Source organism: Klebsiella sp. I138 (genome assembly GCF_051131765.1).
Taxonomy (GTDB): Bacteria; Pseudomonadota; Gammaproteobacteria; order Enterobacterales; family Enterobacteriaceae; genus Klebsiella.
The window spans coordinates 400,809-516,151 of the sequence record NZ_CP180447.1; the positions used below are offsets into that span (position 1 = coordinate 400,809).

A 115,343-nucleotide genomic window follows, 5' to 3' on the forward strand; every position below is an offset into this window, starting at 1 on the left:
ATCGCTCACCGCTGCGAGGTATTACCGGTCGTGGATGAACAGGGTGCAGCGTGCGGCACTCTACATTTTGCTGACCTGCTCGGCGAGGAGGTGCGGCGTGAGCCTACTTCGTGATCCGCTGCTGTGGCTGCTGGCGCTGTTTATCGCCATTTTGCTGCTTCTGCCGTACAGCGCGCCGCTCTTCAGCGCGTTGTTTCCTGAGCTGCCGCGCCCGGTCTATCAGCAGGAGAGTTTCGTCGCGCTGACCTTCGCGCATTGCTGGCTGGTGGGGCTCTCCAGCCTGGCGGCGACGGTGGCAGGCGTTGGTGCCGGGGTGGCGGTGACGCGCCCGGCAGGCCGCGAGTTTCGCCCGCTGGTGGAGACCATTGCCGCGATGGGTCAAACGTTTCCGCCGGTGGCGGTGCTGGCGATCGCCGTTCCGGTGCTGGGTTTTGGCTGGCAGCCGGCGCTGATTGCGCTGGCGCTGTATGGCGTATTGCCGGTCCTGCAGGGAACTCTGGCCGGACTCAGCGCCGTACCGCCGGGCGTGGTGAGTATCGCCAAGGGAATGGGCATGACGGACTGGCAGAGGCTTATCAGAGTGGAGCTGCCGCTGGCTGCGCCGGTCATGCTGGCCGGGATCAGGACCTCGACCATCGTCAATATCGGGACGGCAACCATTGCGTCAACGGTCGGGGCGAATACGCTCGGCACGCCGATTATTATCGGACTTAGCGGATTTAACACCGCCTACGTGCTGCAAGGGGCGCTGCTGGTGGCGCTGGCAGCGATCGTTGTCGATCGCGGATTTGAACGGCTGAGTCAGCGGATCAGCCGACACCGCCGCGAACAATAAACGAATAACCGGCGAGCATAACGCCGCTGATCCCGCCGATGGCCATGAATAAGAAGAGGGTGATGACCGCGATTTTCGCTGGCTTCATAATAGGCTCCTGATGTTAACGCAGCGATTATACGGTGAAGCGCAGGTGTTAATAAAACATTAATTGCTATTTAGCCAGATAACGTGCCCCTGCTGCTGCCAGGCCTGGAGCTGCTCCTGCTGCGTGAGGGTCGGGGTTTCGCCGCACCACACCAGCAGGGTGCTGTCAGGGAACAGATCGGGGCGAATCTGCGCCAGCGAGTGGGGAAGGACATCGACCCGCCAGCCTTGTTCACAGGCGATCCAGCCCTCCAGCCACAGCCGCGTAGTGTCGTTGACATTCCAGCCGAGCACCAGTGCATGACTGCCCGGGTGCTTGTAGGCGCTGGCGAGGCGGTGGGCAATATGATTGATCAGGATCCCGTCGAGTATGCTGCGCAGCGCAATAAGCGTCGGCTGAGGGCTGAGCAGGCGGTGGCGCAAAGGGATAAACAGATGGTTGACCAGCGTCAGGGCCGTATAGCTGTGATTACGCTCTTTGATCCATAGCCGCAGGCGATGGTAGCTGCCGTCGTGCAGGTACCCCAGCAAAATCTCCTGCTGCTCACGCCAGCCGCCTTCTTCTTCCCCACTCGTGCTGTCGTTGAGCAGGGTTTTGACCTTACCCACCTGAACACCGGAATCAATCCAGCGCTTAATTTCGCGGATACGGTCAATTTCCTGTTCGCTAAACAGACGGTGTCCTCCGTCGGTGCGCTGCGGTTTCAGTAAACCATAGCGCCGCTGCCAGGCGCGGAGCGTTACGGGGTTGATGTCACAGAGCTGAGCCACTTCACCAATTGTATAAAGCGCCATATATTCCCTCCCGCAAAGTCTCCCTTATAACTGTAGAAGCTGTTTGCGGAAGAAGAAAATTTTGCTCGTTTTTTGTTCGCCTTGTTGGTGGGGGCCGAGCAAGAAGTGTGATCCTGACCATGATTTGTTATTTTCTTGTAGTGCTTCAAAGAAAGTTATGACCCGGCAGTGTATGTTACGCGCTTTCGAGTGAAGCGTGGTCTGTGGGTATGTACGAGTTCGATCTGGTGTTGCTGCTGCTTCAGCAAATGTGCGTGTTTTTGGTCATCGCGTGGCTGATGAGTAAGACGCGGTTGTTCATCCCGCTGATGCAGGTCACCGTCCGTCTACCCCATAAGCTGCTGTGCTACGTCACATTCTCCATTTTCTGCATTATGGGGACCTATTTTGGTCTGCATATCGAAGACTCCATTGCCAATACCCGCGCCATTGGCGCCGTGATGGGCGGCCTGCTCGGCGGCCCGGTCGTCGGTGGCCTGGTGGGGCTGACCGGCGGGCTGCACCGCTATTCGCTGGGTGGCATGACGGCATTAAGCTGTATGGTTTCCACCATTGTCGAGGGGCTACTGGGGGGGCTGGTTCACAGCGTGCTGGTCAAACGCGGGCGGTCGGATAAAGTTTTCAGCCCGCTCACCGCCGGGGCCATTACCTTTTTTGCCGAACTGGTGCAGATGATGATCATTTTGCTGATCGCCCGTCCGTTTCAGGATGCGCTGCATTTGGTGCAAAGCATTGCTGCCCCGATGATGGTAACCAACACCGTGGGTGCCGCGCTGTTTATGCGTATCCTGCTGGATAAACGGGCGATGTTTGAGAAGTATACTTCGGCTTTTTCCGCCACTGCGTTGAAGGTTGCGGCCTCGACGGAGGGGATCCTGCGCCAGGGCTTCAACGAAGAGAACAGCATGAAGGTGGCGCAGGTGCTTATTCAGGAGCTGGATATTGGCGCGGTAGCCATTACCGATCGCGACAAGCTGCTGGCGTTTACCGGCATTGGCGACGACCACCATCTGCCGGGTAAGCCCATCTCGTCATCCTATACGCAAAAGGCGATTGATAGCGGCGAAGTGGTGTATGCCGACGGTAACGAGGTGCCTTACCGCTGTTCAATCCACGCCAACTGTAAGCTGGGGTCGACGCTGGTTATCCCGCTGCGCGGTGAAAATCAGCGGGTGATTGGCACCATCAAGCTGTATGAAGCAAAAAACCGCCTGTTTAGTTCTATCAACCGCACGCTGGGGGAAGGGATTGCCCAGCTGCTGTCGGCGCAGATCCTCGCCGGGCAGTATGAGCGTCAGAAGGCGCTGCTGACCCAGTCGGAGATCAAACTGCTGCACGCGCAGGTGAATCCTCATTTTCTGTTTAACGCCCTGAATACTCTGAAGGCGGTGATTCGCCGCGACAGCGATCAGGCCGGACAGCTGGTGCAGTACCTGTCGACCTTTTTCCGTAAGAATCTGAAGCGGCCGTCGGAGTTTGTCACGCTGGCGGATGAGATTGAGCACGTGAATGCGTATCTGCAAATTGAGAAAGCGCGCTTTCAGGCTAATTTGCAGATCCATATGCTGGTACCCGATGCGTTGGCTCACCATCAGCTGCCGGCGTTTACCCTGCAGCCGATTGTTGAAAATGCCATCAAGCACGGGACTTCGCAGCATCTCGGGGTCGGAGAAATAACCCTTCGCGCCAGCCAGCACGGGCGCTGGCTGCAACTGGATATTGAGGACAACGCCGGGCTGTATCAGGACAATCCCAACGCCAGCGGGCTGGGAATGAGCCTGGTCGACCGACGTTTACGGGCGCGCTTCGGCGCCGACTGCGGTATTACCGTGACCTGTGAAGCGGAGCGTTTCACTCGCGTTACGCTGCGACTGCCTCTTGAGGAGAACGTGTGTTAAAAGTGTTGATAGTTGATGATGAACCGCTGGCACGGGAAAATCTGCGTGTTTTGCTGGAGTCAGCCGGCGATATTGAGATTGTCGGGGAGTGCGCCAACGCGGTAGAAGCGATTGGCGCGGTGCATAAGCTGCGCCCGGATGTGCTGTTTCTCGATATTCAGATGCCGCGGATCAGCGGCCTGGAAATGGTCGGAATGCTCGATCCTGAGCACCGGCCTTATATCGTATTTCTGACCGCTTTTGACGAGTATGCGGTGAAAGCGTTCGAAGAGCATGCGTTTGATTATCTGCTAAAACCCATTGAAGCACCGCGGCTGGAGAAGACGCTGGCGCGTCTGCGTCAGGAGCGCAGCCTGCAGGATATCTCGCTGCTCGATGATACCCAGCAGGCGCTGAAGTATATTCCCTGTACCGGCCATAGCCGTATCTGGCTGCTGCAAATGGAAGATGTCGCCTTTGTCAGCAGTCGAATGAGCGGGATTTACGTCACCGACCGTGAAGGGAAGGAGGGGTTCACGGAGCTGACCTTGCGCACGCTTGAGAGCCGGACGCCGCTGCTGCGCTGCCATCGGCAGTATCTGGTGAATATGGCCCATCTGAAAGAGATTCGTCTTGAGGAAAACGGCCAGGCAGAACTGCTGATGCGGGCCGGGCAAACGGTGCCGGTGAGCCGCCGCTACTTAAAAAGTCTGAAAGAGGCGATTGGTCTGTAAAACGGTGGAATCGTGGTAGACTTAGCGCCAGTATTTTTCATCATGAAGGCATTATGATCAGTAACGATATCTTACGTAGCCTGCGCTACACCCTGAAAACCAATAATAACGACCTGGTGCGTATTTTTGCCCTGGGCGATTCCGTCGTCAGCGCAGAGCAGCTGGTACCGTGGCTGAAAAAGGAAGACGAAGAGGGCTTTCAGCGCTGCCCGGACATTATGTTGTCGATTTTCCTCAACGGCCTGATCTATGACAAACGCGGCAAAGATGAGTCTGCGCCACCGCTGGCGGTAGAGCGCCGGGTGAATAACAATATCGTGCTGAAAAAGCTGCGTATCGCCTTTTCGCTGAAAACCGATGATATTCTCGCCATCATGACCCAGCAGAAGTTTCGCATTTCCATGCCGGAAATCACCGCCATGATGCGCGCGGCGGATCATAAGAATTTCCGCGAATGCGGTGACCAGGTCCTGCGCTATTTCCTGCGCGGTCTGACCGAGCGCGTACACGCCAAACCGTAATTCCCGCTTTTTGACTGGCTCCAGGGAAGGCGCTTGTGCTGCGACCCGGGAGCCACAATCGGTCTACTTCACCTCTTTAAATCCCTGTTCTGTGAGTAGTTTCTCGGATACTGACATGGACACCTCCTGCAACGCGCAGTTGGTCACCATCGAGCCGGGCAGCTTGCACAGTTCGCCCATGTTGGCCCGGGTAAAATCGACGCTGAGATGTTCCAGCGCCGAGGTCTCCTTATAATCAATGGTCTGCTCTACGCCTTTAACGTCGAGGTAAACGCTTCTCATCGGCTCAATTAAGGCCCGCGCCTGTTCCTGATTCGCCGCCCCGATGGTCTGATAGGGAATCGTGTTATTCGCCTCCTGACGCAGGACTTTGTCGCCGACGTAATGGTAGGTAAACACCAGCTCGACGCCGTTCTCCGTCCGGGTAAAGGTTTTGCTCTTTTCTTCGGAGTTATCGCAGCCCGCAAGGCCGACAATCAGAAGCGAAGCCGTCAGAGCGGTGATCATCCTGCGGAAAATATTCATCACGGTCCCTTGGTTGATAGTGAATGACGTCCCGGTTTTCAATCGGCAGACAGGTTGATTATTGTCAGGATTGGCGTGGCGCGCAACGCACAGAAAAGGCAGCACGGCGCTGGAGTGGCCCGATGACGAAGGTGCGGAAGGGATAAAAAAAGCGCTGCCGAAGCAGCGCTGTATGCGGGATTATTTAACCTGCTGACCCGGCTGGGCGCCGCTGTCAGGGCTTAACAGGAAGATATCTTTCCCGCCAGGACCTGCCGCCATCACCATCCCTTCCGAGATGCCGAAACGCATTTTACGCGGGGCCAGGTTAGCAACCATCACCGTCAGACGACCGATCAGTACCTGCGGATCCGGGTAGGCGCTACGAATACCGGAGAAGACGTTACGCTTCTCACCGCCCAGGTCCAGGCTCAGACGCAGCAGCTTGTCAGAACCGTCGACAAACTCGGCGTTTTCAATCAGCGCGATGCGCATATCGACTTTGGCAAAATCGTCAAAGGTGATGGTGTCCTGAATCGGATCGTCCGCCAGCGGGCCGGTGACCGGTGCGGCAGTGGCTTTTACCTCTTCTTTCGACGCTTCGACCAGCGCTTCAACCTGCTTCATCTCGATACGGTTGTACAGCGCCTTGAAGGTGTTGACCTTATGCGACAGCAGCGGCTGCTGGATAGCATCCCAACTCAGTTCGCAGTTCAGGAAGGCTTCAGCACGCGCGCTCAGGCCAGGTAGTACCGGTTTCAGGTAGGTCATCAGCACGCGGAACAGGTTGATGCCCATGGAGCAAATGGCCTGCAGGTCGGCATCGCGGCCTTCCTGTTTCGCCACGACCCAAGGCGCCTGCTCGTCGACATAGCGGTTGGCCAGGTCGGCCAGGGCCATGATTTCGCGCACTGCTTTCCCGAACTCGCGGCTTTCCCAGGCATCGCCGATGGTGACGGCGGCATCGGTAAAGGTTTTATACAGCGCCGGGTCGGCCAGCTCTGCCGCCAGTACGCCATCAAAGCGCTTGTTGATAAAGCCGGCGTTGCGCGACGCCAGGTTCACCACCTTGTTGACGATGTCGGCGTTCACGCGCTGAATGAAATCTTCCAGGTTCAGGTCGATATCATCGATGCGGGAAGAGAGCTTGGCAGTGTAGTAATAGCGCAGGCTGTCAGCGTCAAAATGCTTCAGCCAGGTGCTGGCTTTGATAAAGGTGCCGCGTGATTTGGACATCTTGGCGCCGTTAACGGTCACGTAACCGTGTACGAACAGATTGCTCGGCTTGCGGAAGCCGCTGCCTTCCAGCATCGCCGGCCAGAACAGACTGTGGAAGTAGACGATATCTTTGCCGATAAAGTGGTACAGATCGGCGTCGGAATCTTTCTTCCAGTAGGCGTCAAAGCTTGTGGTATCGCCGCGTTTGTCGCACAGGTTCTTGAAAGAGCCCATGTAGCCGATTGGCGCATCCAGCCAGACGTAGAAATATTTGCCCGGCGCGTCAGGAATTTCAAAGCCAAAGTAAGGCGCGTCGCGGGAAATGTCCCACTGCTGCAGACCGGAATCGAACCACTCCTGCATTTTGTTGGCGACCTGCTCCTGCAGCGCACCGCTGCGGGTCCACGCCTGCAACATTTCGCTAAATGAAGGCAGGTCGAAGAAGAAGTGCTCGGATTCACGCATCACCGGGGTTGCGCCGGAAACGACGGATTTCGGGTCGATCAGTTCGGTCGGGCTGTAGGTCGCACCGCACACTTCGCAGTTATCGCCATATTGATCCGGTGATTTACACTTCGGACAGGTGCCTTTTACGAAACGGTCCGGCAGGAACATGCCTTTCTCCGGATCGTAAAGCTGAGAGATGGTACGGTTTTTGATAAAACCGTTCTCTTTCAGGCGCCCGTAGATCAGCTCAGACAGCTCACGGTTCTCGTCGCTGTGCGTCGAGTGGTAGTTGTCGTAGCTAATATCAAAACCCGCAAAATCGGTCTGATGCTCCTGACTCATTTCGCCAATCATCTGCTCCGGAGATACGCCGAGCTGCTGGGCTTTCAGCATGATAGGCGTGCCGTGGGCGTCGTCGGCGCAGATGAAATTGACCTCGTTGCCGCGCATTCGCTGGTAACGGACCCAGACATCAGCCTGGATGTGTTCCAGCATGTGGCCGAGGTGGATTGAGCCGTTGGCGTACGGCAGTGCGCACGTTACCAGAATTTTCTTCGCGACTTGAGTCATAGTGGGCATTACATCTTCTGTTGAAAAAGGGCTTTTGATATTACCAAAAGGGTAATGGGTGCGCCATAAATGGCTGACCATATATGGATAATCCTCAGCTGTGATAAACTCTGTTATTACTGAAAGCATCTCATAACAACAAAGGAGTCGGGATGAATTCGCAATCCCAGGCCAAATCCCCCGAACGTCTACGTGCGATGGTCGCCGGAACGTTGGCTAATTTCCAGCACCCCACTTTGAAGCATAATCTCACCGCGCTGAAGGCACTGCACCACGTTGCCTGGCTTGACGATACCGTGCATATCGAGATCCAGATGCCATTCGTCTGGCACAGCGCTTTTGAAGATTTAAAAGAGCAATGCAGCGCCGATCTGCTGCGTATTACCGGTGCGAAGGCAATTGACTGGAAGCTGTCGCACAGCATTGCCACGCTGAAACGGGTCAAAAATCAGCCGGGTGTCAACGGGGTCAAAAATATTATTGCCGTGAGCTCCGGCAAGGGCGGGGTCGGGAAATCCTCCACGGCGGTTAACCTGGCGCTGGCGCTGGCCGCAGAAGGGGCGAAAGTCGGGATCCTGGATGCCGATATTTATGGTCCGTCTGTTCCCACGATGCTCGGTGCAGAAGATCAGCGGCCAACCTCGCCAGACGGCACCCATATGGCGCCGATTATGAAATTTGGCCTCGCCACTAACTCTATTGGCTATCTGGTGACCGACGATAACGCCATGGTGTGGCGCGGTCCGATGGCCAGCAAGGCGCTGCTGCAAATGCTGCAGGAGACGCTGTGGCCGGATCTGGATTATCTGGTGCTGGATATGCCGCCAGGCACCGGCGACATTCAGCTGACGCTGGCGCAGAACATCCCGGTCACCGGCGCAGTGGTGGTGACGACGCCGCAGGATATCGCGCTGATCGATGCGAAAAAAGGCATCGTGATGTTTGAGAAGGTGGAAGTTCCGGTATTAGGCATTGTGGAAAACATGAGCATGCACATTTGCAGCCAGTGTGGCCACCATGAACCTATCTTTGGCACCGGCGGCGCTGAGAAGCTGGCGGAGAAATACCATACCCAGCTGCTGGCGCAGCTGCCGCTGCATATTCATCTGCGTGAAGATCTGGATAACGGCACGCCGACCGTCGTTGCTCGTCCGGAAAGTGAGTTCACCGATATCTACCGCCAGCTGGCGGGGCGCGTAGCGGCGCAGCTCTACTGGCAGGGGGAAGTGATTCCCGGTGAGATTGCCTTTCGCGCGGTGTAACGCCGGCGGATAACACAACGCCCTGGACTTTTCTGTGCCGGACCGGACAGCAAAAGGACAGGGCGTTTTCGTTGGCGCTATCTGGCGACAGCCCGTCAGCCATTAGTGCTGATAGAAGATTTCGCCGTCGTAAATTTTGACAATTTTACCTTCGGTATCGGTGATCAGCACGTAGCTGCCGCCCATATAGGTGTAGTGGGTGCCGGCGTCCGGCGCGGGCAGGTTACGCTGCTGCCACTGCTTAATGGTGTATTCTGGCGTTAAATAAAGCGGTGGTACGGTGTCACCTACGCGGAACTGCGTGAAGTCTGCGGTGAAACCATCAAGTTCATATTTTTGCACGCCGCTGGTGGACGCCGCCCATACGGTACTGGTGCTGGCCAACAGTACGCCCAGAAGCATCATTTTTGTTTTACGCATAATTTCCTCATTATTATCCTGGATTACCCTGGACACAAAATTGCAGCCTCGTATCATTCCCGAAGCATGGCCGGGAAGGCAAGCGTTGGTTGCGTTAAAAATGTAAGAAAACGATGGGCGGGTTGCCTGCTTTTGGCGCAGAGGGCCTGTTTTGAGAACAATCCTGGTAGCAGGAGTCGGGAGTCACTATGTTCAGACTGGAAGATCTGACGCTATTTGTCCGCGCGGCGGCGCTGGGCAGCTTCAGCGATGCGGCGCGCGAGGTTGGGCAGCAGCCGGCGCAGGTGAGTGCGGCGATAAAGCGTCTGGAGACCACGCTCAATATTCGTCTTTTTGCGCGTTCCACCCGCAGCTTGCGCTTGACGCCTGAAGGGGAAACCTGGCTGCCCTATGCCAGACAGATGCTCGATACGCTGCATGCCGGGCTGCAAAAAATCCAGGTGCCGGACGACGAAGTCCGCGGGACTTTGCAAATTGCGGTGCCCTCCGACCTGGGGCGTAATCTGCTGTTGACCGTCTTTCGTGCGTTTCGCCAGCGGCACCCGGCGCTGAAGCTGCGGATCCTCTTTTCCGATCATCGCACCGATGTATTTAAAGACCCGGTCGACGTCGCCTTTCGCTACGGCGAAAACGACGATGCCTCATTTATTTCGCTACCCGTCGCCCCGGAAAACAGGCGGGTGCTGGTGGCTTCACCGGCGTGGGTTGCCGAGCACGGCGAGCCGCCGACGCCGCAAGCGCTGGCCCAGCACAATGCGCTACTGTACGTGCTGCGCGGCAGGCAGTTCGACCGCTGGCCGCTAAGTCTTGACGGTGTGGTTGAGCATATTCAGGTTTCCGGCGCCATTGTCAGCGACGACGCCGAGGTGATTCGCCGTCTGGCGATTGCGGGAGAGGGCTTTGCCTATAAGTCAGCGCTGGATGTCAGCGATGATATTCGCGCAGGCCGCTTGCAGATTCTGCTGCCGCACTATCAGGGCGACAGAGTACCGCTCAATATGATTTGCCCGCACCGCAAGCAGCTCTCTGCGGCGGTGCGGCTGCTTTATGAAGAAGTCAAAGCGCACTGTGAAACGGTGCAGGCCGGCGCGCTACGCGGGCCTGCGGGCGATTAGTGCCTGACCAGCGTGGCAAAGTAGTAGACCAGTGGTACGGCGAGGATCCACAGCCCGAGCGGGATTTCTCGCCACTTTCCGGCAACCGCTTTAATCATGATATAAAACAGCAGCCCGCCGGCGATACCGGTGCCGAAGCTGTTCGCAATCAAGGTGATCATCACCATCATTAATACCGGTAGCCCGTCGGTGAAACTGGACAGGTCGACTTTACGCAGGCCGCTGAACATGTTCAGGCCAATCAGGATCAGCGCCGGGGCGGTGGCCTCTTTCGGGATCATCAGGGCAACCGGGGTAAACAGCAGCATCAGCAGGAACATGACCGCGGCGGCCAGCGCCGTGAGTCCGGTCTTACCGCCCGCTTCGGCGGCGGCGGAAGACTCAATCAGCGCGGTAGCCGCCGGGATCCCCAGCCACGGGCCGATGGCCGCGGCAATCGAGTCGACCATAAACGGCCTGTTGATCTGCGGCATATTGCCTTCTTCATCCAGCAGTCCCGCTTCGCCGCCTACCGCCAGCGTGGTCCCCATGGTGGAGAAAAACTCCGAGGCAAAAAAGACAAACAGGTACGGCAGAAAAGCAATATTCAGCGCACCCAGCATATCGACCTGGCCGAGGACCGGTGCTAACGAATGCGGCATCGCGATAAAGCTGCCCGGCAGATGGGTGACACCGGCCGGAATTCCCACCAGAGTGGCAAACAGGATGGCCCATAAAATAGCGCCCGGCACGCGCCGTGCCTGTAGCGCAATGGCCAGAAACAGTCCGCAGAGCGCCACCAGCGCACCAGGGGACAGGAAATCACCCAGCATCAACGCGTTGGTTTTGGCATTCGCCAGCACCAGGCCCGCATTGCGAAAGCCAAGTACCGCCACGAACAAACCGATAGAGGCCGTCAGCCCCAGCTTAATTGACTGAGGTACCGAGCGGGTGACCACTTCGCGCAGGCCGAATTTGGTTAGCAGAAAGAACAGAATACCCGACCAGCAGGCGATACCGAGGCCAATTTGCCAGCCGATCCCTTCGCTCCCGGCCAGCGTGACGCCCACCAGCACCGAGCCACCGATGCCCGGCCCGACGATAAACGGCAGGTTGGCATAAAACGCCATTAGCAACGTCCCGGCGACGAAGACCAGAATCGTCCCCGTGGTGGCAGCGCCTTTATCGATGCCGCCCACGGCCAGCAGGCCGGGAATGACGACCAGCAGATAGGCGGCCGCGAGAAAGCCGGTCACGCCCGCGAGGCACTCGGTACGCAGCGTACTGCCGCGGGATCGCAGGGAAAAGCGCCGCTCCAGCCAGCTTCCCTGCGTTGCGCTATGAAGTGTGTTGTCGGCCATGCTCAGGCTCCCCGGTGATTATTGTTGTGAGGGTCAGGGGCCGGGGTTTCCCGGCAGTCTATCAGCGGCTCGACAATCTGGCGGGTGGTGCCGTCAGTCAAACCCAAATCGGTCAAATGCGGTCCGGCATTACAGGCGAGACAGGTTCCCTCGATGGCCTTAAATACCCGGTAGGGCGGCTCCCAGTCGGCAATTTCCGCACTGAGGTCGCGTAATTCGCGGAACTGTCGCGCGAGCTCCGCCGCCGGAAGCTCGGAGAGCATGCCGGCAATCGGCATCGCCACATGGGCAAGAATCGTACCCTGCCGGGAGAGCGCCATACCGCCCCCGGAGGCAATCAGCTGGTTGGCAGCCAGCGCCATATCCTCGGCGCGACGTCCCAGCACCACGAGGTTATGTGAATCGTGCGAGTAGCTGGTGGCGATGGCTCCGCGCAGCTCCCCCCAGCCTTCAAGCAGGGCGATTTGCGGCGTCGCCTGATGGCGGCCGTGGCGATGCTTAACCCAAATCAGGCTAAACCCGTCAGGCAGCTGAACTTCGCCGTGGCGTACCTGGACTTCAATCTCTCCCCATTGCGTAAAGCGCGCGCCGCGAATGTGCCGCAGGCGGGCAACGCCGTGAACAATCCCGGGCACCCGCAGCACAAAATCGTCCGTGCTCAGCGGCGCCAGCGGTAGCGTATTGCGCGGCGGTGTCACCCCCTCGGCGGCGGCAATCGGCTGGAGAAGCGCGCCGTCACGGGCTATCAGTTCTCCGGCCACGTACACCTCGCGGGCCTGAAGCTTATCCAGTGAGTCAAACACCACCAGGTCGGCGCGGCGGCCTGCCGCAATCAGTCCCAGGTCGTTACGCTGCAGGCGAATGGCGGCGTTCAGGGTGGCGAAGCGCAGAACATCGGTGGCGGCCAGACCGTGCTCAATCAGCAGGTTGAGCAGGGCAATAATGCCCCCTTTTTCCAGCAGCATGTCCGGCGGCACATCGTCGGTGCAGACGGTGATCTGCGAGGAGAGGTGCGGCAGGGTTTTCAGGGCCTTGACGATATCTGGCAGCAGATACGGATGCGAACCGCGAATTTCCAGAGTCAAACCGGCACGCAGCTTTTCCAGCGCATCTTCTGCCGAAGTGAGCTCATGATCGGAGGTGACGCCCGCCGCGAGGTAAGCCTGCAGGTCAGCGCCGCTCAGCCCTCTGGCGTGTCCCTCAATCAGCTTACCGCTGTCGAGACCAGCCTGAACAATCTCCTGCATCCGCTCGCTGCCGTTGAGCACACCATGCATGTCCATCACTTCCGCAACGCCGCAAACCTCCGGCCATGCCAGCATGGTAGTCATCTCCGCCCCGGCAAAGTCGGCGCCGGACATTTCCAGCCCCGGGGTCGATGGTACGCTGGATGGAGCGGCGACCATCACCCGCAGCGGCAGGTGACGACTGGCGGCAACTGCATAGCGCACGCCCTCGACGCCGAGGACGTTGGCCAGCTCATGCGGGTCCCAGAAAACCGCGGTGGTTCCCTGCGCGAGGACAATTTCCGCATAGCGTTCGGGGGGCAGGTGGGAACTTTCAAGATGGACGTGGGTATCCATCAGCCCCGGCGACAGGTACGCGCCTTCCAGCGCATGGTGCTGGTGAGCATCGGTGCGGCTACCGCGCGGGTGCACGCTGGCGATCATCTCGCCAACGATACCGACATCGGCTGCGCGGATTTCACCGGTGACCATGTCGACAATCTGCGCCCCGGTCAGTAACAGGTCAAAAGGCGTTTCGCCCCGGGCGGCCAGGACGGCGCGGCGGCGGTTTTCAGCACTGCTGGACATAACAACTCCGGCACAAGGATAATGGCGATACTCTAGGTGCACAGCAAACGTTTGCCCAGATGAATAAATTTATCGCCCGATAAGCTCGGGTTATTCTGCCCGATTACCCTTAGCGAAGAATAAGATGACCGAACCGTGGCAGCGCCTGCCCGCGCTTTCTCTCAAGCAGCTACAGTATTTTGTGACCCTGGCGGAGCTGCGTCATTTTACCGATACCGCCAACCGTCTGGCCATCAGCCAACCGGCGCTGAGCAGCGCGCTGCGGCAAATCGAAACGGTGCTGGGTGGCAAACTGGTGAACCGGACGGCCTCCTCGGTCACGCTGACCGAGCTGGGGGCCGCTATTCTGCCGCACGCCCGGCGCGTATTGAGCGTGGCTCAGCTGGCGTTTCACGATATGGAACAGATCGTGGCGGCCGGCGGCGATGGTACCGTACGTATCGGCCTGGTGCCCTCGGTGAGTTCGCTGCTTTTTCCGCTCCTGCCCCAGGTCCTGGCGCAGACCTTTCCCCGACTGCGGGTGGAATTCCACGACCAGACCAACGATGCGCTGGTGCGTGAGCTGGAAAGCGGGAAGATTGATTTCGGCATCGGCGCCATCGACAGCTCGTTACCGGCTACGCTACAGGTCTATCCGCTGCGTGAAGACCCGTTTGTGGCGGTACTGCACGGCGATGATCCGCTGGCTGACCAGCCGCACCTGCCGTGGAAGCTCCTGGCCGGGCGCGATATTGCGGTATTCTCGAAAGGAAATATTCAGCGCCTCGTTGGAGCGCTGGCGGAAAGCCATCGCCTGACGCTGAATACGCGTTATCAGGTGGATTATATTGAAACGCTGTATGGTCTGGTGCGCTCGCGGCTGGCGATTGCCATCCTGCCTGAGCTGTATACCACCCATCTGCAGGACCCGGCGTTGAAGATCGCGCACCTCCAGCAGCCAGCGCTGGCGCGTACCGTTGCGTTAATGCGCGGACCACAGCCGCTGCCGCCGCTGATTGAGCAGTGCTTTTCTCTGCTGCTCAATTCACTACGCGAATCGGCCGCGCGGCTCAGGGCAGATGCTTGATCAGCACGTCGATCGTCAGATGATTAATATACTCCAGCGAATGGGACGCTATGACCCCCAGTAGACGGTTATGATGCCCGGCGATAATCAGATCAATACCCCGCTGGTTGACGCAGGCTTCGACATCTTCGAAGCGGCGGGTGGTGACCAGCGACAGAGTTTGTACGGGCAGTGAGACGCTGGCCGCCAGCTCATTAAGCAGCACTTTCGCCTGAATCACCTCTTGAGAGACGTCATCATCGAGCAGGCTATCGGAGACGTAATTCAGCGCCCGATAGTCGGTGCTGATATGCGCAAGCGTGATGCGCATAGCGCTCTCTTCCGCCATTCTGGCCGCATGCTGTAGCAGTGGAATACCGTCCTGGCTGCTGTTAATCAGTACCAGGGCATGGTGATAAACGGGCATAGCCGTACCTCGACGAGTGGTGTCACCGGGAAGGTAGCTCCCTGATGTTCATTTTGTGCCCGCCGCGGTGGGAATGCAAATGGCGCGATGTGCATCGCGCGGTCCGCCGTCTGGCGAAGCGTCACCGGGGAGGCACGGTGGAAAAAGGTAAAAAAATACCCCACAGCCGAAGGCTGCGGGGCAGGGCAGGATTGCCGGGGAGATTACGGTGTGACGATGTTGAACCAGAACTCAAACTTGTCCATGTAGCTCAGCATTTCGTCCAGCTTCGCGCCATTACCGGTAATTTTCACGTCGCCTTTCTCTTCAGCCTGCTTCAGGGTTTCCTGCTTCAGGATGATTTTGTTTAACGTGTCGCGGTTCAGCGTGATGTTGGCATCGGCGTCTTTCGCTACCACGTTGGCGGTGTGGTTGAGCACGCCGTTTTCCAGCTCCAGCTTATACTTCCCGCCGTCTTTCCCGAGATCGATATTGAAGACCGCTTTTGCATTGCCGGCCTTCACGCCGTCAATATGCACGCCCAGATAATCGAAGAACATCTCCGGCGTCATCGCCCGCACCGTATCCGGGCTGGCGGTGTTTGGCGTAGGCAGCTTCTGCACGCCGTTACGCAGTTCCTGCGCGCCGGTCAGGTAGAAGTTACGCCACGGACCGGATTCGGCCTGGTAGCCCATCTGCTCCAGCGCATCAGCCTCCAGGTTACGTGCTTCCTGGTTTTTCGGGTCAGCAAAGACCACTTTGCTGGTGACCTGCGCGACCCAGCGGTAGTTACCCTGGCTGTAATCTTCTTTGGCTTTTTTCAGCACGTTGCTCGCGCCACCCATATATTCGACAAACTTCTTCGCCGCCTGCTCCGGTGCCAGCTCGTCGAGGGTTGCCGGGTTGCCATCGAACCAGCCGAGATAGAACACGTAGGTGGCTTTCACATCATGACTCACCGAGCCATAGTAGCCGCGGCTTGCCCACTGTTTCTCCAGCGATGGCGGCAGCGTAAAGTTAGCCGCGATTTCATCGCGGGTCAGACCTTCGTTGGCCATACGCAGCGTCTGGTCATTGATGTAACGGTACATATCACGCTGACCTTTCATCAGCTTCACAATGTTGTCGTTACCCCAGGTTGGCCAGTGGTGCTGGGCAATAATAACTTCAGCATCGCTGCCCCAGCGGTCGATAGCGGCGTTGATGTATTTCGACCAGGCCAGCGGATCGCGGATTTTTGCGCCGCGCAGCGAGTAGGTATTGTGCAGCGTGTGGGTCACGTCTTCCGCTGCCTCAATCATTTTCTTCTCTTTGACGTACCACAGCATTTCGGACGGAGCCTCGGAGCCCGGCGCCATCATGAAGTCGTAGGTCAGGCCATCGATCACTTCTTCCTGGCCGGTATGCGTAATGTAGTTGGTCGGCTGTAGCAGCGTCACGGTACCGGCGGAGGTGGTGGTGCCCAGCCCGGCACCGACCTGGCCTTTGGCATCAGGTTTGAGCAGGTTGCCGTACATGTAGCTGGCGCGACGGCTCATGGCGTTACCGGCCATAATATTTTCGGAAACCGCTTCTTCCATAAATCCGGCCGGAGCGTAGATTTTCACTTTGCCTGACTTCACATCCGCTTCATCAACCACGCCGCGGATACCGCCGTAGTGGTCAACGTGGCTATGGGTAAACAGGACCGCGACGACCGGTTTTTTGCCACGGTTTTTGAAATACAGTTCCAGGCCTTCTTTGGCCGGTTCTGCGGACAGCAGCGGGTCAATAATCGTGATCCCTTTCTCGCCTTCCACGATAGTCATGTTGGAAAGGTCAAGGTTACGAATCTGGTAAACGCCGTCGGTCACTTTATACAGGCCGCTGATGTTAATCAGCTGCGACTGACGCCACAGGCTCGGGTTAACGGTTGCCGGAGCTTTTTCGCCTTCTTTGATGAAGTCGTACTTCGCCGGGTTCCAGATAACGTTACCCTGTTCGCCTTTAATGACTTCCTGGGGCAGAGCGGCGACAAAGCCTTTATGCGCATTTTCAAAGTCGGTTTTATCGGCAAACGGCAGCTTGTTATACAGTGCGTTATTTGCCTGCTGGGTGGCTTCGGTTGCCTCTTTCGGCATAATCTGCGCGAAAGCTGAAACGGACAGCGAAGTTAAAACACCGGCCAGCGCCAGATGTTTTGCGATCTGATTTAATTTCATTGAAGGGCCTCTTGGATAATTTTCGTCGGGCTCAAAGAATAATGTTGAAACGACGAAAGCAAATCTGGAGTAATTGCTGACCATTGTAAGGGAATCTTATGAGTGCGATAGTCCCATATGGGACTGGCCATCAATCAAAATGAAACCGCCGGGAATGAGCATGATGTTCGCTGCTATACTAAAGCCGACAGCAAAAGGCGTGAGAAGGGGAAGTGCGTGAATTTTCAGGAAATACATAGCTATTATCAAACGCTAAAAATAGACACCTATCTGGCGGGAATTACCGAGGAAGGTGAAACGCTATCCGTGTCGATAAATAAAAAATTAGAATTAAAGGCCGGATATATTTATTTTTGTATCGACGGTTCTTTATCGATGGTTATGCCCGATAACGGGCTGATTGTAGGGAATACAATTGAACATATGCCGGTCGGTTTGCTGGAAAGATATTGTCCATTAGCGAAATTTGAATATAGCGCGGTAACCGCGGTGGAGCTTATCAAAATAACGTATGAGGCGTTCGACCGTATTTTTATACAAAACAGCCCGCAGCGCGTTCAGGAGCTGGCGACCATCATGGCGTATATGACCATCTTCACCATCGATCTGCACCATGAACGGCGGCAGCTCACCAGCTATCAGACTATCCGGCCGATGTTGTTTCGCTATCTCTACCGTCAGCAAGCGCACAAAGGTGAAAATGAAGGACTGGCGCTGTTTATCATTAAGCGAACGAACCTGTCGCGCACGCACGTTTTCCGGGTGCTGGCCGATCTGAAAGCCGGGGGCTACATCACGATGGTAAGAGGCAAACTGGTCTCCATCGACCGGCCACTGCCGGAAGAATATTAGGGTGGCTGCCGGGGTGGCGTTTTCTGCTGGATCGGTGACGATGTGGCAGCGTATTTTCGAAAGCGCGCCCGACATCAGGTGCTTGCGTCAGGCGTCGGCTTACCGTAACCTGCCTGCCGAGAAGATAGATATCTTCTCGATGACTCGGGGTGCCCTTCTGCGTGAAGGCTGAGAAAAACCCGTACCACCTGATCTGGATAATGCCAGCGTAGGGAAGTCAGAGACCCATTGGGTCGTTGCTTCTTCACCGCCTGGCTGGAGCAAACGATGCAAGCTGAGCCTCTCAATCCCGCGCACATAGCGCATCTGCAACATCTCTTTCGCCGTCATTCTCCCCTTGTTCACTGTATGACCAATGATGTGGTACAGACCTTTACTGCTAACGTACTGCTGGCGATCGGCGCCTCTCCGGCGATGGTGATTGACCCGCAGGAAGCGAGCCAGTTTGCGGCCATTGCCGATGCATTGCTGATTAACGTCGGAACCCTGACCATCGAGCGCGCAGAGGCTATGCGTGCCGCGGCGCTCAGTGCGCAAAGCGCGGGTAAGCCGTGGGCGCTGGATCCGGTGGCCGTCGGAGCGTTAACGTTGCGTAGCGAATTTTGCCATGAGCTGCTGAGCCTGCACCCGGCCGCCATTCGCGGCAACGCTTCCGAGATTATGGCGCTGGCGGGAATGAGCGCCGGTGGGCGCGGCGTGGACACCACCGATACCGCCGCCGCGGCGCTGCCTGCCGCTCAGGCGCTGGCGCGACAGATCAATACCATCGTCGCGGTAACCGGCGAAGTGGATTACATCACCGACGGGCAGCGCACGCGTACGGTCAGCGGCGGGGATGTCCTGATGACGCGGGTGGTGGGTACCGGCTGTGCGCTCTCTGCCGTGGTGGCGGCCAGTACCGCGATGCCCGGCGACCGCCTTGAAAACGTTGCGGCGGCCTGCGGCCTGATGAAACAGGCGGGAGGCGCGGCAGCGCTCGGCAGAGGTCCGGGCAGTTTTACTCCGGCGTTTCTTGACGCGCTGTACGGGGAGAACAAATGATGAAACGAATTAATGCGCTGACCATTGCCGGCACCGACCCCAGCGGCGGTGCGGGGATCCAGGCCGACCTGAAAACCTTCTCTGCGCTGGGAGCCTATGGCTGCTCGGTGATCACTGCGCTGGTGGCGCAAAATACTCGTGGCGTGCAGTCGGTCTATCGTATCGATCCTGATTTTGTTGCCGCGCAGCTGGATTCAGTATTCAGCGACGTCCGTATCGATACGACGAAAATTGGCATGCTGGCAGAAACGGATATCGTCGAAGCCGTGGCGGAACGTTTAGCGCGCTATCAGATAGAGAACGTCGTCCTGGATACGGTCATGCTGGCGAAAAGTGGCGATCCGCTGCTCTCGGCTTCAGCGGTGGAGACCTTACGCACCCGGCTCCTGCCGCGGGTTTCGCTGATCACACCGAATCTGCCGGAAGCGGCGGCGCTGCTGGATGCACCGCATGCGCAAAGTGAAAAAGAGATGCTCGAACAGGGGCGGGCGCTGCTGGCGATGGGCTGTGGCGCGGTGCTGATGAAAGGCGGTCATCTCGATAACGCGGAAAGCCCGGACTGGTTGTTTACCCGCGAAGGCGAACAGCGGTTTACCGCACCGCGCGTCCAGACTAAAAATACCCACGGTACCGGATGTACGCTCTCTGCGGCGCTGGCGGCCCTGCGCCCGCGCTATAGCGACTGGGGACAGACGGTGGCCGAGGCGAAAGGCTGGCTCTCTGCGGCGCTGGCGCAGGCGGATTCGCTGGAGGTGGGCCACGGTATTGGACCGGTTCACCATTTCCACGCGTGGTGGTAAGCCTGATATACTGGCGTGAGAATTCTGCCAGGAAAAGATAAATGGAACAGGCGCATACCCGGTTAATTACCCAGCTTGTTGAACGGATTGCGGCAGCGGATAACGCGCCGCTCTATCTGAAGTTTGCCGACACGATCAAGGATGCCGTGCGCAGCGGCTGGCTGGAAAATGGCAATATTCTTCCCGGTGAACGCGATCTCAGCCAGCTCACCGGCGTGTCGCGTATTACCGTACGCAAAGCGCTCCAGCTGCTGGAAGATGAAGGCGTGGTGACCCGTTCGCGCGGTTACGGGACGCAAATCAACAACATCTTCGAGTATTCCCTGAAAGAAGCTCGCGGCTTTACCCAGCAGGTGGTTTTGCGCGGTAAGAAGCCGGATACGCTGTGGGTGAACAAGCGTATTGTCAAATGTCCGGAAGAAGTTGCCCAGCAGCTGGCAATCGCGGCGGGCAGCGAAGTGTTTATGCTCAAGCGCATTCGGTATGTTGATGAGGACGCCGTGTCGCTTGAAGAGTCCTGGGTGCCTGCACATCTGATTCATGATGTGGATGCGATCAGCGTCTCGCTGTACGACTACTTCCGCAGCCAGCAGATCCTGCCGCAGCGAACCCGCTCACGCGTCAGCGCCCGGATGCCGGACGCCGAATTCCAGGCGCATATTAAGATGGACAGTGCTATCCCGGTGCTGGTGATCAAACAGGTGGCCCTCGATCAGCACCAGCACCCCATCGAATACAGCATCAGCTACTGCCGTAGCGACCTATACGTTTTTGTGTGCGAGGAGTAGCGCTTCGCGGTCCGGGGCGCAATCGCCGCCCCGATGGCCCACGACCCAGGCGGCAACGGCGTTCCCCAGCGTAACCGCCTCTCCCAGGCTCCAGCCAGCGGCCAGCCCGGCAAGCGTCCCGCCGGCGTGGCTGTCACCCGCGCCAATCGTATCAACCACCGTGGTCGGGAAAGGGGCGGCGAGGCCGCTTTCCTGCGGGCTGAAATACCAGGCGCCTTCTTTATCCAGACGCACAATCAGCGGTGCGGCATATTTATTCAGCCAGGCGGCGCCAAATTCGCTGACCTGGGGAGAAAACCCATTGGCATCGGCCGCGATCGCGGCTTCCTGCCGGTTGACGGAGACCAGCGGCTTAAGGGCCATCAGGCGCGTCATCAGCGCTTCGGGAATATCGGCAATCCGCGGGCCAAAGTCGATAAACGCGCTGACCCCGGACTGCCGCTCCAGCCAGGCCACCAGTCGTTCACCGCTGGCGGATGCCAGCTGATAACCGGAAAGGTAGACCAGACTGCCGGGCGGTGAGTACAGCGGTTTGAGCCACGCGTCGCACCATTGGTTTTCCACGCCGCTGAAGGACATAAAGGTCCGTTCGCCGTCTGGCTCAACCAGCGCCAGGCACCAGCCATTGTCCCCGTCGGCCTGGGTGATGACGCTCGCTAACCCCTCCTTGGCCAGCCGGTGGCGGATAATTTCCGCCCACACCCCCTGGCCAATCGGCAGCGCGTTTTGGGATTCGATCCCCAGCCTTTTTAACGCCACGGCGATGTTCAGCGCGCAGCCACCAACGTTCACGCTCTGCTGTTGCAGCTCGATATCACACCCGCGCCAGGGCAGGGCATACGCGTCGGCAATCACATCAATCACCGCCGCGCCAAGGACGGTGACCGGGCGTTGTGCTCTCAGCGTGGCCAGTTTGTCCGTTAACTGTTGGGCATTCATTCGGCCTCCCGCTGCTGGCGATAATGCATCAGGGCATCGGCATAGCGCGTGAAGTCCAGTTTGTTGACGTCGTCCAGGCGCGCCTTCAACGCGCCATCGATGGCTGACACACCGTGTAAAGCGCCGCAAATCGCCGTCGCCATGGCCCCGATAGTATCGGTATCGCCGCCAAGATTGGCACAGAGAATAGCGCAGCGGTTAGGGTCAGTACCGGCCAGTTCAACCATCGCTATTGCGCACGGCACGGATTCAATGGTGCTGGTCCCGGCGCCGATGAGCTGATAGAGCCGCTCGCTGGCGGACTCCAGACCATCAGCTTCTCGCACGGTCCGTAATGCCAGCTCAATACGCAGCGCCAGTGAAGCGCTAAACGTGGTGGTCCGCATTTCCTGTGCGTGACGTGCCACGCCCGGCAGGGCGTCAACAATCGCTGACCAGTCGGCGCCGTCCACGGCTCGCGAGATAGCCCAGGCGATAACCGTAGCGCCCGCAATCGCTAAATCAGATTTGTGCGTCGGGCTGGAGGCTGCCGCCACCTCGCCGATAAACGCGTCAAGATTCCCGCCCGGCAGCAGGCAACCCAGCGGAGAGGCGCGCATTGCCGCGCCGTTGGTGACGCCGTTATTATCCAGTTCGCTGACCGGCTTACCGCTGCGAATCGCGTTGAGGGCAATTTTCGATGTCGGCCCCAGGACATTTTTATTGAACGCATCGAAGCCTTCGGCCCAGCGCAGAATATGTCGGCCAATCACATCCGGCACGATCTGCCCGTCGCATTCCATGATGGCGTCGGCAAGGCACAGGGCCATCGATGTGTCATCGGTAAATTCCGCCTCGGCAAAGTAGCAGGCGGCATTATTCTCCGCCGGGCCAGGCAGGAAGCGGTCGATCCAGCCAAAATGGGCTTTCACCCGCGATCGTGGCCATAGCTCCGATGGCATGCCCATCGCATCCCCTAACGCCTGCCCGTAAAGAGCACCGAGAATACGTTCTGCTTTCATTTCACTTCCCCTTGTTTAAGCTCAGCATTTTGCGTGTCTACGTCGATGGTCGTAATCTCTTTGTCCGATTCACGGAAAAACACCATGAACAACACGGCGATAACGGCAATCATGACTGCGCCGAACGTCCACATGCCCGCCCAGTTGAAGGTGAGGCCGTTGACGGGAGGCGATAAGGCGAACATTTTTTCCATCATCACGCCGCCGAGGCGGTAGCCGAGCAGGCTACCAAAGCCCTGGCAGCACAGCGTGATTAAGCCTTGTGCCGCATTGCGCATCGACACCGGCGCCTTCTTGTCGACGTAGATATAGGCGGTGACGTAGTAAAAATCGTAGCTGACGCCGTGCAGCAGAATACCGAGGAACATCAGCGTATAGGTGAAATAGTTCTCCGCGCCGCCGAAGACGAAAAAGCCATAGCGAATCGCGGCGGTAATCAGACCAAGAAGCAGAACCTTTTTAATACCAAACCGTTTAGTAAAGAACGGCAGTGCCAGCATAAAGAAGATTTCAGAGAACTGGCCGAGGGTCATCCATCCGGTGGCGTTTTTCATGCCGGCTTCGGTGAGATAGCCGTTAGCGAAAATGTAATAGAAGGCCAGGGGCATGGCGAACAGGAAAGAGCAGAAGAAAAAGACGAGGAAGTTCTTGTCCCGCAGCAGGATCAACGCATCCAGGCCCAGCATCACTTTCAGGTCCAGTTTGCCACTGCTTTTCGGTGGTGTATCCGGCAGAAACAGCGCAAACACGCCGAGCAAGGCAGAGCTGCCGGCAGCGATCAACAGCGGCACGTTGGTGGGTGAAATATCGCTCAGCCCGAGCATCTGCGGTAAAAAACCGCACACCAGCCCGGAGCCGATCCAGCCGATCGTTCCCATCACCCTAATCCGCGGGAAGTCGCGCTCAACGTCCGCCACGTTAGAAAATGCGATGCCGTTGGTCAGGGCGATAGTCGGCATATAGGTCAACGAGTAGGCAAGCAGAAGTGGGAAAAATCCGCTGAAGGTCGTCTGCTGTGCGGCGAAGTACATCAATATCGCCCCGGCGAACATCAGCACCGCCAGTACTTTTTGCGCGGAGAAAAAGCGGTCAGTCAGCGAGCCCACCAGGATTGGCGACAGAATTGCCGCGATGGCGGTACAGGCGTAGGACCAGCCGATTTCACCGGCGCTGAAGCCGCTCTTACTCAGCCACAGCCACAGAGGGACAAACCAGGCGCCCCAGATAAACCACTCAACGAACATCATGAACGACAGCTTTGCTGTAGTTTTCATCTTTGGATCCTTCATGACAGGTAGGGTACGCCTTTAAGATACCATTTGATAATACCTTTAAAATACCTTTGGGTGGATTGTTTGAGCAAGGTAACACTTTTTGTCCCTGAATCGTGCCAGCCGACATAGCTTAAAAATGCGATCCCGGCTGGAAAATATGTGAAGTCGGTACCAGGCTTAACCTGCCCAAATAATTGGGTCAGGATAATACATGCCGGCCGCCGCCGGCACTTACGGGAGCATAGCTATGACTGATATTACGCAGTTGCTTGGCAAAGATGCCGACAGCCTTTTACAGCACCGTTGTATGACCATTCCAGCTGACCAGCTTTATCTGCCGGGGGCGGATTATGTTGATCGGGTTATGGTGGATAACAATCGTCCGCCGGCGGTGCTGCGTAATATGCAAACCCTGTACAACACGGGGCGCCTGGCCGGAACCGGATATCTCTCCATCCTGCCGGTTGACCAGGGCGTAGAACACTCGGCGGGCGCCTCTTTTGCCGCCAACCCGCTGTACTTTGATCCGAAAAATATCGTCGAACTGGCTATCGAAGCCGGTTGTAACTGCGTAGCGTCCACCTATGGCGTGCTGGCCTCGGTATCGCGTCGCTATGCGCACCGCATTCCCTTCCTGGTCAAGCTGAATCACAACGAGACCCTGAGTTACCCGAATACCTTCGACCAGACGCTGTACGCCAGCGTGGAGCAGGCATTCAATATGGGAGCCGTAGCGGTAGGGGCGACGATCTATTTCGGTTCTGAAGAGTCGCGCCGGCAGATCGAAGAGATCTCCGCGGCGTTCGAACGCGCGCATGAACTGGGCCTGGTAACCGTGCTGTGGGCCTATCTGCGCAACCCGGCATTTAAGAAAGATGGCGTCGATTACCATGTTTCGGCCGATTTAACCGGGCAGGCTAACCACCTGGCAGCCACCATTGGCGCCGATATCGTGAAGCAGAAAATGGCGGAAAATAACGGCGGCTATAAAGCGGTGAACTTCGGTTATACCGACGATCGCGTCTATAGCAAGCTGACCTCGGAAAACCCGATCGATCTGGTGCGTTACCAGCTGGCTAACTGCTATATGGGGCGCGCCGGGTTAATTAACTCCGGCGGCGCGGCGGGCGGTGAAACGGACCTGTCGGATGCGGTACGCACGGCGGTTATCAATAAGCGTGCAGGCGGGATGGGGCTGATTCTCGGTCGTAAAGCCTTTAAGAAATCGATGGGCGACGGCGTGAAGTTAATCAACGCCGTCCAGGATGTGTATCTTGATGGCAAAGTGACTATTGCCTGAGTCGGAACAAAAAACGGTGCAAACCCCTCTGCGTTCAGAGGGGTTTTTTAGTTTCAGGAGATGCTGGCCTTCAGTGAGACGGCGGTCGAACCAGACAGACCCGGTTGTTCAACGCGAATAAACGCGCAGAGGAAAAAGGCCAGCACGTACAGCACGGTGTAGGCCACCACCACCCCAATCGTGCTGAAGTACGGCAGCAGCACTACCGCAATCGCCGGCGCGAGGAAGTTCGACAGCCCCGCCGACAGGTTGTAGACCGAAATCGCCGCCCCCTTGTGCTGTGGCTCCAGCGCCGGGAATACCGCCGCCATCGGAACAAACGCCGCCACAAAAATCCCCAGCGCGATTGCCGGTATCAGCGCCATGGCAAAGTTATGTCCGAAGTGCTGCGGGATGGAGTAAAACGCCAGGCTCGACAGCGCCATGCCGAGGCAGCCAAACCAGCGAATGACTTTCATCCAGCCCATTTTTTCTGCCACGATCCCCCAGAACACGTTGGAGAAAATGGTGGTGAAGAAGAAGGCCGCCCACACCTGGAGCCACTCTGAGGTGGTGAAACCCAGCTCATCGACAAACATCAGTGGCATGATCACCGCAAAACCGAACAGCGACAGGGTGTTGATAATGCGCACCATGCTGGAGAGCAGGATATTGCGGTTGGTGTAGAGCAGCGTGGCGGCGCGCCCCAGCTCGGCAAACTTCTGCCGGGTGGTGAGGTTCTGCATATGGCGCGGCGTCTGAATATGGCGCAGCGACACCAGCGCGATAATCCCGCCGGTCACGCAGAACACCAGCGCCAGCCACAGGGTGCCCAGCTCGCCGATATGCGGGATGGTAAAGCTCGGGATATAGCTGCCGAACACGCCAATACCAACCGAGTACACCGCCCAGAACCAGCCCAGCGCCGAACTGGCGCTGTCGCTTTTCACGTTATGCACGATGGCGACGATAAAGGAGTAAAGGAACAGCGGGTAGGCCAGGCCGCGGATACCGTAGAACAGCAGGATCAGCGGGTAGTTGGCGTGGCCGAGGCCGAAGACCAGGAACAGCACGTGGAACACACACCAGAGCACGAAGCCAATGAGCATCGTTTTCTGCGGGGTGATGATCTCGGCGACCACGCCGGAGACCCACGCCGACAGGGCGGCGGCAAGGCCATACAGGGTAAAGGCGAAGGAGGCCTGGGCCGGGGAAAAACCCAGCTCCTTGATGTAGTGCGACAGGAAAGCCAGCTCAAAGCCGTCGCCGGTCATAAACACGGCGATGGCGATGTATCCCCATATCAGATTCAGCGGCAGACCGAACCACTGTTTGCTATTCACGGACATAATGACCTCGTTTTTCAGGGTACAGGAAGCCACTCCGGTGCAGTCACCGGAGGGTTTTTATTATTAAAAGAGTGGGGTCGGGCGTCGGGGGGGCTATTCCCGAATCAGCCGGGCGGCCTGTTGCAGCGCCAGATAAGCCTCGTAGCGGCGCTGATGAAGCGGCTGATACTGCGTGGTACAGCGATAGGTTTTATCCACCTGGGTAAATTGCTTCATGGCCTCCGGCAGCGAGGCGGAAACCCGACCGGCTACGGCGCCAAGAATGGCCGAACCGAGCAGTACCGGTTCACTGCATTCGGTGCTCACAATGGTCATGCCGCAGGCATCGGCCAGCAGCTGGCGAACTAACGGGTGCTGCCCCGCGCCGCCGCTGATAACGATATTTTCGCTGGTAATCCCGCAGGCATTCTGCGCGTCAACGATCTGTCGCAGACCGTAGCCGATCCCGCATAATCCCGCGACGTAGAGCGCAAGCAGGTTGTCCAGATCCCGCTCCATACCTAATCCGGCAACGATCGCTCTGGCATCCGGGTCCGCCAGCGGCGCGCGGTTGCCTAAGAATTCCGGCACCACATGAAGCCCGGCGGCAAGTCCGGCGGCCTCGGAAGGAGTCGCCACCTGGGCCAGCACCCGGTCGGCGAGATAGACCGGTAGTGCGACGCCTGCTTCCTGCGCCAGCTCGCGCGCCTGTGCGGCAGCCGGATGGAAACTTAACAGCTGGTCGATGGCGGCGCCTGCCGCGCTTTGCCCGCCTTCGCTCAGCCACAGGCCCGGTACCATGGCAGAGTAGTATGGCCCCCAGACGCCGGGTACGAAGACGGCGTTTTGCGTGGTGGTCATGGTGCAGGAGGAGGTGCCAAAAACATAGGCCATATTGTTGATAGCACCATCAAGGACCCCTACGGTACCGATACCGCCAGCGTGGGCGTCAATCATACCCACCGCAACCGGCGTACCGGCGGGAAGGCCCATCTCCTGCGCCGCCTCGGCAGCCAGCCCCTGACCACACGGCGTGCCCGGGTCAACAATGCGCTGGCCGATACGCGCAAAATCGTCATCGGCCAGATCTCCCAGACCAATCTGGCGGAAATAGCTGGCATCCCAACGCTGTTCATGGGCCAGATAGGTCCATTTACAGGTGACGGTGCACACCGACCGGGCTAAGTCGCCGGTGGCGCGCCAGGTCAGGTAATCCGCAAGGTCGAAAAAGTGACGCGCCTGCTGATAGATATGTGGCCGGTTCTCCTTGAGCCAGAGGATTTTTGGCGTTTCCATCTCCGGAGAAATTGTGCCGCCGACATACCGCAGCACGGAATGTCCGGTGGCGTTAATCTTTTCCGCCTGACCGGTGGCGCGGTGGTCCATCCAGACGATGATATTGCGATCCGGATCGTCGGAGGGGCCGACCGCCAGGGGTTCACCGTGTTCACCCACCACGACCAGCGAGCAGGTGGCGTCGAAACCAATACCGGCAACCGACTCCGGCGAGACGCCGGAATGCGCGACGGCGGTTTTAATACAGCTGCATACCGCCTGCCAAATCTCGCGGCTGGATTGCTCGACTACGCTTCCCGCACTGCGAAAGAGGGTGATTTCCCGCGTCGCATGGGCGAGGAGTTTGCCGTTAAGGTTGAAGATGCCGGCGCGTACGCTGCCGGAGCCGACATCGACGCCAATAATGGTTTGGGTATTGTCATTCATAAAGCCGTCCTTAAGCCTGCCGGGTTGAAGAGTCAGAGATCCACGCTGTTAGGCAGGATAACGAGATCGCGTACGGTCACATTTTTCGACCGCGTCACCATAAACAGGACGGACTCCGCGACTTCAATCGGCTGCATCAGGCTGCCGTTAGCCAGCGCCTCTTCCATTTTTTCTTTCGGCCAGTCGTCGAGCAAAGCGGTTACCACCGGGCCCGGTAAGACGGCGCCGACGCGCACGCCATACTGTGAAACCTGGCGACGGGTGGTGTGGACAAACGCCTGCACGGCGAATTTTGAGGCGGTGTAAATCGGTTCCCAGATAACCGGTACGACGCCGGCGATGGAGCTGGTAAAGATGATGTCACCGGATTTTTGCGCAATCAGATGCGGCAGCACGCTACGTACGCAGCGGAAGGCGGCATTGGTGTTGAGATGAAGGACGCGATCCCAGACGTCCGGGTCTCCTTCGGCGACCGGCCCGCCGATGTAAGCCCCGGCGTTGGCGTGGAAAATATCCAGCCGCCCGGTGAGATTCAAAATGCCGGCAAGAATGTTGTCGACCTGATCGGCCTGCATTAAATCCACCTGCAGGGCGAAGGCGTTTTCACCGAGTTCGGCCACAATCTTAGTTAACTTTTCACCTTCTCGGTCGATCAGCACCACTTTGGCGCCCGCCGAGAGCAGGGTTCTGGCGCATTCGAGGCCGATGCCGGATGCCGCACCGGTGACGGCGGCGACTTTACCATTGAGAGAAGTATTCATAGAGGATACGGAGTGGTTCATTTTATAATCCTTCATTGAGTCTGTTTTGGTAAATCGATCTGGTCCTCGATAAGCATGGGCCAGCGTTGATGTTATGCATGAAAAATTGTTAAGGTGTTGAATAAAAGCGTTATTTATAAATGCACGCTGAAAATTGAGCGATGAATAACGTCATTCGCCATGGAGCATAATGGTTGCTCAATCGATGAAGCTAATGTTGCTCCAGCTTCATCGATTGAGCAAGTGGGGAAATTAACAGCGAAATGAATTTGTGACGCAAGTTGGGAAAATGAAAAAAATCACTATCTACGATCTGGCGGAATTATCCGGCGTTTCGGCCAGCGCGGTCAGCGCTATCCTCAATGGCAACTGGAAAAAACGCCGTATCAGCGCAAAACTTGCGGAAAAAGTGACGAAGATTGCTGAAGAGCAGGGCTATGCGATAAACCGCCAGGCCAGCATGCTGCGCAGCAAAAAGTCACATGTGATCGGCATGATTGTTCCCAAATACGATAACCGTTACTTCGGCTCCGTTGCGGAAAGCTTTGAAGAGATGGCGCGCGAGCGCGGTCTGCTGCCGATTATCACCTGTACCCGCCGCCGCCCGGAGCTGGAAATAGAAGCGGTGAAGGCGATGCTCTCATGGCAGGTGGATTGGGTCGTCGCGACCGGGGCGACGAACCCGGATAAAATTGCCGAACTCTGTCAGCAGGCGGGCGTGCCGACCGTTAATCTCGACCTGCCGGGTTCGCTGGCGCCGTCAGTCATCTCGGACAACTACGCCGGGGCTAAAGCGCTGACGGACAAGATCCTCGACAACAGCGCCAGGCGTCATGGCAGGCTGGCGCCGTTGACCTTCGTCGGCGGGCGCAGCAGTGACCACAATACCTTTGAACGTCTGCGTGGCTTTCGCGATGCGCACCTGGCGCGAGGCCTGAGCGTTCCCGATGAGAACGTGCTGGCTCCCGGCTATTCAAAGGGTAAAGTGGAGGCCTGTATGCAGGCCCGGTTCAATACTCCGGAGGAACATCTGCAGGGGCTCTTCGTCAACTCGACGATCTCGCTGGAAGGGGTGGTCAGATGGCTGGCGCAGCTGGGATTAACCGGCACCGAGCAGCCGCCGATGGGCTGCTTCGACTGGGACCCGTTTGTCTACCTTCTCGGCCACGACATCGATATGGTGCAGCAGAATGTCCCGGCCATGCTGGAGGCGGTATTTGGCATTATTGATTCCGGCGATGCCAGCCAACAGCTGGTTGAAATCCCGCCGCTGCTCATCGGCAGCCGCGAACACGTCTGAATGTTACGCGGGGCGGCAGCAAGGGCTGCCGCTAGCGCGTCAGCAGCCAGCGGGCGGTATGTTCATCCGTGACCAGGCCGTTTATCCAGCCGCCTTTCAACGCCGCCAGAATGGCCGGGCGTTTATATTCTCCGCAGGCAACCGCAATACGTGGGCACTGATTCTGGCGAATATCGTAGCTGGTGATCATCCGGTTGATATTGCTCTCCACCACGCCGCCGTCGGCATCAATAAAGCGACCGAGGATCTCGCCAATTCCGCCCTGGGCCGTTAGCTCATCCAGCTGCGCCTGGTTGATAAAACCGTCCTTAAAGATCGGACTGTGAGTGCCGAGCGGGCCGATGCCGACGAAAATCACGTCCGCCTGCTGCGCCACGCCTGACACGTTGCGGAACAGGCGGCTGGTGCACCACATCTCATGCTCATCCACGGTTTGCGCATAGCGCGGTGCGGGCCATTGATAATATTTGGCCTGAATTTTCCGCGCCAGCAGCAGGGGAACATCGTCGTAGTAGTTGCACTGCCCGTCGGCATCCATGGCGCTAATCAGCGCCACGCAGCGCGTGTTCAGGCTGGCAAAGTCGATGCGCTGCATGGTTTTTTTCAGCGTCAGCCCGGAGCCGATGCCGATAATTTTTGCTTTATCATCCTGCATATAGCGGGCCATCAGCTGATAACAGCCAAATGAGACGCTGTCCAGGGTGCTTTCTTCGCTCCACGCAGGGACGATATTGCAGTCGATCAACTGATATTTTTCCTGCAGGAGCTGCGCGTAGTCGAGGCAGTTGGCCACCGGATGATGGAGGCCAATCGAGACAATCCCTTCTTCTTTGGCGGCGGCGATCATTCGCTGCACCACCGGCCTGGAGGTACCCAGCTGGCTGGCGATCTCGCTTTGATTCAGACCGGCAATGTAGTACATCCATGCGGCGCGGACCTTCTGATCCAGCCTGATATCATCTTCTTTACCCATGATTCCCTGCCTTAAGCGTGCGGTCAAAAATATGCCCGGCATCATTCAATACGCAGACGGGCCCCGGGGCCACGTGCAAACTCTGGGTTCGCGGTCTTTGCTGCCAGGAAACCTGCGTACTCAATAATGATTGAGGCTATAGCCGCATTCTCGCCGCGGTTTTGAAATCAGGCAAGCTTTTGCTCTTATCTGGTCATTTATAATTTTAATGGGCAATTGCTCTTTTGTGATCCGTCGCTCTTATTTGGAGCAAATGATCATCTACAGTGAGTCACATCACTCAAGGAGATCAGAATATGAATCAGCAATTCACATGGCTTCACATCGGTCTGGGTTCGTTTCATCGTGCGCATCAGGCGTGGTATCTGCATCGCCTGATCGCCTCCGGCGATAAGCGCTGGCATATTGCGGCGGGAAATATTCGCCAGGATGCCGAACAGGTGGTTCAGGCGCTGGCCGCCCAGAACGGTCGCTACGTGCTGGAAACCGTCAGTCCGGAAGGGGAGCGCGAATATGAAGAGATCACCTCCATTCAAAAACTGCTGCCGTGGCAGGACGGGCTACAGCCGCTGATTGACGAAGGGGCCAACCCGCAGACCAAAGTGATCGCCTTTACCGTGACGGAAGGGGGTTACTACCTGAATACCAGCCATAAGCTGGAAACCAGTAATCCGGATTTAATCAGCGATCTGCAGGGTGGCTGCAAAACCATTTACGGCACCATCGCGCGTATTCTGGAAAAGCGCATGGCGGATAACGCCGGGCCGCTGACGCTGCTTAACTGCGATAACGTTCGTCACAACGGTGAGCGTTTTCACGACGGGCTGGTAGAGTTCCTGCAGCTAACCGGCAAGCGGGCGGTCATGGCGTGGCTGACGGCGAATGTGACCTGCCCGAACACCATGGTGGACCGCATCACTCCGCGTCCGGCGGCCGACCTGCCGGCGCGCATCAAAGCGCAAACCGGTATTGACGATAAGGCGCCGGTAATGGGCGAAACTTTTATTCAATGGGTGGTAGAGGATAATTTCCGCGATGTGCGCCCGAACCTCGAAGCCGTCGGCGTGGAGATGGTGGATTCGGTTATCCCATACGAAGAGGCGAAAATCCGCATTCTGAATGCGTCGCACAGCTGTATCGCATGGGCGGGTACTCTGATCGGCCAGCGCTATATCCACGAAAGCACGCTAACCGATTTTATCTACGCAATCGCCGACCGCTACGTTACGGAAGATGTGATCCCATGCCTGGGTGACAACGGGATCGATTTGGCGACTTATCGCGACGTCGTTCTTAAGCGCTTTACCAACCCCTATATCCAGGACACCAACCAGCGCGTGGCGGCGGATGGATTCTCGAAAATCCCGGCGATGATTGCTCCGACGATGCAGGAGTGCTACCAGCGCGGGGTCCGCCCGGATGCAACCGCCATGCTGCCCGCACTGTTCTTCGTCTTTATGGAGCAGTGGCATAAAGGCACTCTGCCTTACGCGTATCAGGACGGTATTCTTGATGCCCAGGCGGTCCATGAAATGTTCGAATCCAGCGACCCGATTGCGCTCTATGCCAAAGACCGGGCGCTGTTTGGCTCCCTGACCGAACGGGCCGATTTCCTGGCGCTGATGCGCGAGAAGATTGCCGCCGTTTATTCCCTGATCCAGTAGGAGGTTGCTATGTACTTAGGCATCGATCTTGGCACCTCGGAAGTGAAAGCGCTGGTTATTGATGAGAACAATGACGTTGTTGCCAGCCATAGCGCGCCGCTGACTATTCAGCGGCCCCATCCACACTGGTCAGAACAGGCGCCGCAGGCATGGTGGGAAGCCACAGAGTATCTGATGACCACGTTGCGGGAAAAATGTGGTCCTCACTGGTCCGCTATCAAGGCCATTGGCCTCTCCGGGCAGATGCACGGGGCGGTAATGCTGGACAGCCGCGGGGAGGTGATTCGCCCGGCCATTCTGTGGAATGACACTCGCTGTGCGCAGGAGTGTCGTGAACTTGAGGAGATGGCTCCTGAGCTGCATCAGGTTGCCGGAAACCTGGCAATGCCGGGGTTCACCGCGCCGAAGCTGCTGTGGGTGCGCCGCCACGAGCCGGCAAACTTTCAGCGCACGGCAACGGTGATGCTGCCGAAAGATTATCTGCGTTACAAAATGACCGGCAAAAAAATCTCCGATATGTCGGATGCCGCAGGGACCCTGTGGCTGGATGTTGCGAAACGCGACTGGTCCGATGCGCTGCTGGATAAGTGTGGTCTGTCGCGCAGTCAGATGCCTGCGCTGGTTGAAGGTTGCGAGGTGTCCGCCACCCTTGACCCACAGATTGCCGCACGCTGGGGATTAAATGCCTCGGTGGTGGTGGCTGGCGGCGGCGGTGACAATGCGGTAAGCGCGATTGGCGTTGGGGCGGTCTCGCCTGGGGATGCGTTTATCTCATTGGGAACGTCCGGGGTGCTGTTTGTTGTCACCGATGCCTATCGCCCGGCGCCGCAGTCGGCGGTGCACGCCTTCTGCCACGTTTTACCGAACCTGTGGCATCAGATGAGCGTGATGCTCAGCGCCGCCAGCTGCCTGCAGTGGTTCTGCCGTTTAACCAGCACCACCGAAGTGGCGCTACTGGAGGAGATTGCCCAACTGAGTGAAGAAGAGAAGGCCAATGCGCCGTTCTTCTTGCCCTATCTTTCCGGGGAGCGTACGCCGCATAACGATCCGGATGCGCGCGGGATGTTCTGGGGTATGACGCATTCCAGCCTCCGCGCACAATTGGGCTACGCGGTGCTGGAAGGGGTGAGCTTCGGTATCAACGATGGCTTGCAGGTCCTGAAAGAGAGCGGTACGCGCATTGAACAGTGTTCGCTGGTGGGCGGCGGAGCCCGCAGCCCGTTCTGGGCGCAGCTGCTGGCGGATATTCTTGATATGCCGGTTGTGACCCATAAAGGCGGTGAAACCGGCGGCGCGCTGGGCGCGGCGCGACTGGCCTGCCTGGCTGCAGGGAAGCCGCTGGCTAGCGTCTGCGAAAAACCGGAGGTCTACCAGACCTGGCGCGCTGCGGCCGAACGTCATCAAATCCTGATGCAGCGCTATGCGCAGTTTAAAGCACTTTATCTCAACGACCTGAATTTCCGACATCACTGATTTTAATAATAAAAACCCTCCGGTGACTGCACCGGAGTGGCTTCCTGTACCCTGAAAAACGAGGTCATTATGTCCGTGAATAGCAAACAGTGGTTCGGTCTGCCGCTGAATCTGATATGGGGATACATCGCCATCGCCGTGTTTATGACCGGCGACGGCTTTGAGCTGGCTTTCCTGTCGCACTACATCAAGGAGCTGGGCTTTTCCCCGGCCCAGGCCTCCTTCGCCTTTACGCTGTATGGCCTCGCCGCCGCCCTGTCGGCGTGGATCTCCGGCGTGGTCGCCGAGATCATCACTCCGCAGAAAACGATGCTCATTGGCTTCGTGCTCTGGTGTGTGTTCCACGTGCTGTTCCTGGTCTTCGGCCTCGGCCACGCCAACTACCCGCTGATCCTGCTGTTCTACGGTATCCGCGGCCTGGCCTACCCGCTGTTCCTTTACTCCTTTATCGTCGCCATCGTGCATAACGTGAAAAGCGATGGTGCCAGTTCGGCGCTGGGCTGGTTCTGGGCGGTGTACTCGATTGGTATTGGCGTGTTCGGCAGCTATATCCCGAGCTTTACCATCCCGCATATCGGCGAGCTGGGCACCCTGTGGCTGGCGCTGGTGTTCTGCGTGACCGGCGGGATTATCGCGCTGGTGTCGCTGCGCCATATTCAGACGCCGCGCCATATGCAGAACCTCACCACCCGGCAGAAGTTTGCCGAGCTGGGGCGCGCCGCCACGCTGCTCTACACCAACCGCAATATCCTGCTCTCCAGCATGGTGCGTATTATCAACACCCTGTCGCTGTTCGGTTTTGCGGTGATCATGCCACTGATGTTTGTCGATGAGCTGGGCTTCACCACCTCAGAGTGGCTCCAGGTGTGGGCGGCCTTCTTCTTCACCACCATCTTCTCCAACGTACTGTGGGGGATCCTCGGTGAGAAACTGGGCTGGATACGCGTCGTGCGTTGGTTTGGCTGCCTCGGCATGGCGCTGTCGAGCCTGGCGTTTTACTACATTCCACAGCACTTCGGACATAACTTTGCCATGGCGCTGATACCGGCAATCGCGCTGGGGATTTTTGTGGCGGCGTTTGTTCCGATGGCGGCGGTATTCCCGGCGCTGGAGCCGCAGCACAAGGGGGCGGCGATTTCGGTCTACAACCTGTCGGCGGGGCTGTCGAACTTCCTCGCGCCGGCGATTGCGGTAGTGCTGCTGCCGTACTTCAGCACGATTGGGGTGGTGGTGGCCTACACCGTGCTGTACGTGCTGGCCTTTTTCCTTTGCGCCTTTATTCGCGTTGAGCAGCCAGGCTTTGCCCTTAAGCAGGTACCTGCCCGCAAAGACGTTGAGTTTTCTTGATAACAGTATCGGGCTGACAGGAGAGTCCCGTCAGCCCAGTCTGAGGTAGATGATGAGCATTAAAGCGGTAATTTTTGACATGGATGGTGTGATTATTGATTCGGAAGCCCTGTGGCGCCAGGCGCAAAGGGAGGCGCTGGCCAGCTGGGGCGCGACGGTCAGCGAGGAGGAGTGTGAAACGCTGACCAAAGGCAAACGGCTGGACGATATTGCTCGCGTGTGGTGTCGGCACTGCCGGCTGGCGATTGCGCCCCAGCAGCTGGAGCCGCTTATTTTGCAGCGTATCATTGGGCTGATTACGGCAAAGGGGGAGGCGATGGAGGGCGTCAACGAGGTATTGGCGCATTTTCGCCACCAGGGCTACCGGATCGCGCTGGCAACGTCCTCTTCTCACCAGGTCATTTCCGCGGTACTCGATAAGCTCGCGCTGCGCCCGTATTTTGACGTAATTTCCAGCGCCGATGATGAAGCCTGGGGCAAACCGCACCCGGCGGTCTATCTCTCAACCCTGCGCAAGCTGAGTCTACGCGCTGAACAGTGCCTGGTTATCGAGGACAGCTTTCATGGTTTTTGTGCGGCACAGGCGGCGGGTATCGCCACGGCCGTTATTGCGCCAGACTGCCAGCACCCGCGTTTTGCCGCCGCCATCGCCCGTCACCACTCGCTCTCCGGGCTGCTGCAAAAGCACCCGGAGCCCGATCTGGCGGTGGGCTAAGCACCCTATTAGTGAGCGCAGAATTCCTGGAGGTGTAAACGGTCTGTTAATCTCTTCATTCTGCGCTCGCTTTTTCTGCCGGGCGTATTATTTTAGCAGCGCACAGTCCGGCGGCAGACGGCAGCGCAGCGCGCCGGGGATAATTTCCATGCGGAAATGCTTACCGGTCAGAGGTTCACCATCGAGGTTAAAGGTCATCTCGTGCGGAGCGGTGATTTCGAACCATGACGATACGCCGTCGACGAGGTTAGGGGAGTTGTCGGGATTCGCCAGGGTAGTAAACAGCGCGGGGAGCAGCTCTTCGCCGGTAAAGACCCGCAAATGCAGCAGGCCGTCGTTAATCAAGGCCTGTGGGCAAAGCTGCTGACCGCCGCCGGCCTGGCGACCGTTGCCGATGCCGATAACCAGCGCATTTCCGCGCCAGCTAAAGTTCTCCCCGCGGATCTCACAGCGGTCGGGCTTCAGGGTATCCATACGCATCAGACCATGAATAAGATAGGAGACGCCGCCCAGCGCGGCTTTGAGTTTTTCCGGCGTTTCAGTGGTAATCCGGGTGCCAAAGCCACCGGTCGCCATATTAATAAAGCCGGTTTTATCGTTTACCCGCGCGACGTCTATTGCGATATCGCGACCGACGATCGCCAGCTTCAGCGCGCTGGCAAGATCCTGGGGGATCCCTACGCTGGTGGCGAAATCATTGGCGGTACCCAGCGGCAGGATCCCGAGTGCGACCTGGCTTTCACGCTGGACCAGCGCCGTGGCGACTTCATTGATGGTGCCATCACCGCCGCCGGCAATCACCGTACCCACCTCAAGCTGTATGGCTTCATCGACAAAGCGGACGGCATCGCCTTTTTCCCATGTCACGCGAACATGAATGTCGAGTCCTTCATCGCGCAACAATCTGACAGCGTCGCGCAACTGCGGTTCGTTAGCTTTTTTGCCATTAAGAATCAGTAAGCTGGCTGGGAACGTTGGCATGAATATGGCTTCCTTTTCGCACAAGATGCAGAAAGTGTACAGCATGAAGGCGGGGATGGATATTTTGTAACATCAGCCACGGACGAAGAAGGAGAAGGGCAAAGCGGTGCGTGAAAAAATAAGCCCGCGTAAGGGAGATTACGCAGGCTAAGGAGGTGGTTCCTGGTACAGCTAGCATTTATGGGTTATGTTTTTCAGCAAGATGGATGATACCCACTTCAAACGAAACGGTGTGTGATCCGTTTCTAATATCCGTGCATCCTGAAAAAATAACCCTGATAAACTAGTTACTATGTGGATTGCGGGTGCTCTGACCAGCAAAGTTGCGCATCAGCAGAGCATACTGCAACTCCATCTCTTCCGGCACAGGTAACCATACTGTATAGCCATCGCCAGGGGCGACCGGCATCACTTCACCTTTGGCATTTACCATATGCTCAAGGGTAAAGTTAACGTTGCCCTGCGGGGTCATCAGCTCAAGGCTGTCGCCGATAGAAAACTTATTCTTCACCGCCACGGCGGCCAGCTGGCCGTTGCGCTCGCCGGTGAATTCCCCCACAAACTGCTGACGTTCGGACAGGGAGTAGCCGTACTCGTAGTTCTGATAATCATCATGGGTATGGCGGCGCAGGAAGCCTTCGGTGTAGCCGCGGTGGGCCAGCCCTTCCAGCGTTTCCAGCAGGCTTTCGTCAAATGGTTTGCCCGCGGCGGCGTCGTCGATAGCCTTGCGATAAACCTGAGCGGTGCGCGCGCAGTAGTAGAATGATTTGGTGCGGCCTTCGATTTTCAGCGAGTGCACGCCCATTTGCGTCAGACGTTCGACGTGCGCGATGGCGCGCAGGTCTTTGGAGTTCATGATGTAGGTGCCGTGCTCGTCTTCGAAGGCGGTCATGTATTCGCCCGGACGCTTGGCTTCTTCAATCATGAAGACCCGGTCGGTTGGCGCGCCGATCCCAAGCGTTGGTTCGACGGTCTGTACCGGAATCGGCTCCTGCCGGTGAACGATATTGCCAACAATATCTTCTTTGCCTTCCTGGACGTTGTATTCCCAGCGGCAGGCGTTGGTGCAGGTGCCCTGGTTCGGGTCGCGCTTATTGATATACCCCGAGAGCAGGCAGCGGCCGGAATAAGCCATACACAGCGCGCCGTGGACGAAAATCTCAATTTCCATTTCCGGGACCTGGCTGCGGATTTCGGCAATTTCGTCCAGCGACAGTTCGCGGGAAAGAATCACCCGGCTCAGGCCCATCTGCTGCCAGAATTTAACGGTCGCCCAGTTGACGGCGTTAGCCTGTACCGACAGATGAATCTGCATATCGGGGAAGTTTTCCCGCACCAGCATAATCAAACCCGGATCGGACATGATCAGCGCGTCCGGCCCCATATCCACCACCGGCTTCAGATCGCGAATGAAGGTTTTCAGCTTGGCGTTGTGCGGCGCAATATTGACGACCACGTAGAATTTTTTCCCGAGCTGATGGGCTTCATTGATGCCCAGCTGCAGGTTTTCGTGGTTGAATTCGTTGTTGCGCACGCGCAGAGAATAACGCGGCTGGCCAGCATAAACGGCGTCTGCGCCATAAGCGAAAGCGTAACGCATATTTTTCAGCGTTCCCGCCGGGGATAGGAGTTCCGGTTTAAACATGATGTTCTCGTTCTGATGACAGGTCAGATTCGCCACACCTGATGCGGCGACTTGGGGAAGCACGCTCCGAGGGAGAGTGCCCACACATTAAGGGTGGGCATTGTAGCGCTGTGGGGAAGGAGAGTAAACCGTCTGGCATTAATCAATGCGCCGCTCACTCGAAACCGTAGCGTCTCCCCGCAGGCGCTGCTACGCACCTGACCGGGCTACTGAAACCAGTAACCCGGTCGGCACAGCGCCACCGGGAACAGGTCGGGCAGGTGGTTAGCTACGCCAGACGGCAGGTGTCGGCCTCCCAGCGATAGCCGACGCCGTAGACGGCGCGGATAAACGACTGCTCGGCGTCCAGCGACTCCAGCTTACGGCGCAGGTTTTTGATATGGCTGTCGATAGTCCTGTCGGTCACCACGCGGTAATCATCATAAAGGTGATTGAGCAGTTGCTCGCGCGAGAACACTTTACCCGGCTCCTGCGACAGGGTTTTCAGCAGGCGAAACTCTGCGGGGGTCAAATCCAGCAGCTTATCGCGCCATGAAGCCTGAAAACGCCCCTCATCGACAATCAGCGGACTTTCCGCATCCAGCGCCAGCAGATCGCGGCGCGGTCGGCAGCGGCGAAGAATTGTTTTCACGCGGGCGACGACTTCGCGCGGGCTGTAGGGCTTGCAGATATAATCGTCGGCACCAATCTCCAGTCCAAGCAGGCGATCGATTTCCTCAATTTTCGCCGTCACCATGACCACCGGAACGTCGGAAAAACGGCGGATTTCCCGGCACAGCGTCAGACCATCGGTTCCCGGCAGCATCAGATCTAACAAGATCAGATGTGGCGGGGTCTGGCGAACGTAAGGCAATACCTGATCGCCGTGATTAATCAGGGTTGGCGCATAACCTGCTGCGAACAGATAGTCGAGCAGCAACTGACCCAGCTTGGGTTCATCTTCCACGACAAGAATGCGTGGGGTATTTTCATCAACAGGCAATTCACTCATACGTCTCTCGATATATCACGTTCCAGAGGTAACTCTACTTTAATGCTAACCCCGCCAAAAGGCGAATGGTCGGCCCGTAAGGTGCCGCCGTGGGCAGCGACGATGTTGACACAGATTGCCAGCCCCAGCCCGGAGCCGCCGCTGGCACGGTTGCGCGAGCCTTCGGCACGGTAAAAGCGCTCGCACAGCCGTTCCAGCTGCTGATCGCTCACGCCCGGACCGCTGTCGGCAAAATCAAGGATTAAGCGACGGCCTTCCTGGCTGGCGCTGATCAGCAGACGCCCGCCGCTATCGGTATAGCGGAGGCTGTTTTCCAACAGGTTGTTAAAAAGCTGCATCAGGCGATCGGCGTCGCCAAATACTGTTGCATTTTCCGGAAGCGAAACGGCGATGGTCAGCCCCCGGCTGGCAAAGCGTTCACGGAAGGCGCCCGCCGCCACCTCCAGCAGCGTAATGATGTCAACGGAGGTTTTTTGATAGGCCAGCGCGCCTTCATCGGACATCGACAGCTGGTGCAGGTCGTTGACCAGTTTGGTCAGGGTGGCGACCTCCGCCTGCAGCGAGGTGACGGAATCCGGGGTGAATTTACGCACGCCGTCCTGAATCGCCTCCAGCTCTCCGCGCAGCACCGCCAGCGGAGTGCGCAGCTCGTGGGAGATATCCGCCATCAGATCGCGGCGCATTTGCTGGTTGCGCTCAAGCGTGCTGGCCAGCTGGTTAAAATCCTGCGCCAGCCGGCCGAGCTCATCGCTGCTGCTGACGGCCACGCGGGTAGTGAAATCTCCCGCCGCCAGACGGTGAGTCCCTTCGACCAGCCGTTTTACCGGCGCCAGCAGGCCGCGCGCCAGCGGGAAGGTCGCCAGCGCGGCAAGGATTGTCGACAGGGCGACGATGAGCCAGCTGGTGCGTTTTTGCTGACGGTCAAAGTTAATATCGGTATTGCGCGTCAGACGTTCGACCGGCGAAGCGATGACTGCGCCAACCTGTACGCCGTCAACGACGATGTCGCGACGGCTGCCGTCTTCGGGCACCCCCTCACGGGGACCAACCAGCACGCGCCCTTTTTGATCAACGACCCAGAAAAGCGTGCGCCAGCCGTGCGGAGGCATATCCGGGCCGGGCCCACGCGGGCCGCCGGGCGGACCGCCCAACGGGGGACCATCGGGCGGTGGACCCTCGGTGCCAGGACGACGATCCGGATCCGCACGGCCGTCAGGCCCGCCGCCGGGATTCGCTTTGCGCCCGCCGGGGAAGCGATCGTCGTTATCACGATCGAACGATTTCAACAGTTGGAAAATAAAACGATCGTTGTTGCGCAGGAATTTCCAGTTACCGTGCAGGGCATACTGCTCGCTTAGTGCATCCCCCAGCATCGTCAGCCGCTGCTCATTTCCGCGCTTGATATAATCGATAAACCCGCGTTCAAAGCTGATACGCACTGCCCAGTGCATGCTGATTAACAGCACGATGCAGGTGGCTAAAATCGCCAGGAACAGCTTGCCGGTAATTCCGGGACGCCATAGCTTCACGGCTCACTCCTTTTACGTCTGGCGATCGCGGTATTGCTGTCGGTATCATCCGGAACGCGGGAAAAAATGCATGCCGGTAGCGCAATAATCACCGCCATACACAGGTAGGTGTAGAGAAAGACCTGATGGGTGGTTGCGGCATCGGCGCTGATATGCTGCTGTCCGAACAGGCCGAGCAGCATCCCGGCAACGGTAACGCCAATACTCATCGACAACTGCATGACCATCGACAGCATACTGTTACCGCTGCTGGCGAGGTCGTCCGGCAAATCTTTGAGCGTCAGAGTGTTCATGGACGAGAAGCGGCTGGAGTTGATCATCCCCTGCACAAACAGCACCACCGGCAGCAGCCAGTACCAGCCCGCCAGGGCGACGGCCATAAACAGCAGGCTGACCAGCGCCAGGCCGACGGTCGCCACCATTAACACGCGGCGGTAGCCAAAGCGGTTCACCACCTGCACCACGATACGTTTCATGCCCATGCTGCCAAGTACCATCGGGATCATCATCAGCCCGGCGTGAAACGGCGTAAATCCAAGGCCAATTTGCAGGAATACCGGCGTCATAAAGGGCAACATACCGCTGCCGATACGCCCGGCAAAGCTGCCGCCGAGCCCAAGGGAGAAGGTGCGGTTGCGAAACAGATTCAGACTGAACAAGGCGCTGTCGTTGCCCCGGGCATACCATAAATAAAGCAGGATTGAGGCCACGCCAACGGCCACCAGCGCGGTCAGCAGCAGTGGGGAAATGCCCAGACCTTTTTTACCGTCAAGCGCGAGGGTCAGTGTCGCCATCCCCAGCGCCAGCAGGATAAAGCCAAAAATATCGAAACGCCGGGTCTGGAGCGTGTAGTTAGGCATCAGCCACAGGGTGGCGATGGCGCCGATAATGCCTACCGGAATATTGATTAAGAAAATCCAGTGCCAGGAGGCGTATTCCACCAGCACGCCGCCGAGCGCCGGGCCAAGCAGAGGCCCGACCTGGCCGGGGAGGGTGACAAACGTCATGGCCGCCATGTACTGGGCGCGCGGTACGATTTTCATCACCGTCAGACGACCGACGGGAACCATCATGGCGCCACCGATGCCCTGCAGCACGCGGGCCATCACTAGCTGATCGAGGGTCCCGGCCTGGGCGCAAAACAGCGACCCGAGCGTAAACAGAATAATGGCGCTAAAAAAGATATTGCGTACGCCAACCCGGTCCGCCAGCCAGCCGCTGGCGGGCAGCATGATCGCAACCGTCAGTACGTAGGAGACGATAACCATATGCATGTGCAGGGGGCTCTCCCCAAGGCTTTTAGCCATCGAGGGGAGGGCGGTATTAACGATAGTGGTGTCCAGCGACTGCATAAAGAAGCCGAAAGCCACTATCCATAATTGCCAGCGTACGCTGGAGGGAAGCTCTGTCATGTTATTCGCTTACCGGTTGGCTGGATTTTCGCGAAAAACGCAACCGCAGACGGTCAAAGAACAGATAGACCACCGGGGTGGTGTAGAGGGTCAACAGCTGGCTCATGACCAGCCCGCCGACGATGGTGATCCCCAGGGGCTGACGCAGCTCTGAACCGTCACCGCCGGAGAGCACCAGCGGCAGCGCACCAAACAGCGCCGCTAAGGTCGTCATCATAATCGGACGAAAGCGTAACAGGCAGGCCTGGAAGATTGCCTCTTCCGGCGGCAGGTTGCCGTTGCGCTGCGCCTCAAGGGCAAAGTCGACCATCATGATGGCGTTTTTCTTCACTATCCCAATTAATAGCATGATACCGATAAGCGCAATCAGGCTAAACGGCGCGCCAAACAGCTCCAGCGCCAGCAGCGCCCCCACGCCCGCCGAGGGAAGGGTGGAGAGAATCGTTAACGGATGCACATAGCTTTCGTAGAGGATCCCCAGCACGATATACACCGTGGCAATGGCTGCCAGAATCAAAATGACCTGCGAGTTCATGGTCTGCTGGAAAACCTGGGCGGTACCGGCATAGGAACCGCGCACGCTTGAGGGTACCCCAAGCTGGGTCATCGTGCGGTCGATGGCGTCGCTGGCTTCCGACAGCGATTTGCCGGTCGGCAGGTTAAAGGAGATCGTCGATGCCGCCGACAGCCCCTGATGGTTAACCGACAGCGGTGCGTTGGCCGGCTGCCATTTGGCAAAATAGGCGAGGGGAATCGGTTTGCCTTCGCTGTTGATCACAAACATCTTATCCAGCGCACTGACGTCCTGGGTATAAACCGGATCGACCTCCATCACCACTTTATACTGGTTTAGCGGCTGGTAAATCGTCGAGATCTGCCGCTGGCCGAAGGCGTTATTCAGCAGGTTGTTGGCATCCTGGACGCTGATCCCGAGACGCGACATGGTATCGCGGTCGTAGATGAGATCCATTTCTGCACCGTTATCCTGCTGGTCAGAGTTGACGTCCGCCAGCTCCGGCAGCGCGGCGAGCGCTTTTCGTATCTTTGGTTCCCATTCGCGTAGCGCCGAGAGATCGTCCGACAGCAGCGTGTACTGGTAGCTGGCGTTGGCCTGGCGCCCGCCGACGCGAATATCCTGGACCGCCATCAAGAACAGGTTGGCACCCGGTTCTTTCGCCAGTTTTTTGCGCAGCCGATCGATAATCTGCTGCGCCGTTTCATGCCGCTGGTCGCGAGGTTTGAGGGTGATAAACATCATCCCGCTGTTGACGCGTGAACCGCCGGTAAAGCCAGTCACGTTATCCACCGCCGGATCTTCGCGGATGATTTTCATAAAGTCCTGCAGCTTGCCGCGCATCGCCTGGAAGGAGATGCTCTGGTCAGCCTGAATACCGCCCATCAGTACGCCGGTATCCTGCTCCGGGAAGAAGGTTTTTGGAATCGAGATATAGAGCCAGACGCTCAGCGCCATGGTGCCCAGCAGCACCAGGCCAGTGCTACGGCTATGCCTGAGGACCCACTTCAGCGATTGACCATAGCCGCCCTGCACGGCGACCAGCAGGCGACCGAAACCGCGGTTACGCGTCGGTTCTGATGGTCTGCCGCTTTTCAGCAGCCAGCCGCACATCATTGGCGTGAGGGTAAGAGAGACTGCCAGCGAGATGCCGATCGCCACCGACAAGGTAACGGCAAATTCGCGGAGCAGGCGCCCGGGCAGGCCGCCCATCAGCAGCAGCGGTAAAAAGACCGCCACCAGCGAGAGGCTCATCGACAGAACGGTAAAGCCGACTTCGCGGCTCCCCTGTAGCGCCGCCTGGAGTGGCTTCATACCGGCCTCAAGATGGCGGGAGATATTTTCCAGCACCACGATGGCGTCATCTACCACGAAGCCGGTGGCGATGGTCAGGGCCATCAGCGACAGGTTGTTAAGACTGAAGTCGCACAGATACATGGCGGCAAAGGTGCCAATCAACGAGACCGGAACGGCCACCGCCGGGATCAGCGTTGCGCGTCCGGATCGCAGAAACAGAAACACCACGAGGATCACCAGCGCGACCGAGATAACCAGCGTCTGCTCAACTTCTTCGAGCGAGGCGCGGATCGTCGGCGAGCGGTCCTGGGCAATTTGCAGGTCGATGGCCGCCGGGATGGTTTTCTGTAGCTCCGGCAGGCGGGCGCGAATGCTGTCCACCGTCTGGATGATATTGGCTTCCGGCAGTTTGCGGATCATCAGCAGAATGGCCGGTTTCGCGTTGGTCATCCCGGCGTTGCGCACATCCTGCACCGAGTCGCTGATCTGGGCGACATCGCCAAGGCGCACCGCTGCGCCGTTGTTGTAGTGAACGATCAGCGGCTGGTATTCCGCGGCGGTTTTGAGCTCATCGTTGGTTTGGACCTGCCAGCGTGAGCTTTGGTCCTCCAGCGCGCCCTGCGGCTTACGGACGTTGGCGTTATCGATAGCGGTACGCACAGCATCCAGCGAGACGCCCTGGTTAAACAGCGCCTGCGGGTTCAGGTCGACGCGTACTGCGGGCAGCGAGCTGCCGCCTACGTCGACGTCGCCGACGCCGTCAATCTGAGCGATAGTTTGCGCCAGCTGAGTCGAGGCAAAATCGTACAGCTCGCCCTGGGAGTAGGTATCCGAGGTGAGCGTCAGGATCATGATCGGCGCGTCGGAAGGGTTAGCCTTGCGATAGGTTGGACGGCTGGGCATTCCGCTCGGCAGCAGGTTTTGCGCGGCGTTGATCGCCGCCTGCACATCGCGGGCGGCGCCGTTGATATCGCGGTCGAAATTGAACTCCATAATGATACGCGTGCTACCCAGCGAGCTGGAGGAGGTCATTTCTGATACGCCGGCTATCCGGCCCAGAGAACGCTCAAGCGGCGTGGCTACCGACGAGGCCATGGTTTCCGGCGAGGCGCCGGGCAGCGAGGCGCTGATCATAATAACCGGGAAATCCACCTGCGGCAGCGGGGCGACCGGCAGCAGACGGAAGCCGAGAATGCCGCACAGGGTGATGGCGAGCGAGATCAGAATCGTCGCCACCGGGCGGTAAATGAAGAGAGCGAAAAACTTCATTTACGCCTCCTCCTCATGCCGTGGGAAGCGGCTCTTGATATACAGCGACAGGCGGTCAAAGAGCAGATAAATCACCGGGGTGGTGAACAGCGTCAGCACCTGACTTAGCATCAGTCCACCCACCATGCCAATCCCCAGCGGACGCCGCAGCTCGGCGCCGACGCCGGTACTCAGCATCAGCGGCAGCGCGCCGAGCAGGGCGGCAAGCGTGGTCATCAGGATCGGGCGAAAACGCAGCAGGCAGGCCTGATAAATCGCCTCACGCGGCGGCATACCCTGTTCACGTTCGGCGGCCAGCGCAAAGTCGATCATCATGATGGCGTTTTTCTTAACGATACCAATCAGCAGGATAATCCCGATAATGGCGATAACGTCCAGCTCGCTGCCTGCCAGCCACAGGGCCAGCAGCGCCCCGACGCCGGCGGTCGGTAAGGTCGACAAAATGGTGATGGGGTGAATGAAGCTTTCATACAACACCCCAAGCACGATATACATCGCCACCACCGCAGCCACCACCAGCCAGACGGTATTGCCTAGCGCCGACTGGAAGGCGAGGGTACTGCCCTGGAACTGGGTGCGGATGTCGGTCGGCAAATCCAGCGCCTGTTCGGCGGTGAGAATGGCATCGACCGCATCACCCAGCGAGTAGCTGTCCGGGACGTTAAACGAAATGGTGGTCACCGGGAACTGATCGAGATGGTTTATCGACAGCGGGGCAAAGCGCTGCTCAACGCTGGCGATGGATTTCAGCGGCACGATGCCGCCTGCGCTGCTGGTCAGGCGAATATTGTCCAGCGCCGCCAGCCCCGGAGTCTCGCGGGTGTCGTGCTCCAGCACTACGCGGTACTGGTTGGCCTGGGTGTAAATGGTCGAAATCAGGCGCTGGCCGAAGGCGTTGTACAGCGCGTTATCGACGTCGGCCATGGTGATCCCCAGACGGCTGGCGCTGTCGCGATCGACTTTAATATAGGCCGCGAGGCCCTTATCCTGCCAGTCGCTGCTGACGTCAGAAAGCTGTGGGAGCGCCTGGAGACGCGTCAGCAGTTGCGGCACCCAGTTACTGAGCGCATCCAGTGAGTTCGCCTGCAGGGTAAACTGGTACTGGGTTCGACTGACGGTTGTATCGATAGTCAGATCCTGCGTCGGCTGTAAATAGAGTTCGACGCCGGGAATTCCGTCCACCGACTTTTGCAGACGGGAGATTACGGTCTGCACGCGATCGTCGCGCTCATCCAGCGGTTTGAGGTTGATCTGCAGACGGGCGCTGTTCAGCGCCGGGTTGGTGCCGTCAACCCCGACGTAAGAGGTCAGGCTCTCCACGGCCGGGTCTTTGAGGATGGCGGCGGAAACCTGCTCCTGGCGCTGCGCCATACTGGCGAACGACGCCGACTGCGGGGCCTGTAACGTTCCCTGAATAATACCGTTGTCCTGAATCGGGAAGAAGCCTTTGGGGATAAACACCCACAGCATTACCGACAGGACCAGCGTGCCTAAGGCGACGCTCAGCGTCAGCCACGGGTGATTCAGCACCCGGCTAAGCATCCGGCCATATGCGGCAATGACCCGCTCGAAGAAGCGCTCGCTGGCCTGCGAGAAGCGGTTTTGCTTACGCAGCGACTCGTGGCTGAGCATCCGCGCGCACATCATTGGCGTCAGCGTCAGCGAGACGACGGCGGAAATCAGTATCGCCACCGCCAGGGTAATCGCAAATTCGCGGAACAGCCGGCCGACGATATCGCCCATAAACAGCAGTGGGATCAGCACCGCGATCAGCGAGAAGGTCAACGAGATGATGGTAAAACCGATTTCTCCGGCGCCCTTGAGCGCGGCGGCAAGCGGCTTTTCGCCTTTCTCGATATAGCGCGAGATGTTTTCGATAACCACGATGGCGTCATCGACGACGAAGCCGGTGGCTATCGTGAGCGCCATCAGCGTCAGGTTGTTAATCGAAAAGTCGAGGAACACCATCACCGCGAAGGTACCCACCAGCGACAGCGGTACGGCGACGCCGGGGATAATGGTCGCCGGGACGTTACGCAGGAACAGGTAAATGATCATCACCACCAGCGCAATCGCCAGCATCAGCTCGAACTGGGTATCGCTGACCGAGGCGCGAATGTTGGTGGTCCGGTCGGAGAGCACCTGTACCTTGACCGATTTCGGCAGGCTTTCTGTCAGCTGCGGCAGCATCTGGCGCACGCTGTCGGCGGTGGCGATGATGTTCGCCCCCGGCTGGCGCTGGACGTTCATGACGATCGCCTGCTGGTTGTTGGCCCACGCGCCAAGCCAGCTGTTTTCCGCCCCCTGCTCGATGGTGGCGATATCGCCAAGGCGAATCGGTGCACCGTTCTGATAGGCCACGATCAGGCGGCGATAATCTTCCGCTGACTGCATCTGGTCGTTAGCGGAAAGGGTGACAGCGCGGGAAGGGCCGTCAAGGCTACCTTTAGCCGAGTTGACGTTGGCGCTGGTAATTGCGGTGCGAATGGTTTCGCTGGTCTGCCCCAGCGCGGCAATGGCCTGGGCATTGAGCTTCACGCGCACTGCCGGGCGTTGACCACCCGCGAGGGTGACCAGCCCGACGCCGGAAACCTGGGAGATTTTCTGCGCCACGCGGGTTTCCACCATATCTTCCACCTGGGTCATCGGAATGGCGGAGGAGGTGACCGCGAGGGTCATGATCGGCGGATCGGCCGGGTTGACTTTACTGTATACCGGCGGGTTTGGCAGGTCGGACGGCAGCAGATTGGTCGCGGCGTTGATGGCGGCCTGGACTTCCTGTTCGGCAACGTCCAGCGGGAGCGCTAGCTGAAACTGGAGTGTGACGACTGAGGCGCCGCCGGAACTTTGCGACGACATCTGTTTAAGGCCGGACATCTGGCCAAACTGGCGTTCAAGCGGAGCGGTAATCGCCGACGTGACAACGTCCGGGCTGGCGCCGGGATAGAGAGTGACCACCTGAATGGTCGGGTAATCCACTTCCGGCAGGGCGGAGACTGGCAGGAAGCGATAGCCAATGATCCCCGCCAGCATAATCGCCACCATCAGCAGCGTGGTGGCGACCGGGCGCATGATAAACAGTCGGGAGGGGCCGCCCGTACTGCTCGGGGGTAATACTTGCATCAGGAGCGCGCTCCTTTTTTACCGTATTCGCGGCTGGTGGCCTTTTCCGTCGCGGCAGGCGCGCTGTGCGGGTCCACGACTTCCACCTTCGCCCCTTCGGTCAGACGATCGATACCGTCGGTCACCACCCGGTCACCCACCGATAGCCCGGCGGTAATCACCACTTTCAGGCTGTCCTGAATGCCCGGCGTCACGGTGTGCTTGCTGACTTTGTTTTCTTCATTCAGTACCCAGACAAAATGGCCTTCATTACCCATTTGCAGCGCGGCGGTCGGGATGACGATAGCGTTTTGTTCCGTGTCCACCAGCATGCGGGCGTTGACGAACTGATTCGGGAACAGGGCGTCATCCTGGTTGTTAAAGCGCGCCTTCAGTTTGATGGTCCCGGTGGTGGCGTCAATCTGGTTATCCAGACTCAGCAGGGCGCCTTCGCTGATTTTCTGTTTATTGGTCCGGTCCCAGGCCTCAACCTGTAACGTTTTCCCGGCTTTCTGGGCCTGAACAACCGTGGCGATATCATTTTCCGGGAGCGTGAAGACTAAATCGATGGGGTGCGTCTGGGTCAACACCACGATACCGGTAGTATCGCTGCTGGAGATCTGATTCCCGATATCCACCTGTTTTAAGCCAACGCGGCCGTCAATCGGCGCGGTGATGCGGCTCCAGTTCAGCTGCAGCTGGGCGCTGGCTACGGCGGCTTCATCGGCTTTAATGGTGCCTTCCGTTTCGCTGACCAGAGACTGTTGGGTATCCAGCTCCTGGCGCGAAACAAGGTTGGTTTTCACCAGCTGTTGATAGCGGGCGAGGTCGCGGCGGGCATTGGCGAGCGTGGCTTTATCTTTGGCTAGCTGGCCCTGGGCTTGCGCCAGCGCCACTTTAAACTGGCTGGGATCGATCTCGGCGAGCAGATCGCCCGCCTTGACCTGCTGACCTTCCTGGAAGTGGATAGCCAGCAGCTGGCCGTCAACCCGGCTGCGGACGGTCACCGTATTAGCCGCCGTCACCGTGCCAAGGCCGCTGAGATAGCGAGGCACGGATTCGCTGGTGGCCGTCGCCGCCTGAACCGGCGCCAGGGCTGCGCCGAAACGACCGTGACGAGCACCGCCAGGCGCCTGCTGCTGTGCGCCGTTCGCCGCAGAAGGCGTGGCGTTTGTCGCTGCACGACCCTGCCAGAACCAGTATGCGACACCGGCGACGACGATGACCGCCAGAGCGGTTCCCCAACGGAGTGTATGGCTGCCTTTCATTAATTTGCTATCTCATCCTGAAACGTTTCGCGAAATGATACTAGTTTAGTGACCAAACGCCCCGCAAAAATGGAGGAATTATGAAAAGACTGTTGAGATATGTCTGGATAAAACGCTTTTCGATGAGCCGGTTACGCGAAAACATAACGGATAATCTGGCCTGCGATTCATTGCCCGTCACGCGTTCCCACCAGGTTTTGGCGGGGCGCCGCGGCTTTTCATACCTGGTATAACGACGCTGACGCCATTATTATCAATATTATAGGTCTGAACTGCAGGGGCGGGTACGTTGGGTTTCAGGATTTGCGAGGCGAATGCCAGTATCCATCAGGGGTTGCGGAGAGACGATGAAATTTATCCAGAAGAAGAAATGGCTGCTGGCGGGCGGCGGCGTCGCTGTGCTCCTTTCCGCCTTGCTGACAAATTTTGTCATGCTAAATCATCAGCGCGCCCAGCTTGATACGCTGAGCCATGAGCTTCTCACGCATGCCGAAGAGGTGACCACGCAAATCATTTCGTCCATTCATCATGCGCAAACACGGCAAATTGATGGATGCAACAAACAGGCCATCGCCGCCCTGCGGGAGGTCATCTGGAAGTATGCTAACGTTGAGGATATTGGCATCGTTGAGAACGGAAATCTGGTCTGTACCGCCAACTGGGGAATGCTGGATAAACCGCTGCCGCTGCCCGCTGAGAAATATGTTGTGCCGAATGGGTACAGTATTTACAAGGGGGTAAAAAACTATCTCCCGTACGGCGTTGTTCTGGATATGAGCCAACAGGGCAACATTATTTCGTTTACTTCATCCTTTGCCTTTCATTCATTTTCCCGGCGTAACTACGGCCTTAATTTTTCGTTAACCAGCTTAAACGGGGGCCATGTCTTTCTTAATGATGTGAAATTCGATACGGGCTCCGCGCCTGCGATCAACATCAGCCTGTGCAGCCAGAAATATGACATTTGCGCGCACCTGGCCGAGCGAAAACAGGGCTTTTTCTCTCTCCCTCCGCTGCTTATTGCCCTCATCATGAGCGCGGCTTTTATTCTTGGCGCGGCATTTTGTTACGCCATTCTGAGCTATCTCAGCGAACGGCGATCGCTGGAGTTTCGTTTAAAAAAAGCGATCCTTAATCAACAGATTTACATGGAGTATCAGCCTCTGGTTTGTGCCAAAAACGAACGGGTTGTCGGCGTCGAGGCGCTGGTACGCTGGCATGATCCGATATTTGGTCAGGTCTCCCCGGAGCTGTTTATTTCGATGGCTGAACAGCTGAATGTCTACCACGATATTTCTAAGCTGGTTATTGAGAAAGCGACCAGCGAGTTGCAAACGATTTTAGTCGCCGATGCGCAGTTCACCCTGGCGATTAATATTGGCAAATGTGAAATTAATGACCCACATTTTTTAGATAATCTCCTGCGGACTTTGCAGCATAACGGTATTCGGCCGCAGCAGATTAAAATTGAAATTACCGAAAGAAGCGGCGAATACTACAAAAAAATCGCGGCCTTTTCATTGCAGGCAATGAACCGGGGATTGCGGATCGCCCTCGATGATTTCGGCACGGGCTCTTCAAACCTGCTGTGGTTAACGGAAGTCTTTTATGATGAGATAAAACTGGATAAGTTTTTCGTCAACGGACTCAAGAATGAGTATAAGCGAACTATCCTGACGTCGATTCTGGATGTCGTCTACAGGCTGAATAAGCAGATCGTATTTGAAGGCGTAGAAAGTAAAATCGATTTTGAGTTCGTCAAATCCTTCGATGAAAATGCGTTAATTCAGGGTTGGTATTTTTACAAATCGATGCCAATTGAAAAAGTTACGGCGCTGCTGCTGCCTGGCAATCATGCCTACCGACTGCAAAACGCGCATATTTAGTCTCCCGGCAACGGTGCATATCGGCAGCGGAATGCGTCGTTTGTGCGGCAATATACAGCGTAAATTGATCTCCCCGGCCGGCTATTCAGCCGGACTGGTGACAACATCTGTTTGATAATCAAGAAAACCCGTTGCTTTACCGGCATGTCGGGATCAACAACGATTATTTGTCACCTGAGGGTTCTCTATGCATTTTACCCAAGCCATCGCCCGTCTGCCGGCCGCAACCTGTGCAGCCGGTCAAACTACCGCCCGGCTCGGTGCGCCGGATATCGCGGGCACAACTCGCCAGTTTATGGCCTACGTGGAAACGTTGCTGCAACTTGGCCTGAAAGTGACCGTGTTGCCGGCGGCGGCGGATTATCCTGATGCCCATTTTGTTGAAGATACCGCGGTTGTGATGCCGGAGCTGGCGGTGATAACTCACCCGGGCGCGCCGAGCCGCCAGGGAGAAGTGGCGACGATTGCGCCGGTGCTGGCCGGTTTCCGTTCCCTGGTACACATGAGCGATCGCGGACATATGGACGGCGGTGATGTGCTGCTGGTCGGTAAACAGTTCTTTGTCGGCCAGACGGCACGTACCGATGAACAAGGGATCCGCGAGTTTGCCGCCGCCGTTGAACCGCACGGATATCAGGTCACCTCAATTGAGGTGAGCGCCGGGCTGCACCTGAAATCTATTGTTAACTATGTCGGACGTCATACGCTGCTGCTGACGGAAGGTTACGTCAATCATCCGGCGTTTAGCGCCTTCAACACGATTGTGATCCCGCAAGAGGAGTCGTATGCCGGGAATACGTTATGGATCAACGACACATTAATTACGCCTCAGGGTTACCCCTATACCCTGGGTGAAATCAGTAAGCTGGGGATGCCGATTGTACAGCTCGACACCAGCGAATTTAAAAAAATGGATGGCGGCCTGACCTGCCTTTCACTGCGTTTTTAGCCACGTCGTTGACATCAGGGGTCACAGATATGAAAACACGTATTGCCGCATTACTGGCCTGTATGGCGCTCAGTGCGCCGCTGGCCGCCCAGCAGTTTGATACCATCAGCTTCGGCGTTGACGGTGGCTATCCGCCCTTCGACGTGCTGGCTCCCAGCGGTGAGATCACCGGCTTTGATATTGATATTGCCAATGCGCTCTGCACACAGCTGAAAGCGAAGTGCGTCTTTGTGAAGCAGCCGTTTGAGAGCATGATTGCCGCGCTGAATGCGCATAAATTTGATGCGATTATTGCCTCGCTGAACATTACCGATGAGCGTAAGAAGGAAGTGGATTTCACCGACCGCTACTATCGTAGCGCGGCGCAGCTGGTTGCGCGCAAGGGGAGCCCGCTACTGCCGGATGCCGCCAGCCTCAAGGGTAAGACCGTTGGCGTCCAAACCGGCTCGACCCATGAAGCCTACGCCAGAACCCACTGGGCTAATCACGGCGTGAAGATTGTGGGCTACGCCAACCAGGACAACGTCTATCTGGATCTGCTCTCCGGGCGTATCGATGCCTCTCTGCAGGACAACATCCAGGCGGCAACCAGCTTTATTGACACCCCGCGCGGGCAGAAATTCGCCTTTGCCGGCCCGGTTATCAGCGATGGCAGCATTTCATCTGATGTCGGTATTGCGGTGAATAAAGACAATCCGGCATTGCGCGATGCCCTCAACGGGGCAATCAAACAAATCCGCGCCGACGGTACCTATGCCGCCATTCAGAAAAAGTACTTTAGCTTTGATATCTACGGCAATTAAGCCGTGAAGGGGAGGGCGCGATGGTCGATCGACGCCCCTTTACGCCACGGGTGGAAGACAGAATATGGTTGCAGATTATTTACCGTTACTGTTACGCGGTGCGGGGCTTTCGCTGTGCGTCATGCTTGTCTCACTGCTGGTGGCGCTGCTGCTGGGGCTGGTGAATGCGCTGATTAAGCTGTTCGGGCCGCGCTGGCTACGTTGGTTTTCCACCGGCTATACCACGCTGGTGCGCGGCATCCCTGAACTGGTCATTATGCTGCTGCTGTTTTTCGGCGGCGAGATGCTGGTCAACGTGCTGCTGTCGCTGGTGGGACTTGGTCCGGTACGATTCAATACGTTTATTTCCGGCGTGCTGGCAATTGGCTTCGTGTTTGGTGCCTATTACACCGAGACGTTTCGCGGGGCGTTTCTCACCGTCGAGCGCGGGCAAACCGAAGCGGCTGAAGCATACGGTATGCGGCCGTGGCAGGTCTTCCGGCGCATAATGCTGCCGCAGATGCTTAGCTTTGCTATCCCAGGCATCAATAATAACTGGCTGGGGCTGATGAAAGCATCGGCGCTGGTCTCGATCCTCGGTTTAGAGGATATGGTGTGGCTGGCGGAACAGGCCGGGCGCGCGACGCAAAAACCGTTTCTGTTCTACTTCCTCGTGTCGCTGATTTACATGGTCATCACCGCACTGTCCAGCTGGCTGTTTAGCTATCTGGCGAAGCGCTATGCGCTGCGTTCTTCCACGGCGGGAGCGGCGCAATGAACCTACAGACCTTTATCGACGCGGTGCCAGGCTATTTGTGGAGCGACGGCAACGGTTCCGCCAGCGGGCTGGTGATGACGGCGGAGCTGTTTTTGCTGTCCATTGTCCCGGGAATGATGCTGGCGGTGCTGCTGGCGATAGTCCAGGCCTTCGGTCCGCGCCTGCTGGCGTGGCCTGTCCGTGGTTTCACCTGGTTTTTTCGCAGCACGCCGCTTTATCTACAGCTGATGCTGATCTATTACGGGCTGTCGCAGTTCGACATCGTCCAGCTGGGCTGGCAAAACGACCAGCCGTTCTGGCTGCTGTTTCGCGACGCGACCTTCTGCGCTACCCTGGCGCTGGTGCTGAATACCGCGGCTTACGTCGCGGAACTGCTGGCGGGAATGATGGCGACGTTCCCACGTCAGGAGTGGGTAGCCGGCGAAGCCTATGGCATGAGCAAGTGGCAGATTATTCGCCGCCTGGTTCTGCCCGCCACGCTACGGCGGGGGATCCCGGCGCTGAATAATGAGATGGTGTTTTTACTTCACGCTACTTCGCTCGCCAGCACCGTGACATTACTGGATATCACCGGCGTTGCACGGGCGTTCTACGCCATCACCTATTCACCGTTTATTCCGTTCCTGATGGCCGCCGCGCTCTATTTACTGTGCACCTTTTTGCTGATCTTCGCCTTTTCGCGAGCGGAGCGGCGCTGGCTGGCGTTTATCAAGCGCCCCTGATCAGGAGCGTTTGATGGACTGAAGCTCCGTCAGGGTGACGATTTTATCGACGCGAAACTTTTTGCTGGTCAGCCAGCTGTCCGCCAGTTGGCAGTAGTGCGCCATGCTGCGACAGCCGATACGCACCAGGAAGTCAAAGCTGCCGCTGACCAGCCAGCAGTCAAGCACCTCCGGCGTTTGGCGCATCTCCTGTTCAAAAACCGGCTGAGAGCGGCCGTGGTCAGCCAACGCAATTTGCGCTTGTACCACGAAGGCATGCTCGGGTTCGGGAAGTTCAATCATTGCACTGTAGCCACGGATAATTCCGTCGCGCTCAAGGCCACGTACGCGTTCCAGGCAGGGACGGGCGGTGAGGTTTACCTGCTCCGAGAGCTTTTGATAAGAAATGCGGCCATCCCGGCGCAGGATTTCAAGGATCTTGTGATCGATACGGTCAAGCCGGGCTTTCTTTTCCACAGATAGGACGTCCAATGAAAATTAAACACTATACCTTACCCGAACATGCTCTCAGTGGGCAGCGGCAATTAACCCATTTTCATTTTGGCGAACCCGGCCGCGGAGAGAAAGTCTATCTGCAGGCGGGGCTGCACGCCGATGAAATTCCGGGCATGCTGGTTCTGCATTATCTTAAAAGATTACTCAGCCAGGCGGAACGGCGCGCGGAGCTGCGCGGCGAAATTATCCTTGTTCCGGTGGCTAATCCGCCGGGGCTGGCCCAGGTGGTCCTTAACGGCGGCATCGGGCGTTTTGACCTGACGAGCGGGCGCAATTTCAACCGCGACTTTCCCGATCTGGCTCAGCTTGCCCAGCGACATCTCGCTGCCGATGCCCCGCTAACCCGCGAAGCGTATCTCCAGCAGGTTCGCGATGCAATGCGCGATGCGCTGGCCGCCGAACCGCTTCGCAGCGAGGTACAGGCTTTACGCCACCATCTGCTGACGTTGGCCTGCGATGCCGATGTGGTGCTGGATCTGCACTGCGATGACCGGGCCATTCTACATCTGTACGCCGATCCCGCCTGGCAGGCGCAAGCCGGGGTTCTGGCCGCCTTTTTAGGCATTGGAACGGTGCTGCTGTCGCAGGAAAGCGGCGGCAATTCGTTTGATGAAGCCTGCGGGCTTCCCTGGCACCGCCTGGCGGCGCGTTATCCGCAATGGCAGCATGGCCAACCCGGTTGTATGGCGGTGACCGTGGAGCTTCGCGGCCAGCAGGATGTCAACCATGCGCTGGCCCGCGAGGATGCCGGGCGCCTGTACCGCTATCTGCAGTTTCGCGGGGTGCTGGCGGGGGAGTGTCACGCTGTTCCACAGCAGGAGACGCTGATGCTGCCGTTTACAGGCGGAGAAATCGTAACCGCGCCGGCGAGCGGGATCTTCGTAGCATTGAAACAGCCCGGCGAGTGGGTCAGTGCCGATGAGGTGGTGGCAGAGATTATCGATCCGCTCACCGATATGATCCAGTCGGTCCGCCCCCAGGTGGGCGGGTTGATCTATGCCAGCCGTCGGGCGCCTTTTGTGACCTTTGGCGCTGAGCTAATGAAAATAGCCGGTAAGCAGCCTTACGTCGGCGGCGGTGGGCTGGCGATGTAAGACGTAGTGAACGAGCGATCTCCACCCGCTCTTAGGGGGAGCCCGGAGCGGCGGTCCTGGGCGGGTTAAGATTGATATGTATCAACTGTTTTATCAACTCAAGAGATAAATAACTAAAAAAGAGTTGTAACCCTTGCAGCTTTTATTCAATTTATATGGTGAATGTTTAGTGCGCACTTATAAAAAAATCATATGTGCATTAAAATCAATACATTAAATAAATCAGGGGTTCATTTTTGTGGCAAGTGCAAACAAACTCACGCTGTTTATCGTTATCTTCATGCTGTTGGGGATCCTCTCCGGCGCGGTGATTCACTCCTACGCCTCTCCGGGCGCGATTGCGTCATGGTCGGAAAATATCACGCTCTTTACCGACATGTTCTTACGGCTGATTAAGATGGTCATTGCGCCGTTAGTCTTCAGTACGCTGACGGTCGGCATTATGCGCCTGGGCGAAACCGCAACAATCGGGCGGGTTGGCGGTAAAGCGATGGTGTGGTTCATCACCTCGTCAATCCTCTCTATTCTGGTAGGGCTGGTGATCGTGACCATTGAACATCCCGGCGCGGGCTTAAATCTGGCGATTCCCAAAGAGTCCGTTGATACCGGCCTGGCGGTCAGCGGGATGAGCTTAAAAGGGTTCCTGTCTCACACCATCCCGACCAGTATTACCGAGGCGATGGCGAACAACGAAATTCTGCAAATCGTGGTGTTCTCGATGTTCTTCGGGATTGCCGGGGCCTCGTTGGGGGAAAAATTCAATGCGCCGCTGGTGGCCGCGCTCAACGTCGTCTCTCATATCATGCTGAAGGTCACCGGCTATGTGATGTACGTGGCTCCACTGGCCATCTTTGCCGCGATCTCTTCGGTTATTGCCTCCCAGGGGATGGGTATTTTGCTGAACTATGCCTCCTTTATCGGCGGTTACTACGTTGCCGTACTGCTGACCAGCGCGGTGCTGCTGGCGGTGGGCTATATGGTGCTGAAAAAAGAGGTTTTCCGCCTGCTCAATATGCTTAAAGACCCGGTGCTGGTGGCGTTTACTACCAGCAGTTCTGAGGCGGCCTATCCGAAGACGCTGGAGCGGCTGGTCAGTTTTGGCTGCTCGCGTAATATCGTCTCTTTTGTCTTGCCTATTGGCTACTCCTTTAACCTGGTCGGGTCGATGGTCTACTGCTCCTTTGCATCGATGTTTATTGCCCAGGCGTATAATATCCAGCTGAGCTTTACCGAAATTACCGTCATGATGCTGACGCTGATGCTGGCCTCCAAAGGGATTGCCGGGGTGCCGCGTTCTGCGTTGGTGGTGCTGGCTGCGACGATCCCAAGCTTTAATATTCCGGTTGCCGGGATTCTGCTGCTGATGGGGATTGACCATTTCCTGGACATGGGCCGTTCGGCAATTAATGTGCTGGGCAATGGTATTGCCACGGCGATGCTGTCGAAAAATGAGGGATTATTGCAAGAAGAGGCCCCGGAAGCGGAACCTCAGCAGGTGCAGGCCTGATAATCCGACGCCCCCTTCGCCGGGGGCGCATTTCTTGAATGACGGAAAAAGAGGCCCCTAACAGGCACGCAAGGGGCAATGTGACGAAATAAATACACCCATAATAAGGCATTCATTTTAATTGTATAAAAATATGCGGTAGTATCTTTATACCCAGGTGCCGGATAATATTAGCGGTTAGCGCCTGCAAATGAATAGTTATTTCCCATCAAACGCGTTTTTTTCAGAACTGTCCCCCTGCGCAACCCACTAAATTCCTAATTTTAACTCGGCTAAGTGCATACTGATGCTCGGTTGGCGGCCTCATCCTCTTTCTTTTAATAAATTAATAAACTGAAAGAAGTCATAGTGATTATTCAGTCCGTATTTCTCCATAATCTGTTTTTTATGATAGAGCACAACCTTCGGGCTGATCTGATGAAGGGTGGATATTTTACGAATATCAAAACCATTTATCAAACCATGGGCCACGACGACCTGCGAAGGTGACAGGGTTTTATGTGGGCAGTTGGCGCATATTAATGCCGGATCGATAGCACCTTTTAACGCCGGTTGTTCACTCATTTTCAGCGCCTTGTTTATGATGTCATGCATTCTGTCAACATTGACCAATCTGACGGGTACGAAGGTGACATCTTTCAGGCAGTTCACTATCCGGTGTTTTTCGGGCAGGCTGTCATAGCTATGCAATATGATAACTGAACTGTTTTTCTTACGGTTTTTAATGCTGATGTTACAGAGGTGAATCTCACCCGGCAAAACCTCTGCGATGATAATGTCCTGAGCGGACAACTCGTCTGCGGCAGTGGTAAACCTGACCATCAGGTCGTCTCTGGCCTGGGTGAGTTCGTTGACTATTGCCATTAGCGAGGCCCTGAGAAAGGTGTTTCGACTAATGATCGCGATGCTTATTTTTCTCATGGCGTGACTTTCCTGCTGCACCAAAACAACGCCATGCTGCAAGCAACCTTCCGGGGCGTATAGGGCAATAGCTATCGTACGGGAAACCGCATTTCAGCAAAGGTATTTATCACCTTTCATAAAAACGGCGGGTCCTGGCTGATTATCTTTTTCGGTTTTTTTTATAGCTGAAGGGGATCTTTTGTTTTTTTCTGTCTTTAATGTAGGAAATAAGACTGTATACCGAGACGCAGAGGAAAAATATACACAATAATAAAGCTAACCAGGTTTGCAAGACCATGTTTAATCTCCCTTAACTGAGTTTTATGGTGTCGTAAATGCGCAAAAGCGCGGACGCAAATATTGTTATTCTGTTAGTACGCAGAAGGCTGTTATCGCCGCGACGTTTGTCGGGTAGAGCATTCGCGTCATGTCGCCGCGTGGAACGGAAACTCGGCCCGGTATACCCGGGAAAGTAGCGAGTCCGGAGAGACGGGTACTTCGCCTTCCCGCAGGATGGCTGATTTCAGTCGGTACGTCGGCGGCATCAGGCCAATGTAAGAAAATTCTTAATATGCTGTCAGTCTCATTCCTCTCATTTCTCTCAAAAAACGAGGGAAAATTAACAAAAACAGCGAAATTAATAACTTATCGGCAATGAATCGGTCCGCAGCGAAGGCCAGACCGGGCGGAAAATAGCGATGAGGGGGTTAAGGAATAAAGGCCAGGCCTTTGCCAAAAATAGCCCGGATCGGCAACGTCATACCGTGAAGACGCGCTTTGTTGCGTAGGCGACTGATGACTACGTCAATACGGTGCAGCTCTGGTTCATCCTCATCGGGGAAAAGATACCCGTGCAGATCGACTTTGCTACAGACTTCACTGCGGTTGTGCATTAAGCGCGCCATCAGCCGGTGCTCCTGCTGTGTCAACGGCAGTGCCGTGCCAGACGGTGCCATCAGACTTTCCGGCTGTAATACCCATGCAGAGGAAGCAGGCCGATCGGTGATGGGTGCGGAAGCAGGAGAACGGGCGTTTTCCTGCGCCAGCCGGGCACCCAACGCATCAATGGTCTCCGCCAGATCGGAAAAATTAACCGGTTTGATGAGGTAGAAATCCGCGCCAAGGTCGAAGGCCTGTAGCTTATCCTGCTCATGTCCTCTGGCCGTCATGACGATCAGCCCGTATTCACCAATCTCATTCAGGTAGTCCAGTACGCTGAAGCCGTCTTCTCCGGGTAAGCCGATATCGATCAGCACAATATCTACCGGGTCGCGATGCAGCTGCCGCCAGAATGCTTCCGCGCTGTGGACGCCCCATGTGTTAAAGCCGCGAAAGCGCAGGAACGCCAGCAGCTCATCGAGAAGATCGGCGCTGTCTTCAATGATCGCCACGCGTAATGTCATGATTTTCCTTTCTGCTGTGGTGGGTCAACCTGGGGGAGCGTGAGTGCAAATTCACATCCCGTCGGCCCGTTTTTTGCCAGCCACAGCTCTCCGCCGTGTGCCTGGATGATTTGCCGGGAGACGTACAGCCCAAGACCGGTGCCAGCAGGCGCGGAAGTGCGAACGGTACCACGCCGGTAGCGCTCAAAAATCCGTTCGGCCTGGTCAACGGCAATACCTGCTCCCTGGTCACGAATGCGTATTTCGCAGTGGCTCGCCTTCGGGCGAATGTCGACCACAATCTCGCCTGCCGGGGCGTACTTCACCGCATTATCCAGCAGATTGGCTAACGCAATGCAGAGCAGCCCACTATCGACAAAAAGCGTCGGCGAGCGCGTCGCGGAGTCGACGGTCTTTCCGGCCAGAATAATGGTCAGATAATGGTTTATAGAGAGTTCAACGACCGTGGCCGCCATGTCGATCGCTGAAAACAGATCGGCGTTGTGCTTATCGACATGCAGCGCGCTGGAGGATAGCCGGGCATCGGCCAGGCAATTATCGGTTAACTGCACCAGGCGTGTTGTCGCCCGCTGCATGCGGTCCAGGCGCGGCCCTTGCGCCGGTTCCGGGGAGCAAAGGCGTAGGTTTTCCAGCGCCGCCTGGATAACGGAGAGCGGCGTTCTGAATTCGTGCGCCACCATTCCCATAAACTGGCGTTGCTGAAAGCTGGCCTCGCGTTCGATCTGGAGCTCGCGCGTCAACTGCTGCTTTTGGGTCAACCTGCGGTTTTCGGCCCGGATTCGCAGCACCGCGATGATGAGGACGGTGACAATATGCACAATCAGCGCGTACTGCCAGGCCGAGTAAATGGCGTTATGGAAAGGGATCACGCCGTGTATGGAGAGCAGCACCAGTGCGGCCGAGACCACATACACGGGAGGTAGCAGTCCCAACAGCAGCGTGTTCAAATCAATCGCTTTGCGCCGCCAAAGCGTCCAGGACGTGATCAGCAAAATGGGCGCGGCAATAAAGAACATACCGCCTTCAATTTGCATGGCCAGCCCGTAAAAACCCAGCGGAACGCTGGCGAGCAGAGCAATATTGACGCCAATCGCGATGAGCAGCAGCCGATGCAAGCGAGGCATATTATTTTTAAGATCAAAAACCTCACTATGCAACCACAGTGCTGTGGCGTAGCTGAGCAATGACAGATAGCTGATCATCGCATCCTGCACGGGGAGAACGGTGTTGCCGAAAAACCACTCCGGGTAGCCATGCAGAGCCGCCACCAGCGGATAGTTAAGGGAAAACAAGCAAATTCCCCACAGCAGGCGGCGACGCAGTAATAAAGCGAGCCACAGGGCAATTCCGCTGGCAATCGCCGCCAGACCAAAATAAAAGCTCCAGAATGCGGTATCCCGGGTGGCGCTGCGCACAAATTCCTGCGGCGAGGAGAGCGTAGCCAGCAGGATCAGCGTGCTACTGCTGCGCAGGCGAAAAACAATATCGTAGCCCGCGGCGGTAGGGGGCGGCGGCATAATCAGAACGCTCTCACGATAGTCCAGGTCGCTATCGCGGCGGGCGGCATGGTCGCCAGACTCGTTATGCGTCCACGGGAGGCCGCTGCCAGAAGGGCGATAAAAAACGCTGAGATGATCGACAAATGAGGGGCCGACCTGAAGCCAGCGTGGTTCGCCGTTAAAGTATGAAGCCGGCAGGTGGCTCCGAAGCCAGTACGTTTTTGACGAGTAGCCAAACGAAGGAATGCGCTGCCCGGTATTGAGCGAACTCGCCGGCTGCGTGAGGAAAGTCTCCAGCGTCAGCGAACCGTCGGCGTCGGCAAGCCACTCCACGGGAGTGTCCATACCAATCTGGTGGCTTTCAGCACTGGCGGGGGCGCAAAACGGCAGCGCTGACGCGATCGCGCAGCAGACCCAGAAGAGCACTCTGTTGCCCCAGGTGAGCAGGGCGGCGAAGCCAGAACTGGCGCTTAAATGATGCAAACTCGCCCCCTACGGTAACGGCAACAGAACAAGAGAAATAGTCAATCTCGCCTGCGACATGCACAGGCGGTCCCCCAGGATCCGGGAAATAAATGCGTAGGTTCAATCGGCAAAGCATTTTGCAGGCGGCGAGGCGATTGTTCCAGCGTTATTTGCATAAGGTGCTACTGGCCAGACCTGCTCTTCATGCCGCGCCAGATAAGGCGTGTGGCAGAGATAGCCTCCGATTTTAAGCGGCCTGGATGGTGTAATGTGACGTTGAATTAGCCATGCAGCGATATAAAACGCTGGTGTCGGCGAATATAGCGCGATGATAAAACCGGTAATAAGCGCGTTATCGGGAGCATGACTTGCGCAGATGGCTGGCGTGTAGACGGCGGCGTGGCAGCGGAAGGGGATTTCCGTTGGGAAAAACGGGGCAGGAACTGCCCCGTAGACGTTACGCGAAAACGACCTGTGCCCAGCGAGCCAGGCCGGCGGTAACGGAGCCAAAATCATCTCCACCGGCAATCGGGATGCCCGGCAGGTGGGCTGCCAGCGCTTTCTTAATCAGCGGTGAGCGGGCGCTCCCCCCGGTCAGGTAGATAACATCCGGCGTTTCGCGGCTGTTGTCCAACGCCAGCTGAACCTGTTCCATAATGCGCGTCAGCGGCTGATTTAACGCAGCTTCCAGCCCCTGCTGGCTAATCGCCGTAGCCAGTTCATTGCCGATAAACGGCAGCCCGGCGGTGACATGGTCCTGCGCGGAGAGGGCGATTTTACTCTCTTCCGCACTGCGTACCAGGCGATAGCTCAGACGCTGGCGCCAGACTTTCAGCAGCAGGGCGACTTTATCGGCGTCGCGGGCATCGCGCATCAAATCATTGAGCAGGCGACCGTTGGCGCTGCTGTAGAAATCCGTCTGCGCCGGGACATCGTTGATCGCGACCGCGTTCCACCATGGCAGAACCGGTAACGCGATCCCTTTTTCGGTTTCGCCACCCATTCCCAGCAGCGGCATCAGGCATTTAAACGCCAGCGCGATGTCAAGATCGTTCCCGCCCACGCGGCAGCCGCTGTGGCCGAGTAAACTCTGTTGACGGTCGGCTTTCTGGCGCCACTCCGGGCCCATCAGCAGCAGCGAACAGTCGGTGGTACCGCCGCCGATATCGACGACCAGCACGCGCTTTTCTTCATTGAGGGTGGCTTCGAAATCCAGCCCGGCGGCAACCGGTTCAAACTGAAAAACGACGTCGCGGAAACCGGCGCGCTTTGCGGCGCGTTCCAGGATCCCCTGGGCCTGGGCATTTGCGTCATCGCCGCCAAGCCCCTGGAAGTTGATCGGCCGGCCAATGACCGCCTGGTCAATGGTTTCCGTAAGCTGCGTCTGCGCCTGCTGTTTAATGTGCAGCATCATGGCGCACACCAGGTCTTCAAACAACGCCACCTGTTGCGGCTTCAGGCCGCTGGCGCCGAGAAACGATTTTGGGGATTTAACGAAGTACACTTCTTCCGGATCGTCGACGTATTGATGCAGCGAGGCCAGACCAAACTGAACGCTGGTGCCGAGGACGTCGATGTCTTCGTCGCGGTTATAGTTGATGGCGCGACGCAGCAGTGCCTGGTTTTCATCACCGTTAGTCGGCACATTATGGTGGCGGTAGAGCCACTCGCTGACCGCTTCGCGGGTCGGTGCAGACAACATTGACGGCAGCAGCTTGCTGCCGTTTTCCAGCGTTAACAATTGCGGATGATTATCACGCATCACGGCAACCGAACAGTTGGCGGTTCCGTAGTCAAAACCAATAAACATGACCTGAAAAATCCCCATGCCAGTGAAGAAGGGGGGCGACTTTAGCGGATTGCCGCCACGGCGACAACTGGAATTTAAAAGCAAGGCATGTCGAACGCAGAGCGTCTATCATTGAGGGAATTGAAGAAGGAGAAATGATGACGCTGTTACCCTGGCACCCGCCCTACGACCCGGAATGGATATTTGGTTTTCTTCGCGCACGTGCGGTAGCGGGCGTCGAAACGTTCAGCGAGGGGGGCTACACCCGCAGCTTTTCGCTGGCGGGCCATCGGGGCCTGATAACGGTTGTGCCCGATGTCGCGGCCCAGGGTTTACGGGTTACCTTGTCTGATGGCCTGCAGCCGGTGGCCGAGGCGTGTTTTGCCCGAGTTGCGCGCCTCTTCGATTTAGCCTGCGACCCGCAGCAGGTAGCCATGGCATTGGGGCCGTTAGCCAGCGCGCGGCCTGGGCTGCGTCTGCCGGGCTCCCTTGATGCTTTTGAGCAAGGGGTGCGTGCGATTCTGGGCCAGTTGGTCAGCGTGGCGATGGCCGCGAAGCTGACGGCAAAGGTCGCGGCGGCCTACGGGGAACCGCTGGTGGAGGCGCCGGAATACACCCTCTTTCCTGAACCACTGGCGCTGGCACAGGCGGACCCCGTCGAACTGAAAAGCGTGGGAATGTCGCTGCGACGCGCCGAGGCCCTGATCCACCTCGCGCAGGCGGTGATTGATGGTGTTCTGCCGCTTGAAGCGCCGGACGACGTTGAGGCGGGGATGAAACAGCTGCAAACGCTGCCCGGCATTGGCCGCTGGACCGCAAGCTATTTTGCCCTGCGCGGCTGGCAAGTAAAGGACATTTTTCTGCCGGATGATTATCTGATTAAGCAGCGATTCAGCGGCATGACGCCCGCGCGCATTGCCCGTTATGCCAGCCGCTGGCAGCCGTGGCGTTCCTATGCCTTATTGCATATCTGGTATACCGAAGGATGGTCGCCGAACGAGGAATAGCCGTGCAGGGCGCATATCACTGGTATCGACGCGCTGAAATCCCTATAATTGCCGCGTTTGACGGTCAAACGTCACCCTTCCAATGCATTAAATCATTCGAGATGCGTCATAAGACGCGTTAGCGTGTTGAACAGACCCAAAGGGCGAGGCCATAAGCCGCGCCACGCGGTGGCAGCTCGAAGGATTCGGTGTATATACATCCAGGTTAATCAGGTCGCAAAAAAGTTATGACTGATACGTCTCATCAGTGCGTTATTATAGGCATCGCCGGCGCATCGGCTTCGGGAAAAAGTCTTATCGCCAGCACGCTGTATCGCGAATTACGTGAACAGGTTGGCGATGAACATATTGGCGTTATTCCGGAAGACAGCTACTACAAAGATCAAAGTCATTTGTCGATGGAAGAGCGTGTTAAAACCAACTATGACCATCCCAGCTCGATGGATCACAGTTTACTGTTCCAGCATTTACAGATGTTGAAAAGCGGCCAGCCGATTGAACTCCCGGTTTACAGCTACGTTGAACATACGCGGATGCCGGAAACGATTCATATCGAACCGAAGAAAGTGATTATCCTTGAAGGTATTTTGTTACTGACGGATGTTCGCCTGCGCAATGAACTGAGCTTCTCAATCTTCGTTGATACGCCGCTGGATATCTGCCTGATGCGTCGTATCAAGCGCGATGTCAACGAACGTGGTCGCTCAATGGACTCGGTCATGGCGCAGTATCAGAAAACGGTTCGCCCGATGTTCCTGCAGTTTATTGACCCTTCCAAGCAGTATGCCGACATCATTGTGCCTCGCGGCGGTAAAAACCGCATTGCGATTGATATTCTGAAGGCAAAAATCAGTCAGTTCTTTGAATAACACAGACGAATTGTGTAACGTGCAAAGAGAACCCAAATTGCCCTTAGCCCCGGAAGGTGTAGGGGCGCGATGCCATAAAGGAGAGAGCTCATGCGTCTGTGCGACCGAGATATAGAAGCCTGGTTGGATGAGGGACGGTTAGTCATCAGTCCGCGCCCGCCCGTTGAGCGTATTAACGGCGCGACCGTTGATGTGCGGCTGGGGAATAAATTCCGCACGTTTCGCGGCCATACGGCGCCCTTTATCGACCTGAGCGGCCCGAAAGCGGAAGTGACCGCGGCGCTGGACCGGGTCATGAGCGAAGAGATCGTGCTGCCGGAAGGCGAAGCCTTCTACCTCCATCCGGGAGAGCTGGCGCTGGCGGTGACCTATGAGTCGGTGACGCTGCCTGCTGACCTCGTCGGCTGGCTGGACGGGCGCTCCTCTTTGGCGCGCCTTGGGTTGATGGTGCACGTGACCGCGCACCGTATCGATCCCGGCTGGTCTGGCTGTATCGTGCTCGAGTTCTTTAACTCCGGCAAGCTGCCGCTGGCGCTGCGCCCGGGGATGCCGATCGGCGCATTGAGTTTTGAACCGCTGTCGGGCCCTGCGGCACGGCCCTATAACCGCCGTGAAGACGCCAAATATCGCGACCAACAGGGCGCGGTGGCGAGCCGAATCGACAAGGATTGATAACGTAAGCGGTGTATTGAGGGTGCCATGAGACGAATTCTGACGACGCTGATGATCCTCCTGGCGGTAGTTGTCGCCGGGCTGACCGCGTTGGTATTGCTGGTTAATCCCAACGATTTTCGCGCCTATATGGTGCATAAGGTGGCGGAACGTAGCGGTTATCAGCTTGAACTCGATGGCCCGCTGCGTTGGCACGTCTGGCCGCAGCTGAGCATTCTTTCCGGTCGCATGACGCTGACCGCGCCGGGGGCTGCCGAACCGGTGGTCCGGGCGGACAATATGCGTCTTGATGTCGCGCTAATGCCGCTTCTTTCCCATCAGCTGCAGGTCAAGCAGGTGATGCTGAAGGGCGCGGTCATACAACTTACACCGAAGACCGAAGCCGTGCGCAACCAGGATGCGCCGGTGGTTCCTCACGACAATTCGCTGCCGCTGGTGGCGGAAGACAGCGGCTGGTCCTACGACGTGCGCCAGCTGCAGATTGCCGACAGCGTTCTCTTTTTCCAGCATGAAGACGGCGAACAGGTGACGGTTCGCGATATCCATCTGCAGATGGATCAGGATGAGAATCATCATGCCACGCTCGACTTTTCCGGGCGAGTCAACCGCGACCAGCGTGACCTGGCGCTCTCTTTCTCCGCCGAGGTACAGGGCGGCGACTACCCACACTCCCTGAAAGCGGATATCTCGCAGCTGAACTGGCAATTGCGCGGCGCCGAGCTGCCGGGTGAAGGCGTGAGCGGGCAGGGCAGCATGCAGGCAAACTGGCAGGAAGATGAGAAAAAGCTGAGCTTCGATAATCTCAATCTGACGGCGAACGGCAGCACGATTGCCGGGAATGCCAGCGTGATTTTAGGCGATCGGGCCGACTGGAATCTGAATCTTCATGCCACTAGGCTAGACCTCGACAGCCTGCTGATTCATGGCTCACCGGCGACCGATTCTGGTGCCAGCCAGCAGGGACAAAGTCAGCCGCGACAGCTGCGCCCGGTTATTGCCGATAGCGATATTCAGGAAGATTATAATAGCCTGCGCGGATTTACCGCACATATGTCCCTGACTGCCGACCAGTTACAGTGGCGCGGGATGACATTTACGCAGGTGAAAAGCGACATCAGCAACCAGCTCGGGCTGCTGACGGTCAATCAGTTGCAGGGTGAGCTGGACGGCGGGCAGATATCGTTACCCGGCACTCTCGACGTGCGCGGGGATGCCTCCCAGGCTTCTTTCCAGCCCAAACTGGATAACGTTGAGATTGCGACCATCCTGAAGGCCTTTAACTATTCGTTGAACCTGACCGGTAAACTCTCCTTAACCGGGGATTTCGCCGGCGAAAGAATTGATGCCGACGATTTCCGTCGTCGCTGGGACGGGGACGCGCAGATACAGATGGCGAATACTCGCACCGAAGGGCTGAACTTCCAGCAACTGGTGCAACAGGCCGTTGAGCGCAGTACCAGCGTGCAGGCGCAGGAAAATTACGACAACGCCACGCGGCTGGATGCCATGAGCAGCGAACTCCAGCTGGCGCAGGGGCTGGTCACGTTGAAGAGCCTGCAGGGGCAATCAGAAATGATGGCGCTGACCGGGCAAGGCGAGCTCAATTTGCTGAAAGAAGACTGCGATATGCGCTTTAACGTGCGCGTCCTGGGTGGCTGGAAGGGCGAAAGCAAGCTTATCGATAAACTCAAACAGACCGCGATCCCGCTGCGTATCTACGGTAAATGGCAATCGCTGAGCTACAGTCTGCAGGTCGACCAGGTTCTGCGTAAGCAGCTGCAGGATGAAGCGAAACAGCGGCTTAACGACTGGATTGAACGCAATAAAAATACGTCAGACGGGAAGGAAGTGAAGAAGCTGCTTGAGAAGCACTAACCGGGATTGGCCGGTGGTGTGACATTCCCGGATAGTGGCACCTGCCCATTAGCCGGGCGACTTTCTTGCTTTTACTCATCGCCCCGGTCAGCCATCCGCTACCGGGGCGTTTCTTTGGTCGTAGGAGCTACACTTCGTAATTCAGCTCATCCTCTTGCGGCGGCGGGGGAATAATCTGCACTTTCTGCACCCGATGACTCTCGACCTGCAGCGTCCGTAAGATGTAGTCGCCAATTTTCACCTCTTCACCCGCTTCAGGCACATGCTGCAGATTTTCCATCAACAGACCGGCAATCGTGTGATATTCGCGTTTATCATCCAGCGGTAGCGGAATGTACTGCACTAAATCTTCCAGCGGCATATGCCCGTTAGCGGTCCAGCTGCCATCAGGGTTTTTCGCGATATCGTGGCGAGCATCAATCTCTTCCGCTTCGTTAGGCAAATTGCCGGCGATAGTCTCCATCACATCGCTCAACGTCACCAGCCCTTCAACGGAACCAAACTCATCCACCACAAAGGCAAAATGGGTCCTGGCATGGCGGAACTGTTCGAGGGCAGGCAGCAGGGGCAGCGTTTCGGGGAACACCAGCGGCTGACGGAGCAGGACGCGCAGGTCAAGCGGTTCATGGCGTAGCGACTGCTGTAGAAGGTCGATAACGTGGACCACACCCAGCAGATCTTCATCATCTTCGCCTCCGGTGACGACCAGCCGGGTATGCTGATTTTTCTCCAGCAGCGCACGGATTTCCTCCTCCGGTGCGCTAAGGTCAATATGCTCGATATCATGACGCGACGTCATAATACTGCTGACCGTGCGCTGGTTGAGATTCAGCACGCGCCCAATCATCCGGCGTTCCTGGGGGTTGAACAGCGGGTTATCGGACTGGCTGTCAAGCAGTGCGGCAGAATCGCTGCTGAGCTCGGCGTTTTCCTTGTGGCCGCTAAGTAGGTTCATCACCGCCTCAGTTGTCCGCTGGCGCAGCGTGAGGTTAGCTGAGAGGAAACGACGGCGGTTGAACAGCGCCAGCTGATTCAGCGATTCAATGATGACGGAGAAGCCAATGGCCGCATACAGATAACCTTTCGGAATGGGGAAACCAAACCCTTCGGCAATCAGGCTGAAACCAATCATCAGCAAGAAGCTCAGGCAGAGAATAACGATGGTCGGGTGGCTGTTCACAAACCGCGTCAGCGCCTTGCTCGCGAGCAACATTAAACTCATGGCAATCACGACGGCCGCCATCATCACCGCCAGGTGATCCACCATACCGACGGCGGTGATCACCGAATCAAGGGAGAAGATGGCATCCAGCACAACAATTTGGGCGACCACGCCCCAGAACTTCGCCCCTTTCCGCTGCACCGGGTTATCGCTGTCTTTCCCTTCGAGTCGCTCATTGAGCTCAACGGTGGCTTTAAACAGCAGGAATAACCCGCCAAACAGCATAATCAGATCCCGGGCGCTAAAGCTGAGGTCATGGTAGGTGAACAGCGGTTTGGTCAGCGTAACTAACCAGGATATCGAGGCGAGCAGCAGCAGACGCATCAGCATTGCCAACAGCAGGCCAATCACCCGCGCACGGTCGCGCAGCGCTGAGGGGAGCTTTTCAGCCAGGATCGCGATAAATACGAGGTTATCAATACCGAGGACCAGCTCTATAACCACCAGCGTTATGAGACCGGCCCAAATTGAGGGGTCGGCAATCCATTCCATCATTTTCTAAAACCTATACAACCTAAGAGTGCCATCCCTCGATCATGGATAAGCGACAGATAAATTGCAATATATTCTCGTCTTATGACGGCTCGTAAACGAGGGCTGGCGCGTGAAATGCTGCGGCCTGCAATATCAGGTTGCATGAATTATAAACACACAAGCTTATTTTTTATGCGCACAAACACATTAATAAAAGGAATGATTTGGGGTGACTGGATATAAGTTTTCATATATTGCAGTGGGCCAATAATGTTGGTTATTGCCTGTTCAGGCCAAAGGGGAGTACGAAAATCAGCCTGGACCAGGAAGCGATCGTTAAACATTTATGTTCAATCATCAACACGCAACAATTCAGATTTTCATACTACTGATTGTCGTGGCTTGCAAAATATCTTGTTTAATCAGACGATAGTCGTAGCTATAAATGAGGTATGAAAATCAGAGCCGAGGGATGGCATGGATGGCGGACAGGGCGCGAGGGAGAGCATGATGAACGTTTCAGTGGACATTTTGCGTTATTTTTTACCAAAAATAGCGGTATTGTATTATTTTTATGAATTATATTTTGTCGCTCACCGAAATAAACCGTTTATTTCTCTGTATTTTACGCATTTCACAATAACTTTATCTGTAGTGCCCTATGTTGGTCGTGCAGAGATAAGTCCCGTCCTTGCTATGAAAACGGAAGAAAATCCTGAAGTAGTGCATCATATGGCACCAGTAGCATGAGAATTTTCTTAAACCGATCTGTCGAACCGTATACTTTGAGTGTATTCTCTGATCAAACATGTAGTTTCGGAATTTTGCGGGAAGTCGGACCGATAGCAAAACGGTAATATCACAGATTGATACCAAGGGAACCTGTAATCGGGCTGGTATCGAAGATTTATCACTATATGGGTGGATATGAGAATGGCAAGTTTGAAAGCAGTTATTCCGGTAGCCGGATTGGGGATGCACATGTTGCCGGCCACCAAAGCGATTCCGAAAGAGATGTTGCCGATCGTCGATAAGCCAATGGTCCAGTATATCGTTGACGAGATTGTGGCAGCAGGCATTAAGGAAATTGTCCTGGTGACCCATTCTTCTAAGAATGCCGTGGAAAACCATTTCGATACCTCCTACGAACTGGAAGCGCTGCTTGAGCAGCGTGTTAAACGTCAGCTGCTGGCTGAAGTACAGGCGATTTGCCCGCCGGGCGTCACCATCATGAACGTACGCCAGGCGCAGCCGCTGGGGCTGGGCCACTCTATTCTCTGCGCGCGCCCAATCGTGGGTGATAACCCATTCGTGGTGGTGCTGCCGGACATCGTGCTGGACGACGCCAGCGCCGACCCGCTGCGCTATAACCTTGCCGCGATGGTGGCACGTTTTAATGAAACCGGGCGTAGCCAGGTGTTGGCCAAGAGAATGGAAGGCGATCTGTCCGAATATTCCGTGATCCAGACCAAAGATCCGCTGACTGTGGAAGGACAGATTGGTCGGATTGTCGAGTTTATCGAGAAACCGGATGAGCCGCAGACGCTGGATTCCGATCTGATGGCCGTCGGGCGCTATGTGCTTTCTGCCGATGTATGGGCCGAGCTGGAGCATACCGAACCTGGCGCATGGGGCCGCATCCAGCTGACGGACGCGATTGCCGAGATGGCGAAGAAGCAGCCGGTCGACGCGATGCTGATGACCGGTGATAGCTATGACTGCGGTAAAAAGATGGGTTATATGCAGGCCTTTGTGAACTACGGTCTGCGCAACCATAAAGAAGGCACCAAATTCCGCGAAAGTATTAAAAAGCTGCTTGCGTAAATACGCATGTGGGATTTAAAAAAAAGTGTGAAAATGTAGGGTTTACAGAAGTATGAGGCATAAGTGAGAGATGTTGCATGCTTCTGTAGACAAGCCTGGTGATTAAAGCAGCATATATTTGTTAAATATTAATCAATGTAAATCATATGGTTATGCCTATTTTCTGAACCTGGTTTTATGTGTAAACAGAAAGTGACTTCAGAGACATCTGGTTGTTCTCCCGGTCCTGCTGTGATGGAATGGTCGGAGTAGCACAATTTTATGTTTGCGAATAATCACTTAGTGAGAATTTTCTTAAAAAAATATGCATGTTGCTGGTTGTCATAAAAAAATAAAACTTGACTGAGATCATGCTTACGCATTAAACAACTGTGATGCATGCATAAAAATGTGAAGTTATCGGATGTGTATGCCCATACCGACGTCATGGAAAAGGCGCTGCGGACTGGAGATATCGTCAAAGGATGAAAAGTAAATGAACTGGCAGTGGGTCTCTTTTTTTGGCGATAGTACCGTGCTGTTACCCAGCGCGGCTGCAGTGTTCATCGTTTTATTTCTGCGCAGGCCTTCCAGACAGATTGCCTGGCAGTGGGGATTGCTGTTCGGGATCACTGGCACCATCGTCAGTGCATCAAAACTGGCCTTTATGGGTTGGGGACTCGGCATCCGCGAGATTGATTTCACCGGTTTTAGCGGGCATACCGCTTTATCTACGGCCTTCTGGCCTATTTTCTTATGGCTGCTCTGTGCTCGCGGTACCCTGACTTTACGTCGAGCGGCTATTGCGATGGGGTATTTACTGGCAGTTCTCGTCGGATATTCCCGACTGGCGATTCATGCCCACTCCCCATCTGAAGTGATTGCCGGACTGTTGCTCGGCGCCTGCGGTAGCGCGCTGTTTTTACTGCTGCAACGAAATGCGTCGCGCACCGTTGATGCGAAGCTCTCCTGGGGTGGGGTGCTCAGCCTGATTATCATCCCTGTCGTGCTGTTGAACACCGGTACTAAAGCGCCCACTCAGTCTTTACTGGGGGAGATTGCCGTCAAGCTGGGTCCGTTGGAAAAACCCTTTACTCGGGCCGATCTGCATAAGAATTTTTACTGAATGCGGCGCTGACGATGAACGTAACAACAGAAAATAATAGAACCAGCCTCAGTTATTGCATATTCATATTCGTGAAATAAATAGTTGTTACTACATTCTGAACAATATTCACGATTGCGCAGGAAATAACGTGGTTGAGAACAATCCTAAATAGAGATGCCGTATCTTATTTCTGGGTTTGCGTTATGTTTGTCAAGTATAAAAAATGCATAAAAGGTATTAAATTTTGTAGTTGACGGAAGTGTTTTTAATTCGCCACCTCCGGACGGGTGTTTGTATTAATTCTTATAAAACAAGTGGTTATGCATTGCGTTTGTACTCTGCAGGATTCTGCCTGCTTGGGCGATGAGATATTATTGAATAATCTTATTGAGAGTCGTCTACTTGTCGGATGAGTACGCTTGGCGGTTTTTTCATATGTGAATAGTTGTCATTTTTACTCCCATTTGTCGGCAGAATCTCGTAAACTTGATGCCGCTAAAAATACAGTCAATGATTAATAATCAGGCGAACGCGAAGCCAGAAAAAAAGTATAAATGAAGTACAGTGCATTGGTAGCTGTTAAGCCAGGGGCGGTAGCGTTTTCGAAGCCGTCAATTTCATTTCTGTTGTTACCTTCATACGTTCGAAATTCCTAAAACCGGACGCTACGGATGATTATCCACAACAGCCGTATATAATCGGCAATCTTTCTGCTTCGACAGAATTTTGTACCTCTGGCTGGTTTGGCGGCACTCATGTTTCCGTCAGGGAGTGACTGGCGTGGCGAGTGTTGCGATGTTTTGGGGTTACGCTGAACATATTTCAAATACTGCGTTGTTGCTTACGTTCGAAGGCTCAGGTTATTGCATCATCACTGTCGAACAAACATACTACGACTGGCGTCAGAGTGCGCTCTCTAAACTCATATTCCCCATGACTCGCCAGCTTGCGGAAACGGGGCTAAAAATGGATCTTGTACAATGATGAAAATCGCGCGTCTTGCACTTGCTTTGGGGCTGTTGACATCGGCGAGTGCTCAGGTTTTTGCCTCTGGTCTTGTACTGAATGATAACGAACTGCGCAACGATCTCTCCTGGCTTTCTGACCGAGGAGTTATCCAGCTTAGCCTTTCTACCTGGCCTTTGAGTCAGGAAGAGATTACCCGGGCGTTAAAAAAAGCGAAACCCTCATATTCTTCTGAACAGGTCGTGCTGGCGCGCATTAATCAGCGGCTTTCCTCTTTAAAGGCTGATTTCCGCGTGAGCGGCTACACCTCAACCGACCAACCGGGAACGCCGCAGGGCTTTGCGCAGAGCCAGCCGGCGGATAACTCGTTATCCCTGGCATTCAATAACAGCGGTGACTGGTGGGATGTTCATCTACAGGGGAACGTGGAAGGCGGCGAGCGTATCAGCAATGGATCCCGTTTTAATGCCAACGGCGCGTACGGCGCGGTGAAGTTCTGGAATCAGTGGCTGTCTTTTGGCCAGATGCCACAATGGTGGGGCCCTGGCTACGAAGGCAGTCTGATTCGCGGGGACGCCATGCGACCAATGACCGGTTTCCTGATGCAACGTGCCGAGCAAGCGGCGCCGGAAACATGGTGGCTGCGCTGGATTGGCCCGTGGCAGTATCAGATCTCCGCTAGCCAAATGAACCAGTATACCGCGGTGCCGCACGCCAAGATTATCGGCGGCCGTTTGACCTTTTCACCATTCCAGTCTCTGGAACTGGGGGCTTCACGTATTATGCAGTGGGGAGGGGAGGGGCGCCCTGAATCCTTTAGTAGCTTCTGGGATGGACTTACAGGTAAAGATAATACTGCTGCCAATGACCCAAATGAGCCGGGGAACCAGCTGGCTGGATTTGATTTTAAACTGAAGCTTGAACCAACCTTGGGTTGGCCAGTCAGTGTATACGGCCAGATGATTGGAGAAGATGAATCCGGTTATCTGCCATCGGCCAATATGTTCCTTGGTGGTATTGAAGGGCACCACGGCTGGGGTAAAGATGCAGTTAACTGGTATGTGGAAGCCCATGATACCCGCACTAATATGAGCCGGACCAACTACAGCTATACGCACCATATCTACAAAGATGGCTACTACCAGCAGGGCTATCCACTAGGTGATGCCATGGGGGGCGACGGGCAGTTGTTTGCGGGTAAAGTTGAACTGGTCACCGAAGACAATCAGCGCTGGAGTGCACGTCTGGCGTATGCCAAAGTAAACCCAGAAGATCAGTCAATTAACAAGGCATTCCCACATTCTGACACGCTGAAGGGTGTTCAGTTGGGGTGGAGTGGGGATGTCTATAAAACAGTCCGGCTGAATACATCGCTGTGGTATACCAATGCGGACCATAGCGATAGCGATGATGTTGGCGCAAGCGCCGGGATCGAGATCCCATTTAGTTTATAGGCTAAATGCTACAGGAAGTCAGGAGAATGAAGTTTAGCCAACCATTCTCTATGTGAAGCCAGGTGGGAACTAACTGGTGGACAATATGTAGCTCAGGCATTGGCAAATTTTAGTTTACTGATGATGTGACATTATGAAGAAAAAAATTGTTAGATTTTCGGCATTAGCGTTGGCAATAGGGTTATTAGCGGGTTGTACTATTATGCCAGGGCAGGGATTGAACAGCCTGCGCAAAAATGTAGTTGAATTGCCTGATAGCGATTATGACCTGGATAAGCTGGTGAACGTTTATCCGATGACGCCAGGTCTTATCGACCAACTGCGCTCGCCGACGGTGATGGCCCAGCCAAATCCGCAGCTGGATAATTTACTCAAAAGTTATGAATACCGCATTGGCGTGGGCGATGTGCTGATGGTGACTGTGTGGGATCACCCAGAACTTACCACCCCGGCAGGGCAGTATCGTAGCGCCAGCGATACAGGTAACTGGGTTAATGCTGATGGTACAATTTTCTATCCTTATATTGGAAAAGTACAGGTTGCAGGCAAAACAGTTGCACAGGTACGCCAGGAGATTGCCAGCCGTTTAACAACATATATTGAAAGCCCTCAGGTCGATGTCAGCATTGCGGCATTTAGATCTCAAAAAGTATATGTGACGGGGGAGGTTTCAAAATCAGGGCAACAACCGATCACTAATATACCGTTGACTGTTATGGATGCTGTTAATGCTGCAGGTGGACTGGCGGCTGATGCTGACTGGCGAAATGTAGTGCTGACCCATAATGGTAAAGATACCAAAATCTCCTTGTATGCCTTGATGCAGAAAGGTGACTTAACCCAAAATCATCTTCTGTATCCCGGCGATATTTTATTTGTGCCCCGTAACGACGATCTGAAAGTCTTTGTTATGGGGGAGGTGGGTAAACAAAGCACGATGAAGATGGATCGCAGCGGTATGACGTTAGCTGAGGCTATCGGTAATGCCGAAGGGATGTCTCAATCGTACAGCGACGCAACCGGTGTGTTTGTTGTGCGTCAACTGAAAGGTGATAAGCAAGGGAAAATAGCTAATATCTATCAGCTAAACGCACAGGATGCGTCGGCGATGGTTTTAGGTACCGAATTCCAGTTGCAGCCATACGATATCGTTTACGTGACTACTGCTCCTCTTGTTCGCTGGAATCGTGTAATTTCCCAGCTTGTGCCAACAATTTCTGGGGTTCATGATATGACAGAAACTACTAAATATATCAGGACTTGGCCATAATAATGTTTGATTCAATTTTAGTTGTTTGCACAGGAAATATTTGCCGATCACCAATCGGTGAACGTTTATTACGACAGCTACTGCCAAATAAAAGGGTTGATTCTGCTGGAGTAGGAGCATTAGTTAATCATCCTGCTGATGAATCTGCAATTAGGATTGCCAAAAAATATGGACTTTCGCTTGAAGGGCACAGGGGAGTAAAATTCACCTCAACACTAGGGCGAAAGTATGATCTGTTACTAGTAATGGAACAGAGTCATTTGGAACAGATTAGCCGCATAGCACCAGAAGTTCGTGGAAAAACAATGCTATTTGGACACTGGCTTGATGGAAAAGAGATTCCAGATCCGTATCGCAAAAGTGATGAGGCATTTGACTCGGTATATCAGTTGCTTGACCAAGCTAGCAAGCGCTGGGCTGATAAATTAGGCGAATAAATTTCAGGAAATTTTGCATGACTTCAGTCACAAATAACAAATCGGCTATGCCGGAATCGGATGAGATAGATCTAGGGCGTCTTATCGGTGAGTTAATTGATCACCGCAAACTCATTATTTCCATTACATCTGTGGTAACTCTGTGTGCGTTACTATATACGCTGCTCGCGACACCAATCTATCAAACAGATGCATTGATTCAGATCGAACAAAAGCAAGGAAATGCAATATTAAGTAGTCTTAGCCAAGTGTTACCGGATGGGCAACCGCAGTCGGCTCCAGAAACAACATTATTACAATCAAGAATGATTTTGGGAAAAACCGTAGATGATCTAAACCTTCAAGTTCAGGTTAAACAAAAATATTTCCCTCTGATTGGTCGTGGAATAGCGCGGTTAATGGGGGAGAAAACAGGGCGTATCGAGGTTGGCCGTCTATACTTACCTGGTAGTGATGAAGGGAGTAGCAATGCACCTAGTATCATTGTGACGGTTAAGGATCAACATCATTATATAGTAGAAGGCGAAGACTTCACTGCTGACGGGGTTGTAGGTACACTTCTTAATGAACATGGAATCTCTCTGCTGATTAATGAAATCAATGCTAATGCAGGAGATCGATTCACCGTAACACAGTTACCCCGCTTGAAGGCAATTTCTGACCTTTTGGGTACTTTTAGTGTTGCGGATCTTGGAAAAGATACCGGTATGCTAACTTTGACTCTTACCGGTGATAACCCAAAGTTGATTTCTCATATTCTGGATAGCATTAGTCAAAACTATCTTGCTCAAAACATAGACAGGCAAGCCGCTCAGGATGCAAAAAGTCTGGATTTTTTAAATCAACAGTTACCAAAGGTACGCGCCGAATTAGACTCTGCAGAAGATAAATTAAATGCTTACCGTAAGCAAAAAGACTCTGTCGATTTGAATATGGAGGCGAAATCAGTACTAGATCAAATAGTTAATGTTGATAATCAATTAAATGAATTAACATTCCGAGAAGCTGAAGTATCCCAACTGTATACGAAAGAACATCCGACATATAAAGCATTGATGGAGAAGCGGAAGACACTCCAAGAAGAGAAAGCTAAGCTTAATAAGCGCGTAAGCAGTATGCCTTCAACTCAACAGGAAGTGTTACGCTTAAGCCGCGATGTGGAGTCTGGTCGGGCAGTATATCTGCAATTGTTAAATCGGCAACAAGAACTAAATATTGCTAAGTCGAGTGCAATTGGAAACGTAAGAATTATTGATAATGCAGTAACTGATCCTATTCCAGTTAGACCTAAGAAAGTACTAATTATCATTATTGGAGTTTTTTTAGGGTTATTTATATCAGTAGGTTTAGTATTACTGCGTGTATTCCTTCGCCGCGGCATTGAATCACCCGAGCAGTTGGAAGAAATTGGGATTAATGTGTATGCAAGCGTACCAATATCTGAATGGTTGGCAAAAAATCCGCGACAATCTAGCAAGCTGCGGAAAAATGAATCGGATACATTATTGGCCGTTGATAATCCAGCTGATCTAGCCGTTGAGGCTATTCGTGGTCTACGTACTAGCCTACACTTTGCGATGATGGAAGCTAAAAATAATGTCCTGATGATATCAGGCGCTAGCCCAAGTGCGGGTAAAACTTTCATCAGTAGCAATTTGGCTGCGACTATTGCCATTGCAGGGAAAAAAGTATTATTTATTGACGCAGACCTACGTAAAGGGTACGCGCATAAAATGTTTGGACACAAGAGTGATAAAGGACTATCCGAGTATTTATCAGGGCAAGCATCCCCAGATATGGTTATTGAGAAAGTCACCGGTGGGGAGTTTGATTACATCGGTCGTGGGCAAATCCCCCCAAATCCTGCTGAATTGCTTATGCATCCTCGTTTTGAGCAATTGCTTAGCTGGGCTTCTCAGCACTATGATTTAGTTATTATTGATACCCCTCCAATCTTGGCTGTCACAGACGCAGCAATTATTGGGCGCTATGCTGGTACATGTTTGCTAGTTGCTCGATTTGAAAAAAATACAGCAAAAGAAATAGATGTCAGTATGCGGCGCTTCGAACAAAGCGGTGTAATAGTGAAAGGGTGTATTCTAAATGGAGTAGTAAAAAAAGCTAGTAGCTATTATGGTTATGGTTACAATCACTATGGCTATTCTTATTCTGATAAAGAATAACTTAAATAAATACTGGACTCCGCTAACATGGAGTCCAGTTAAATATCTTTTTCCATTTATTATAATTAACTATCCATATCTGCGAGGATATCATGACGCATTTGGCAAGAAATGTTAGCTGTAGTATTGCGCTAGCATTAGCAGATTTTATTAGTATAACGCTATCGCTATATTTAGCTTTAGGAGTACTTTCAGTCACGTTAGAACATTTTGACCAAAGAGTTCCTGAAGATCAAATCGACGGATGGATTGGTTTGCACTGGTTATTGGGGATTTGTTGTGTTGCTTGGTACGGCATAAGACTGAGGCACTATTTTTACCGTAAAACGTTTTGGTTCGAATTAAAGGAAATTTTGCGGACGTTAGTTATATTTGCTGTCATTGAAATTGCTGTAATTGCATTTGCAAAGTGGTATTTCTCACGTTATGTTTGGTTGATGACATGGGTTTTTGCTGCAGCATTAGTACCTTTGTTCAGAATATCTATAAAATACATTTTAAATAAACTAGGTATTTGGATGAGAACTACTTGGATTATAGGTAGTGAAAAAAATGCGCGAGAGGCTTATAAAGCAATAAATAGTGAGAATAACCTAGGTTTGAAGATTGTTGGTTTCATTAGTGCTGAGGGCGATACTAATAATGATGCTACTATTGATGGGATTCAAGTCGTTCAAGCAAATAAAAAATGGTTATCTACTATTGATAGACATACACAATTTATTGTTGCTGTAGAAACACATCAGAGTGATATACGTAATAGTTGGTTGCGCGAGTTTATGATCCGTGGGTATCGCTACGTGTCGGTAATACCTACATTGCGTGGTATGCCTCTTGATAGTACAGATATGTCATTTATATTCAGCCATGAGGTGATGATTTTTCGAGTACAACAAAACCTAGCTAAATGGTCATCTCGCTGTATTAAAAGAGCGTTTGATATTTTTGGTTCATTGTTTATTATTATAGCGCTCTCACCTCTATTAATTTATATTAGCTACAAAGTAAAAAAAGACAATGGTCCCGCAATTTATGGCCACGAGCGTGTAGGAAAGGATGGGAAACCATTTAAGTGTTTAAAATTTAGATCAATGGTTATAAATTCAAAGGAAGTGCTTGAAGAGTTACTGGAAAATAACCCAGAAGCTAAAGCTGAATGGGATGCTACCTTCAAATTAAAAGAAGATCCCCGGATTACAAAAATTGGTCAATTCTTGCGGCGCACTAGCTTAGATGAATTGCCACAGTTGTTTAATGTACTTAAAGGTGAAATGAGTCTCGTCGGACCTCGGCCGATTATTACAGCTGAACTAGAGCGTTACAATGATGAAGTCGATTATTATCTTTTAAGCAAACCGGGCATGACTGGATTGTGGCAGGTAAGTGGGCGTAGTGATGTTGATTATGATACGCGTGTATATTTAGACGCTTGGTATGTGAAGAATTGGTCAATGTGGAATGATATAGCTATCTTGTTTAAAACTATTAGTGTAGTGCTTAAGAAAGATGGTGCTTATTGATTATAATTAATTTCTTTTAAAGGAAATTCTAGTGAGGACTCTTTCAAAGGCAGTGATATTACTATCATTGATTTTTTCTGTCACAAACTATGTGCCAGTAAGTGTTATGGTCTTATTATTAACCCCACTTGCAATTGTGGGGATTTTTTACAGGAGTGATTTTTTAAAATTCAAAAAAATTGAGTTGTATCTATTGTTATTGTATAGCTATGTGATAGTTTCTGCCATAGTATATAATTCAGATTCCTTCTTGGAGTTTGATTTTTATAGAAAAGATGGGAATTTTTTGATTAGTTATCTAATATTATTAGTCTTTATATTTTTCCCATTAAATATTGATATTGATATTGATAAGTGGCTAAAACGTTCATTTATTATATTTTCCATTGCTTCCTGTATTGCATTTTTAATCATGCCTAAAGAAGTTCCTGAAGAAGGCGGTGCAACAGTCCATCACTTTTTCTTTTTATCGCATAATGCAGCAGGCGGTTTCTATTCAGTCATCGGCGCAATGGCATTAGGAATGTTTATACACAACAAGAATAAGTTGTATTTATTTTATGCATTACTTTTTGTCTTTTTCTTATACATGACAAATTCAAGGGGTAGTATCTTAGCAATAATAGCTGCATTTGGATATTCTTTAATAAAGTTTAAAAAGCCAATTTTTATATTTGTTTTATTCTTGGCTATTCAGTTCTTCATTGTGTATGAAACATATCCCACTTGGGTGGCGATGGGGAAACTTATGTCAGAGAATGCAAATTATACAGTGTCAAATGTTGCTGCTGGGATGAACTTCCAAAGGGTTGGAACATTTATAGATCGGTTATACTATTTATGGCCAAGGGCACTTGATAATTTTATTCATTCTCCCATTGTGGGCTTAGGGTTTGGTAGTTATGATGATTTATATTATAGATATAGTGATGTAATACCTCATTTATTTTCAGTTAAGGATGGTGCTTTTATTAGACACTCTGAAGCCCATGCACACAACTCTACGTTTACAATATTGGCTGAGTTAGGGTTAGTTGGGTATTCTTTGTTTGTTCTGCTTTTTAATGAAATTAATAAAAAAATAATATCATTAAAAGACAAGGAGCCGGGGATATTCATGGCTTTAAGTTTGGCATTTTGGACTTGCGTTTTTTCATCAGCGACAGAACACCGCATAACAACTCCTTCACAAATGATACCTTTCTTTATTTTGTTTGGTATTTGTTACTTGAAATTTTTTGGGAGAGGAAAAAAATATGATTGAATGGGTTACTATGTTTTTCAAGGAAATAAGAATTCAACCAGTATTAAGAAGTAGGGTAATAATATTCCTTTATCGGCTATCATCGGTTTTTTTTAGCCCTTCAAAAAATCCATTGAAATATTTTTTCATAACATTTGTGTTTTTATATTATTTTATTGTTGAGTTTTTGTGGGGGGTGGAAATTAAGCCTAAAACGAAAATCGGTTGGGGGGTAAAAATTTTCCATCCAATGGGGATTATCATTAATCCTGGGTCAGTATTAGGATGTGGTGTTGTACTGAGACATGGAGTTACGATCGGGAATAAATATAATAAAAAAAATGGTAAAGAGACAAAATGTCCGATAATTGAGGATAACGTCGATTTTGGTGCTTATGCGTGTGTCATAGGTGAAATAAGAGTTGGTGAAGACTCAACTATCGGTGCTATGAGTTACGTGGATTTTAACGTAGAGCCCTCTTCTGTCATCGCGTCTCATAGAGGTATTATATTAAGGAAAAAGCATGACTAATACAATTAGCGTATATATACCGACGCATAATAGACCGGTTATGTTAGCAAGAGCTTTGGAATCATTACTGTCTCAAACATATAAAAACTTTCAAGTGTTAGTATGTAATGATGGGTCATCTAAATCCTATAAAGAGGTTATAGAGAATTATAGAGATTTGTTTTGTGATTTTAAATATATAGAAAACCCATCTCCAATGGGAGCTTGCTTTTCCAGGAATAAATTAATTGAAATTGCTGATGGTGAGTATATAACAGGATTAGATGATGATGATGAATATCTTCCTACAAGGCTTGAGGATTTTGTTACATCAACGTATCTAGAGAAATATGCTTATCTGAGTGCAGGTCATATCACTAAAACATCACAAGGAAAATTTAAACAAAAAATTGATGAGCGGGTTATAACACTCGATGCTTTATTGTCAAAAAATATAGTCGGGAATCAAGTTTTCACTAAAACTGTTTTTTTGAAAAAGAGCGGAGGATTTGATGAAAAATTGCCTGCTTGGCAAGATTATGATGCTTGGGTAAATCTAACGCAAAAAATTGGAAATGGGTTTCGCTTAGAAAAATACAATTATCAATGGAACACGGATCATGAAGAGGGAAGAATTAGTAACTCATTAAAAGCTGAGCTAGGGTATGAACTATTTATTAAAAAACACAAAGATATATTATCAAAAGAAAATCTTAAAAGTCTTTTTATACAAGACAAGATAAATAGGAATGTTGATATTGGCTTTGGCGATATTATTAATAATTTCAGTGTCTCTATTTTGGCTTCGGTGTGTAAATATAAACTTAAACAAAAATTTCCAGATATAAAGGAAAAGATATATAAGGCATCGAAATGAAAGTATTGCATATCTCGGATAGTTATGAAGGTGGTGGTGCTGAGGCGGTTTTAAGAGATACAATAAAAGTTTGTGAAGAGTTAGGCTATCAGAATAATATTTTTGTTTCAGATAAAAAAACGAATTTAATATCTTATGTTTTTTCTATTAAAAATTATAAGCAGTTATTAAAGAAGCTTAACGAATTTAAACCGGCCATTATACATTTACATAATTACTACCATTATCTGTCACCATCAATTTTGTTTGCTATAAAAAAATATAAAAAAACAGTACAGTGCAAGGTTATATTTACAGCTCATGATTATCATATTATATGCCCCAATAGCGGATTTCAATATTTTAAAAATGATAAAAGATATAACTTTGATTGCAAGGTAAATAATATAAATTTATTATGTCGATTTGATCATAGGACTATTTATCATTCATTACTTAAAGTGATGCAGCATTTGCTTTGTTATAAAGTTTTAAAATTAAGAGATGTTTTCGATGTCATCATTTCACCTAGTGAATTTTTAAAAAATACATTTATTAATTACGGAGTGATTCAACCAATAACAGTTATTAGGAATCCTGTTGCCATAACTAAGTCTGAGCGAAAATATTTATTAGAAGATAATTGTATCCATATGGTCTTTGTTGGACGCATAACTCCTGAGAAGGGACTTGCTGAGTTTATAAATAAAATTAATAAAGAGACTAAAGAACATATGCATCTTCATATATATGGTTCAGGGGAATCTTTAGAAATGATCAAGTCATTGCAATGTAGGAAATATTTCACCATTAGTTTTCATGGGTTTATTGACAGAAGTTCGCTTATCTCGGAAATATCAAAATATCATATTTTCGTACTACCCTCTATCTGGTTCGAAAACGCACCAATATCAATAATTGAGGCGACTGCTGCAGGTCTCCCCATTTTAGTACCTAACTATGGGGGATTAGCTGAAATTGCAAAAGAAACATTACTTCATTATGAATTTGATTATGAAAAAGATAATATTTCTGAACTTATTAAACAAGCTTCGTTGTTGAAGGGTAACAACAAATTGATTCATCCAGAAAATTTTTCTTATACGACATATAAATTAAGTATAAACAGCTTATATACTGACAATAAATTCGTAGATTAGTCTATTTTGGAGCTAAGTGAATTATGAGGCATTATATCTTGCTGCTTTTTTTTATATTGCAGATGTTTTGTTTTATGAAACAAGTATCAGCAGTTACATTTAGTGATTTTAACGGTTCAAATGGTATGTCATCTGTTGTACTTCTTAAAGAACAAGGGGTCTCAATAATTCGAATTGATATACCATGGAATGATATAGAGAAAACTAAAGGTGTTTATACATTTACTAAATATGATGATGAAATTTTAGCAGCAAGAAAAGCAGGATTTGATGTCTTACCTGTGCTGGCTTATGTTCCTGAGTGGAATAAACGCATTAAAGGTCAGATCGGCTCACCACCATCTGATTATTCTGCATGGAGAGATTTTGTCGGTGCAACGGTAAAGAGATATCGTGCTACCCCATATAATATCGATTTTTTCCAAATTTGGAATGAACCAACGATGAAGGCCAAGTTTTGGCTTGGGGATAATATTGACTTTATCACCAACGTATATATACCAGCTGCTAAAATTGTTAGGGGTTATAATGGAAAAGTTGTATTTGGTGGTTGGCCGCAATCCAACTCCTTAGATGAGTTTGATCATATACTGGATAAACTAGGCGCCATACAATATACAGATATAATTGATTTTCATTATAGAGATTATAAATCCTACATTAGGTTTTATGATAAATATATCAAGACAAACAAAGCTGAAGGTATTTGGCAAACCGAATTAGGTTACTCATCAAAACCTCAATACCTTTTATCAACATATCTTGGTATTATGAACTGGGCCCTTAATCACAATTGGGTTTCTGCTGATATGTACAAAGTGTTTTGGTATCCTGCTTGGGGGAGTCGTGAAAAAAACTTATATGGATTGGCCACTACACTTAAAGACAGGACTGAGACACTCACTGAAAATGGTAAAGAACTGACATTATTAAACCAAATTTATGGAGCTGGAGCTTTATTGAGTCAAAAAATTAGAAGCAATGTTGAAATTGATCCAGAAGCTAATGATTATATTTTTGGTGTTATGGTTGGTGGGAAAGATGTTGTTATTGCTAACTCACTATCGAATAATAGCCAGAAAACATGGCAATATGAATTTTCGACTGATAGAAAACCAAAGAGTGTAACAATGATTTTAGTTAATGGTGACAAGCATCCACTAAGTTACTCCTACAGTAATGGTACTCTTCAGGTATTTGTTGATGAGAATGATATACATAATTTCCTTGGCAATTTAAAACGGAAAATTTTCTTTATAAAAGTATCATAATCTCGGGTTGTTCCCTTGTGTTATATCGATATTATCTGAAAAAATAAATGCAATAATTGAATTGGTATTATTGGTTTCAAAAAATCTATGCATAATCGTATCATAAGCCTAAAACATAGGCTATGTGGTGTGTGAAATAATGAGGATCTTATGTTGCAAGGTATATCTGAAGATATTAGTGTTGGTCTTGTTGCTGATTGGTTAGTCACGTATGCAGGATCAGAGAAAGTCATTGCTGAATTTATCAATATATTCCCTCAATCTGAACTCTATTCTGTGATAGACTTTCTTTCAGACGAATCACGTGCTCGGTTTATGAATAAAAAAGCCACAACAACGTTTATTCAAAAATTACCTAAAGCGAAAAATAACTATCAACGATATCTACCATTAATGCCATTGGCAATCGAACAATTAGATGTGTCAAAACATGATATTATCCTTTCCAGCAGCCATGCGGTAGCAAAAGGTATTTTGGTTGGCCCTGATCAGTTGCATATCAGCTATGTTCATTCTCCTATCCGCTATGCATGGGATTTACAGCATCAATACCTACGGGAGGCAGGACTTGATAAGGGGCTGAAATCTTATATTGCCCGTTTGTTATTGCACAAAATAAGAATATGGGATTGTCGGACGGTTCATGGCGTAGACCATTTTGTTGCAAACTCACAATTCATTGCAAGAAGAATCAAAAAAGTATATGGACGTGAGGCGGATGTAATCTATCCGCCTGTAGATATAAATAAATTTAAGTTAAATTCTAGTAAAGAGGATTACTATTTTACTGCATCTCGCATGGTGCCGTATAAAAGAATAGATTTAATTGTTGAAGCTTTTTCTGAAATGAGTGATAAAAAACTTGTTGTTATTGGTGATGGCCCTGAGATGCAAAAAATAAAAAGTAAGGCCAAGAAAAATATTGAGATTTTAGGTTACCAATCAGATATGGTAATGCAAGAATATATGCAGAACGCGAAAGCATTTGTTTTCGCGGCGGAAGAGGATTTTGGAATAATACCTGTCGAGGCTCAAGCTTGCGGTACCCCTGTGATTGCTTATGGTAAGGGTGGCGCTCTTGAGACGGTAAGAACTCTTGGTACAGATAATGCCACAGGTTTATTTTTCAAAGAACAATCTGTTAAAGATATTATTGATGCAGTAAATGTGTTTGAACAGAATTGTGATAAATTTATTCCACAAATTTGTAGAAACAATGCCTCAAAATTCTCTGTTGAAAGATTTAACAATGAGATGGGTGATTATGTGAAAAACAAATATGATCTTTTTAAGCAAAGATAGATACAAGAAAGGATTATATTATGATGTTGTTGTAACGTATTTATTATCTGATAACTCAGCGTTGTGTATGAGCTTAAAGATTTAATGACAATTAATTTCCGTCAGTTCATCATTTGTCATAATGGATCTTGATTTATAATCACTTGTGAAAATGTAAAAATATATTCAGTCATTTTTGATAAATTGATGCATATTTTCTCATTTTTATTAATTCCAAGTTTCTTGGATTTTGTTTTTATTCGATGTAATTTGAGCATTCACTTATATGGAGTGCTCATTTTGTTTAAAGTTAATGGTTGTTGTGTTGGTAATTTGAATGGTGCATAAAATATAAGACCTATGATCCTAAATTAACATATTCTGATTTGTACATAGGTTGTTCTAATTGACATTCAATTCTGAAGAAAATAATTATGAGTTGTATAATTCAAAAATATTAAATGTTTGTTTTTTGCGATCTATGAGGAAGTCTCATTTGTTTAGATCTAAACCCCAAGATCACTTATTGTATTAGTTAAGGATAGTAATGAAAAAAAATAGTATCACCAATGCAATTTGGATGGTGTCTGAAAAACTTGTTACTTTATTTGGTTTGTTTTTCGTAACATCTTTCGTTGCTAAATATATTGGGCCTTCACGATTTGGACAACTGGCTTTGGCCATAGCTATATTTCAGGTAATTCAAGTTATAGCCCAATTAGGGTGCGATAATATAATTTTTAAACGTGTTTCAGAAAAAGTGACTTCAGGGTTGAAGTTAATATATTCTACTTTTCTTATTCGCGGTGGAATATACTTCCTATTCTCAATGGTTGTCTTGTTAGCTTTTTATAGTAAAAGTGATTTTATTAATTACATTTTTTTGATTTCTGTTTGTATTGCTTGTTTTTTCACATCCATGGATGTGTTTACTATATATAATGATGCAACATTGAACTCTAAGTTCAACACTATTGCTAATGTGTTGGGACTAATTGTTGGTTTGGTTTTACGCTATGCTATCGCCTTTTTTGAGTTGCCTGTTTATTTCTTATCAATTCCTATAATACTAACAACCTTGATTCCATTCCTGATAAGGCTTGCTTATACACCTAAAGTTACTTTTATAAAATCGAAAGATAAATGGCGTTATAATAAATACCTTTTCTCTACTGGAATACCATTGGTGATTTCTACGGTATCAATGACTATTTATTCAAGAGTTAATCAGTTTTCACTTTCCTATCTTAAAGGGAGTTACGAACTGGGGATTTATTCGGTAGCATTAACATTAGGGACTGCTTGGGTTTTCATAGGAAATGCTCTTGCAATATCTTATCTCTCAAAAATATATGCTGAGAAGAATGAACTGCTCGCATTAAATAAAACATCTGGTTTACTGTCTGGTGTTTTTATATTGCTATCAGTATTCCCTTTGTTTTTTTATTTTTTTGGTGAGAAAGTAATTGTAACACTATATGGTGAGAAATATATTGGTTCTTACGAAATTATAATAATCTTGTGTATTTCAACAATAATCACTGCCCTGGGATTCATATCTAATAGATACATTGTCAAACTGTCTGGGTATAGATATTTATCCAAAAAAACATTCATTGTGTTGACTTTAAGTATTCCTATTTCAACTGCTTTAGTTTATTTCTACGGTGTGTTTGGCGCTGCTTACAGTGTTTTGATAGTAGAGTTTTTATCTCTAACCATAATGAATTATTTTTTTCGTAATGGAATAATTCTAAAATTACATCTTGCTGCATTTAACTTGCGGAATATATCTACATTGAAATAGTTCTAGTTGAGTATCGATGTTATCCTTTAATCCGCTATTTTTTGCTCTAAAATACGGAATGCTTTTAATTGTTATAGTAGAGTGCACTTTTGTTTTTTATAAATAAAAAATCATTAATGTTATTTTTTCATTCGTTATTTATTTTTATACCTTTTTTTTGCATTTAATGTAAAATAAAGCAGTTTTGAATTTGTCTTAGCGAGCACACAAAACAGGAGTATGTAATAATGTCCAAGCAACAGATCGGGGTTGTCGGTATGGCAGTGATGGGGCGCAACCTTGCGCTCAACATCGAAAGCCGTGGTTATACCGTCTCTGTTTTCAACCGCTCCCGTGAAAAGACCGAAGAAGTGATTGCCGAGAATCCGGGCAAGAAACTGGTCCCACATTATACCGTTAAAGAGTTTGTTGAATCCCTGGAAACTCCACGCCGCATCCTGTTGATGGTGAAAGCAGGCGCTGGAACTGATAGCGCGATCGATTCTCTTAAGCCATATCTGGACAAAGGCGATATCATTATTGATGGTGGTAACACCTTCTTCCAGGATACTATTCGTCGCAACCGCGAATTGTCTGCTGAAGGTTTTAACTTCATTGGTACCGGTGTTTCTGGTGGGGAAGAGGGCGCACTGAAAGGCCCGTCTATCATGCCTGGTGGGCAGAAAGAAGCTTATGAGCTGGTAGCGCCAATTCTTGAGCAGATCGCTGCTCGTGCTGAAGACGGTGAACCTTGTGTCGCCTATATTGGTGCTGACGGTGCGGGTCACTATGTGAAGATGGTGCATAACGGCATCGAGTATGGCGATATGCAGCTTATCGCTGAAGCATACTCTTTACTGAAAGGTGGTCTGGCGCTTTCTAATGAAGAACTGGCAACAACCTTTACCGAGTGGAACGAAGGTGAGCTCAGTAGCTACCTGATTGATATCACCAAAGACATCTTCACTAAAAAAGATGAAGAAGGTAAATATCTGGTTGATGTGATTCTTGATGAAGCAGCCAACAAAGGTACCGGTAAATGGACCAGCCAGAGCTCACTCGATCTGGGTGAACCGCTGTCCCTGATCACCGAATCTGTCTTTGCACGCTATATCTCTTCGCTGAAGGACCAGCGTGTTGCAGCGTCTAAAGTCCTGACGGGGCCAAAATCTCAACCGGCTGGTGACAAAGCCGAGTTTGTAGAGAAAGTTCGTCGCGCTCTATATCTGGGCAAGATCGTTTCTTATGCTCAAGGTTTCTCCCAGCTGCGTGCTGCATCGGACGAATACAACTGGGATCTGAACTACGGTGAGATTGCCAAAATCTTCCGTGCTGGTTGTATTATTCGAGCGCAATTCCTGCAGAAGATTACTGATGCTTACGAGCAGAATGCGGGTATCGCCAATCTGCTGCTGGCGCCGTACTTTAAACAGATCGCTGATGAATATCAACAGGCATTGCGTGATGTAGTGGCTTATGCTGTTCAGAATGGCATCCCAGTTCCGACATTCTCTGCTGCCATTGCCTACTACGACAGCTATCGCTCAGCAGTCCTTCCGGCCAATCTTATTCAGGCTCAGCGTGATTATTTTGGTGCTCATACTTATAAACGCACTGATAAAGAGGGCGTTTTCCACACTGAGTGGTTAGACTAACCTTTTTTTATAGTCGGGTCATATGGCCCGATTATTTATTATGTCGTTTGCAATCATTTATTTGATGTATTTTCTCACGCTAAATTTTTAATCTCATTTTCTTGTGTTAAATCAATATTCATTTTTTTATTTACAACATTAAATATTTGATATTTGATATTTGATATTTGATATTTGATATTTGATATTTGATATTTGATATTTGATATTTGATATTTGATATGCATATGCCTATATTCGTCTGCTTTTGACTTCGGTAACGTGCTGGGTGTTTAATAATAGGGTTTTAATTAAAGGATATTAATATGCTGCTTCCTGTGATTATGGCTGGCGGGACTGGTAGTCGTCTTTGGCCAATGTCTCGTGAACTTTATCCAAAACAGTTTTTAAAACTGTATGGGCAAAACTCAATGCTGCAGGAAACTATTTTTCGACTCTCTGGACTTGAAATTCAAGAGCCGATGGTCGTCTGTAATGAAGAACATCGATTTTTGGTAGCGGAACAACTGCGTCAGATTAATAAATTATCACAAAATATCCTACTTGAACCTGTAGGACGTAATACAGCCCCCGCAATTGCTTTGGCTGCATTGCAAGCGACGCAAAATGGTGATGATCCGCTGATGCTAGTTCTTGCTGCTGATCATATCATTAGTAACCAATCTGTTTTCCATAGTGCTGTAAGGGTTGCTGAGCAGTATGCCCAGATGGGGCACTTGGTCACCTTCGGTATTGTCCCAAATACACCAGAAACTGGTTATGGTTACATTCAACGTGGTGTAGCTCTGACAGATGAAGAGCACTCACCTTATCAGGTGGCCCGATTTGTCGAGAAACCCGATCGCGAGCGGGCGGAAGCTTATCTTGCTTCTGGCGATTATTATTGGAACAGCGGTATGTTTATGTTCCGGGCGAAAAAATATCTATCAGAACTGGGGAAATTTCGACCAGATATTCTTGAAGTCTGTCAGGCCTCAATTAGCGCGGCTGACAGTGGTAACGACTTTATTAATATTCCGCATGACATTTTCAGCACCTGTCCAGATGAGTCTGTCGATTATGCGGTCATGGAAATGACAACTGATGCTGTGGTTGTCGGTCTTGATGCAGACTGGAGTGATGTCGGCTCCTGGTCTGCTCTGTGGGATGTTAGTCCTAAAGATGTGCAAGGAAATGTACTGAGTGGGGATACTTGGGTACATAACAGCGAAAACTGCTATATCAACAGTGACGAAAAATTAGTAGCGGCAATTGGTGTGGACAACCTGGTCATTGTCAGTACCAAGGATGCGGTACTCGTAATGAATAAAGACCGCTCTCAGGATGTTAAGAGGGTGGTAGAATTCCTGAAACAGAATCAGCGCAGCGAATACAAGCGCCACCGAGAAATATACCGCCCGTGGGGGCGTAGTGATGTCGTTGTTCAAACCCCTCGTTTTAACGTCAATCGTATCACGGTGAAACCCGGTGGGGCTTTCTCTATGCAAATGCATCATCACCGTGCGGAACACTGGGTTATTCTCGCTGGTACAGGTCAGGTGACCGTGAATGGGAAACGATTCTTACTGACAGAAAATCAGTCAACCTTTATTCCTATCGGTGCTGAACACTGCTTAGAAAACCCGGGGAGAATTCCTTTGGAAGTGCTGGAAATTCAGTCTGGGTCCTACCTTGGAGAAGACGATATTATCCGTATTAAAGACCAATATGGCCGTTGCTAATTTTTGGGAATATCATATAAATGACACAGTTAACATGCTTTAAGGCTTATGACATCCGTGGTGAACTGGGCGACGAGTTGAACGAGGACATCGCCTACCGTATCGGGCGCGCCTATGGCGAATTTCTGAAACCCGGGAAGGTTGTAGTGGGGGGCGATGTGCGCCTCACCAGCGAGTCGCTGAAGCTGGCTCTGGCCCGGGGGCTGATGGACGCCGGTACTGACGTGCTTGATATCGGCTTGAGCGGCACCGAAGAGATTTACTTTGCCACCTTCCACCTCGGGGTAGACGGCGGGATCGAGGTGACGGCAAGCCACAACCCAATGAACTACAACGGCATGAAGCTGGTGCGCGAGAACGCGAAGCCCATCAGCGGTGACACTGGTCTGTGTGATATCCAACGCCTGGCGGAAGAAAATCAGTTCCCACCGGTCGATGCCAGCCATCGTGGGACGTTGCATCAGGTATCTATCCTGCATGAATATGTGGATCACCTGATGGGTTACGTCAACCTGGAAAAATTTACTCGCCCTCTGAAGTTGGTTGTGAACTCCGGCAATGGAGCCGCTGGGCATGTCATTGATGAAATCGAAAAACGTTTTATCGCGGCAGGTGCACCGGTAACCTTTATCAAGGTACATCATCAGCCTGACGGTAATTTCCCTAATGGTATCCCTAACCCGTTGTTACCAGAGTGCCGACAGGATACTGCTGACGCCGTTCGCCAGCATCAGGCGGATATGGGGATTGCTTTTGATGGCGACTTCGACCGCTGCTTCCTGTTTGATGACGAGGCGTCGTTTATCGAGGGGTACTACATTGTCGGGCTGTTGGCGGAAGCGTTCCTGCAGAAGCAGCCGGGGGCGAAAATCATTCACGACCCGCGCCTGACGTGGAACACGGTGGACATCGTGACCTGCAGCGGTGGTCAGCCGGTGATGTCGAAGACCGGGCATGCGTTCATCAAGGAGCGGATGCGCCAGGAAGACGCCATCTACGGCGGGGAGATGAGTGCGCACCATTACTTCCGCGACTTTGCCTACTGCGACAGCGGGATGATCCCGTGGCTGCTAGTGGCGGAGCTGCTGTGCCTGGAAAACAGCTCGCTGAAGTCGCTGGTGGCGGACCGCCAGGCGGCGTTTCCGGCGTCAGGGGAGATTAACCGCAAGCTGGGTAATGCGGCGGCGGCTATTGCGCGTATCCGCGAACGCTATGAACCAGATGCCGTCAACGTGGATACCACCGACGGTATCAGTATTGAATACCCGGAGTGGCGCTTTAACCTGCGCAGCTCGAATACTGAGCCGGTAGTGCGTCTCAACGTGGAGTCAAAAGCAGATGATGCATTAATGAAGGCTAAAACAGAAGAAATATTAGCTCTACTTAAATAGAACTTATTTTACTTAGAGCTATAGGGCTGATGTGTGGGATTATACATCACCTTATGGCTCTTCCTTGACTTCCTATTTTTCTGAGAGTAAAACCGCCAGAAGTGTTGATTACAGGGTGGCAACTATGCCGCCGTCCAGTTAACTGATTAAAGTGTGATCGAATGAAAATTACTATTTCCGGTACCGGTTATGTTGGTTTATCGAACGGCATCCTGATTGCGCAGAACCACGAAGTGGTCGCGCTGGATATCGTACAATCTAAAGTTGATATGCTGAACCAGAAGATATCGCCGATTGTCGATAAAGAGATTCAGGAATATCTGGCCGAAAAACCGCTGAATTTTCGTGCGACAACTGACAAGCAAGATGCATATCTCAATGCCGACTATGTCATTATCGCCACACCGACTGACTACGATCCAAAAACCAACTACTTCAATACCTCAACGGTTGAAGCTGTTATTCGTGATGTCGCTGAGATTAATCCCAACGCGGTGATGATCATCAAATCGACCATTCCGGTCGGCTTCACCCGTGACATCAAAGAACGTTTGGGTATCGATAATGTCATTTTCTCCCCAGAGTTTCTGCGCGAAGGCCGTGCGCTGTATGACAATTTACACCCTTCCCGTATCGTCATCGGCGAACGTTCTGAACGCGCGGAGCGCTTTGCCAACCTGCTGAAAGAAGGGGCGATTAAGCAAGACATCCCGACGTTGTTTACCGACTCGACTGAAGCGGAAGCAATCAAGCTGTTTGCTAATACCTACCTTGCTCTGCGTGTTGCCTATTTCAACGAACTGGATAGCTACGCAGAAAGCCAGGGCCTTAACAGTAAGCAGATTATTGAAGGCGTGTGCCTGGACCCACGGATCGGAAATCACTATAACAACCCGTCATTCGGCTACGGCGGCTACTGCCTGCCTAAAGATACGAAACAGCTACTGGCAAACTATGAATCGGTTCCGAACAATATCATTGGTGCTATTGTCGATGCGAACCGTACTCGCAAAGACTTTATTGCTGACTCTATCCTTGCGCGTAAACCGAAAGTGGTTGGGGTTTATCGCCTGATCATGAAGAGTGGCTCAGATAACTTCCGCGCTTCTTCTATTCAAGGGATTATGAAGCGCATTAAAGCCAAAGGTATCCCGGTTATTATTTACGAACCGGTAATGCAAGAGGATGAGTTCTTTAATTCTCGCGTGGTTCGCGATCTGGACGCCTTCAAACAAGAAGCCGATGTCATCATTTCCAACCGCATGGCTGAAGAACTGTCTGATGTTGCGGATAAGGTTTATACCCGCGATCTGTTTGGTAACGATTAGTCTTTTCTTATGCTAAGGACCAGCAAGTTTGTCGCTGGTCCTGCCTCATCTTCCTGCAACCCAAAATAGTTATTGCCTCAATTTTATTCGCTTTCATCAACGCTGATCTCTGTAGTGTGATGTAGCCTGTAATTTTACGCTAAACTCGTTGCCTGGTTGAAAGTGGTCGGATATGTTAAATCACACCCTGTGAAGAGCTACCGTCACTGAGATGTAGATGCCGGAGATAAGCGCCGGAAGGGAAAAGAAGCCTGCTATGCAGGCTTTTTTTGTTTTTGTGCCAATGGCGCCTGTCGATTAAAAGGTACAGGGCTTGAACAAAGCGGATGCTTCATTAAAGGCACTAAAAAGTGAGGGGGGGGGTTAAACCGCAACCTGGTGATTGCGGTTCAGAAAGAAAAATGCGACAAATCAGGCGTTATAATATGCCTTGTACCAGTCTACGAAGTTCTTCACCCCGTGTTTGACCGAGGTCTGTGGTTTAAAGCCAACGAGATCATACAGTGGCTTCGTGTCAGCGCTGGTTTCCAGCACATCCCCTGGCTGAATAGGCATCATGTTTTTCTCGGCTTCCATCCCCATCGCTTCTTCCAGCGCAGTAATGTAGTCCATCAGCTCTACCGGCGAGCTATTGCCGATATTGTAGATTCGATAAGGGGCTGAACTGGTGGCCGGTGAGCCATTTTCTACTGTCCATGCCGGGTCTGGCTGCGGAATAACATCCTGCACGCGGACAATCGCTTCTACGATGTCATCGATGTAGGTGAAGTCACGCTTCATTTTACCGTAGTTGTAAACGTCGATGCTCTTACCTTCCAGCATCGCCTTGGTGAATTTAAACAGCGCCATATCCGGGCGTCCCCACGGGCCGTAAACGGTGAAAAAACGCAGGCCGGTAGTGGGAATGCCATACAGATGAGAGTAGGTATGCGCCATCAGCTCATTGGCTTTTTTAGTTGCCGCATACAGTGAAACCGGGTGATCGACAGAATCATCCGTAGAGAACGGCATCTTACGGTTCAGGCCATACACTGAACTGGAAGAGGCATATAACAAATGTTGCACTTTGTTATGTCGGCAGCCTTCCAGAATGTTCAGATAACCGATCAGATTAGCATCAGCATAGGCATGAGGATTTTCCAGCGAATAACGCACGCCAGCCTGTGCTGCCAGGTGGATCACGCGATCAAACTTCTCAGTAGCAAAAATTTGCGCAATACTTTCGCGATCGGCGAGATCGGTTTTGTAAAAGCTAAACTGAGGGGACTGCAGCAGATCCAGGCGAGACTGCTTAAGATTGACATCGTAGTAATCGTTCATGTTGTCGATGCCAACAACCTCGTGACCCGCCTCCAGAAGGCGCTTACTTGCATGAAAGCCGATGAATCCTGCGGCTCCAGTGACTAAAAACTTCATGTTCATCCTCCGGGTTTGTTGTTCCCCGCTATATATATTCGTCGATTTTACACTGGCTTGCCTCAGGGATCATCTGCTTTACCGTTGCAGGATATAAGCGCCGATGTTGATGTCAGTTGTGAACGTTCAGCAGAGGACGGTTCAGGTGACGATTACGATGAATATAGCTCATCGTAAACAATAATCATTATCATTTATTGAATAAGTTAGCGTAATAATAATTCCTGATGTTTTTATGAAAATTAATGCCCGAGAGTCTGGAGTACAGCCACGATCCAGGCATCAGGCTGCTCCTTTCAATATCCTTCCTATATATATATTTTCCGAACATTTCATCTAAACCATTCGGTATTGTTATGTCTATCGTTGTCTTTTCTTTGTTTTTTCATTTAAAATCAATTAGTTGTGAATTATTATATCGATTGTTCAAATAATGTGCCGATAATGTTTAATTTTAACCTGTACTGATTCGTCATGCTTTTTCATTTTTATTCTTACTGAGCAGAGCTATAATGCGCGCGTAATTCATATCCTATACGGATGTGTTATTGAGGAAGATCAACGATCAATTTCGCCAGCATAACCGGTGAGTTGCATAATAGAACCGGGGCGAATCTGCGACAACTCGCGAGAGGAGTCGTAAGCGAATGTCGTTGGCAAGGCGTTAGCGCAGTTCAGCGAAGCTGGTGCCTCGGTAAAGATTAGCTGGCGAGTTGTCAGCACTTGCTTCACTGTTTTTCGCGCAATCTCGACGCCGGCCATCCCTCTGGTTTACCGCGGTACAGATGTGAAAATGAGAAAGTCCTGATGGATAGAATGGCGCAAAACAGTGAGAGTGACGGCCTCGCACTGCCATGCTTTCCGCGGCATAAGTTTGAAAACAGAGCTATATCTACTGATTGATATATCTCTGTTTTTAGCTTTTATGTACAAAGCTGACTAGTCTGGTTTGTAGGGCGTGAAATTTACATCAACGGCAATGGGTATCAGGCATAACCTGACCACCCTGTCGTCGTGGAAACCATAAGCGATGTATACAGTATTGCAGCATTACGCACTTTGGTTGCGATAGCCAATGGCGGTAGCGTGCCTGAAATTTTAAAAATATGCCTGAGTGGCATTTAACTCATTGAAAAACGAGAGAGAGTATGAAGATCCTTGTCACCGGTGGCGCTGGGTTTATTGGTTCTGCCGTCGTTCGTCATATTATTGAGAATACCCAGGACGAAGTCCGCGTCGTGGACTGCCTGACTTACGCAGGTAATCTCGAATCTCTGGCCTCCGTGGCCGACAATGCGCGCTATTCTTTCTCGCGTACGGATATTACCGATGCCCAGGGCGTTGCTCAGCAGTTCAGTGAATTCCGGCCTGATATCGTGATGCACCTGGCAGCCGAAAGCCATGTTGACCGCTCCATTGACGGTCCGGCGGCCTTTATTCAGACCAACCTGATCGGCACCTTTACTCTGCTGGAAGCGGCCCGTCACTACTGGTCATCGCTCGATGCGGCTGCGAAGCCGGCCTTCCGCTTCCACCATATCTCCACTGACGAGGTCTACGGTGATCTCGACGGCACCGACGATCTGTTTACCGAAGAGACCCCGTACGCGCCGAGCAGCCCGTACTCGGCTTCCAAAGCCGGCAGCGACCATCTGGTCCGCGCCTGGAACCGCACCTACGGTCTGCCGGTGGTGGTGACCAACTGCTCCAATAACTACGGTCCGTACCACTTCCCGGAAAAACTGATCCCGCTGACTATTCTCAATGCGCTGGCCGGCAAACCGCTGCCGGTGTACGGCAACGGGCAGCAGATCCGCGACTGGCTCTACGTCGAAGATCACGCCCGCGCCCTGTATAAAGTGGCGACTGAAGGTGAGAGCGGCGAAACCTACAATATCGGCGGCCATAACGAGCGGCAGAATATTGATGTGGTCCGGACCATCTGCAGCATCCTGGACAAGGTGGTGGAGCAGAAGCCGGCCGGTATCAGCCACTTTGCTGACCTGATCACCTTTGTCAAAGACCGCCCGGGTCATGACCTGCGCTACGCGATCGACGCGTCAAAAATTGCACGTGATCTGGGCTGGGTGCCGGAGGAGACCTTTGAAAGCGGGATTGAGAAAACGGTCCGCTGGTATCTGGATAACCCGACCTGGTGGCAGCGCGTGCTGGACGGCTCCTACGCCGGCGAACGTCTTGGCCTGAATAACTGATTAAGGATACGATCAAATGAAAGGTATTGTTCTGGCCGGGGGCTCCGGCACGCGTTTATATCCGATCACCCAGGGCGTGTCCAAGCAGCTGCTGCCGATTTACGACAAACCCATGATTTATTACCCGGTGTCGGTCCTGATGCTGGCCGGGATCCGCGATATTCTGATCATCACGACGCCGGAAGATATGCCGGCCTTCCAGCGCCTGCTGGGTGACGGTTCGCAGTTCGGGGTGAACTTCAGCTACGCCATTCAGCCGTCGCCGGACGGCCTGGCACAGGCCTTTATCATCGGTGAAGAGTTCATCGGGAATGATGCCTGCGCGCTGGTGCTGGGCGACAACATCTATTTCGGTCAGAGTTTTGGCAAGAAACTGGATGCGGCGGCCGCGAAAACCTCAGGCGCGACGGTGTTTGGTTATCAGGTCCTCGACCCGGAGCGTTTCGGCGTAGTGGAGTTTGACGAGCACTTCCGGGCGCTGTCGATTGAAGAGAAACCGCTGAAGCCCAAATCTGACTGGGCGGTGACCGGGCTCTACTTCTATGACAACGACGTGGTGGAGATGGCGAAGGCGGTGAAACCGTCCGCGCGCGGTGAGCTGGAAATCACCACCCTGAACCAGATGTACCTGGAGCGCGGCGATCTGCAGGTGGAATTGCTGGGCCGTGGTTTTGCCTGGCTGGATACGGGCACCCATGACAGCCTGATTGAGGCCTCACAGTTCATTCATACCATCGAGAAACGTCAGGGGATGAAGGTCGCCTGTCTGGAAGAGATCGCTTTCCGTAACCAGTGGCTGTCTGCGGAAGGGGTGGCAGCGCAGGCTGAAAAGTTAAAGAAAACTGAATACGGCGCGTATCTGAAGCGTCTGCTCAGCGAACGTTAATCACCTGCCGACTGAATACAGGGTACTGGATCATGAAAATTTTACTGATTGGTAAGAACGGCCAGGTGGGCTGGGAGCTGCAGCGTTCGTTGTCGACGCTGGGAGAGGTGGTTGCCGTTGACTATTTCGATAAGGAACTGTGCGGGGATCTGACCAACCTCGAAGGCATTGCGCAGACCGTCCGGCAGGTGAAGCCGGATGTGGTGGTCAACGCGGCAGCGCACACGGCGGTAGATAAAGCTGAAAGCGAGCGTGAACTGTCTGACCTGCTGAATGACCGGGGCGTGGCGGTGCTGGCTGCAGAGTCAGCAAAGCTGGGTGCCCTGATGGTGCATTACTCCACCGACTATGTGTTCAACGGGGAGGGGAGTCACTACCGTCAGGAAGAGGAGGCCACCGGGCCGCTGAACGTCTACGGTGAAACCAAGCGTGCCGGTGAGCTGGCGCTGCAGCAGGGGAACCCGCGGCATCTTATTTTCCGCACCAGCTGGGTGTACGCGACCCGCGGGGCGAACTTTGCCAAAACCATGCTGCGCCTGGCCGGTGAGAAAGAGACGCTGTCGATCATCAACGACCAGCACGGCGCGCCGACCGGGGCCGAGCTGCTGGCAGACTGTACCGCCATCGCTATTCGCGAAGAACAGCGTAACAGGGCGGTGGCAGATATTTATCACCTGGTGGCCAGCGGAGAAACGAGCTGGTATGACTATGCACGCTTTGTATTTGATGTGGCGAGAGCAAACGGCGTGCAGCTGGCCATCAAAGAGGTGAACGGGATCCCGACAACGGCGTATCCAACGCCGGCAAAACGGCCGCTGAACTCGCGGCTGTCGAATGATAAATTCCAGCGTGTGTTTGGCGTGACGCTCCCGGACTGGCGCCAGGGTGTAGAGCGGGTGATTGTGGAAGTTTCAGGCAAGTAGGTGAGCAGACAAAATGAATATTATTAAAACAGACATTCCTGACGTACTGGTGTTTGAACCCCGGGTGTTCGGTGATGCGCGCGGTTTCTTCTTTGAGAGCTTCAGCAGCAAGGTATTTGATGAGGCGGTGGGTCGTCATGTTGAGTTTGTGCAGGACAACCACTCGCAGTCGCAGAAGGGCGTGCTGCGGGGCCTGCATTATCAGCTGGCTCCGCATGCGCAGGGCAAACTGGTGCGCTGCGTTGAGGGTGAAGTGTTTGATGTGGCCGTTGACGTACGCCGCTCGTCGCCGACGTTTGGTCAGTGGGTGGGGGTGGTGCTGAGTGCGGAAAACAAACGCCAGCTGTGGATCCCGGAAGGGTTTGCGCATGGCTTTATGGCCCTGAGCGAGACGGTACAGTTTGTCTATAAAGCGACGAACTACTACGCCCCGCAGTCAGAGCGCAGCATTCTGTGGAATGACCCGGATATTGGGATTGAGTGGCCTGAGCTGGACGGCTGTATGCTTTCTTTGTCAGAGAAAGATATGCAGGCTCATACTTTGGCCATAGCGGAAGTCTACGCATGAGTATAAATTTGCTTGTTAGATTATTGACATCACAAGTGGCTATATAAAAATAATAAAAAAATTTTTATTCTGAAGGTAATCGATTAATGAATTATAAAGCAATGAAGCCCAAAGTTATTGCTTCTATTGTATTATTTAATCATTCCTATGATGATATTAAAGATACGTTTCTCTCGTTATGCCGTGAAGAGAGCGTTGAAAAAATAATCTTCGTTGATAATGGTGGTTGTCAGTGGGCTGCATCATTGAATGAACCTAAGGTGATCTATATAAAGTCTCCTTATAATTGTGGTTTTGGTACCGGACATAATCTTGCTATTAAAGCCAGTGCTGATTTTGATGGCTATTTTTTAGTATGCAACCCTGATATCAGCTTTGATAAGCTATCACTAGATAAATTAGTATCGTTTGCATGGGAAAATGAATATAATTTTGTTTCCCCACAGATCATCTATAAGAATGGTGAGCGCCAATATAGCTGTCGTCTCTTACCAACGCCTGGTAATCTCTTCTTAAGACGCTTTCTTCCTTCAACGGCAATTAAGTATGATGCCACATACGAACTGAAGGATGCTGAGTATGATAAGGTATTTTCTCCCCCATCAGTATCTGGCTGTTTTATGCTTTTGTCTAATGCTTTATTACAAAAGCTGAATGGTTTTGATGAGCGCTATTTTATGTATTTGGAAGACGTCGATTTATGTCGCCGTGCATTACAGCTCACGAAGATCTATTATTGTCCAGAAACAACAATTGTTCATGTTTTCAATAAGGGATCTTATAAAAGCAAATTGCTGCTTTGGTATCATGTTCGTTCTGCCATCACCTATTTTAATAAATGGGGATGGTTTTTTGATAAAAAACGACATGCTTACAACGAATCAGCATTGCGCAATATTCCTAGAAAACTAAATTAATTCATTTGGTATTATTTTAGAGCTTAAAATGAAAAATCCACATCAGAAACCGTCATCGTCTCCAATAGACATAGTTAAGAGTATATATACTCACCGTAGTATAATCTTGCAAATGACTAAGCGAGATGTTATCGGCAGATATAAAGGTTCAGTAATGGGCGTATTGTGGTCATTTTTGAATCCTTTATTCATGCTGACAGTGTATACCTTTGTTTTTTCGGTGGTATTTAAAGCAAGGTGGTCAGCTGGTGGAGATGAAAGTAGAACACAATTTGCAATAATATTATTTGTTGGTATGATCGTCCATGGTTTTTTTGGGGAAGTAATTAATAGGGCGCCGCAGATAATACTCAATAATACTAACTATGTAAAAAAAGTGATTTTTCCTTTAGAAACATTATCTGTCATATCCCTGGTAGCTGCTTTGTTTCACACTGTTATTAGTTTGCTTGTGTTATTAACCGCTTTTGTTATATTTAATGGGTTTATACACTGGACAATAATATTTATCCCTTTAGTTTTCCTTCCGCTAGTAATTTTTAGTCTTGGTTTGTCATGGATTTTGGCTTCGCTAGGTGTATTTTTGAGGGATGTTAGCCAAACTACGGTTATTATAACGACTGTTATGATGTTTTTATCGCCAGTATTTTTCCCTATCAGTGCGTTACCTGAGAAGTATCATATTTGGATTATGCTTAATCCTGTGACATTCATCATTGAACAGGCTCGAACTGTATTGATTTGGGGCGGACTACCTAATTTTATAGGTATTTTACTCTATACCATTGGAGCATCCATTGTCGCCTGGCTTGGTTTTGCATTTTTCCAGAAAACAAGAAAAGGATTTGCTGATGTCCTCTAATCAAATCGCGATAAAAGTAACTAATTTAAGTAAATGTTACCAAATATATTCTCAGCCGTGGGACAGATTGAAGCAATTTTTTGCACCAAAAATAAAAAGTGTTATTCGGCGTGAAAGTCGAAGCTATTTTAAAGAATTTTGGGCACTGCGAGATGTTTCTTTCTCGATAAATCGTGGAGAAACTGTTGGTATCATTGGGCGAAATGGTGCTGGGAAGTCGACATTATTGCAAATGATTTGCGGTACGCTTACTCCAACTGTAGGTGACATTGAGGTTAATGGTCGTGTGGCTGCATTACTTGAGTTGGGAGCAGGGTTTAACCCAGAGTTTTCTGGTCGTGATAATGTTTATTTAAATGGCAGTGTGCTAGGCTTGAGTAAATCGGAAATTGATAATAAATTTCAAGAAATATTAGATTTTGCTGATATCGGTGAATTTATTGATCAACCGGTAAAAACTTATTCTAGTGGCATGTATGTACGTTTGGCATTTGCCGTTCAGGCCTGTATCGACCCAGAGATTTTGATTGTTGATGAAGCCTTGGCTGTGGGTGATATTGGTTTTCAATATAAGTGTTTTAAGCGTATGGAAACGCTTAAGAAAAAAGGAACAACCATTATTATGGTCACGCATTCAACAGGTAGCATCCTGGAATATGCAGATCGCTGCCTTGTAATGAAGGATGGCATGTTAGTCGGTAATACGACGGATGTATTGGCCGCCGTTCTTGCCTATGAAAAAGGTATGCTGATGACCGAACGTACTGATACATCAGAGAAAAAAGAAACTGTTTCCCGAACGGGGAAAATTGCATCTGCTGATGAATTATCCGAGATACAAAATACGCAAAGTAATGCTGATGTTGATGAAAAACGGTTTGGAAGTGGTCGGGCAATAATCGAAGATTTCTCCATATTTAAAGCAGATGGCACACCGATTTCTGAAAAACCATTAGTAAAACCAAATGAAGAAATTTACTTTTCCTTCAGTCTAAACTCATCCGAAAATATAAATGATGTTGTTTTAGGTGTTTCGCTATCAAGGACGCAAGGCGGGGATATCTGGGGGGATAATAATATTTTCGCTGGGCATAAGGTAGACTTGATTCCAGGGATACGTAAGCTTAAATATAAAGTTAAACTGCCTATTAACACTGGCGACTATCTCGTGCATTGTGGTTTAGCTTGTTTTAATAATGGTGAACGTGAGGAACTCGATCAGCGGCGTCCGATTGCTAAAGTAAAATTCTGGTCATCCAGAGAACTTGGCGGTGTTATTCATTCTCCTGTGCAAGTTATAGACGGAGATTAACTATCATGATTGGTATTTATTTACCTGCCTTTCCGTTTCGTGGTGTAAAAGCTCCATATTTATGGTTTTTATATAAAGCGATGACGGCTATTAAAGAACCGTTAGCACTGATCACTACGCAAGATTATTTGCTTCCTTATTCAACGTGGCAAGAAGAGGGGCGCTGGGAAGTTACTGATGATGGCCAGAAACGTTTAGATTATAAAATTCCCGATTTTTCATCTCGCCAAAAAGATATCATCTATATTGTTAATGAAGAATCATTATCTGAAGCATTAAAAGAGTGTGGCGGTAATAGCAATCTACTTTTTAAAAAATTTCTAACAGAAATCATTCCTGATTTTAAAAATGCATTGATTGATGCATTACAAAATGAAAATAACCTTGAATGCATTCTGACTATATGTAACTGCCCGTCATTGAATGCTGCAGTAGAAAAATATAATATTCCGGTTATTAACTTGGAGTTAGGTCCTTTGCGTTTTCCGACTTATCTTTTTACTGGTTATTTTGATTTTTCTGGTGTTAATGGAAATACTGAAGCCGAGAAAAGATATTTTGCTGCTAAAAAACAAGGTATTGTATTTAATAAAAACAGTAGCATATCAAAATTACGCGATTTTTTTATTAACAGTCGAAATGATGCTGACCACACCGAACCCGAATATGATATTGGAGTGGCATTACAAGTTGAGAATGATTCTAATATTCTTGCTTTTAGCAATGGTTTCGATAATCAAGCTTTGCTGGACTATGCTGAAGGTTCTTTTATTGGAAGAAAGATAGTGCGTCCTCACCCAGGAAGCCAATTTAAGCTACATGAGAATCCTGGATATGAAATTGACAATAACAACTTATCAATAATTGATTTTCTAAAAAAATGTCGAAAAATACTGACCATTAATTCCAGTGTTGGTCTGGAAGCTATGTTAATGGACATTTCTGTAACTATTTTAGGAGATTGTTCATATGCATTTTGTAATGTTGATGATATTGATGAACGAGTTGAACGTCTAACCTTCTATTTATTTTCTTATCTGGTTCCATTTGATTTGTTGTTTGATGCGGAATATATACGCTTTCGACTGACCTCACCATCGGAACATGAAATATTAAGTAAGCATATTCTATATTATATATCTACTCAAATAAATCAGAGCGTTATTGATATGAAAACATCTACTACAGATGTCGTAGAAAATGGGATGTATGAGCGAGGTCTCTTGAAAGAGCTCGAAGGCTTGAAGCTAAAAAATAGTGAGTTGAACAATATTGTGAGCAGGTTAGAGTTAGAGTTACAACAAGAGAAATTGTTGCAAGCTGAAAATGACAATAATGACATGCTCGTAGATGTTATCGTACCTGTTTATGGCGGTTTGCAGGAAACTCAGGAATGTATCGAGTCTGCTATATCAACACTCCCTTCATGGGCTGAATTAATTGTTATTAATGATGCTTCACCTGAACCTGAACTGACAGATTGGCTACGCAAACGTGCGCAAGATAAAAGCTTTAAGCTACTCGAGAACGAAAATAATTTAGGCTTTGTTGCAACCGTCAATCGTGGAATGAAATTGCATTCAAAACGGGATGTTCTTCTTCTAAATAGCGATGTGGAAGTTGCTAATAAATGGTTGGAACGTATCCATGATGCTGCTTATAGCCGCGAGCGTGTAGGGAGTGTGACTCCATTTTCAAATAATGCGACAATTTGTAGTTTCCCCAATTTCTGCGAAGATAATGAGCTATTTGCCGGAATGGATGTCCAGGCTCTCGATGATGAGTTTGAAACATATGGCAAAGAGAATAATCTTATCGAGATACCAACAGGTGTTGGTTTCTGTATGTACATTCGCCGTGACTGCTTAAACCAGGTTGGGTATTTTGACGAAGAGACTTTCGGTCGCGGTTATGGAGAAGAAAATGACTGGTGTCAACGTGCTGCAAAAGCCGGTTGGCCGAACTTCCATCAATTAAACGTTTTTGTTTATCACAAAGGCGGGGTAAGTTTCGCTGGAGAGCAGAGCCCACGCAAAATTCGCGCGATGGAACTTCTGAATGAATTACATCCAAACTATACCCGTGATGTAATGGAATTTATTTCGAGAGACCCTGCCAAGCAAGCCCGCCAGCGGATGTTGCTTCGCATTCTGGCGAAAGCTAATCTTCATAAAATACTGCTGGTTTCTCATCATATGGGGGGAGGGACAACTTATCACCTCGAAGAGTTGTCAAATTTTTACAAGGAGAAAGCATGCTTCTTTCTGTTAAAGCCTAATGCAGACAACAGTAGTGTAGTGATCTCTCTGAGTGCTGACGGGCGCATATGCAAAGAAAGTATCTCAGTTGATATTAATAATGGTTATGATGAACTGTTGGGATTATTACGCTTTTTAGGCATCTCACATATTCATTTCCATCATTTGATGGGAATTCCTGAAAAGATCAGAAAACTGCATGTAGATTTAAAGTGCTCCTATGATGTAACGATTCATGACTACTTCGCAATAAATGGGAACCCATCATTAACTGACAAAAATGGCCTGTTTATTGGCGATAATGTAATAAATATTGATGAAATATGTGCCGAAACGTATCCGTTACCTGTTGGAACTTCTGCTTCCACATGGCGTTCAAATATGAATGCATGGTTGTTTGGGGCTGAGCGAGTTATTTTCCCATCGGCAGATACCAAAGCCCGGTTTACACGATATTTTCCTGATATATCTGAGAAGGCTGTCATCGCATGGCATCCCGATTATGAGACAAATGCACCATATCCAGACGTCAGAAAAACCTACACTGGTGGTCGGAAACTGAAAGTTCTTGTCCTTGGCGCAATCAGCCGTGAAAAAGGCGCGTTCATGTTGGATGAGGTGGCGCATGAACTTAAAAGAGAAAACATAGAGTTCCATCTTCTTGGTTACGCTTGTAGTACTCTAAACGATGCCGTCATTTGCCATGGTGCTTATTCCAATCAGGATTTAGAGCAAAAACTAAATGATATTGCTCCAGATGTTATGTGGTTCCCTGCTCAATGGCCTGAGACATATAGCTATACGCTGAGTGCTGCACTTCAATATGGTTTACCGGTTGTTGTACCAAATATTGGTGCTTTTGGTGAACGACTCATTGGTCGAAAATTTAGCCGGGTTATTAATTGGGATGTATCTTTCCAAAAAATGAGTGAGCTATGGCGTCAGGCTATTGCAGATTTTGATGGATTTTTCCAACAAAAGAATGTTGACCCAATGCCGGATGTTTCATCAGAAACACGTGTTGATAATTTCTATCGTGATTTTTATATACGCGAATCATGGTGGCGTGAAAGTGCACTTGGCAGAATTGATTTTAAAACTTTGATAGATGGTTTCTATACTTCAGATAACATCGCAATAGCAGAAGAAAAAATATATCAGCCTCAAGGAAGAAAGGAAAACTTATTGGCTGTTTTATGGATGTTGCGGCAACACCCTGCGTTATCCTGGGTAACCAAATTTATCCCCTACCGTTTGCAGCGATATGTAAAACGACAATTGTCTCGCCGTGCATTACATGAAATTGTTCGATGAACATTGGTATAACTAACGCAGATAGATAGTATTACATAGTCTGTCATTAGCTCTTAATCAAGCACAAGGAAATAGTGACGGACACCTATCGGGCAAGCATCGTTGTGCTTGCCCGAAACAATTGAACTACTTCACACACTCATTATTCTGTCATGATTCCTTTTAGTGCGCGATAAAAGTTTGATGAATAATAGCTTGCATTATTTTCACTGATACTGAATTTTTCATGTTCTTTATCGACGCCAAAACTCTCTGGCTTGAGCTCAAAATAATAAGGACTAATAAATATTGCACCATTATTATGATGGCGCTCCAGTGCATCATAGATAACTTTTTCATTTTCAACCATAGGGTGCGCTTCAGGGATCCCATAGCGTTCAATTCCAGATGCCTTCAACCAATTAAATGTATATTCACCATAAAATGCTGAGCCATAGGTATTTAATCCAATATTGTAATAAGAATTTTTTTTAAGTGAATCCTCAACTGCAAGTTTTTCCTCATTCCAGTCTGCATTAAACATTGGAGCAATTTGGTGAGAGAAGGTTTTATCCTCTCCAATGCATGATGAACTTACAATGTCGGCATATTTTCTTATTTCATTTGCTACTTCTTTTTTTCTGAAATTGTAGAATTCTTCTGATAATGGATTATAATATACAGGTTTTAATGATTCAGGATAGTCATTCCAGAACTTCATGGTTTTCTCTTCAGGCAATTTAACGCCTTCCCCGACGCGGACTGGTTTTGTTTGTTGTCGATCTATCACAGGTACATCGATACTTTTCATTAATGTCAATTTCCCATTATTCTCATGGACAACATCTACAACATGTATTCCTTTACTCATCTTTCGAAAATCAAGATAATATCGATACCCTACCGCTGAAGTGCCCAAAGTTGGCATTGCCTGATATACATCCATTCTGCTCAACCCACTCTCTGCATATCCCACATCTTTTCCATCTATGAAAATCTTAATTTTGGCTGCTCCGTGATTATTTCCTGCTGCCCAACCATAGATTGCCAACCTTCCTGATGAAGCATAATCAAGGTGCTCAAAAAAATTATTCAGATGAACTGTATTTATATCTTTTGATGGCGGGTTAATTTCATCAAATGATTTATATTCTGAATCAATTTTGTCATTAAGTGATTTAATGCTTTTATATTTTTCAAATAAATAACTTCTAAATTTTTTAATTGACTTTTCCGAGTAATCGGTAAGTTTCATTTCCCCACGGTATCCCATACCATTAAAGAAGTCGGGAAATGTATAGTGAACTTCACCAAGGACTGTTACAGCTCTAATTTTTTGTTTGTCTACTGTATCTAATGCGCAGACCTGCGATAAAACCTCATTAATTGCGTCTTTGCGTATCTTATCAATTAGTGAGTTATTTTCATTAATTGCCCAAGGGTATGTTTTGCTGGAGAAATAGTTATCGACAGGGACGGTTCCATCGCTAAGTTGCATCATGTTTTTACTATCTATTTTAGTGATTAATTCTTCTGTTTTTGCACCCTCAGAGACGGAAAAATGGTTCGAAAATAGATAAATAACTGCTTGCCTGTTTGTGTCATGTAGTAATTTTAAGCGATAGCGTATTTTTTCTTTATCGATCTCATATGAGCCATCATTGTTTATCTTTACATAAGATAATAATGGGAAGCTTAGCATATAGCCCATCTGAAATTTTCCATCTTTACTTTTTTCAGGGCCAAATTCAGATAGTTTTTTTTCGATGAGTGTAGACGAGGTTTCATTTATTGATTGACAGTATTTTGCTGCCTCGTATGTATTGGTCATTCCTTTATTTATTGCTGACTGACAGATGTCAATACCACCAATCATAGGTGATATCAGCGTGCTTTCAGCAAATACAGTTATGGGGAAAATGCTAATGGCTAAAATGAAAATAGTTTGTTTCATACTTTTTTTGACCTTTATATATATTTATCATGTATTTTAGCCGATATTATGTATAAGAGCATGTACAACGTCTCAAAACTGCTATGATTACGCTGAAACTGTGTTGTAAATCAAAAATGCGTGTTGAATGTATAATCTTAGTGTTGTAAAGAGCTTATACGGATGTTGTTTATAGAGATTTACGTTTGATAAGGGCATTCATCAATGATGAATGCCCTTAAGAGAAAGGATAATTATTCGTTTACCGGTATGAGGTAAATCGGAGTCTGTTTCAGTTCAGAGAACAGAGTTTTATCAGTGACGACTCTTGAGATTATCAATCACTTCCCCTAAATCTAGCCCCTGATCCTGCAGCAGCACCAGCAGGTGATACATCAGGTCCGATGCCTCGTTCTTCAGTTCGAACTGGTCATGCACCGTTGCGGCCAGCGCGGTCTCCACGCCTTCTTCCCCAACCTTTTGCGCAATCCGCTTTGTTCCACTGGCGTACAGCTTCGCGGTATATGAACTTTCCGGGTCGGCATGCTTACGCTCGGCCAGCAACTGCTCCAGCTGATAAAGGAACAGCCACTGGTGACCGGCGTCACCGAAGCAGCTTGATGTGCCTTTATGGCAGGTCGGGCCGATTGGGTTGACCAGTACCAGCAGGGTGTCGTTATCGCAATCCGGGGTAATGCTCACCACGTTGAGAAAGTTGCCGGAGGTTTCTCCTTTGGTCCACAGACGCTGTTTGGTCCGCGAATAAAAGGTGACTTTCCCGCTCTCTTCGGTCTTCGCCAGCGCTTCCTGATTCATATAGCCCATCATCAATACTTCGCCGGAGATGGCGTGCTGCACGATGGCCGGCATCATGCCGTCGGTTTTTTCCCAGTCCAGCTCTTCAGTTAACATACCCTAATCTCCACGCCCTGTGCTGCCAGGTACGTTTTCAGTTCACCAATATTAATAATCTGCTTGTGGAACACTGATGCCGCCAGTGCGCCGTCAACGTTGGCCTCCTGGAAGGCCTCGAAGAAGTGTTCCATAGTGCCTGCACCGCCGGAGGCGATCAGCGGCACGTGGCAGACGGCGCGCACTTTTTTCAGCTGCTCAAGATCGTAACCGTTACGCACGCCATCCTGGTTCATCATATTGAGTACGATCTCGCCGGCGCCGCGCTTCTGGACTTCCTGTACCCAGTCGAGGGTTTCCCACTGGGTCACCCGGGTGCGGCTCTCATCGCCGGTATACTGATTCACGTGATACTTGCCGCTCTCGGCATCAAACCAGGTATCGATGCCCACCACAATGCACTGCACGCCAAAGCGGTCGGCAAGGCGGGTAATTAGCGTCGGGTCGGCCAGCGCCGGGGAGTTAATCGAAATCTTATCCGCGCCAAAGGAGAGGATCTGCGCCGCATCGTCGAGGGATTTAATCCCACCGGCGACGCAGAAAGGAATATCGATCACTTCCGCTACTCGCGACACCCAGCTTTTATCCACCACGCGGCCATCGCTGGACGCGGTGATATCGTAGAACACCAGCTCATCTGCACCTTCGTCGGCATAGCGTTTCGCCAGCGGGACGATATCGCCAATGATTTCGTGATTACGGAACTGCACGCCTTTCACTACCTGGCCATCGCGAACGTCGAGGCAGGGGATTATCCGTTTTGCCAGCATTGAATGGCCTCCGTTACGTTGAATTTCTCTTCCAGCAGGGCACGACCAACAATCACACCGCGCACGCCGGTACCGCGCAGGGCGGCAATATCATGCAGATCGCCAATGCCGCCAGAGGACTGGAAGGCCACCTGAGGATAGCGGGCGCACACTTCTTCATACAGCGAGACGTTTGATCCCGCCAGGGTGCCATCGCGAGAAATATCGGTGCACAGGACATGCTGCAGGCCGACGGATTGATAGCTCTCCACTAATTCTTCGAGCGTGACGCCGGAGTTTTCCTGCCAGCCGCTGACGGCCACCTGCTTATTCCCTTCGGCGTCGATGCGCACGTCCAGCGCCAGCACCAGGTGCTGCGGGCCAAAACGCTTAAACCAGCCTTTAACCACTTCTGGCGATTTCACCGCCGTTGAACCCACCACCACGCGCGTCACGCCCGCGGCAAGCAGGGCTGCGACATCGTCTTCCGTCCGCACGCCGCCGCCGACCTGCACCGGCACATCAACGCCGGCAACCAGCGTCTTGAGCAGGGTGATCTGGCGCTTCTGCGGGTCTTTGGCGCCGGTCAAATCAACCAGGTGCAGGACTTCCGCGCCTTGTGCTGCGTAAGATTGCAGACGCGGCAGCGGATCGTTACCGTAATCGCGCTGCTGACCGTAATCGCCCTGATGGAGACGGACAACCGTGCCGTCAATTAAATCTAAAGCCGGGATTATCATCACATCTCCAGGAAGTTTTTCAGCAGCTGCGCACCGGCGCTGCCCGAGCGTTCCGGGTGGAACTGAACGCCAAAGAAATTATCTTTCTGCACCGCAGCGGTGAACGGTTCGCCATAGTGGCACTGCGCGATGGTATAAGGATTCACCGGCATGGCATAGCTGTGGACGAAATAGAAATAGGCGCCGTCATCAATACCGCGGAACAGGCGGTTTCCCGCCTTCGGGTAGACGCGGTTCCAGCCCATATGCGGCAGCGGGAGTCCGTGGTCGGTCATCTTCGGCACGTCTTCTTCGATAATACTCAGCAAATCCACGCCGTTGCTCTCTTCGCTGCGCCGTCCCAGCAGCTGCATGCCAAGGCAAATACCGAGTACCGGCTGAGTGCAGGCTTTGACCAGCTCGATCAGCTCGCGCTCGCGCAGCTGGTCCATCGCCGCCTCCGCAGTACCGACGCCGGGTAAAAATAGCTTATCGGCGCGCAGCACCACATCCGGGTCGCGACTGACCGCTGGCGCGTAGCCGTGACGGCCAATCGCCGACTTCACCGAATTGAGGTTGGCGCAGCCGGTGTCGAGGATCACCACGTTCATCACAGTACCCCTTTCGATGAGGGCAGCGTATCGCCCTGCACGCGAATCGCCTGACGCAGCGTACGGCCAAAGGCCTTAAACAGGCTTTCAACACGATGATGGTCGTTCTTGCCCTTGGTTCTCAGATGCAGGGTCACCGCCATGGTGTAGGAGAGTGAGCGGAAGAAGTGCTCAACCATCTCGGTGCTCAGATCGCCCACGCGCTGATAGGCAAAATCGGCTTTGTATTCCAGGTGCGGGCGACCGGAAATATCCAGCGCGCAGCGGGCCAGACATTCATCCATCGGCAGCACAAACCCAAAACGGTTAATCCCACGCTTATCGCCCAGTGCGAGCCTCAGCGCCTCACCCAGCGCCAGACCGGTATCTTCCACGGTGTGGTGATCATCAATATAGAGATCGCCACCGACGTTAATTTCAAGGCGGAAACCGCCGTGGGTGGCAATTTGATCGAGCATATGATCGAAGAAGCCGACGCCGGTGTGGATTTTGCTGCCACCTTCGCGATCCAGCCAGACTTTGACATCCACCTGCGTCTCTTTGGTGATGCGCTCAACGTGGGCATAGCGGTCGCGGCGGGTCAGCTGTTCGCAGATAGCCGGCCAGTTCAGCGTTTCGCGATCGTAACGCAGGCCAATAATGCCCATGTTGTCCGCCAGCGTAATATCGGTAGCGCGATCGCCGATGACGTAGCTGTGGGCTTTATCCATCACGCCATCTTCCAGCCACGGCAGGACCAGCTGGGTTTTCGGCTTCCGGCAGTCGCAGTTGTCAGCCGGCAGGTGCGGGCAAATCAGCACCTCGTCGAAATTGACGCCCTGAGAAGAAAACACCTGCATCATCAGGTTATGCGGGCCGTCAAACTCGGCCTGCGGCAGGCTGTCGGTCCCCAGACCGTCCTGATTGGTGATCATCACCAGCTTGTAACCTTCCTGCTGTAGTTTCAGCAGGGCAGGGATAACCCGTGGCTCAAAGGCCAGTTTTTCAAAGCGGTCTACCTGGAAATCAACCGGTGGCTCAGAAATCAGCGTACCGTCACGGTCAATAAAGAGAAACTTCTGGGTCATACATTCTCCGCAGTCAAAGCGTCAATCACGCGCTGGCTCTCTGCACGGGTACCGATAGTGATACGCAAACAGCCGCTTAATGAGGGTTGTTTATTTTGGTCACGTAAGATAATGCCCTGATCCCACAAAGATTTAAACACCGCACTGGACGCTTTAAAGCGCACGAGGACGTAGTTGGTCTCGGAATCGAATATCTGTTCAACGCACGGGATACCGCGTAGCTGGCCAGTCAGGTACTCACGTTCGTCGAGAATCTGCGCCACGCGTGCGCGCATGGCGGCGATACCCTGGTCGTTAAGCGCCTGGGCGGCAATATCGGCAACCGGTGTCGAGAGCGGATAGGGGGCGATCACCTTCATTAACAGCGCAATCACTTCGGCATTCGCCAGGGTAAACCCGCAGCGCAGTCCGGCAAGGGCAAACGCTTTTGACAGCGTGCGCAGAACGACCAGGTGCGGATAGTCGCTGAGCCAGCCGGCCAGCGTCGCCTGCGGACAGAACTCAATATAGGCTTCATCGGCCACCACGATCGCTTTCCCGCGGGTCATCTCCAGCAGGGTACGCATGTCGTCGGGGTTGATAATCTGTCCGGTCGGGTTGTTGGGGCTGCAAACAAAGACCACCTTCACACCGTCGAGGTTCGCCGCGATGCCGGGCAAGTCGAGCTGCCAGTCGGCAAGCGCTGGCACCGTCCGGCAGGTCACGCCGATGGTTTCGGCACTGACGCTGTACATTCCGTAGGTCGGCGGGCAATAGAGCACGGCGTCTTGTCCGGGTTCGCAGAAGGCGCGGATCAGCAGCTCGATACCTTCATCGGCGCCGCGGCTGACCAGAACCTGCTCCGGTTTCACCCCCGCATAGCGGGCGTAATTCTCAATGACTGCCTTCGGCTGGCATTCCGGATAGCGATTCAG

At 52.0% G+C, this 115,343-nt stretch carries 95 protein-coding genes and 1 riboswitch (2 of these 96 cut by a window edge); of the genes, 56 read left to right on the plus strand and 39 right to left on the minus strand.

What is annotated here, in order from left to right:
• Together ACMYSK_RS01800 and ACMYSK_RS01805 are read left to right on the plus strand one after the other, a co-directional pair.
• Positions 1-114 carry the end of an ABC transporter ATP-binding protein gene (locus ACMYSK_RS01800; RefSeq protein WP_434639765.1) on the plus strand. The gene continues 834 nt to the left of window position 1, outside the view, so 114 of the gene's 948 nt are visible here — the last part of the coding sequence; the start codon falls outside the window, past its left edge; its stop codon occupies positions 112-114.
• Positions 98-835, plus strand: a complete 738-nt coding sequence (locus ACMYSK_RS01805; protein WP_434639767.1) for an ABC transporter permease — start codon at positions 98-100, stop codon at positions 833-835. The genes ACMYSK_RS01800 and ACMYSK_RS01805 overlap by 17 nt, the downstream gene beginning before the upstream one ends.
• On the opposite strand, the gene ACMYSK_RS01810 is transcribed toward ACMYSK_RS01805, so the two are convergent.
• On the minus strand, positions 810-923 hold the full coding sequence (locus ACMYSK_RS01810; protein ID WP_071844955.1) for a protein YohO: 114 nt from the start codon (positions 921-923) through the stop codon (positions 810-812). The two genes, ACMYSK_RS01805 and ACMYSK_RS01810, sit on opposite strands and share 26 nt — an antisense overlap.
• A gap of 59 nt (positions 924-982) precedes the next feature.
• Positions 983-1,717 (minus strand): MerR family transcriptional regulator, encoded by a 735-nt coding sequence (locus ACMYSK_RS01815; RefSeq protein WP_434639768.1) that lies wholly within the window; start codon positions 1,715-1,717, stop codon positions 983-985.
• Between the two features lie 209 nt (positions 1,718-1,926).
• Between ACMYSK_RS01815 and ACMYSK_RS01820 the strand changes: the two genes are divergently transcribed.
• From ACMYSK_RS01820 to ACMYSK_RS01830, 3 genes are read left to right on the plus strand one after another with little or no spacing between them, the layout of a single operon-like run.
• Positions 1,927-3,615 (plus strand): LytS/YhcK type 5TM receptor domain-containing protein, encoded by a 1,689-nt coding sequence (locus ACMYSK_RS01820; RefSeq protein WP_434639769.1) that lies wholly within the window; start codon positions 1,927-1,929, stop codon positions 3,613-3,615.
• The gene (gene btsR, locus ACMYSK_RS01825; RefSeq protein WP_434639771.1) at positions 3,609-4,328 is read left to right on the plus strand and encodes a two-component system response regulator BtsR; all 720 of its coding nucleotides are present in this window, start codon (positions 3,609-3,611) and stop codon (positions 4,326-4,328) included. The genes ACMYSK_RS01820 and btsR overlap by 7 nt, the downstream gene beginning before the upstream one ends.
• 53 nt (positions 4,329-4,381) lie before the next feature.
• Positions 4,382-4,849 (plus strand): DUF1456 family protein, encoded by a 468-nt coding sequence (locus ACMYSK_RS01830; RefSeq protein ID WP_434639773.1) that lies wholly within the window; start codon positions 4,382-4,384, stop codon positions 4,847-4,849.
• A 63-nt stretch (positions 4,850-4,912) separates the two neighbouring features.
• Here the strand turns inward: ACMYSK_RS01830 and ACMYSK_RS01835 are convergent, their stop codons facing one another.
• Entirely contained in the window at positions 4,913-5,374 is a 462-nt protein-coding gene (locus ACMYSK_RS01835) for a YehR family lipoprotein (protein WP_434639775.1), read from the minus strand.
• A 180-nt stretch (positions 5,375-5,554) separates the two neighbouring features.
• Positions 5,555-7,588 carry a methionine--tRNA ligase gene (metG, locus tag ACMYSK_RS01840; RefSeq protein ID WP_434643744.1) on the minus strand — a complete coding sequence of 678 codons (2,034 nt, stop codon included), beginning with the start codon at positions 7,586-7,588 and terminating at the stop codon, positions 5,555-5,557.
• 152 nt (positions 7,589-7,740) lie between these two features.
• Between metG and apbC the strand changes: the two genes are divergently transcribed.
• Positions 7,741-8,850 (plus strand): iron-sulfur cluster carrier protein ApbC, encoded by a 1,110-nt coding sequence (gene apbC, locus ACMYSK_RS01845; protein WP_434639777.1) that lies wholly within the window; start codon positions 7,741-7,743, stop codon positions 8,848-8,850.
• A 102-nt stretch (positions 8,851-8,952) separates the two neighbouring features.
• On the opposite strand, the gene ACMYSK_RS01850 is transcribed toward apbC, so the two are convergent.
• Positions 8,953-9,270 (minus strand): RcnB family protein, encoded by a 318-nt coding sequence (locus tag ACMYSK_RS01850; RefSeq protein WP_004864698.1) that lies wholly within the window; start codon positions 9,268-9,270, stop codon positions 8,953-8,955.
• A 188-nt stretch (positions 9,271-9,458) separates the two neighbouring features.
• Between ACMYSK_RS01850 and ACMYSK_RS01855 the strand changes: the two genes are divergently transcribed.
• Positions 9,459-10,385, plus strand: a complete 927-nt coding sequence (locus tag ACMYSK_RS01855; RefSeq protein ID WP_434639779.1) for a LysR family transcriptional regulator — start codon at positions 9,459-9,461, stop codon at positions 10,383-10,385.
• On the opposite strand, the gene ACMYSK_RS01860 is transcribed toward ACMYSK_RS01855, so the two are convergent.
• Complete coding sequence (locus ACMYSK_RS01860) at positions 10,382-11,725, minus strand: NCS2 family permease (RefSeq protein WP_434639781.1); 1,344 nt, start codon at positions 11,723-11,725, stop codon at positions 10,382-10,384. The genes ACMYSK_RS01855 and ACMYSK_RS01860 overlap by 4 nt on opposite strands.
• 2 nt (positions 11,726-11,727) lie before the next feature.
• Entirely contained in the window at positions 11,728-13,539 is a 1,812-nt protein-coding gene (locus ACMYSK_RS01865) for an adenine deaminase (protein WP_434639783.1), read from the minus strand.
• 124 nt (positions 13,540-13,663) lie between these two features.
• On the opposite strand from ACMYSK_RS01865, the gene ACMYSK_RS01870 reads away from it, so the two are divergent.
• Entirely contained in the window at positions 13,664-14,605 is a 942-nt protein-coding gene (locus ACMYSK_RS01870) for a LysR family transcriptional regulator (RefSeq protein ID WP_434639785.1), read from the plus strand.
• Here ACMYSK_RS01870 and ACMYSK_RS01875 read toward each other — a convergent pair.
• Entirely contained in the window at positions 14,589-15,011 is a 423-nt protein-coding gene (locus ACMYSK_RS01875; protein ID WP_434639787.1) for a universal stress protein, read from the minus strand. The genes ACMYSK_RS01870 and ACMYSK_RS01875 overlap by 17 nt on opposite strands.
• A gap of 203 nt (positions 15,012-15,214) precedes the next feature.
• Entirely contained in the window at positions 15,215-17,191 is a 1,977-nt protein-coding gene (locus tag ACMYSK_RS01880; protein WP_434639789.1) for an alkyl/aryl-sulfatase, read from the minus strand.
• A 216-nt stretch (positions 17,192-17,407) separates the two neighbouring features.
• Here ACMYSK_RS01880 and ACMYSK_RS01885 point away from each other — a divergent pair, with 216 nt between their 5' ends.
• The 4 genes from ACMYSK_RS01885 (at position 17,408) to ACMYSK_RS01900 (ending at position 20,672) form a co-directional block, all read left to right on the plus strand.
• Positions 17,408-18,043 (plus strand): helix-turn-helix domain-containing protein, encoded by a 636-nt coding sequence (locus ACMYSK_RS01885; RefSeq protein WP_434639791.1) that lies wholly within the window; start codon positions 17,408-17,410, stop codon positions 18,041-18,043.
• Between the two features lie 135 nt (positions 18,044-18,178).
• Positions 18,179-18,275, plus strand: a riboswitch (TPP riboswitch).
• Positions 18,276-18,310: 35 nt separating this feature from the next.
• On the plus strand, positions 18,311-19,084 hold the full coding sequence (gene thiM, locus ACMYSK_RS01890; RefSeq protein WP_434639793.1) for a hydroxyethylthiazole kinase: 774 nt from the start codon (positions 18,311-18,313) through the stop codon (positions 19,082-19,084).
• Positions 19,084-19,884, plus strand: a complete 801-nt coding sequence (gene thiD / locus ACMYSK_RS01895; RefSeq protein ID WP_434643747.1) for a bifunctional hydroxymethylpyrimidine kinase/phosphomethylpyrimidine kinase — start codon at positions 19,084-19,086, stop codon at positions 19,882-19,884. The genes thiM and thiD overlap by 1 nt, the downstream gene beginning before the upstream one ends.
• A 41-nt stretch (positions 19,885-19,925) precedes the next feature.
• A complete protein-coding gene (locus tag ACMYSK_RS01900) occupies positions 19,926-20,672 on the plus strand; it encodes a GntR family transcriptional regulator (RefSeq protein ID WP_434639795.1) in 747 nt (248 codons plus the stop codon).
• Here ACMYSK_RS01900 and ACMYSK_RS01905 read toward each other — a convergent pair.
• The 3 genes from ACMYSK_RS01905 to ACMYSK_RS01915 are packed head-to-tail and all read right to left on the minus strand — an operon-like array spanning position 20,646 to position 23,886.
• On the minus strand, positions 20,646-21,611 hold the full coding sequence (locus ACMYSK_RS01905; protein WP_434639796.1) for a PfkB family carbohydrate kinase: 966 nt from the start codon (positions 21,609-21,611) through the stop codon (positions 20,646-20,648). The two genes, ACMYSK_RS01900 and ACMYSK_RS01905, sit on opposite strands and share 27 nt — an antisense overlap.
• Positions 21,608-22,612 carry an ADP-ribosylglycohydrolase family protein gene (locus ACMYSK_RS01910; protein ID WP_434639797.1) on the minus strand — a complete coding sequence of 335 codons (1,005 nt, stop codon included), beginning with the start codon at positions 22,610-22,612 and terminating at the stop codon, positions 21,608-21,610. The genes ACMYSK_RS01905 and ACMYSK_RS01910 overlap by 4 nt, the downstream gene beginning before the upstream one ends.
• Positions 22,609-23,886 carry a nucleoside permease gene (locus ACMYSK_RS01915; protein ID WP_434639799.1) on the minus strand — a complete coding sequence of 426 codons (1,278 nt, stop codon included), beginning with the start codon at positions 23,884-23,886 and terminating at the stop codon, positions 22,609-22,611. Before ACMYSK_RS01915 ends, ACMYSK_RS01910 begins: the two co-directional genes overlap by 4 nt.
• Positions 23,887-24,133: 247 nt before the next feature.
• On the opposite strand from ACMYSK_RS01915, the gene fbaB reads away from it, so the two are divergent.
• Entirely contained in the window at positions 24,134-25,186 is a 1,053-nt protein-coding gene (gene fbaB / locus ACMYSK_RS01920; protein WP_434639801.1) for a class I fructose-bisphosphate aldolase, read from the plus strand.
• A gap of 53 nt (positions 25,187-25,239) precedes the next feature.
• On the opposite strand, the gene ACMYSK_RS01925 is transcribed toward fbaB, so the two are convergent.
• The 3 genes from ACMYSK_RS01925 to ACMYSK_RS01935 form a co-directional block, all read right to left on the minus strand.
• The gene (locus tag ACMYSK_RS01925) at positions 25,240-26,514 is read right to left on the minus strand and encodes an RbtT/DalT/CsbX family MFS transporter (RefSeq protein WP_434639803.1); all 1,275 of its coding nucleotides are present in this window, start codon (positions 26,512-26,514) and stop codon (positions 25,240-25,242) included.
• Positions 26,515-26,607: 93 nt separating this feature from the next.
• Entirely contained in the window at positions 26,608-28,215 is a 1,608-nt protein-coding gene (locus ACMYSK_RS01930; RefSeq protein WP_434639805.1) for an FGGY-family carbohydrate kinase, read from the minus strand.
• Positions 28,216-28,247: 32 nt separating this feature from the next.
• Positions 28,248-28,997 (minus strand): SDR family oxidoreductase, encoded by a 750-nt coding sequence (locus tag ACMYSK_RS01935; protein WP_434639807.1) that lies wholly within the window; start codon positions 28,995-28,997, stop codon positions 28,248-28,250.
• A 268-nt stretch (positions 28,998-29,265) separates the two neighbouring features.
• On the opposite strand from ACMYSK_RS01935, the gene ACMYSK_RS01940 reads away from it, so the two are divergent.
• Entirely contained in the window at positions 29,266-30,276 is a 1,011-nt protein-coding gene (locus ACMYSK_RS01940; RefSeq protein WP_434639809.1) for a LacI family DNA-binding transcriptional regulator, read from the plus strand.
• Between the two features lie 31 nt (positions 30,277-30,307).
• On the opposite strand, the gene ACMYSK_RS01945 is transcribed toward ACMYSK_RS01940, so the two are convergent.
• Complete coding sequence (locus tag ACMYSK_RS01945) at positions 30,308-31,249, minus strand: sugar-binding transcriptional regulator (protein ID WP_434639811.1); 942 nt, start codon at positions 31,247-31,249, stop codon at positions 30,308-30,310.
• 296 nt (positions 31,250-31,545) lie between these two features.
• Between ACMYSK_RS01945 and dalD the strand changes: the two genes are divergently transcribed.
• From dalD to ACMYSK_RS01965, 4 genes are all read left to right on the plus strand, one after another.
• Positions 31,546-32,913 carry a D-arabinitol 4-dehydrogenase gene (gene dalD, locus ACMYSK_RS01950; protein WP_434639813.1) on the plus strand — a complete coding sequence of 456 codons (1,368 nt, stop codon included), beginning with the start codon at positions 31,546-31,548 and terminating at the stop codon, positions 32,911-32,913.
• A 9-nt stretch (positions 32,914-32,922) separates the two neighbouring features.
• Positions 32,923-34,386 carry a xylulokinase gene (gene xylB / locus ACMYSK_RS01955; protein ID WP_434639815.1) on the plus strand — a complete coding sequence of 488 codons (1,464 nt, stop codon included), beginning with the start codon at positions 32,923-32,925 and terminating at the stop codon, positions 34,384-34,386.
• A 69-nt stretch (positions 34,387-34,455) separates the two neighbouring features.
• On the plus strand, positions 34,456-35,733 hold the full coding sequence (locus ACMYSK_RS01960; protein ID WP_434639817.1) for an RbtT/DalT/CsbX family MFS transporter: 1,278 nt from the start codon (positions 34,456-34,458) through the stop codon (positions 35,731-35,733).
• Positions 35,734-35,785: 52 nt separating this feature from the next.
• Entirely contained in the window at positions 35,786-36,448 is a 663-nt protein-coding gene (locus tag ACMYSK_RS01965) for an HAD family hydrolase (protein WP_434643750.1), read from the plus strand.
• Between the two features lie 87 nt (positions 36,449-36,535).
• Here the strand turns inward: ACMYSK_RS01965 and yegS are convergent, their stop codons facing one another.
• From yegS to ACMYSK_RS02005, 8 genes are all read right to left on the minus strand, one after another.
• Positions 36,536-37,429 carry a lipid kinase YegS gene (gene yegS, locus ACMYSK_RS01970; protein WP_434639819.1) on the minus strand — a complete coding sequence of 298 codons (894 nt, stop codon included), beginning with the start codon at positions 37,427-37,429 and terminating at the stop codon, positions 36,536-36,538.
• A gap of 283 nt (positions 37,430-37,712) precedes the next feature.
• Entirely contained in the window at positions 37,713-39,074 is a 1,362-nt protein-coding gene (yegQ, locus tag ACMYSK_RS01975; RefSeq protein ID WP_434639821.1) for a tRNA 5-hydroxyuridine modification protein YegQ, read from the minus strand.
• 268 nt (positions 39,075-39,342) lie between these two features.
• Positions 39,343-40,065: a two-component system response regulator BaeR gene (gene baeR / locus ACMYSK_RS01980; protein ID WP_434639823.1), complete on the minus strand. Its 723-nt coding sequence runs from the start codon at positions 40,063-40,065 to the stop codon at positions 39,343-39,345.
• Complete coding sequence (gene baeS / locus ACMYSK_RS01985; RefSeq protein ID WP_434639825.1) at positions 40,062-41,594, minus strand: two-component system sensor histidine kinase BaeS; 1,533 nt, start codon at positions 41,592-41,594, stop codon at positions 40,062-40,064. The genes baeR and baeS overlap by 4 nt, the downstream gene beginning before the upstream one ends.
• Complete coding sequence (locus ACMYSK_RS01990) at positions 41,591-43,006, minus strand: MFS transporter (protein WP_434639826.1); 1,416 nt, start codon at positions 43,004-43,006, stop codon at positions 41,591-41,593. The genes baeS and ACMYSK_RS01990 overlap by 4 nt, the downstream gene beginning before the upstream one ends.
• Position 43,007: 1 nt before the next feature.
• Complete coding sequence (mdtC, locus tag ACMYSK_RS01995; RefSeq protein WP_434639828.1) at positions 43,008-46,085, minus strand: multidrug efflux RND transporter permease subunit MdtC; 3,078 nt, start codon at positions 46,083-46,085, stop codon at positions 43,008-43,010.
• Positions 46,086-49,208, minus strand: a complete 3,123-nt coding sequence (locus ACMYSK_RS02000; RefSeq protein WP_434639830.1) for an MdtB/MuxB family multidrug efflux RND transporter permease subunit — start codon at positions 49,206-49,208, stop codon at positions 46,086-46,088.
• Positions 49,208-50,455 carry an MdtA/MuxA family multidrug efflux RND transporter periplasmic adaptor subunit gene (locus ACMYSK_RS02005; protein WP_434639832.1) on the minus strand — a complete coding sequence of 416 codons (1,248 nt, stop codon included), beginning with the start codon at positions 50,453-50,455 and terminating at the stop codon, positions 49,208-49,210. Before ACMYSK_RS02005 ends, ACMYSK_RS02000 begins: the two co-directional genes overlap by 1 nt.
• A gap of 347 nt (positions 50,456-50,802) precedes the next feature.
• Here ACMYSK_RS02005 and ACMYSK_RS02010 point away from each other — a divergent pair, with 347 nt between their 5' ends.
• The 5 genes from ACMYSK_RS02010 to ACMYSK_RS02030 all read left to right on the plus strand — a co-directional run bounded on the left by ACMYSK_RS02010 (position 50,803) and on the right by ACMYSK_RS02030 (position 55,572).
• Entirely contained in the window at positions 50,803-52,341 is a 1,539-nt protein-coding gene (locus ACMYSK_RS02010) for an EAL domain-containing protein (protein ID WP_434639834.1), read from the plus strand.
• A gap of 187 nt (positions 52,342-52,528) precedes the next feature.
• Positions 52,529-53,290: a dimethylarginine dimethylaminohydrolase family protein gene (locus ACMYSK_RS02015; RefSeq protein WP_434639836.1), complete on the plus strand. Its 762-nt coding sequence runs from the start codon at positions 52,529-52,531 to the stop codon at positions 53,288-53,290.
• Positions 53,291-53,319: 29 nt separating this feature from the next.
• Positions 53,320-54,093 (plus strand): ABC transporter substrate-binding protein, encoded by a 774-nt coding sequence (locus tag ACMYSK_RS02020; protein ID WP_434639838.1) that lies wholly within the window; start codon positions 53,320-53,322, stop codon positions 54,091-54,093.
• Between the two features lie 64 nt (positions 54,094-54,157).
• Entirely contained in the window at positions 54,158-54,850 is a 693-nt protein-coding gene (locus ACMYSK_RS02025; RefSeq protein ID WP_434639839.1) for an ABC transporter permease, read from the plus strand.
• On the plus strand, positions 54,847-55,572 hold the full coding sequence (locus tag ACMYSK_RS02030) for an ABC transporter permease (protein ID WP_434639841.1): 726 nt from the start codon (positions 54,847-54,849) through the stop codon (positions 55,570-55,572). The genes ACMYSK_RS02025 and ACMYSK_RS02030 overlap by 4 nt, the downstream gene beginning before the upstream one ends.
• On the opposite strand, the gene ACMYSK_RS02035 is transcribed toward ACMYSK_RS02030, so the two are convergent.
• Positions 55,573-56,028, minus strand: a complete 456-nt coding sequence (locus ACMYSK_RS02035) for an Lrp/AsnC family transcriptional regulator (protein WP_434639843.1) — start codon at positions 56,026-56,028, stop codon at positions 55,573-55,575.
• 14 nt (positions 56,029-56,042) lie between these two features.
• Between ACMYSK_RS02035 and ACMYSK_RS02040 the strand changes: the two genes are divergently transcribed.
• Positions 56,043-57,161: a succinylglutamate desuccinylase/aspartoacylase family protein gene (locus ACMYSK_RS02040; protein ID WP_434639845.1), complete on the plus strand. Its 1,119-nt coding sequence runs from the start codon at positions 56,043-56,045 to the stop codon at positions 57,159-57,161.
• 280 nt (positions 57,162-57,441) lie between these two features.
• Positions 57,442-58,668 carry a dicarboxylate/amino acid:cation symporter gene (locus tag ACMYSK_RS02045; protein WP_434643753.1) on the plus strand — a complete coding sequence of 409 codons (1,227 nt, stop codon included), beginning with the start codon at positions 57,442-57,444 and terminating at the stop codon, positions 58,666-58,668.
• Between the two features lie 303 nt (positions 58,669-58,971).
• Here the strand turns inward: ACMYSK_RS02045 and ACMYSK_RS02050 are convergent, their stop codons facing one another.
• From ACMYSK_RS02050 to yegD, 5 genes are all read right to left on the minus strand, one after another.
• On the minus strand, positions 58,972-59,589 hold the full coding sequence (locus ACMYSK_RS02050) for a helix-turn-helix transcriptional regulator (RefSeq protein WP_434643756.1): 618 nt from the start codon (positions 59,587-59,589) through the stop codon (positions 58,972-58,974).
• Positions 59,590-59,731: 142 nt separating this feature from the next.
• Positions 59,732-59,869 carry a small membrane protein gene (locus ACMYSK_RS02055; RefSeq protein WP_434639847.1) on the minus strand — a complete coding sequence of 46 codons (138 nt, stop codon included), beginning with the start codon at positions 59,867-59,869 and terminating at the stop codon, positions 59,732-59,734.
• Positions 59,870-60,278: 409 nt separating this feature from the next.
• A complete protein-coding gene (locus ACMYSK_RS02060) occupies positions 60,279-60,974 on the minus strand; it encodes a response regulator transcription factor (protein WP_434639849.1) in 696 nt (231 codons plus the stop codon).
• Positions 60,971-62,818, minus strand: coding sequence for an ATP-binding protein (locus ACMYSK_RS02065; protein ID WP_434643759.1), 1,848 nt, complete (start codon positions 62,816-62,818; stop codon positions 60,971-60,973). Before ACMYSK_RS02065 ends, ACMYSK_RS02060 begins: the two co-directional genes overlap by 4 nt.
• A gap of 577 nt (positions 62,819-63,395) precedes the next feature.
• Positions 63,396-64,748, minus strand: coding sequence for a molecular chaperone (gene yegD / locus ACMYSK_RS02070; protein WP_434639851.1), 1,353 nt, complete (start codon positions 64,746-64,748; stop codon positions 63,396-63,398).
• A gap of 137 nt (positions 64,749-64,885) precedes the next feature.
• Here yegD and alkA point away from each other — a divergent pair, with 137 nt between their 5' ends.
• The 4 genes from alkA (at position 64,886) to asmA (ending at position 69,150) form a co-directional block, all read left to right on the plus strand.
• On the plus strand, positions 64,886-65,734 hold the full coding sequence (gene alkA, locus ACMYSK_RS02075) for a DNA-3-methyladenine glycosylase 2 (RefSeq protein WP_434643762.1): 849 nt from the start codon (positions 64,886-64,888) through the stop codon (positions 65,732-65,734).
• Positions 65,735-65,961: 227 nt separating this feature from the next.
• Positions 65,962-66,603 carry a uridine kinase gene (udk, locus tag ACMYSK_RS02080; protein WP_004864593.1) on the plus strand — a complete coding sequence of 214 codons (642 nt, stop codon included), beginning with the start codon at positions 65,962-65,964 and terminating at the stop codon, positions 66,601-66,603.
• A gap of 90 nt (positions 66,604-66,693) precedes the next feature.
• On the plus strand, positions 66,694-67,275 hold the full coding sequence (gene dcd, locus ACMYSK_RS02085; RefSeq protein ID WP_434639853.1) for a dCTP deaminase: 582 nt from the start codon (positions 66,694-66,696) through the stop codon (positions 67,273-67,275).
• A gap of 27 nt (positions 67,276-67,302) precedes the next feature.
• Positions 67,303-69,150, plus strand: a complete 1,848-nt coding sequence (gene asmA, locus ACMYSK_RS02090; protein WP_434639855.1) for an outer membrane assembly protein AsmA — start codon at positions 67,303-67,305, stop codon at positions 69,148-69,150.
• A 127-nt stretch (positions 69,151-69,277) separates the two neighbouring features.
• Here asmA and ACMYSK_RS02095 read toward each other — a convergent pair whose 3' ends face one another.
• Positions 69,278-70,864, minus strand: coding sequence for a TerC family protein (locus ACMYSK_RS02095; RefSeq protein ID WP_434643765.1), 1,587 nt, complete (start codon positions 70,862-70,864; stop codon positions 69,278-69,280).
• A gap of 489 nt (positions 70,865-71,353) precedes the next feature.
• Here ACMYSK_RS02095 and ACMYSK_RS02100 point away from each other — a divergent pair, with 489 nt between their 5' ends.
• The 19 genes from ACMYSK_RS02100 to ugd all read left to right on the plus strand — a co-directional run bounded on the left by ACMYSK_RS02100 (position 71,354) and on the right by ugd (position 95,790).
• The gene (locus tag ACMYSK_RS02100; RefSeq protein WP_434639856.1) at positions 71,354-71,596 is read left to right on the plus strand and encodes a hypothetical protein; all 243 of its coding nucleotides are present in this window, start codon (positions 71,354-71,356) and stop codon (positions 71,594-71,596) included.
• 177 nt (positions 71,597-71,773) lie between these two features.
• Positions 71,774-72,670 carry a UTP--glucose-1-phosphate uridylyltransferase GalF gene (galF, locus tag ACMYSK_RS02105; protein ID WP_434639857.1) on the plus strand — a complete coding sequence of 299 codons (897 nt, stop codon included), beginning with the start codon at positions 71,774-71,776 and terminating at the stop codon, positions 72,668-72,670.
• 475 nt (positions 72,671-73,145) lie between these two features.
• The gene (locus ACMYSK_RS02110) at positions 73,146-73,775 is read left to right on the plus strand and encodes a phosphatase PAP2 family protein (RefSeq protein ID WP_434639859.1); all 630 of its coding nucleotides are present in this window, start codon (positions 73,146-73,148) and stop codon (positions 73,773-73,775) included.
• A 962-nt stretch (positions 73,776-74,737) separates the two neighbouring features.
• The gene (locus tag ACMYSK_RS02115; RefSeq protein WP_434639860.1) at positions 74,738-76,177 is read left to right on the plus strand and encodes a capsule assembly Wzi family protein; all 1,440 of its coding nucleotides are present in this window, start codon (positions 74,738-74,740) and stop codon (positions 76,175-76,177) included.
• Positions 76,178-76,310: 133 nt separating this feature from the next.
• Positions 76,311-77,447 carry a polysaccharide export protein gene (locus ACMYSK_RS02120; RefSeq protein ID WP_434639861.1) on the plus strand — a complete coding sequence of 379 codons (1,137 nt, stop codon included), beginning with the start codon at positions 76,311-76,313 and terminating at the stop codon, positions 77,445-77,447.
• A 2-nt stretch (positions 77,448-77,449) separates the two neighbouring features.
• Positions 77,450-77,884: a protein tyrosine phosphatase gene (locus ACMYSK_RS02125; protein WP_434639863.1), complete on the plus strand. Its 435-nt coding sequence runs from the start codon at positions 77,450-77,452 to the stop codon at positions 77,882-77,884.
• Positions 77,885-77,901: 17 nt separating this feature from the next.
• Positions 77,902-80,067 carry a polysaccharide biosynthesis tyrosine autokinase gene (locus ACMYSK_RS02130; RefSeq protein ID WP_434639865.1) on the plus strand — a complete coding sequence of 722 codons (2,166 nt, stop codon included), beginning with the start codon at positions 77,902-77,904 and terminating at the stop codon, positions 80,065-80,067.
• A gap of 92 nt (positions 80,068-80,159) precedes the next feature.
• Positions 80,160-81,587 carry an undecaprenyl-phosphate galactose phosphotransferase WbaP gene (gene wbaP / locus ACMYSK_RS02135; protein ID WP_434639866.1) on the plus strand — a complete coding sequence of 476 codons (1,428 nt, stop codon included), beginning with the start codon at positions 80,160-80,162 and terminating at the stop codon, positions 81,585-81,587.
• Positions 81,588-81,618: 31 nt separating this feature from the next.
• Positions 81,619-82,851, plus strand: a complete 1,233-nt coding sequence (locus ACMYSK_RS02140; protein WP_434639867.1) for an O-antigen ligase family protein — start codon at positions 81,619-81,621, stop codon at positions 82,849-82,851.
• Positions 82,844-83,362 (plus strand): serine acetyltransferase, encoded by a 519-nt coding sequence (locus ACMYSK_RS02145; protein WP_434639869.1) that lies wholly within the window; start codon positions 82,844-82,846, stop codon positions 83,360-83,362. The genes ACMYSK_RS02140 and ACMYSK_RS02145 overlap by 8 nt, the downstream gene beginning before the upstream one ends.
• Positions 83,355-84,218 carry a glycosyltransferase gene (locus ACMYSK_RS02150; protein WP_434639871.1) on the plus strand — a complete coding sequence of 288 codons (864 nt, stop codon included), beginning with the start codon at positions 83,355-83,357 and terminating at the stop codon, positions 84,216-84,218. The genes ACMYSK_RS02145 and ACMYSK_RS02150 overlap by 8 nt, the downstream gene beginning before the upstream one ends.
• Complete coding sequence (locus tag ACMYSK_RS02155) at positions 84,215-85,357, plus strand: glycosyltransferase family 4 protein (protein ID WP_434639873.1); 1,143 nt, start codon at positions 84,215-84,217, stop codon at positions 85,355-85,357. The genes ACMYSK_RS02150 and ACMYSK_RS02155 overlap by 4 nt, the downstream gene beginning before the upstream one ends.
• A gap of 74 nt (positions 85,358-85,431) precedes the next feature.
• Positions 85,432-86,628, plus strand: coding sequence for a glycoside hydrolase family 39 (locus tag ACMYSK_RS02160; protein WP_434639875.1), 1,197 nt, complete (start codon positions 85,432-85,434; stop codon positions 86,626-86,628).
• Positions 86,629-86,778: 150 nt separating this feature from the next.
• Entirely contained in the window at positions 86,779-87,930 is a 1,152-nt protein-coding gene (locus tag ACMYSK_RS02165; protein WP_434639877.1) for a glycosyltransferase family 4 protein, read from the plus strand.
• Between the two features lie 526 nt (positions 87,931-88,456).
• The gene (locus tag ACMYSK_RS02170) at positions 88,457-89,716 is read left to right on the plus strand and encodes an oligosaccharide flippase family protein (protein WP_434639878.1); all 1,260 of its coding nucleotides are present in this window, start codon (positions 88,457-88,459) and stop codon (positions 89,714-89,716) included.
• A gap of 227 nt (positions 89,717-89,943) precedes the next feature.
• Positions 89,944-91,350, plus strand: coding sequence for an NADP-dependent phosphogluconate dehydrogenase (gene gndA / locus ACMYSK_RS02175; protein ID WP_064359049.1), 1,407 nt, complete (start codon positions 89,944-89,946; stop codon positions 91,348-91,350).
• A 305-nt stretch (positions 91,351-91,655) separates the two neighbouring features.
• Positions 91,656-93,071, plus strand: a complete 1,416-nt coding sequence (locus tag ACMYSK_RS02180) for a mannose-1-phosphate guanylyltransferase/mannose-6-phosphate isomerase (RefSeq protein WP_434639881.1) — start codon at positions 91,656-91,658, stop codon at positions 93,069-93,071.
• A gap of 20 nt (positions 93,072-93,091) precedes the next feature.
• Positions 93,092-94,462 carry an O9 family phosphomannomutase RfbK gene (gene rfbK, locus ACMYSK_RS02185; RefSeq protein WP_434639882.1) on the plus strand — a complete coding sequence of 457 codons (1,371 nt, stop codon included), beginning with the start codon at positions 93,092-93,094 and terminating at the stop codon, positions 94,460-94,462.
• Positions 94,463-94,623: 161 nt separating this feature from the next.
• Entirely contained in the window at positions 94,624-95,790 is a 1,167-nt protein-coding gene (ugd, locus tag ACMYSK_RS02190; RefSeq protein WP_434639884.1) for a UDP-glucose 6-dehydrogenase, read from the plus strand.
• A 411-nt stretch (positions 95,791-96,201) separates the two neighbouring features.
• Here ugd and ACMYSK_RS02195 read toward each other — a convergent pair whose 3' ends face one another.
• Entirely contained in the window at positions 96,202-97,206 is a 1,005-nt protein-coding gene (locus ACMYSK_RS02195) for an NAD-dependent epimerase (RefSeq protein WP_434639886.1), read from the minus strand.
• Positions 97,207-98,354: 1,148 nt separating this feature from the next.
• On the opposite strand from ACMYSK_RS02195, the gene rfbB reads away from it, so the two are divergent.
• The 8 genes from rfbB (at position 98,355) to ACMYSK_RS02235 (ending at position 108,459) form a co-directional block, all read left to right on the plus strand.
• On the plus strand, positions 98,355-99,419 hold the full coding sequence (rfbB, locus tag ACMYSK_RS02200; RefSeq protein WP_434639888.1) for a dTDP-glucose 4,6-dehydratase: 1,065 nt from the start codon (positions 98,355-98,357) through the stop codon (positions 99,417-99,419).
• Between the two features lie 16 nt (positions 99,420-99,435).
• A complete protein-coding gene (gene rfbA, locus ACMYSK_RS02205) occupies positions 99,436-100,305 on the plus strand; it encodes a glucose-1-phosphate thymidylyltransferase RfbA (RefSeq protein ID WP_434639889.1) in 870 nt (289 codons plus the stop codon).
• Positions 100,306-100,337: 32 nt separating this feature from the next.
• On the plus strand, positions 100,338-101,228 hold the full coding sequence (gene rfbD / locus ACMYSK_RS02210; RefSeq protein ID WP_434639891.1) for a dTDP-4-dehydrorhamnose reductase: 891 nt from the start codon (positions 100,338-100,340) through the stop codon (positions 101,226-101,228).
• Positions 101,229-101,241: 13 nt separating this feature from the next.
• Positions 101,242-101,796, plus strand: a complete 555-nt coding sequence (gene rfbC, locus ACMYSK_RS02215) for a dTDP-4-dehydrorhamnose 3,5-epimerase (protein WP_434639892.1) — start codon at positions 101,242-101,244, stop codon at positions 101,794-101,796.
• 86 nt (positions 101,797-101,882) lie between these two features.
• Positions 101,883-102,713 carry a glycosyltransferase gene (locus tag ACMYSK_RS02220; protein WP_434639894.1) on the plus strand — a complete coding sequence of 277 codons (831 nt, stop codon included), beginning with the start codon at positions 101,883-101,885 and terminating at the stop codon, positions 102,711-102,713.
• A 28-nt stretch (positions 102,714-102,741) separates the two neighbouring features.
• Positions 102,742-103,575 (plus strand): ABC transporter permease, encoded by an 834-nt coding sequence (locus ACMYSK_RS02225; protein ID WP_434639896.1) that lies wholly within the window; start codon positions 102,742-102,744, stop codon positions 103,573-103,575.
• On the plus strand, positions 103,565-104,887 hold the full coding sequence (locus ACMYSK_RS02230; protein ID WP_434639898.1) for an ABC transporter ATP-binding protein: 1,323 nt from the start codon (positions 103,565-103,567) through the stop codon (positions 104,885-104,887). The genes ACMYSK_RS02225 and ACMYSK_RS02230 overlap by 11 nt, the downstream gene beginning before the upstream one ends.
• Positions 104,888-104,892: 5 nt before the next feature.
• The gene (locus tag ACMYSK_RS02235) at positions 104,893-108,459 is read left to right on the plus strand and encodes a GT99 family glycosyltransferase N-terminal domain-containing protein (RefSeq protein WP_434639900.1); all 3,567 of its coding nucleotides are present in this window, start codon (positions 104,893-104,895) and stop codon (positions 108,457-108,459) included.
• A gap of 142 nt (positions 108,460-108,601) precedes the next feature.
• Here the strand turns inward: ACMYSK_RS02235 and ACMYSK_RS02240 are convergent, their stop codons facing one another.
• The 7 genes from ACMYSK_RS02240 to hisC all read right to left on the minus strand — a co-directional run.
• Complete coding sequence (locus ACMYSK_RS02240) at positions 108,602-110,392, minus strand: beta-galactosidase (protein ID WP_434639902.1); 1,791 nt, start codon at positions 110,390-110,392, stop codon at positions 108,602-108,604.
• 294 nt (positions 110,393-110,686) lie between these two features.
• Positions 110,687-111,283 carry a bifunctional phosphoribosyl-AMP cyclohydrolase/phosphoribosyl-ATP diphosphatase HisIE gene (gene hisIE / locus ACMYSK_RS02245; protein WP_434639903.1) on the minus strand — a complete coding sequence of 199 codons (597 nt, stop codon included), beginning with the start codon at positions 111,281-111,283 and terminating at the stop codon, positions 110,687-110,689.
• A complete protein-coding gene (hisF, locus tag ACMYSK_RS02250; RefSeq protein WP_434639905.1) occupies positions 111,277-112,053 on the minus strand; it encodes an imidazole glycerol phosphate synthase subunit HisF in 777 nt (258 codons plus the stop codon). Before hisF ends, hisIE begins: the two co-directional genes overlap by 7 nt.
• Positions 112,035-112,772, minus strand: coding sequence for a 1-(5-phosphoribosyl)-5-[(5-phosphoribosylamino)methylideneamino]imidazole-4-carboxamide isomerase (hisA, locus tag ACMYSK_RS02255; protein WP_434639907.1), 738 nt, complete (start codon positions 112,770-112,772; stop codon positions 112,035-112,037). Before hisA ends, hisF begins: the two co-directional genes overlap by 19 nt.
• Entirely contained in the window at positions 112,772-113,362 is a 591-nt protein-coding gene (gene hisH, locus ACMYSK_RS02260; protein WP_434639909.1) for an imidazole glycerol phosphate synthase subunit HisH, read from the minus strand. The genes hisA and hisH overlap by 1 nt, the downstream gene beginning before the upstream one ends.
• Positions 113,362-114,429: a bifunctional histidinol-phosphatase/imidazoleglycerol-phosphate dehydratase HisB gene (gene hisB, locus ACMYSK_RS02265; protein ID WP_434639911.1), complete on the minus strand. Its 1,068-nt coding sequence runs from the start codon at positions 114,427-114,429 to the stop codon at positions 113,362-113,364. The genes hisH and hisB overlap by 1 nt, the downstream gene beginning before the upstream one ends.
• Positions 114,426-115,343, minus strand: partial view of a histidinol-phosphate transaminase gene (gene hisC / locus ACMYSK_RS02270; protein WP_434639913.1) — the 3' portion only. It continues 144 nt past the right edge of the window; 918 of the gene's 1,062 nt are visible here — the last part of the coding sequence; the start codon falls outside the window, past its right edge — the gene reads right to left on this strand; the stop codon is at positions 114,426-114,428. Before hisC ends, hisB begins: the two co-directional genes overlap by 4 nt.

Bases quoted from the DNA above. Each gene is read 5' to 3' on its own strand.
- ACMYSK_RS01810 (WP_071844955.1), bottom strand. From the start codon at position 923: ATGAAGCCAGCGAAAATCGCGGTCATCACCCTCTTCTTATTCATGGCC.
- ACMYSK_RS01815 (WP_434639768.1), bottom strand. From the start codon at position 1,717: ATGGCGCTTTATACAATTGGTGAAGTGGCTCAGCTCTGTGACATCAAC.
- ACMYSK_RS01820 (WP_434639769.1), top strand. From the start codon at position 1,927: ATGTACGAGTTCGATCTGGTGTTGCTGCTGCTTCAGCAAATGTGCGTG.
- ACMYSK_RS01830 (WP_434639773.1), top strand. From the start codon at position 4,382: ATGATCAGTAACGATATCTTACGTAGCCTGCGCTACACCCTGAAAACC.
- ACMYSK_RS01835 (WP_434639775.1), bottom strand. From the start codon at position 5,374: ATGAATATTTTCCGCAGGATGATCACCGCTCTGACGGCTTCGCTTCTG.
- metG (WP_434643744.1), bottom strand. From the start codon at position 7,588: ATGACTCAAGTCGCGAAGAAAATTCTGGTAACGTGCGCACTGCCGTAC.
- apbC (WP_434639777.1), top strand. From the start codon at position 7,741: ATGAATTCGCAATCCCAGGCCAAATCCCCCGAACGTCTACGTGCGATG.
- ACMYSK_RS01850 (WP_004864698.1), bottom strand. From the start codon at position 9,270: ATGCGTAAAACAAAAATGATGCTTCTGGGCGTACTGTTGGCCAGCACC.
- ACMYSK_RS01855 (WP_434639779.1), top strand. From the start codon at position 9,459: ATGTTCAGACTGGAAGATCTGACGCTATTTGTCCGCGCGGCGGCGCTG.
- ACMYSK_RS01860 (WP_434639781.1), bottom strand. From the start codon at position 11,725: ATGGCCGACAACACACTTCATAGCGCAACGCAGGGAAGCTGGCTGGAG.
- ACMYSK_RS01865 (WP_434639783.1), bottom strand. From the start codon at position 13,539: ATGTCCAGCAGTGCTGAAAACCGCCGCCGCGCCGTCCTGGCCGCCCGG.
- ACMYSK_RS01870 (WP_434639785.1), top strand. From the start codon at position 13,664: ATGACCGAACCGTGGCAGCGCCTGCCCGCGCTTTCTCTCAAGCAGCTA.
- ACMYSK_RS01875 (WP_434639787.1), bottom strand. From the start codon at position 15,011: ATGCCCGTTTATCACCATGCCCTGGTACTGATTAACAGCAGCCAGGAC.
- ACMYSK_RS01880 (WP_434639789.1), bottom strand. From the start codon at position 17,191: ATGAAATTAAATCAGATCGCAAAACATCTGGCGCTGGCCGGTGTTTTA.
- thiM (WP_434639793.1), top strand. From the start codon at position 18,311: ATGCAAGCTGAGCCTCTCAATCCCGCGCACATAGCGCATCTGCAACAT.
- thiD (WP_434643747.1), top strand. From the start codon at position 19,084: ATGAAACGAATTAATGCGCTGACCATTGCCGGCACCGACCCCAGCGGC.
- ACMYSK_RS01900 (WP_434639795.1), top strand. From the start codon at position 19,926: ATGGAACAGGCGCATACCCGGTTAATTACCCAGCTTGTTGAACGGATT.
- ACMYSK_RS01905 (WP_434639796.1), bottom strand. From the start codon at position 21,611: ATGAATGCCCAACAGTTAACGGACAAACTGGCCACGCTGAGAGCACAA.
- ACMYSK_RS01910 (WP_434639797.1), bottom strand. From the start codon at position 22,612: ATGAAAGCAGAACGTATTCTCGGTGCTCTTTACGGGCAGGCGTTAGGG.
- ACMYSK_RS01915 (WP_434639799.1), bottom strand. From the start codon at position 23,886: ATGAAAACTACAGCAAAGCTGTCGTTCATGATGTTCGTTGAGTGGTTT.
- fbaB (WP_434639801.1), top strand. From the start codon at position 24,134: ATGACTGATATTACGCAGTTGCTTGGCAAAGATGCCGACAGCCTTTTA.
- ACMYSK_RS01925 (WP_434639803.1), bottom strand. From the start codon at position 26,514: ATGTCCGTGAATAGCAAACAGTGGTTCGGTCTGCCGCTGAATCTGATA.
- ACMYSK_RS01930 (WP_434639805.1), bottom strand. From the start codon at position 28,215: ATGAATGACAATACCCAAACCATTATTGGCGTCGATGTCGGCTCCGGC.
- ACMYSK_RS01935 (WP_434639807.1), bottom strand. From the start codon at position 28,997: ATGAACCACTCCGTATCCTCTATGAATACTTCTCTCAATGGTAAAGTC.
- ACMYSK_RS01940 (WP_434639809.1), top strand. From the start codon at position 29,266: ATGAAAAAAATCACTATCTACGATCTGGCGGAATTATCCGGCGTTTCG.
- ACMYSK_RS01945 (WP_434639811.1), bottom strand. From the start codon at position 31,249: ATGGGTAAAGAAGATGATATCAGGCTGGATCAGAAGGTCCGCGCCGCA.
- dalD (WP_434639813.1), top strand. From the start codon at position 31,546: ATGAATCAGCAATTCACATGGCTTCACATCGGTCTGGGTTCGTTTCAT.
- xylB (WP_434639815.1), top strand. From the start codon at position 32,923: ATGTACTTAGGCATCGATCTTGGCACCTCGGAAGTGAAAGCGCTGGTT.
- ACMYSK_RS01960 (WP_434639817.1), top strand. From the start codon at position 34,456: ATGTCCGTGAATAGCAAACAGTGGTTCGGTCTGCCGCTGAATCTGATA.
- ACMYSK_RS01965 (WP_434643750.1), top strand. From the start codon at position 35,786: ATGAGCATTAAAGCGGTAATTTTTGACATGGATGGTGTGATTATTGAT.
- yegS (WP_434639819.1), bottom strand. From the start codon at position 37,429: ATGCCAACGTTCCCAGCCAGCTTACTGATTCTTAATGGCAAAAAAGCT.
- yegQ (WP_434639821.1), bottom strand. From the start codon at position 39,074: ATGTTTAAACCGGAACTCCTATCCCCGGCGGGAACGCTGAAAAATATG.
- baeR (WP_434639823.1), bottom strand. From the start codon at position 40,065: ATGAGTGAATTGCCTGTTGATGAAAATACCCCACGCATTCTTGTCGTG.
- ACMYSK_RS01990 (WP_434639826.1), bottom strand. From the start codon at position 43,006: ATGACAGAGCTTCCCTCCAGCGTACGCTGGCAATTATGGATAGTGGCT.
- mdtC (WP_434639828.1), bottom strand. From the start codon at position 46,085: ATGAAGTTTTTCGCTCTCTTCATTTACCGCCCGGTGGCGACGATTCTG.
- ACMYSK_RS02000 (WP_434639830.1), bottom strand. From the start codon at position 49,208: ATGCAAGTATTACCCCCGAGCAGTACGGGCGGCCCCTCCCGACTGTTT.
- ACMYSK_RS02005 (WP_434639832.1), bottom strand. From the start codon at position 50,455: ATGAAAGGCAGCCATACACTCCGTTGGGGAACCGCTCTGGCGGTCATC.
- ACMYSK_RS02010 (WP_434639834.1), top strand. From the start codon at position 50,803: ATGAAATTTATCCAGAAGAAGAAATGGCTGCTGGCGGGCGGCGGCGTC.
- ACMYSK_RS02015 (WP_434639836.1), top strand. From the start codon at position 52,529: ATGCATTTTACCCAAGCCATCGCCCGTCTGCCGGCCGCAACCTGTGCA.
- ACMYSK_RS02020 (WP_434639838.1), top strand. From the start codon at position 53,320: ATGAAAACACGTATTGCCGCATTACTGGCCTGTATGGCGCTCAGTGCG.
- ACMYSK_RS02025 (WP_434639839.1), top strand. From the start codon at position 54,158: ATGGTTGCAGATTATTTACCGTTACTGTTACGCGGTGCGGGGCTTTCG.
- ACMYSK_RS02030 (WP_434639841.1), top strand. From the start codon at position 54,847: ATGAACCTACAGACCTTTATCGACGCGGTGCCAGGCTATTTGTGGAGC.
- ACMYSK_RS02040 (WP_434639845.1), top strand. From the start codon at position 56,043: ATGAAAATTAAACACTATACCTTACCCGAACATGCTCTCAGTGGGCAG.
- ACMYSK_RS02045 (WP_434643753.1), top strand. From the start codon at position 57,442: ATGCTGTTGGGGATCCTCTCCGGCGCGGTGATTCACTCCTACGCCTCT.
- ACMYSK_RS02050 (WP_434643756.1), bottom strand. From the start codon at position 59,589: ATGAGAAAAATAAGCATCGCGATCATTAGTCGAAACACCTTTCTCAGG.
- ACMYSK_RS02055 (WP_434639847.1), bottom strand. From the start codon at position 59,869: ATGGTCTTGCAAACCTGGTTAGCTTTATTATTGTGTATATTTTTCCTC.
- ACMYSK_RS02060 (WP_434639849.1), bottom strand. From the start codon at position 60,974: ATGACATTACGCGTGGCGATCATTGAAGACAGCGCCGATCTTCTCGAT.
- ACMYSK_RS02065 (WP_434643759.1), bottom strand. From the start codon at position 62,818: ATGGACACTCCCGTGGAGTGGCTTGCCGACGCCGACGGTTCGCTGACG.
- yegD (WP_434639851.1), bottom strand. From the start codon at position 64,748: ATGTTTATTGGTTTTGACTACGGAACCGCCAACTGTTCGGTTGCCGTG.
- alkA (WP_434643762.1), top strand. From the start codon at position 64,886: ATGACGCTGTTACCCTGGCACCCGCCCTACGACCCGGAATGGATATTT.
- udk (WP_004864593.1), top strand. From the start codon at position 65,962: ATGACTGATACGTCTCATCAGTGCGTTATTATAGGCATCGCCGGCGCA.
- dcd (WP_434639853.1), top strand. From the start codon at position 66,694: ATGCGTCTGTGCGACCGAGATATAGAAGCCTGGTTGGATGAGGGACGG.
- asmA (WP_434639855.1), top strand. From the start codon at position 67,303: ATGAGACGAATTCTGACGACGCTGATGATCCTCCTGGCGGTAGTTGTC.
- ACMYSK_RS02095 (WP_434643765.1), bottom strand. From the start codon at position 70,864: ATGGAATGGATTGCCGACCCCTCAATTTGGGCCGGTCTCATAACGCTG.
- ACMYSK_RS02100 (WP_434639856.1), top strand. From the start codon at position 71,354: ATGATGAACGTTTCAGTGGACATTTTGCGTTATTTTTTACCAAAAATA.
- galF (WP_434639857.1), top strand. From the start codon at position 71,774: ATGAGAATGGCAAGTTTGAAAGCAGTTATTCCGGTAGCCGGATTGGGG.
- ACMYSK_RS02110 (WP_434639859.1), top strand. From the start codon at position 73,146: ATGAACTGGCAGTGGGTCTCTTTTTTTGGCGATAGTACCGTGCTGTTA.
- ACMYSK_RS02115 (WP_434639860.1), top strand. From the start codon at position 74,738: ATGATGAAAATCGCGCGTCTTGCACTTGCTTTGGGGCTGTTGACATCG.
- ACMYSK_RS02120 (WP_434639861.1), top strand. From the start codon at position 76,311: ATGAAGAAAAAAATTGTTAGATTTTCGGCATTAGCGTTGGCAATAGGG.
- ACMYSK_RS02125 (WP_434639863.1), top strand. From the start codon at position 77,450: ATGTTTGATTCAATTTTAGTTGTTTGCACAGGAAATATTTGCCGATCA.
- ACMYSK_RS02130 (WP_434639865.1), top strand. From the start codon at position 77,902: ATGACTTCAGTCACAAATAACAAATCGGCTATGCCGGAATCGGATGAG.
- wbaP (WP_434639866.1), top strand. From the start codon at position 80,160: ATGACGCATTTGGCAAGAAATGTTAGCTGTAGTATTGCGCTAGCATTA.
- ACMYSK_RS02145 (WP_434639869.1), top strand. From the start codon at position 82,844: ATGATTGAATGGGTTACTATGTTTTTCAAGGAAATAAGAATTCAACCA.
- ACMYSK_RS02150 (WP_434639871.1), top strand. From the start codon at position 83,355: ATGACTAATACAATTAGCGTATATATACCGACGCATAATAGACCGGTT.
- ACMYSK_RS02155 (WP_434639873.1), top strand. From the start codon at position 84,215: ATGAAAGTATTGCATATCTCGGATAGTTATGAAGGTGGTGGTGCTGAG.
- ACMYSK_RS02160 (WP_434639875.1), top strand. From the start codon at position 85,432: ATGAAACAAGTATCAGCAGTTACATTTAGTGATTTTAACGGTTCAAAT.
- ACMYSK_RS02165 (WP_434639877.1), top strand. From the start codon at position 86,779: ATGTTGCAAGGTATATCTGAAGATATTAGTGTTGGTCTTGTTGCTGAT.
- ACMYSK_RS02170 (WP_434639878.1), top strand. From the start codon at position 88,457: ATGAAAAAAAATAGTATCACCAATGCAATTTGGATGGTGTCTGAAAAA.
- gndA (WP_064359049.1), top strand. From the start codon at position 89,944: ATGTCCAAGCAACAGATCGGGGTTGTCGGTATGGCAGTGATGGGGCGC.
- ACMYSK_RS02180 (WP_434639881.1), top strand. From the start codon at position 91,656: ATGCTGCTTCCTGTGATTATGGCTGGCGGGACTGGTAGTCGTCTTTGG.
- rfbK (WP_434639882.1), top strand. From the start codon at position 93,092: ATGACACAGTTAACATGCTTTAAGGCTTATGACATCCGTGGTGAACTG.
- ugd (WP_434639884.1), top strand. From the start codon at position 94,624: ATGAAAATTACTATTTCCGGTACCGGTTATGTTGGTTTATCGAACGGC.
- ACMYSK_RS02195 (WP_434639886.1), bottom strand. From the start codon at position 97,206: ATGAAGTTTTTAGTCACTGGAGCCGCAGGATTCATCGGCTTTCATGCA.
- rfbB (WP_434639888.1), top strand. From the start codon at position 98,355: ATGAAGATCCTTGTCACCGGTGGCGCTGGGTTTATTGGTTCTGCCGTC.
- rfbA (WP_434639889.1), top strand. From the start codon at position 99,436: ATGAAAGGTATTGTTCTGGCCGGGGGCTCCGGCACGCGTTTATATCCG.
- rfbD (WP_434639891.1), top strand. From the start codon at position 100,338: ATGAAAATTTTACTGATTGGTAAGAACGGCCAGGTGGGCTGGGAGCTG.
- rfbC (WP_434639892.1), top strand. From the start codon at position 101,242: ATGAATATTATTAAAACAGACATTCCTGACGTACTGGTGTTTGAACCC.
- ACMYSK_RS02220 (WP_434639894.1), top strand. From the start codon at position 101,883: ATGAATTATAAAGCAATGAAGCCCAAAGTTATTGCTTCTATTGTATTA.
- ACMYSK_RS02225 (WP_434639896.1), top strand. From the start codon at position 102,742: ATGAAAAATCCACATCAGAAACCGTCATCGTCTCCAATAGACATAGTT.
- ACMYSK_RS02230 (WP_434639898.1), top strand. From the start codon at position 103,565: ATGTCCTCTAATCAAATCGCGATAAAAGTAACTAATTTAAGTAAATGT.
- ACMYSK_RS02235 (WP_434639900.1), top strand. From the start codon at position 104,893: ATGATTGGTATTTATTTACCTGCCTTTCCGTTTCGTGGTGTAAAAGCT.
- ACMYSK_RS02240 (WP_434639902.1), bottom strand. From the start codon at position 110,392: ATGAAACAAACTATTTTCATTTTAGCCATTAGCATTTTCCCCATAACT.
- hisIE (WP_434639903.1), bottom strand. From the start codon at position 111,283: ATGTTAACTGAAGAGCTGGACTGGGAAAAAACCGACGGCATGATGCCG.
- hisF (WP_434639905.1), bottom strand. From the start codon at position 112,053: ATGCTGGCAAAACGGATAATCCCCTGCCTCGACGTTCGCGATGGCCAG.
- hisA (WP_434639907.1), bottom strand. From the start codon at position 112,772: ATGATAATCCCGGCTTTAGATTTAATTGACGGCACGGTTGTCCGTCTC.
- hisH (WP_434639909.1), bottom strand. From the start codon at position 113,362: ATGAACGTGGTGATCCTCGACACCGGCTGCGCCAACCTCAATTCGGTG.
- hisB (WP_434639911.1), bottom strand. From the start codon at position 114,429: ATGACCCAGAAGTTTCTCTTTATTGACCGTGACGGTACGCTGATTTCT.